This is a genomic window from Streptomyces griseoruber, assembly GCF_001514205.1.
Lineage (GTDB): Bacteria > Actinomycetota > Actinomycetes > Streptomycetales > Streptomycetaceae > Streptomyces > Streptomyces griseoruber.
The window spans coordinates 124,942-237,513 of the sequence record NZ_KQ948779.1; the positions used below are offsets into that span (position 1 = coordinate 124,942).

At 72.7% G+C, this 112,572-nt stretch carries 104 protein-coding genes and 3 pseudogenes (2 of these 107 cut by a window edge); 41 read left to right on the forward strand and 66 right to left on the reverse strand.

Going from position 1 to position 112,572, the window contains the following annotated elements:
* The 3 genes and pseudogenes from AQJ64_RS34675 to AQJ64_RS50255 form a co-directional block, all read left to right on the forward strand.
* Positions 1-100, forward strand: partial view of a gluconokinase gene (locus AQJ64_RS34675; protein ID WP_055637618.1) — the 3' portion only. It extends 419 nt beyond the left edge of the window; 100 of the gene's 519 nt are visible here — the last part of the coding sequence; its start codon lies beyond the left edge, outside the window; it ends in the stop codon at positions 98-100.
* A 46-nt stretch (positions 101-146) separates the two neighbouring features.
* Positions 147-1,543, forward strand: a pseudogene (locus AQJ64_RS34680) (GntT/GntP/DsdX family permease).
* A gap of 63 nt (positions 1,544-1,606) precedes the next feature.
* The gene (locus tag AQJ64_RS50255; RefSeq protein ID WP_059203286.1) at positions 1,607-2,950 is read left to right on the forward strand and encodes a hypothetical protein; all 1,344 of its coding nucleotides are present in this window, start codon (positions 1,607-1,609) and stop codon (positions 2,948-2,950) included.
* A gap of 16 nt (positions 2,951-2,966) precedes the next feature.
* Here the strand turns inward: AQJ64_RS50255 and AQJ64_RS34690 are convergent, their stop codons facing one another.
* The 3 genes from AQJ64_RS34690 to AQJ64_RS34700 form a co-directional block, all read right to left on the reverse strand.
* Entirely contained in the window at positions 2,967-3,587 is a 621-nt protein-coding gene (locus AQJ64_RS34690; protein WP_055634857.1) for a cytochrome b/b6 domain-containing protein, read from the reverse strand.
* A complete protein-coding gene (locus AQJ64_RS34695; RefSeq protein WP_055634856.1) occupies positions 3,571-4,296 on the reverse strand; it encodes a molybdopterin-dependent oxidoreductase in 726 nt (241 codons plus the stop codon). Before AQJ64_RS34695 ends, AQJ64_RS34690 begins: the two co-directional genes overlap by 17 nt.
* Before the next feature lie 73 nt (positions 4,297-4,369).
* Entirely contained in the window at positions 4,370-5,320 is a 951-nt protein-coding gene (locus AQJ64_RS34700; RefSeq protein WP_055634855.1) for a hypothetical protein, read from the reverse strand.
* Positions 5,321-5,662: 342 nt separating this feature from the next.
* On the opposite strand from AQJ64_RS34700, the gene AQJ64_RS34705 reads away from it, so the two are divergent.
* On the forward strand, positions 5,663-6,556 hold the full coding sequence (locus tag AQJ64_RS34705) for a DMT family transporter (protein WP_055634860.1): 894 nt from the start codon (positions 5,663-5,665) through the stop codon (positions 6,554-6,556).
* A 50-nt stretch (positions 6,557-6,606) separates the two neighbouring features.
* The gene (locus AQJ64_RS34710; protein ID WP_055634854.1) at positions 6,607-7,122 is read left to right on the forward strand and encodes an NUDIX domain-containing protein; all 516 of its coding nucleotides are present in this window, start codon (positions 6,607-6,609) and stop codon (positions 7,120-7,122) included.
* Here the strand turns inward: AQJ64_RS34710 and AQJ64_RS34715 are convergent.
* On the reverse strand, positions 7,097-7,792 hold the full coding sequence (locus AQJ64_RS34715; RefSeq protein ID WP_055634853.1) for a hypothetical protein: 696 nt from the start codon (positions 7,790-7,792) through the stop codon (positions 7,097-7,099). The genes AQJ64_RS34710 and AQJ64_RS34715 overlap by 26 nt on opposite strands.
* Before the next feature lie 65 nt (positions 7,793-7,857).
* On the opposite strand from AQJ64_RS34715, the gene AQJ64_RS34720 reads away from it, so the two are divergent.
* Positions 7,858-8,250 carry a YidH family protein gene (locus tag AQJ64_RS34720; RefSeq protein ID WP_055634852.1) on the forward strand — a complete coding sequence of 131 codons (393 nt, stop codon included), beginning with the start codon at positions 7,858-7,860 and terminating at the stop codon, positions 8,248-8,250.
* A complete protein-coding gene (locus AQJ64_RS34725; protein ID WP_055634851.1) occupies positions 8,247-8,573 on the forward strand; it encodes a DUF202 domain-containing protein in 327 nt (108 codons plus the stop codon). Before AQJ64_RS34720 ends, AQJ64_RS34725 begins: the two co-directional genes overlap by 4 nt.
* A 92-nt stretch (positions 8,574-8,665) precedes the next feature.
* Here AQJ64_RS34725 and AQJ64_RS34730 read toward each other — a convergent pair whose 3' ends face one another.
* Positions 8,666-9,673, reverse strand: coding sequence for an NADP-dependent oxidoreductase (locus AQJ64_RS34730; RefSeq protein ID WP_079062122.1), 1,008 nt, complete (start codon positions 9,671-9,673; stop codon positions 8,666-8,668).
* A gap of 235 nt (positions 9,674-9,908) precedes the next feature.
* Here AQJ64_RS34730 and AQJ64_RS34735 point away from each other — a divergent pair, with 235 nt between their 5' ends.
* Both AQJ64_RS34735 and AQJ64_RS34740 read left to right on the forward strand, forming a co-directional pair.
* On the forward strand, positions 9,909-10,931 hold the full coding sequence (locus tag AQJ64_RS34735) for a phosphotransferase family protein (protein ID WP_055634850.1): 1,023 nt from the start codon (positions 9,909-9,911) through the stop codon (positions 10,929-10,931).
* Between the two features lie 5 nt (positions 10,932-10,936).
* Entirely contained in the window at positions 10,937-12,151 is a 1,215-nt protein-coding gene (locus tag AQJ64_RS34740) for an acyl-CoA dehydrogenase family protein (RefSeq protein ID WP_055634849.1), read from the forward strand.
* 62 nt (positions 12,152-12,213) lie between these two features.
* Here the strand turns inward: AQJ64_RS34740 and AQJ64_RS34745 are convergent, their stop codons facing one another.
* The 3 genes from AQJ64_RS34745 to AQJ64_RS34755 are packed head-to-tail and all read right to left on the reverse strand — an operon-like array spanning position 12,214 to position 15,259.
* Entirely contained in the window at positions 12,214-12,807 is a 594-nt protein-coding gene (locus AQJ64_RS34745; RefSeq protein ID WP_055634848.1) for a TetR/AcrR family transcriptional regulator, read from the reverse strand.
* Positions 12,808-12,833: 26 nt separating this feature from the next.
* A complete protein-coding gene (locus AQJ64_RS34750) occupies positions 12,834-14,498 on the reverse strand; it encodes a class I adenylate-forming enzyme family protein (protein WP_055634859.1) in 1,665 nt (554 codons plus the stop codon).
* Positions 14,495-15,259 (reverse strand): SDR family oxidoreductase, encoded by a 765-nt coding sequence (locus AQJ64_RS34755; protein ID WP_055634847.1) that lies wholly within the window; start codon positions 15,257-15,259, stop codon positions 14,495-14,497. Before AQJ64_RS34755 ends, AQJ64_RS34750 begins: the two co-directional genes overlap by 4 nt.
* Positions 15,260-15,442: 183 nt before the next feature.
* Here AQJ64_RS34755 and AQJ64_RS34760 point away from each other — a divergent pair, with 183 nt between their 5' ends.
* Positions 15,443-16,723 (forward strand): hypothetical protein, encoded by a 1,281-nt coding sequence (locus AQJ64_RS34760; protein ID WP_055634846.1) that lies wholly within the window; start codon positions 15,443-15,445, stop codon positions 16,721-16,723.
* A 23-nt stretch (positions 16,724-16,746) separates the two neighbouring features.
* Here AQJ64_RS34760 and AQJ64_RS34765 read toward each other — a convergent pair whose 3' ends face one another.
* Complete coding sequence (locus AQJ64_RS34765) at positions 16,747-19,536, reverse strand: penicillin acylase family protein (protein WP_055634845.1); 2,790 nt, start codon at positions 19,534-19,536, stop codon at positions 16,747-16,749.
* Positions 19,537-19,748: 212 nt separating this feature from the next.
* Here AQJ64_RS34765 and AQJ64_RS34770 point away from each other — a divergent pair, with 212 nt between their 5' ends.
* Entirely contained in the window at positions 19,749-20,357 is a 609-nt protein-coding gene (locus AQJ64_RS34770) for a hypothetical protein (RefSeq protein ID WP_055634844.1), read from the forward strand.
* A gap of 198 nt (positions 20,358-20,555) precedes the next feature.
* On the forward strand, positions 20,556-21,632 hold the full coding sequence (locus AQJ64_RS34775; protein ID WP_055634843.1) for an RNA ligase (ATP): 1,077 nt from the start codon (positions 20,556-20,558) through the stop codon (positions 21,630-21,632).
* 66 nt (positions 21,633-21,698) lie between these two features.
* Here the strand turns inward: AQJ64_RS34775 and soxR are convergent, their stop codons facing one another.
* Positions 21,699-22,160, reverse strand: a complete 462-nt coding sequence (soxR, locus tag AQJ64_RS34780) for a redox-sensitive transcriptional activator SoxR (RefSeq protein ID WP_055634842.1) — start codon at positions 22,158-22,160, stop codon at positions 21,699-21,701.
* Between the two features lie 82 nt (positions 22,161-22,242).
* Between soxR and AQJ64_RS34785 the strand changes: the two genes are divergently transcribed.
* Positions 22,243-22,704: a MaoC family dehydratase gene (locus AQJ64_RS34785; protein WP_055634841.1), complete on the forward strand. Its 462-nt coding sequence runs from the start codon at positions 22,243-22,245 to the stop codon at positions 22,702-22,704.
* A gap of 27 nt (positions 22,705-22,731) precedes the next feature.
* On the opposite strand, the gene AQJ64_RS34790 is transcribed toward AQJ64_RS34785, so the two are convergent.
* The 3 genes from AQJ64_RS34790 to AQJ64_RS34800 form a co-directional block, all read right to left on the reverse strand.
* Positions 22,732-23,358 carry a TetR/AcrR family transcriptional regulator gene (locus tag AQJ64_RS34790; RefSeq protein WP_055634840.1) on the reverse strand — a complete coding sequence of 209 codons (627 nt, stop codon included), beginning with the start codon at positions 23,356-23,358 and terminating at the stop codon, positions 22,732-22,734.
* A 126-nt stretch (positions 23,359-23,484) separates the two neighbouring features.
* A complete protein-coding gene (locus tag AQJ64_RS34795; RefSeq protein ID WP_055634839.1) occupies positions 23,485-23,772 on the reverse strand; it encodes a YiaA/YiaB family inner membrane protein in 288 nt (95 codons plus the stop codon).
* 61 nt (positions 23,773-23,833) lie between these two features.
* On the reverse strand, positions 23,834-24,985 hold the full coding sequence (locus AQJ64_RS34800) for an acyl-CoA dehydrogenase family protein (RefSeq protein WP_055634858.1): 1,152 nt from the start codon (positions 24,983-24,985) through the stop codon (positions 23,834-23,836).
* A 56-nt stretch (positions 24,986-25,041) separates the two neighbouring features.
* Between AQJ64_RS34800 and AQJ64_RS34805 the strand changes: the two genes are divergently transcribed.
* The gene (locus tag AQJ64_RS34805) at positions 25,042-25,683 is read left to right on the forward strand and encodes a TetR/AcrR family transcriptional regulator (RefSeq protein WP_206189735.1); all 642 of its coding nucleotides are present in this window, start codon (positions 25,042-25,044) and stop codon (positions 25,681-25,683) included.
* Between the two features lie 218 nt (positions 25,684-25,901).
* A pseudogene (locus tag AQJ64_RS46855) lies at positions 25,902-26,454 on the forward strand (EamA family transporter); the annotation flags it as partial.
* Positions 26,455-26,591: 137 nt separating this feature from the next.
* Here the strand turns inward: AQJ64_RS46855 and AQJ64_RS34815 are convergent.
* The 10 genes from AQJ64_RS34815 to AQJ64_RS34860 all read right to left on the reverse strand — a co-directional run bounded on the left by AQJ64_RS34815 (position 26,592) and on the right by AQJ64_RS34860 (position 37,467).
* Positions 26,592-27,671, reverse strand: a complete 1,080-nt coding sequence (locus AQJ64_RS34815) for a Zn-dependent alcohol dehydrogenase (RefSeq protein ID WP_055634837.1) — start codon at positions 27,669-27,671, stop codon at positions 26,592-26,594.
* Between the two features lie 13 nt (positions 27,672-27,684).
* The gene (locus AQJ64_RS34820) at positions 27,685-29,073 is read right to left on the reverse strand and encodes an aldehyde dehydrogenase family protein (protein ID WP_055634836.1); all 1,389 of its coding nucleotides are present in this window, start codon (positions 29,071-29,073) and stop codon (positions 27,685-27,687) included.
* A gap of 107 nt (positions 29,074-29,180) precedes the next feature.
* Complete coding sequence (locus AQJ64_RS34825) at positions 29,181-29,975, reverse strand: class F sortase (RefSeq protein WP_059203287.1); 795 nt, start codon at positions 29,973-29,975, stop codon at positions 29,181-29,183.
* Complete coding sequence (locus AQJ64_RS34830; RefSeq protein ID WP_055635420.1) at positions 29,962-30,666, reverse strand: hypothetical protein; 705 nt, start codon at positions 30,664-30,666, stop codon at positions 29,962-29,964. The genes AQJ64_RS34825 and AQJ64_RS34830 overlap by 14 nt, the downstream gene beginning before the upstream one ends.
* A 101-nt stretch (positions 30,667-30,767) precedes the next feature.
* Positions 30,768-32,009, reverse strand: a complete 1,242-nt coding sequence (locus AQJ64_RS34835) for an MFS transporter (protein WP_055635419.1) — start codon at positions 32,007-32,009, stop codon at positions 30,768-30,770.
* Between the two features lie 28 nt (positions 32,010-32,037).
* Positions 32,038-33,420 carry a CitMHS family transporter gene (locus AQJ64_RS34840; protein WP_055635418.1) on the reverse strand — a complete coding sequence of 461 codons (1,383 nt, stop codon included), beginning with the start codon at positions 33,418-33,420 and terminating at the stop codon, positions 32,038-32,040.
* Between the two features lie 124 nt (positions 33,421-33,544).
* Complete coding sequence (locus tag AQJ64_RS34845) at positions 33,545-35,782, reverse strand: molybdopterin oxidoreductase family protein (RefSeq protein ID WP_055635417.1); 2,238 nt, start codon at positions 35,780-35,782, stop codon at positions 33,545-33,547.
* Positions 35,783-35,863: 81 nt separating this feature from the next.
* Complete coding sequence (locus tag AQJ64_RS34850) at positions 35,864-36,106, reverse strand: hypothetical protein (RefSeq protein WP_055635416.1); 243 nt, start codon at positions 36,104-36,106, stop codon at positions 35,864-35,866.
* A 120-nt stretch (positions 36,107-36,226) separates the two neighbouring features.
* Positions 36,227-36,844 (reverse strand): TetR/AcrR family transcriptional regulator, encoded by a 618-nt coding sequence (locus tag AQJ64_RS34855; RefSeq protein ID WP_055635415.1) that lies wholly within the window; start codon positions 36,842-36,844, stop codon positions 36,227-36,229.
* Positions 36,845-36,942: 98 nt separating this feature from the next.
* Positions 36,943-37,467, reverse strand: a complete 525-nt coding sequence (locus tag AQJ64_RS34860; protein ID WP_055635414.1) for a hypothetical protein — start codon at positions 37,465-37,467, stop codon at positions 36,943-36,945.
* Positions 37,468-37,643: 176 nt separating this feature from the next.
* Between AQJ64_RS34860 and hmgA the strand changes: the two genes are divergently transcribed.
* From hmgA to AQJ64_RS34875, 3 genes are read left to right on the forward strand one after another with little or no spacing between them, the layout of a single operon-like run.
* Positions 37,644-38,972: a homogentisate 1,2-dioxygenase gene (hmgA, locus tag AQJ64_RS34865; protein ID WP_055635413.1), complete on the forward strand. Its 1,329-nt coding sequence runs from the start codon at positions 37,644-37,646 to the stop codon at positions 38,970-38,972.
* Between the two features lie 26 nt (positions 38,973-38,998).
* Positions 38,999-39,748: a GntR family transcriptional regulator gene (locus tag AQJ64_RS34870; protein WP_055635412.1), complete on the forward strand. Its 750-nt coding sequence runs from the start codon at positions 38,999-39,001 to the stop codon at positions 39,746-39,748.
* Between the two features lie 12 nt (positions 39,749-39,760).
* Entirely contained in the window at positions 39,761-40,912 is a 1,152-nt protein-coding gene (locus AQJ64_RS34875) for a type ISP restriction/modification enzyme (RefSeq protein WP_055635411.1), read from the forward strand.
* Between the two features lie 13 nt (positions 40,913-40,925).
* On the opposite strand, the gene AQJ64_RS34880 is transcribed toward AQJ64_RS34875, so the two are convergent.
* The 4 genes from AQJ64_RS34880 to AQJ64_RS34895 form a co-directional block, all read right to left on the reverse strand.
* On the reverse strand, positions 40,926-42,056 hold the full coding sequence (locus tag AQJ64_RS34880; RefSeq protein ID WP_055635410.1) for a glycoside hydrolase family 26 protein: 1,131 nt from the start codon (positions 42,054-42,056) through the stop codon (positions 40,926-40,928).
* The gene (locus AQJ64_RS34885; protein ID WP_107120637.1) at positions 42,053-43,795 is read right to left on the reverse strand and encodes a glycosyltransferase family 2 protein; all 1,743 of its coding nucleotides are present in this window, start codon (positions 43,793-43,795) and stop codon (positions 42,053-42,055) included. The genes AQJ64_RS34880 and AQJ64_RS34885 overlap by 4 nt, the downstream gene beginning before the upstream one ends.
* A gap of 128 nt (positions 43,796-43,923) precedes the next feature.
* Complete coding sequence (locus AQJ64_RS34890) at positions 43,924-45,975, reverse strand: outer membrane protein assembly factor BamB family protein (protein WP_059203288.1); 2,052 nt, start codon at positions 45,973-45,975, stop codon at positions 43,924-43,926.
* A gap of 139 nt (positions 45,976-46,114) precedes the next feature.
* Positions 46,115-46,828 carry a TetR/AcrR family transcriptional regulator gene (locus tag AQJ64_RS34895; RefSeq protein WP_055631889.1) on the reverse strand — a complete coding sequence of 238 codons (714 nt, stop codon included), beginning with the start codon at positions 46,826-46,828 and terminating at the stop codon, positions 46,115-46,117.
* A gap of 63 nt (positions 46,829-46,891) precedes the next feature.
* Between AQJ64_RS34895 and AQJ64_RS34900 the strand changes: the two genes are divergently transcribed.
* The 3 genes and pseudogenes from AQJ64_RS34900 to AQJ64_RS46860 form a co-directional block, all read left to right on the forward strand.
* The gene (locus AQJ64_RS34900; RefSeq protein ID WP_055631888.1) at positions 46,892-47,908 is read left to right on the forward strand and encodes an ATP-binding cassette domain-containing protein; all 1,017 of its coding nucleotides are present in this window, start codon (positions 46,892-46,894) and stop codon (positions 47,906-47,908) included.
* A complete protein-coding gene (locus AQJ64_RS34905; protein WP_055631887.1) occupies positions 47,905-48,687 on the forward strand; it encodes an ABC transporter permease in 783 nt (260 codons plus the stop codon). The genes AQJ64_RS34900 and AQJ64_RS34905 overlap by 4 nt, the downstream gene beginning before the upstream one ends.
* A 53-nt stretch (positions 48,688-48,740) precedes the next feature.
* A pseudogene (locus AQJ64_RS46860) lies at positions 48,741-48,926 on the forward strand (CoA transferase); the annotation flags it as partial.
* A gap of 9 nt (positions 48,927-48,935) precedes the next feature.
* On the opposite strand, the gene AQJ64_RS34910 reads toward AQJ64_RS46860, so the two are convergent.
* The 3 genes from AQJ64_RS34910 to AQJ64_RS34920 form a co-directional block, all read right to left on the reverse strand.
* Entirely contained in the window at positions 48,936-49,199 is a 264-nt protein-coding gene (locus AQJ64_RS34910) for a hypothetical protein (protein ID WP_079062124.1), read from the reverse strand.
* A gap of 126 nt (positions 49,200-49,325) precedes the next feature.
* Entirely contained in the window at positions 49,326-50,147 is an 822-nt protein-coding gene (locus AQJ64_RS34915; protein ID WP_055631885.1) for an anti-sigma factor, read from the reverse strand.
* Positions 50,144-50,686: a sigma-70 family RNA polymerase sigma factor gene (locus AQJ64_RS34920; protein WP_055631884.1), complete on the reverse strand. Its 543-nt coding sequence runs from the start codon at positions 50,684-50,686 to the stop codon at positions 50,144-50,146. The genes AQJ64_RS34915 and AQJ64_RS34920 overlap by 4 nt, the downstream gene beginning before the upstream one ends.
* A 212-nt stretch (positions 50,687-50,898) precedes the next feature.
* Between AQJ64_RS34920 and AQJ64_RS34925 the strand changes: the two genes are divergently transcribed.
* The 4 genes from AQJ64_RS34925 to AQJ64_RS34940 all read left to right on the forward strand — a co-directional run bounded on the left by AQJ64_RS34925 (position 50,899) and on the right by AQJ64_RS34940 (position 57,612).
* Positions 50,899-52,422, forward strand: coding sequence for a DUF4331 domain-containing protein (locus tag AQJ64_RS34925; protein WP_059203289.1), 1,524 nt, complete (start codon positions 50,899-50,901; stop codon positions 52,420-52,422).
* A gap of 181 nt (positions 52,423-52,603) precedes the next feature.
* Positions 52,604-54,190 carry a tetratricopeptide repeat protein gene (locus tag AQJ64_RS34930; protein WP_079062125.1) on the forward strand — a complete coding sequence of 529 codons (1,587 nt, stop codon included), beginning with the start codon at positions 52,604-52,606 and terminating at the stop codon, positions 54,188-54,190.
* Positions 54,187-55,959, forward strand: a complete 1,773-nt coding sequence (locus AQJ64_RS34935; protein ID WP_059203290.1) for a HoxN/HupN/NixA family nickel/cobalt transporter — start codon at positions 54,187-54,189, stop codon at positions 55,957-55,959. Before AQJ64_RS34930 ends, AQJ64_RS34935 begins: the two co-directional genes overlap by 4 nt.
* 60 nt (positions 55,960-56,019) lie before the next feature.
* Complete coding sequence (locus AQJ64_RS34940; RefSeq protein ID WP_055636797.1) at positions 56,020-57,612, forward strand: serine/threonine-protein kinase; 1,593 nt, start codon at positions 56,020-56,022, stop codon at positions 57,610-57,612.
* Between the two features lie 4 nt (positions 57,613-57,616).
* On the opposite strand, the gene AQJ64_RS34945 is transcribed toward AQJ64_RS34940, so the two are convergent.
* Positions 57,617-58,423 carry an SGNH/GDSL hydrolase family protein gene (locus AQJ64_RS34945; protein ID WP_055636790.1) on the reverse strand — a complete coding sequence of 269 codons (807 nt, stop codon included), beginning with the start codon at positions 58,421-58,423 and terminating at the stop codon, positions 57,617-57,619.
* Positions 58,424-58,759: 336 nt separating this feature from the next.
* Here AQJ64_RS34945 and AQJ64_RS34950 point away from each other — a divergent pair, with 336 nt between their 5' ends.
* On the forward strand, positions 58,760-59,854 hold the full coding sequence (locus AQJ64_RS34950) for a DUF5925 domain-containing protein (RefSeq protein WP_055636798.1): 1,095 nt from the start codon (positions 58,760-58,762) through the stop codon (positions 59,852-59,854).
* An 18-nt stretch (positions 59,855-59,872) separates the two neighbouring features.
* Positions 59,873-60,649, forward strand: a complete 777-nt coding sequence (locus AQJ64_RS34955) for a DUF72 domain-containing protein (RefSeq protein WP_055636791.1) — start codon at positions 59,873-59,875, stop codon at positions 60,647-60,649.
* Between the two features lie 8 nt (positions 60,650-60,657).
* Here AQJ64_RS34955 and AQJ64_RS34960 read toward each other — a convergent pair whose 3' ends face one another.
* A complete protein-coding gene (locus AQJ64_RS34960) occupies positions 60,658-61,026 on the reverse strand; it encodes a GntR family transcriptional regulator (protein WP_055636792.1) in 369 nt (122 codons plus the stop codon).
* A 71-nt stretch (positions 61,027-61,097) separates the two neighbouring features.
* Between AQJ64_RS34960 and AQJ64_RS34965 the strand changes: the two genes are divergently transcribed.
* Both AQJ64_RS34965 and AQJ64_RS34970 read left to right on the forward strand, forming a co-directional pair.
* Positions 61,098-62,027 (forward strand): GNAT family N-acetyltransferase, encoded by a 930-nt coding sequence (locus AQJ64_RS34965; protein ID WP_055636793.1) that lies wholly within the window; start codon positions 61,098-61,100, stop codon positions 62,025-62,027.
* A complete protein-coding gene (locus AQJ64_RS34970; RefSeq protein WP_055636794.1) occupies positions 62,008-62,544 on the forward strand; it encodes a ribonuclease FAU-1 family protein in 537 nt (178 codons plus the stop codon). The genes AQJ64_RS34965 and AQJ64_RS34970 overlap by 20 nt, the downstream gene beginning before the upstream one ends.
* Before the next feature lie 64 nt (positions 62,545-62,608).
* Here the strand turns inward: AQJ64_RS34970 and AQJ64_RS34975 are convergent, their stop codons facing one another.
* Positions 62,609-63,202, reverse strand: coding sequence for a class I SAM-dependent methyltransferase (locus AQJ64_RS34975; protein WP_079062126.1), 594 nt, complete (start codon positions 63,200-63,202; stop codon positions 62,609-62,611).
* 159 nt (positions 63,203-63,361) lie between these two features.
* On the opposite strand from AQJ64_RS34975, the gene AQJ64_RS51855 reads away from it, so the two are divergent.
* The gene (locus AQJ64_RS51855) at positions 63,362-63,496 is read left to right on the forward strand and encodes a hypothetical protein (RefSeq protein ID WP_099054067.1); all 135 of its coding nucleotides are present in this window, start codon (positions 63,362-63,364) and stop codon (positions 63,494-63,496) included.
* Positions 63,497-63,514: 18 nt separating this feature from the next.
* On the opposite strand, the gene AQJ64_RS34980 is transcribed toward AQJ64_RS51855, so the two are convergent.
* Entirely contained in the window at positions 63,515-63,964 is a 450-nt protein-coding gene (locus tag AQJ64_RS34980) for a GNAT family N-acetyltransferase (protein WP_055636796.1), read from the reverse strand.
* A gap of 142 nt (positions 63,965-64,106) precedes the next feature.
* On the opposite strand from AQJ64_RS34980, the gene AQJ64_RS49275 reads away from it, so the two are divergent.
* Positions 64,107-64,265, forward strand: a complete 159-nt coding sequence (locus tag AQJ64_RS49275) for a hypothetical protein (RefSeq protein ID WP_159060325.1) — start codon at positions 64,107-64,109, stop codon at positions 64,263-64,265.
* Between the two features lie 77 nt (positions 64,266-64,342).
* Here the strand turns inward: AQJ64_RS49275 and AQJ64_RS34985 are convergent, their stop codons facing one another.
* From AQJ64_RS34985 to AQJ64_RS35035, 11 genes are all read right to left on the reverse strand, one after another.
* Positions 64,343-65,212, reverse strand: coding sequence for an esterase/lipase family protein (locus tag AQJ64_RS34985; RefSeq protein WP_059203291.1), 870 nt, complete (start codon positions 65,210-65,212; stop codon positions 64,343-64,345).
* A gap of 373 nt (positions 65,213-65,585) precedes the next feature.
* Complete coding sequence (locus tag AQJ64_RS34990; RefSeq protein WP_055634916.1) at positions 65,586-66,566, reverse strand: DNA polymerase Y family protein; 981 nt, start codon at positions 66,564-66,566, stop codon at positions 65,586-65,588.
* The gene (locus tag AQJ64_RS34995; RefSeq protein ID WP_055634932.1) at positions 66,563-70,063 is read right to left on the reverse strand and encodes a DNA polymerase III subunit alpha; all 3,501 of its coding nucleotides are present in this window, start codon (positions 70,061-70,063) and stop codon (positions 66,563-66,565) included. The genes AQJ64_RS34990 and AQJ64_RS34995 overlap by 4 nt, the downstream gene beginning before the upstream one ends.
* A 131-nt stretch (positions 70,064-70,194) precedes the next feature.
* The gene (locus tag AQJ64_RS35000; RefSeq protein WP_099053996.1) at positions 70,195-71,277 is read right to left on the reverse strand and encodes a S1 family peptidase; all 1,083 of its coding nucleotides are present in this window, start codon (positions 71,275-71,277) and stop codon (positions 70,195-70,197) included.
* A 196-nt stretch (positions 71,278-71,473) separates the two neighbouring features.
* Positions 71,474-72,322 (reverse strand): slipin family protein, encoded by an 849-nt coding sequence (locus tag AQJ64_RS35005; RefSeq protein ID WP_055634918.1) that lies wholly within the window; start codon positions 72,320-72,322, stop codon positions 71,474-71,476.
* A gap of 121 nt (positions 72,323-72,443) precedes the next feature.
* Positions 72,444-73,349 (reverse strand): S1 family peptidase, encoded by a 906-nt coding sequence (locus tag AQJ64_RS35010; RefSeq protein ID WP_055634919.1) that lies wholly within the window; start codon positions 73,347-73,349, stop codon positions 72,444-72,446.
* Positions 73,350-73,576: 227 nt separating this feature from the next.
* Entirely contained in the window at positions 73,577-74,359 is a 783-nt protein-coding gene (locus AQJ64_RS35015) for a DUF1684 domain-containing protein (protein ID WP_055634920.1), read from the reverse strand.
* A gap of 4 nt (positions 74,360-74,363) precedes the next feature.
* Positions 74,364-75,263 carry an LLM class flavin-dependent oxidoreductase gene (locus AQJ64_RS35020; RefSeq protein WP_055634921.1) on the reverse strand — a complete coding sequence of 300 codons (900 nt, stop codon included), beginning with the start codon at positions 75,261-75,263 and terminating at the stop codon, positions 74,364-74,366.
* A gap of 111 nt (positions 75,264-75,374) precedes the next feature.
* The gene (locus AQJ64_RS35025) at positions 75,375-77,174 is read right to left on the reverse strand and encodes an FAD/NAD(P)-binding protein (protein ID WP_055634922.1); all 1,800 of its coding nucleotides are present in this window, start codon (positions 77,172-77,174) and stop codon (positions 75,375-75,377) included.
* Positions 77,175-77,538: 364 nt separating this feature from the next.
* On the reverse strand, positions 77,539-78,135 hold the full coding sequence (locus AQJ64_RS35030) for a GTP-binding protein (RefSeq protein WP_055634923.1): 597 nt from the start codon (positions 78,133-78,135) through the stop codon (positions 77,539-77,541).
* Positions 78,136-78,223: 88 nt separating this feature from the next.
* Entirely contained in the window at positions 78,224-79,399 is a 1,176-nt protein-coding gene (locus AQJ64_RS35035) for a DUF5685 family protein (protein ID WP_055634924.1), read from the reverse strand.
* 345 nt (positions 79,400-79,744) lie between these two features.
* On the opposite strand from AQJ64_RS35035, the gene AQJ64_RS35040 reads away from it, so the two are divergent.
* Positions 79,745-80,182, forward strand: coding sequence for a cell division protein SepF (locus AQJ64_RS35040; protein WP_055634925.1), 438 nt, complete (start codon positions 79,745-79,747; stop codon positions 80,180-80,182).
* A gap of 42 nt (positions 80,183-80,224) precedes the next feature.
* Here AQJ64_RS35040 and AQJ64_RS35045 read toward each other — a convergent pair whose 3' ends face one another.
* Both AQJ64_RS35045 and AQJ64_RS35050 read right to left on the reverse strand, forming a co-directional pair.
* The gene (locus tag AQJ64_RS35045) at positions 80,225-81,415 is read right to left on the reverse strand and encodes an acyl-CoA dehydrogenase family protein (RefSeq protein ID WP_055634926.1); all 1,191 of its coding nucleotides are present in this window, start codon (positions 81,413-81,415) and stop codon (positions 80,225-80,227) included.
* Between the two features lie 62 nt (positions 81,416-81,477).
* On the reverse strand, positions 81,478-83,091 hold the full coding sequence (locus tag AQJ64_RS35050) for an MFS transporter (protein WP_055634927.1): 1,614 nt from the start codon (positions 83,089-83,091) through the stop codon (positions 81,478-81,480).
* A gap of 249 nt (positions 83,092-83,340) precedes the next feature.
* On the opposite strand from AQJ64_RS35050, the gene AQJ64_RS35055 reads away from it, so the two are divergent.
* Together AQJ64_RS35055 and AQJ64_RS35060 are read left to right on the forward strand one after the other, a co-directional pair.
* Positions 83,341-84,615 (forward strand): mannosyltransferase family protein, encoded by a 1,275-nt coding sequence (locus AQJ64_RS35055; protein ID WP_055634928.1) that lies wholly within the window; start codon positions 83,341-83,343, stop codon positions 84,613-84,615.
* Between the two features lie 195 nt (positions 84,616-84,810).
* A complete protein-coding gene (locus tag AQJ64_RS35060; protein WP_055634929.1) occupies positions 84,811-85,839 on the forward strand; it encodes a phosphatase PAP2 family protein in 1,029 nt (342 codons plus the stop codon).
* 110 nt (positions 85,840-85,949) lie between these two features.
* On the opposite strand, the gene AQJ64_RS35065 is transcribed toward AQJ64_RS35060, so the two are convergent.
* A complete protein-coding gene (locus tag AQJ64_RS35065; protein ID WP_055634930.1) occupies positions 85,950-86,150 on the reverse strand; it encodes an I78 family peptidase inhibitor in 201 nt (66 codons plus the stop codon).
* Between the two features lie 321 nt (positions 86,151-86,471).
* On the opposite strand from AQJ64_RS35065, the gene ctaD reads away from it, so the two are divergent.
* The gene (ctaD, locus tag AQJ64_RS35070; RefSeq protein ID WP_055634931.1) at positions 86,472-88,136 is read left to right on the forward strand and encodes an aa3-type cytochrome oxidase subunit I; all 1,665 of its coding nucleotides are present in this window, start codon (positions 86,472-86,474) and stop codon (positions 88,134-88,136) included.
* On the opposite strand, the gene AQJ64_RS35075 is transcribed toward ctaD, so the two are convergent.
* A complete protein-coding gene (locus tag AQJ64_RS35075) occupies positions 88,124-89,407 on the reverse strand; it encodes an ABC transporter substrate-binding protein (RefSeq protein ID WP_059203292.1) in 1,284 nt (427 codons plus the stop codon). The two genes, ctaD and AQJ64_RS35075, sit on opposite strands and share 13 nt — an antisense overlap.
* Positions 89,376-89,900, reverse strand: a complete 525-nt coding sequence (locus tag AQJ64_RS35080; RefSeq protein ID WP_059203305.1) for an MTB12 C-terminal domain-containing protein — start codon at positions 89,898-89,900, stop codon at positions 89,376-89,378. Before AQJ64_RS35080 ends, AQJ64_RS35075 begins: the two co-directional genes overlap by 32 nt.
* 107 nt (positions 89,901-90,007) lie before the next feature.
* On the opposite strand from AQJ64_RS35080, the gene AQJ64_RS35085 reads away from it, so the two are divergent.
* The 3 genes from AQJ64_RS35085 to AQJ64_RS35095 are packed head-to-tail and all read left to right on the forward strand — an operon-like array spanning position 90,008 to position 93,776.
* On the forward strand, positions 90,008-90,481 hold the full coding sequence (locus AQJ64_RS35085; protein WP_059203293.1) for a hypothetical protein: 474 nt from the start codon (positions 90,008-90,010) through the stop codon (positions 90,479-90,481).
* Positions 90,481-93,147, forward strand: coding sequence for a branched-chain amino acid ABC transporter permease/ATP-binding protein (locus AQJ64_RS35090; RefSeq protein ID WP_059203294.1), 2,667 nt, complete (start codon positions 90,481-90,483; stop codon positions 93,145-93,147). Before AQJ64_RS35085 ends, AQJ64_RS35090 begins: the two co-directional genes overlap by 1 nt.
* Positions 93,141-93,776, forward strand: a complete 636-nt coding sequence (locus tag AQJ64_RS35095) for an ABC transporter ATP-binding protein (protein ID WP_059203306.1) — start codon at positions 93,141-93,143, stop codon at positions 93,774-93,776. The genes AQJ64_RS35090 and AQJ64_RS35095 overlap by 7 nt, the downstream gene beginning before the upstream one ends.
* A gap of 68 nt (positions 93,777-93,844) precedes the next feature.
* Here the strand turns inward: AQJ64_RS35095 and AQJ64_RS35100 are convergent, their stop codons facing one another.
* Positions 93,845-94,564, reverse strand: coding sequence for a LysM peptidoglycan-binding domain-containing protein (locus AQJ64_RS35100; protein ID WP_059203295.1), 720 nt, complete (start codon positions 94,562-94,564; stop codon positions 93,845-93,847).
* Between the two features lie 515 nt (positions 94,565-95,079).
* Between AQJ64_RS35100 and AQJ64_RS35105 the strand changes: the two genes are divergently transcribed.
* On the forward strand, positions 95,080-95,862 hold the full coding sequence (locus AQJ64_RS35105; protein WP_059203296.1) for a hypothetical protein: 783 nt from the start codon (positions 95,080-95,082) through the stop codon (positions 95,860-95,862).
* A 119-nt stretch (positions 95,863-95,981) separates the two neighbouring features.
* Positions 95,982-96,386: a hypothetical protein gene (locus tag AQJ64_RS35110; protein ID WP_059203297.1), complete on the forward strand. Its 405-nt coding sequence runs from the start codon at positions 95,982-95,984 to the stop codon at positions 96,384-96,386.
* Positions 96,387-96,431: 45 nt separating this feature from the next.
* Here AQJ64_RS35110 and der read toward each other — a convergent pair whose 3' ends face one another.
* The 5 genes from der to aroH form a co-directional block, all read right to left on the reverse strand.
* A complete protein-coding gene (gene der / locus AQJ64_RS35115; RefSeq protein WP_055636535.1) occupies positions 96,432-97,913 on the reverse strand; it encodes a ribosome biogenesis GTPase Der in 1,482 nt (493 codons plus the stop codon).
* Between the two features lie 108 nt (positions 97,914-98,021).
* The gene (locus AQJ64_RS35120) at positions 98,022-98,732 is read right to left on the reverse strand and encodes a lysophospholipid acyltransferase family protein (RefSeq protein ID WP_420876559.1); all 711 of its coding nucleotides are present in this window, start codon (positions 98,730-98,732) and stop codon (positions 98,022-98,024) included.
* Positions 98,690-99,376 carry a (d)CMP kinase gene (cmk, locus tag AQJ64_RS35125; protein WP_055636534.1) on the reverse strand — a complete coding sequence of 229 codons (687 nt, stop codon included), beginning with the start codon at positions 99,374-99,376 and terminating at the stop codon, positions 98,690-98,692. The genes AQJ64_RS35120 and cmk overlap by 43 nt, the downstream gene beginning before the upstream one ends.
* 116 nt (positions 99,377-99,492) lie before the next feature.
* Positions 99,493-100,587, reverse strand: coding sequence for a prephenate dehydrogenase (locus AQJ64_RS35130; RefSeq protein ID WP_055636533.1), 1,095 nt, complete (start codon positions 100,585-100,587; stop codon positions 99,493-99,495).
* Entirely contained in the window at positions 100,584-100,946 is a 363-nt protein-coding gene (gene aroH / locus AQJ64_RS35135; RefSeq protein ID WP_055636532.1) for a chorismate mutase, read from the reverse strand. Before aroH ends, AQJ64_RS35130 begins: the two co-directional genes overlap by 4 nt.
* A gap of 172 nt (positions 100,947-101,118) precedes the next feature.
* Between aroH and AQJ64_RS35140 the strand changes: the two genes are divergently transcribed.
* On the forward strand, positions 101,119-101,541 hold the full coding sequence (locus AQJ64_RS35140; protein WP_055636531.1) for a Rieske (2Fe-2S) protein: 423 nt from the start codon (positions 101,119-101,121) through the stop codon (positions 101,539-101,541).
* Here the strand turns inward: AQJ64_RS35140 and AQJ64_RS35145 are convergent, their stop codons facing one another.
* The 10 genes from AQJ64_RS35145 to AQJ64_RS35190 all read right to left on the reverse strand — a co-directional run.
* Complete coding sequence (locus AQJ64_RS35145; protein ID WP_055636530.1) at positions 101,542-102,564, reverse strand: ADP-ribosylglycohydrolase family protein; 1,023 nt, start codon at positions 102,562-102,564, stop codon at positions 101,542-101,544.
* Positions 102,561-103,289 carry an NUDIX hydrolase gene (locus AQJ64_RS35150; protein WP_055636529.1) on the reverse strand — a complete coding sequence of 243 codons (729 nt, stop codon included), beginning with the start codon at positions 103,287-103,289 and terminating at the stop codon, positions 102,561-102,563. Before AQJ64_RS35150 ends, AQJ64_RS35145 begins: the two co-directional genes overlap by 4 nt.
* Before the next feature lie 201 nt (positions 103,290-103,490).
* On the reverse strand, positions 103,491-104,576 hold the full coding sequence (locus AQJ64_RS35155; protein ID WP_055636528.1) for a pseudouridine synthase: 1,086 nt from the start codon (positions 104,574-104,576) through the stop codon (positions 103,491-103,493).
* Complete coding sequence (gene scpB / locus AQJ64_RS35160) at positions 104,576-105,223, reverse strand: SMC-Scp complex subunit ScpB (protein ID WP_055636527.1); 648 nt, start codon at positions 105,221-105,223, stop codon at positions 104,576-104,578. The genes AQJ64_RS35155 and scpB overlap by 1 nt, the downstream gene beginning before the upstream one ends.
* Entirely contained in the window at positions 105,220-106,542 is a 1,323-nt protein-coding gene (locus AQJ64_RS35165) for a segregation and condensation protein A (RefSeq protein WP_206189812.1), read from the reverse strand. The genes scpB and AQJ64_RS35165 overlap by 4 nt, the downstream gene beginning before the upstream one ends.
* A gap of 18 nt (positions 106,543-106,560) precedes the next feature.
* A complete protein-coding gene (locus AQJ64_RS35170) occupies positions 106,561-107,118 on the reverse strand; it encodes a hypothetical protein (protein ID WP_079062128.1) in 558 nt (185 codons plus the stop codon).
* A complete protein-coding gene (locus tag AQJ64_RS35175; protein WP_079062129.1) occupies positions 107,103-108,239 on the reverse strand; it encodes a ParA family protein in 1,137 nt (378 codons plus the stop codon). The genes AQJ64_RS35170 and AQJ64_RS35175 overlap by 16 nt, the downstream gene beginning before the upstream one ends.
* Before the next feature lie 427 nt (positions 108,240-108,666).
* On the reverse strand, positions 108,667-109,791 hold the full coding sequence (gene ald, locus AQJ64_RS35180; protein WP_055636524.1) for an alanine dehydrogenase: 1,125 nt from the start codon (positions 109,789-109,791) through the stop codon (positions 108,667-108,669).
* Positions 109,792-109,961: 170 nt separating this feature from the next.
* Positions 109,962-112,022, reverse strand: coding sequence for a tetratricopeptide repeat protein (locus AQJ64_RS35185; protein ID WP_055636523.1), 2,061 nt, complete (start codon positions 112,020-112,022; stop codon positions 109,962-109,964).
* A 170-nt stretch (positions 112,023-112,192) separates the two neighbouring features.
* A protein-coding gene (locus tag AQJ64_RS35190) for an NUDIX domain-containing protein (protein ID WP_055636522.1) crosses the window boundary here: on the reverse strand, positions 112,193-112,572 show its 3' portion. It continues 247 nt past the right edge of the window; 380 of the gene's 627 nt are visible here — the last part of the coding sequence; its start codon lies beyond the right edge, outside the window — the gene reads right to left on this strand; the stop codon is at positions 112,193-112,195.

Below are 112,572 nucleotides of genomic sequence, written 5' to 3' on the forward strand. Positions count from 1 at the left end.
GGACGAGGCCGGGGTCGTCGTCGACGTCTCCGGCACGCCCGAGGAGATCACCGAGCGGGCCGTACGCGCGCTCGCCGGGCTGTCCGACAGCCGCCTGTGAACCTCCCCCTCTCCCTCCCCCTCCTTCACCCCTGCAAGGGACACCCGTGACCAGACTCGGCGTCGAGATGCTGGCAGCGGACACCGCCGAGCCCATCACCTCGGCCGGCCACGCTCAGCTGGGACTCGCGGTGCTGGCGGGCATCGCCGTCATCGTGCTGCTCATCACCCGGTTCGCCCTCCACGCCTTCCTGGCGCTGACCATCGGCTCGCTCGCGCTCGGCGCGTCAGCCGGGGCGCCGCTCGACAAGGTCATCACCAGCTTCACCACCGGACTCGGCGCCACGGTCGCCAGTGTCGGCGTGCTGATCGCGCTCGGCGCGATCCTCGGCCGGATGCTCGCGGACTCCGGCGGCGCCGACCAGATCGTCGACACGATCCTGGCCAGGGCGGGCGGGCGTGCGATGCCCTGGGCGATGGTGCTGATCGCCTCGGTGATCGGTCTGCCGCTGTTCTTCGAGGTCGGCGTCGTGCTGCTGATCCCCGTGGTGCTGATGGTGGCGAGGCGGGGCCCCACTCGCTCCTGCGGATCGGCATCCCGGCGCTGGCCGGCCTGTCCGTGATGCACGGACTGGTGCCGCCGCACCCCGGCCCGCTGGTCGCGATCGACGCGGTCGGCGCCAACCTGGGCGTCACGCTGGCGCTCGGCGTGCTGGTCGCGATCCCCACGGTCGTCATCGCGGGCCCGGTGTTCTCCCGGTTCGCCGCCCGCTGGGTGGACGTCCCGGCGCCCGAGCGCATGATCCCGCAGCGGCCGTCGCAGGAGCTGGAGCGGCGGCCCGGCTTCGGGGCCACCCTCGCCACCATCCTGCTCCCCGTGGTGCTGATGCTGTCGAAGGCGCTGGTCGACATCGTCGTGGACGACCCCACACACACCGTGCAGCGCGTCTTCGACGTCGTCGGCTCCCCGCTGATCGCGCTGCTCGCGGCCGTCCTCGTCGGCATCTTCACCCTCGCCCGGCCCGCCGGGTTCGCCAAGGAACGAATATCCGGCCTGGTCGAGAAGGGGCTCGCGCCCATCGCGGGCATCCTGCTGATCGTCGGCGCGGGCGGCGGCTTCAAGCAGACGCTGATCGACTGCGGTGTGGGGCGGACGGTCCTGGAGATCTCCGAGGACTGGTCGATCCCGGCCCTGCTGCTGGCCTGGCTGATCGCGGTGGCGATCCGGCTGGCGACGGGCTCGGCGACGGTGGCCACGGTCTCGGCCGCCGGTCTGGTCGCCCCGCTCGCCGCCGACATGTCCACGACCCACACGGCCCTGCTCGTCCTGGCGATCGGCGCCGGCTCACTGTTCTTCAGCCATGTCAACGACGCCGGTTTCTGGCTGGTCAAGGAGTACTTCGGGGTCGGCGTCGGCCAGAACCTCAAGACCTGGTCGGTCATGGAGACCCTGATCTCGGTCGTCGCGGGCGGGCTGGTGCTGCTGCTCTCACTCGTCCTGTAGGGGTTCCGCCGGGCGGTGCGGGCGGCCCATGATGACCTCGGGGGCGACGACTGGGGGGACGTCATGGCCGTATCGCTGGGGACGCGTGTGTCGGCGCTGCTCTTCGTGGGGGCGATCGCCGTGGCCACGGCCGCCGTGACGGACCCGGGCGGTTCCGCGCCGCGGGGCGGCGCGGGGACGAACCTGTCCGGCGGGACGGCCGGGGGCCCGGACGGGGTGATGTCCGGCGGGCCCGTCGCGGAGGTTCCGCCCGCGTCGCCGTCGCCGGGGCCCAGCGCACTGGGGTCCGGGGGCGCGGAGGCGGACACGAGCGCCCCGCGCGCGCCGGGGGTCTCCCGTACGCCGTCACCGAGCGGGCCTACGACGGCGGCGCCCGCCGCTCCCGCCTGGTTGCCGCCCGGCCCCGTCTCCCCCGACACCGATCACCGGCCCGACCCGGACAGCGTCTACGACCTGCTCCGCTCGCCGGACCGCTGCCGGGACGCCCTCGCGCAGATCCCCCGCGCCTCCGTCGGCGACGACTGGAAGGTCCTGCGGGGGCTCGCCCATGCCTGCCTCGCCGTCCAGGGGCGCGAGAGCGGGGGCTGGGCGGCGGCGGAGCGGGACCGTGCGGCGCTCACGGGAGTGCTCAACACCTGCAAGGGGCGGGCCGCCGAGCGGGTGCTGGCCGGTCTCCTCGCCTTCCACCGGTCCCGTCCCTCGGCCACCGCCCGGCTCACGGCCGCACCGGTCACCGCCGCGCCCGCCTGCGCGTACGCGATCGCCTCGGTCGACGTGGGCGGCGACGGCGAGGCCCGGCCCGGCGATCCGATCCGGATCGAGCTGCGCGGCACCTACTTCGACCACGCGGAACTGCTGCGGGAGGGGACGGTGCTCGTCGGGGGGCGTCCGGCGGCCGGGCCGCTGCACGCCGTCGCGCAGTCCGGGGACGGGCTGGTGCTGGCCGCCGTGGTCCCGGACCTCGGCCTCGGCGCCGCGCAGGGGTCCGTCGGGGTGACCGTGAGCGTGCGGTACGCGACGACGGAGGCGGTGAAGGTGAACGCGTTCCGGGTACCGGGACCGGAGGTGAGCGGCCCGACCCAGAACCCGGGCGCCTCCGGCTCACCGGGCGGGCCGGGTGGGTCGGGCGGGCCGGGCGGGCCGGGCTGGTCGGGCGGGCCGGGCGGGCCGGGCGGGGGCGGGCCGGGTGGGTCGGGTGCAGCCGACTCCGGCGGGACCGGGCTCGTCGGTCCGTCCGGCTCCGGCTCCGGCCCCGCCGGGCTGCTCGGCGCGTCCGGCTCGGCCGCCGGGCTCGCCGGTTCCGCCGCAGAGCGCGACGCACCGGTCGCCGTCATCAGCGCCTTCGACGGCCTCCGCTCACCCGGCCCACGCCCCTGGCCCCTGAGCATTCCAGGGCCACGCCCCTGAGCGGCCCCCGGCCCGGCTAAGGCCGCCAGAGGGAGTGCTCGCGCTCCGCCCACTCCCGGCTCACCGAGCCGGTGCGCATGCCGTGGCGGGCCTCCGGGTCGGCGAGGGCCATGCCGATATGGCCGGCGAGGACGACGCCGATGGTGAGGGCGAGCCAGTCGTGGACGAACGTCGCGCTGGTCCGCCACATGATCGGGGTGAGATGGGTGAACCACATCATGAGACCGGTGCCGAGCATCACCAGCGTCGCCCCGGCGATCCAGGCCGCGTAGACCTTCTGCCCGGCGTTGAACTTGGCCGCCGGACGCGACTCGGGCCGTCTGTCCCGGCGCAGGGCGGCACGCAGCCAGCGGCGGTCGTGCGGGCCGAAGCGGTTGAGATGGCCGAGGTCGGCGCGGAACGCGCGGGAGGCGAGGCCCCCGAGCACCGGCAGCGGAAGCAGGACGCCCGCGATCTCGTGGACGCGCACCACCAGCTCGCGGCGGCCGACGAGTTCCGCGAGCTCGGGGACGTACAGGAAGGCGGCCGTCAGCACGCACACGCCCATGAGGAGGGCGGTGGTGCGGTGGACCCACCGTTCGGCGCGGGTGAAGCGGGGGATCCGGGTCATGGGCGGCGCCTCAGCTCGTAGGCTCATCGTCCCGCCCGTTCGAACGGCCGACCCAGGCGTCCACGTCGTAGCCCCGGTCCTCCCAGTAACCGGGCTTCACGTCCTTGGTGACGGTGATGCCGGAGAGCCATTTGGCGGACTTGTAGAAGTACATCGGGGCCACATAGAGGCGGACCGGGCCGCCGTGGTCGTGGCCGAGGTCCTTGTCCTGCATGCGCAGGGCGACCAGGACGTCGGCGCGGCGGGCCTGGTCGAGGGTGAGGCTCTCGGTGTAGGTGCCGTCGAAGCAGGTGAAGCGGAGGGCGCCGGCCTCGGCCCGGACCCCGGCGGCGTCGAGGAGGTCGGAGAGCCGTACGCCCTCGAAGGCGGTGTCGGGCACCCGCCAGCCGGTGACGCACTGGACGTCCTTGACCATGCGGGTCTGCGGCAGGGCCCTGAGCTGGTCCAGGGTGTAGGTGGCGGGGCGGTCGACGAGGCCGTCGACGGTGAGGCGGTAGTTGGTGGCGTTCCTGTGCGGGACGGAGGCGGCCACGGAGTAGTAGCGGAAGCCGCCGCCGTTGGGGAGCAGTCCGGTCAGGCCGGTGGGGTCCTTTCCGGCGGCGCTGCCGAGGAAGGCCTCCAGGCCGCGCTGGAGCGGGGGCGCGGCGACGACCCCCAGGGCGCCGAGGGCGAGGGTGCCGAGGAAGACACGGCGGCCGACGGGGGTGCCGCGTTCCTCGGGCGGTTCGGGGTTCACGTATCCATTCGAACACCCGGGGGCCCGGCCGGACCAGGTTTCCCCGGCGCCGTCAGACTTCCGTCATCATTTCTTACCCCGCTCTCAGGCCGAGGGCCGCGGCGCGTGCCGAGCGGAAGGCGGGGCCGGGGGCGCGGTCCGGGTAGGACCAGGGCTCGGGGGTGAGGTGGTCGCCGATGTGCTGGAAGAGGGCGGCCGCCTCGGCGCCCCGGCCCTCGCAGACCTTGGCGTGGGCGAGGAAGTTCAGGTCGATCAGCCGGCGCGGGTGGCCGTCGTGCTCCCACTCCAGCCACCAGTCGAAGGCGGCCTTCATCACGTCCCGGGCGCGGGCGTCGCGCCAGTGTCCGGAGGCGGCCGGGTCGGCGGGGGCGAAGCCGTGGCCGGCCAGGACGCGGTAGCGCTCGGCGTGCGCGACGACCGGCAGGATGGCGAGCGGGGAGTCCGCGGGTGCCTGCTCGGCGGCCCAGGCGGCGAAGTCGTACACCTCGTGCAGCGGGTCCGGGCCGCTCGCGGCGCGGCGCTCGGCGAACCGGGCGACCATCAGATGGTGGGCGTGGTGGTGGTCGCGGTGGCGGGCGCGGATCTCCTCGAAGAGCCGTACGGCCTCCGCGCCGCCGTCGCGCTCGAGCAGGAGCAGGCCCAGCCAGGGTGTGGGGTCGGCGGGCACGCGCTCGGTGGCGGCGCGGCAGGCCGCGCGGGCGCCGGCCGGGTCCGCCCTGCCGCGCAGGGCGCGGCGGACCTGGGCCAGGGCGTGCAGGACACGTCCGTCGGGGCAGCCGGGGTGGGCGAGCAGCCAGTCGTGGGCCCAGGCGGCGGCGTACGGTTCCCGGGCGAGGACGGTGACGCGATGGGCGCGGCGGTCCCAGTCGTCGCCCGTGTGGGCGAGCAGGGAGCGGGCGGCCTGCCAGCGGCCCTGGGACAACGCGGCTCGGGCGGCACCCAGTGCGGTGTCGTCGAGGGCCGGGTCGGGGGTCCGGGCGGCGGCGCGTCGGCGGCCGCGACGGGAGAGTGGGGGTAGGGGCACCGCGGGACTTCCTCATCCTCCTCGGTGACGGCTCTGTCATCGGCCCGCGATCGGCCGATCACGCACAGCAAACCCCCCGTCACCGCCCGCGTCAAGGGCCGGGAATCCGTGACAGGTGTCAACTACTGTGACGGACAAGGAACTTGAGAATGCGCTTCCCCTGGTGGGGGGTGCGGTGCCGGAGCCGGCGGCGGACCGATGTGGCGTACGCCATGGCGCGGCCCGGCGGGAGCGCACACCATGGCTTTACGGCCTCCCGGGGGTATGCAGGGCGCTGGGAGGCTACAGTCGGCCACCTACGCACCCCGTCCGTGGCCCGACCGGATGATCGAGGTACGCAGCGTGTCGGTTCTGGTTCTTGTTCTCGCCGTGAGCGCCGCCTGTTGCCTGGGCTTCGGGTTCGTGCTCCAGCAGAACGCCGCCCAGAAGGCACCGCTCGGCGACTTCCTGTCGCCCCGGCTGCTGCTCGACCTGATCAAGGTGCCGCGCTGGCTGGGCGGTATCGGTCTGATGGTGGCGGGCATGGTGCTGGGCGCGATCGCCCTCGGGCAGGGCGAGGTCTCGCTGGTCGAACCGCTGCTCGCGACGAATCTGCTCTTCGCGCTCGCCCTGTCCCGCCGCCAGACCCGGCAGCCGCTGGGCCGCCAGGGCTGGGCGGGTCTCGCGCTGCTCGCGGGCGGCGTGACCGCGTTCATCGTGGCGGGGCAGCCGCGCGGCGGCACCGCGGTCACCGATCCGCTGCGGCACTGGCTGATCATCGGCGTGATGGTCGGTCTGGCGCTGCTGCTCACCGCGTACGCCAAACGCTCCCGGCTCAGCTCGGGCCCGGTGCTGCTCTCCCTCGCGGCCGGACTGCTCTACGGCGTCCAGGACGCCCTGACCCGGGTGAGCGGCCAGCGCTTCTCCGCGGGCGGGCTCGGCGAGCTGTTCACCGGCTGGCAGCCGTACGCGGTGCTCGCGCTCGGCGTGACCGGTCTGGTGCTGGTGCAGAGCGCCTTCGAGACGGCACCGCTGCGGATGTCGCTGCCCGCGCTGACCGCGGCCCAGCCGCTGGCCGGCATCGTCTGCGGGGTGGGCTTCCTCGGCGACCGGCTGCACACCGACACCGGTGCGCTGGCCTGGGAGGCGGCGGGGCTGGCCGCGGTGGTCGCGGGCATCGTGCTGCTCGGCATGCACCCGGCGATGCCCTCGGGCGTCGTACCGCGCGAGCGGGTCAGCAGCCTGCAGACCCAGTAGTCACGCGGCGGCCGGTCCCGTCGCCGGCGCGCGGCTGCTTGGATGGGCGTATGAGCGCTGCTGACGAGATCCTCGACATCGTCGACGAGAACGACCGCGTCGTCGGACAGTTCCCGCGGGGGCGGGCGTATGCCGAGGGGATGCGGCACCGGTGTGTGTTCATCCAGGCCCGGGACGCCGAGGGCCGTCTGTTCGTGCACCGCCGCACCCCGACCAAGCTGGTCTTCCCCTCCCTGTACGACATGTTCGTCGGCGGGGTGGTCGGGGCGGGCGAGGCCTACGACGAGGCCGCCCTGCGCGAGGCCGAGGAGGAACTCGGCGTGCGCGGGCTCCCCCACCCGGAGTTCCTCTTCAAGTTCCTCTACGACGGCGGCGCCCGCGGGAGCTGGTGGTCGGCGGTGTACGAGGTCCGCTGCGAGCTGGCGGTCAGCCCTCAGGTGGAGGAGGTCGCCTGGCACGCCTTCCTGTCCGAGGAGGAGGTCGAACGGCGGCTGCCGGAGTGGGAATGGGTGCCGGACGGGCTCGCGGCGTACGAACGGCTCAAGGAGTACCGGGCGGCGCGCTGAGCAGGGCCTCGCGTAGCGGCGGGTGCGCGCCGCTGCCGCCGCTGAGCGGGCTGCCGCCCGGTCCCGGCCAGTACGGGCTCTCCCAGAAGGGGTGGTCGAGGAACCGCCCGGCCGCAGCGGGGGCCGCCCGCGGATCCACGCCGACGGCGACCAGCGCGGCCGCTATCCGCTCCAGCGCCTCCTCGACGGGCGTGCCGGCGTCGCCGTAGGCGGGGAGCAGCAGGAGCAGCCGCCGGTCCGGGTCGCGGACCCCCTCGGCGTCCGCCGGTGCCGCGTGGGCCAGGGCGACCAGGTCCGGCCAGGACAGCCCCGGGCCCCTGAAGTGCCCCTCGATGGCCGCCAGCTCCCGCTCGCGGGGCAGGCCGGGCTCCGTGAGCAGGTAGTCCGTGCCGGAGTCGTCGGGGAAGTTGCGGTGCACCACCCATACCGTCCGTCCCCGCGGCAGCGGGATCCGGTACGCCGGCCACACGTCCGTCCCCTCGTACAGCGCCTCGGCCGCCGCGTCCACGTCCGCGTGGTCCGCGCCGAAGGGCTCCGGATCGTCCGCGAAGGCGTCCCAGACCGGGCCGTAGTACGCGGGCCAGAACCCGGGCAGGCCGAGGAGGTGCTCGGCGGGAGCGATGCCGTGCCCGGGCATCGCGTACCCGGCCAGTGCCGTGGGGTGGTCCATGCCCGAAACCGTAGCGGGAGGCACTGACAACGCCCCCGCGGGAGCCGCCGGGTAGGGTCCTGGGCGTGATCGCCTTCGTACGGAACGTCCGGTTGTGGTTCGCGCCCGAACAGGTGCGCGAGGAGGGCAGTACCCCGGACTACCGGTTCTCGCTGGCCAACGAGCGCACGTTCCTGGCGTGGCTGCGGACCGCGCTCGCGCTGATCGGCGGGGGTTTCGCGGTGGACCAGTTCCTGCCGGACCTGCGCTGGGGCTGGCGGGTCGGTCTCGCGCTGGCGCTGCTGGCGGCGGGCGTGCTGTGCTCGCTGCGCGCGGTGAACCACTGGATGCGCTGTGAGCGGGCGATGCGCCGGGGCGAGGATCTGCCGGCGTCCCGCTTCCCGGCGCTGCTGAGCGTGGTCGTCGCGCTGGTGGCGGTGGCGATGGTGGCCGTGGTGCTGCTCGGCTGGGCCGGATGAGCGCGGTGCGCGGGGTGGCGGACCGGGATCCGGGGCTCCAGCCGGAGCGGACGCGGCTGGCCTGGCGCCGGACGACGCTGTCGAGCACCGTCGCCGCCGTGCTCGCCGTGAAGACCGCGCTGCACGGCGGAGCCTCGGCGGCCGGGATCGTCGCCTGCGCCCTCGTCTGCGCGCTGTGGCTGGCCTTCCTGCTGCTCGCCCACCGCCGGATCCGCGCCCTGGCCGCGACCCCGGCGCCGACCGCCCTCCCCCCTCGGCAGGCCGCCCTCGCGGTGCTGTGCGCGATGGCCACGGCGGTGTGCGCGGCGGCGCTGGTGGTCTAGGTAGGGCGTGTGTCGAAAAGTCCCGTCCGGCCCGCGACGCCTGGCACGGCGCCTCGCCCTCCGGGCGGACGACGCTACTTTCGACACACGCCCTAGCCGTTCGCCCCGCCGTGGGATGCGCCGTCCGAGGCGCCGTCCGATACGCCGTCGGACGCGCCGTTGCGTTCGTCCTCCCCCGCCACCGTCACCACGATCTTGCCGCGGGCGCGTCCCCCCTGGCTCAGCCGGTGCGCGTCCGCCGCGCGTTCCAGCGGGAACGTCTCGCAGACGGGTACGGAGACCACGCCCTGTTCGACCAGCTCCGCCAGCCGGGTGAGGTCCTCGGCGTCCGGCCGTACGAAGCAGTAGACGCCGCCGTAGCCGACGACCTCACCGTCGGCGATCGAGGCCAGGCGGCCCTCCGGGGCCAGCAGCTGGGCGGAGACCTTCAGCGTGTCGCCGCCCACGGTGTCGAACACCGCGTCGACCCCTTCGGGGGCCAGCCCGCGCACCCGTTCGGCCAGCCCCTCGCCGTAGGTGACCGGCTCGCCGCCCAGCGAGCGCACGAAGTCGTGGTTGGCCTCGCTCGCCGTGCCGATCACACGGGCGCCGACGTGCCGGGCGAGCTGGACGGCGATCGAGCCGACGCCGCCGGCGGCCGCGTGGACGAGGACCGTCTCGCCCCGTCGGACCTTCAGCGCCCGGGTCAGCACCTGGTGGGCGGCGAGGCCGGTCAGGGGCAGTCCGGCCGCCTCCTCCCAGGTGAGGTTGCGGGGCTTGCGGGCGAGGGTGCGCACGGGGGCGGCGACGTACTCGGCGAAGGTGCCGCGGGAGAGGAAGTCCTCGCGGACGTATCCGACGACCTCGTCGCCGGCCGCGAACTCCGTGACGGCGACCCCCGGCCGGACGACCACACCGGAGAGGTCCCAGCCCGGGACCACGGGGAAGACCGCGTCGAGAACCCCGTCCAGATAGCCCTCGCGGCACTTCCAGTCGACGGGGTTGACGGACGCCGCCCGGACCTTGACCAGCACCGAGTCGGGGCCGACCTTGGGGTCGCGGATCTCGCCGTACTCGAGGACCTCGGGACCGCCGTAACGGCTGTAGCTGATGCCCTTCATGTCACCGACCTTCCGGGGTGACCGGGTGCCGCGCAACCCGGATGCCCGGACGGGAACGGCCGGAAGGACGGCCGGAAGGACGGCCGGAAAACCACCACCACGGCCGGTCCCGCTTCTGCCCGGGCGGCCGTCGGCCTAGGGTGGGCCCGATCACGTCGCGTGCCGCCACTGGACTACATACCGACCGGTCGGCATGATGGGCGGGTATCCTTCACCCGTCCGTAGGAGCGATGTCATGAGCCCCGACCACCCGCCAGGTCTCGACCTCGACCGGCTGCGCGCCCTGCTGGAGCGCGAGCGCCCCGGCCTGGTCGCCGGGCCCCTCACCGGCCGGCTGATCGAGGGCGGACGGTCGAACCTCACGTACGAGATCGGCGACGGTACGGGCAGGTGGGTCGTACGGCGGCCCCCGCTCGGCCATGTGCTGGCCACCGCGCACGACATGAAGCGCGAGCACCGGGTGATCAGCGCCCTGCACCCGACGAGCGTGCCGGTGCCGCGCCCAGTGCTGCTGTGCGAGGACGAGCAGGTCCTCGGATCGCCCTTCTACATCATGGAATTCGTCGAGGGCACCCCGTACCGCACGGCCGCCGAGCTGGCCCCGATCGGCGCGGAGCGCACCCGGGGCGCGCTGCTGTCGCTGGTGGACACGCTGGTGGAGCTGCACGCGGTGGACCCGGCCGAGGTGGGTCTGGCCGACTTCGGGCGCCCCGAGGGCTTCCTGGACCGCCAGCTCCGCCGCTGGGGCAAGCAGCTCGACGCCTCCCGCAGCCGCGACCTGGCCGGCATCGACGAGCTGCACGCGGCGCTCGGCCGTGAGCTGCCCTCCTCCCCCGCCCCGGCGGTCGTGCACGGCGACTACCGCCTCGACAACGTCCTGATCGGCACCGACGACCGCATCAAGGCGATCCTCGACTGGGAGATGTCGACGCTCGGCGACCCGCTGACCGACCTGGGCCTGCTGGTGATGTACAGCGTGCCGCTGGAGCTGCCGAACTCCCCCATCTCCACGACCGCCTCGGCCGCCGGGCACCCGTCGCCGGCCGAGCTGATCGAGCGGTACGCGGCGCGCTCGGGGCGCGATGTCTCGGCCGTCTCCTGGTACACGGCGTTCGCCTGGTTCAAGCTCGCCGTGATCCTGGAGGGCATCCACTACCGGTACACGCTGGGCCAGACGGTCGGGCGCGGCTTCGACCGGATCGGGGAGCTCGTCCCCGTCTTCATCGAGCACGGACTGACCACTCTTCAGGAAGGCTGACCGCCATGGACTTCGCGTTCGACGCGCGCACCGAGGAACTGCGCGGGAAGCTGCTCGCCTTCATGGACGAGTACGTCTACCCGGCCGAGGCCCTCGCGGAGGAGCAGCGGGCCGCCCTGGCGTCCCCCTGGGACACGCCGGCCGTGGTCGAGGAGCTGAAGGCGGAGGCGCGCAGGCAGGGCCTGTGGAACCTCTTCCTGCCCGACGCCGAGTACGGCGCGGGGCTCACCAACCTCCAGTACGCGCCGCTCGCCGAGATCACCGGCCGCTCCCCTCAGCTGGCGCCGACGGCCCTGAACTGCGCCGCTCCCGACACCGGGAACATGGAGGTGCTCACACAGTTCGGGGACGAGCAGCAGAAGAAGCAGTGGCTGGAGCCGCTGCTGGCGGGGGAGATCCGCTCGGCGTTCGCGATGACCGAGCCGGAGGTGGCCTCCTCCGACGCCACCAACATCACCACGCACATCCGGCGGGAGGGCGACGAGTACGTCATCACGGGCCGCAAGTGGTACATCTCCGGCGCGATGAACCCGGACTGCAAGATCTTCATCGTGATGGGCAAGACGGACCCCGAGGGCGCGGACATCCGCCGCCAGCAGTCCATGGTGCTCGTGCCGCGCGACACCCCGGGCGTCACCGTCAAGCGGGCCATGCAGGTGTTCGGCTACGAGGACCACTACCACGGCGGTCACGCCGAGGTGATCTTCGACGACGCACGCGTGCCGGTGACGAACCTGATCGGCGAGGAGGGCGGCGGCTTCGCCATCGCCCAGGCCCGGCTCGGTCCGGGCCGCATCCACCACTGCATGCGGCTGATCGGCATGGCGGAGCGGGCGATCGAGCTGATGTGCCGGCGGGCGGTGTCCCGGACGGCGTTCGGCAAGGCCCTCGGTCAGCAGGGTGTGGTGCACAACTGGATCGCCGACGCGCGCGTGACGGTCGAGCAGCTCCGGCTGCTGGTGCTCAAGACCGCCTGGAAGATGGACACGGTCGGCAACCGGGGCGCCCACACGGAGATCCAGGCCATCAAGATCGCCACGCCCCGCGCGGTCGTCGACATCATCGACCGGGCGATCCAGCTGCACGGCGCGGGAGGGGTCAGCCAGGACTTCCCGCTGGCCGAGCTGTACGCCGGGGCGCGCACGCTGATGATCGCGGACGGTCCGGACGAGGTGCACCAGCGGTCGCTGGCACGGCACGAGCTGAAGAAGTACCTGTAGGGCACGCGGTAAGGGGCGGTCGCCATGGACGACCGCCCCTTACCCACGCGTTCTCACGCGCTCTACGGCCGCAGGGCTCGCAGCAGCAGGTCCGCCAGGTGGTCGGCGACCTCCTGGGCGCCCATCGGGCCGTCCGGGCGGTACCACGTGGACAGGTGGTGGACGGAGCCGAAGTGGTAGTCCACCACCAGGTCGGCCGGGGTCGCCGTGGAGAAGACGCCGGCCTCCTGGCCCTCCTCGACGAGCGCCCGGAAGCGTTCGTGGTAGCGCCGGCGCGCGGCGCGGACCTGCTTGTTCTTCTCGGGGCTCAGATGGTGCATCGAGCGGAAGAAGATCATCGCGTCGTCGAGGTTCTCGATCGTCGTGACGACGACGTCGGCCGCCGCGCCCCGCAGCCGCTTCTCGATCGGCTCGTCGGCGTCGGCGAAGGCGTCCAGGCGTTCCTGCTGGACGCGCAGCACGCGCGCGTACACCTCGTGCAGCAGATCGTCCTTGGAACCGAAGTAGTGGTACAGCGCCCCCTTGGTGACGCCGGCCGCCTCGACGATCTCCTGTACGGAGGTCCGGTCGTAGCCCTGTTCGGCGAAGAGCCGGGTGGCGGCGGCGAGGAGCCGTTGCGGAACAGGGGCCTCCGAGCCGTCCGTCGTCCTGGGCACTGCCGCCACCTGCCTTCCTTCTCGTTCTACTGGTCGTGCGCGCGGGAACGCAGTTCCCGACGGAGGATCTTCCCACTCGCCGTCTTGGGCAGGTCGGGGAGGATCTCCACCTGACGCGGATATTTGTACGCCGCCAGTCTGTCCTTGCAGTAGGCGGCGAGCGTATCGGCATCCGCGTCCGCGCCGGGACGCAGGCTGATGTACGCCTTGACGGTCTCGCCCCGGTAGCCGTCGGGCACACCGACGACGGCGGCCTCGCGCACGGCGGGATGGGTGTACAGCACGTCCTCGACCTCGCGCGGCCAGACCTTGAAACCGGACGCGTTGATCATGTCCTTCTTGCGGTCGACGACGTACAGCCAGCCCCGCTCGTCCATGAACCCGATGTCACCGGTGCGCAGTTCGCCGTCGGGGAAGGCCTCGGCGGTCGCCTCGGGCCGCCGCCAGTAGCCGGGGACGACCTGCGGCCCCCGTACGACGATCTCGCCCTGTTCGCCGAAGGGCACCTCCTCGCCCCGGTCGTCGAGGATCCGTACGACGGTGTCGGGCCCCGGCAGGCCCACGGCGAGGGTGCCGGAGGCCGGGTCGACGGGCGCCTCGTGCTGGGGCGGGACGGAGGCGCAGGGCGCGGTGCACTCGGTGAGCCCGTAGCCGTTGCGGATGTACGGCCCGAAGCCCGCCCGGAACTTCTCCACCAGGGCCGGCGGCACGGGGGCGCCGCCGGAGGAGATGTTCACGAAGGAGGAGAAGTGCTCCCGGGTCGCGGCCGGGTGGGCGGCGAGCGCCATGAAGGCCGTGGAGGGGCCGACGGTGTAGTGCGGCCGGTGCTCGGCGAACGCCTCCAGCACGACGCCCGCCTCGAAGCGGTACGTCAGCACCAGGGTGCCCGCGCTGTTCAGACAGGCGCCGAGCTGGCAGACCATGCCCGTGATGTGGAACAGGGGCGCAAGGGCGTAGTAGACGGGCGCCTCGGGCAGAGGGAGCCCCCTGCTCTGCCGCTCGGTGTTGGCCATGATGTTGCCGTGCGTGTTGGTCGCGCCCTTGGGGGTGCCGCTGGTGCCCGAGGTGTAGCTGATCAGGGCGATGTCGGCGGGGGCGAGGCCCGGGAGTTCGGGAGCCTTGTGGCCGGCGCGGGCGACGGCGGTGAGGTCGTCGGCGTCCGGGGCCTGCGGCAGCCGTTCGAAGGTCAGCACCCGCGCGTCGCCACGGGTCTGGAAGTCCAGCTCGCAGGCGGTGAGCACGATCCGCACCGGCGAGCCGGCCGCCGTCTCGCGCAGATACGACTCCCAGGCCCGGTCGGCGCAGACCAGCGCGGCCACCTCGCCGTCCCGCAGGACGTGGGCGACCTCCCCCGCCTTGTACATGGGGTTGACCGGGACGACGATCGCGCCCGCCTTCCAGGCCCCGAACAGGGCGAGGACGAAGGCCGGGGAGTTCTGGAGCAGGACCGCCACCCGGTCGCCGCGCTCCAGGCCGCGCGCGGCGAGGTGCCCGGCGACGGAGTCGCTGAGCTCGTCCAGCTCGCGGTAGGTGAGCCGCCCGTCGAAGTAGGCGAGGGCGGTGCGGTCCGGGGCCTCGGCGACGGACCGGCGCAGCGCCCGCACCAGGGAGTCGGCGGGGTCGATCGGGGCCCGCTGGGCGTCGTCGAGCAGGGCCACCCAGGGCTTGGCCGCGTAACGCGAGGCGGTCACCCGGCGGCCTCCCACTTCTGCTGGAGGTGGTTCATGTTGCCCAGCCAGCGATCGGGTTCGGCGGCGCGCACCTGGTAGTAACCGGCGACCTCGGGGTGCGGCAGGATCAGGAACCGGTCCTCCTCGATGCCCTTGAACAGGGCGTCCGCCACGTCCTCCGGCTCGATCGCGGTCGGCTTGAGCACCAGGTCGCCCGCGCTGCCGGTGGCGTCCAGCATGTCGGTGCGCACGCCCTGCGGACAGATCGCGTGGACCTTGATCCCGCGGTGGCGGTAGGTGAGCGAGAGCCACTCGGCGAAGGCGTACGCGCCGTGCTTGGTGACGCTGTACGGCGCGGCGCCGATCATCGTGAGCAGTCCGGCGGCGGAGACGGTGGAGACGAACCGCCCGCCGCCCCGCTCCAGCCAGTCCGGCAGCAGGGCGTGGGCCGCCCGCACATGGGCCATGACATTGACGTCCCAGGCCTGCGCCCACACGGCCTCGCCGGCCGCCTCCGAACCGCCGGAGGCGACTCCCGCGTTGGCGCAGTAGACGTCCACGGTGCCGCCGAGCGCCTCCCGGGCGGGGCCGACGATCGCCGAGGCGTCCCCGGGCACGGCGATCCCGCCGATCTCGTCGGCGACGGCCCGCGCCCGCCCCGCGTCCAGGTCGTTGACGACGACTCTGGCCCCCTCGGCGGCGAAGCGACGGGCCAGCGCGGCCCCGATGCCACCCCCCGCCCCGGTGACGACCACTCCAGCACCCTGCACGGCTTCCACCATCGGTCTCCTTCGACACGACGCGACTCGGCTCAGCGCCAGACTAACCGGTCGGTATGTACCAGGGAAGGGTGGCCGTGACGATGCGGGCGCCCGGTGGCGGGATGAGCGTGACGTATGGCCAAGTTCGCCGGTTAGCAGGACGATACGCCGCACATCGCACTGCCCCGGGGGACGGGAGCCACCATGGCACAACCGACGATGAGCGTGAGCCCGTACTGGGAACTGACCTTCGACGCGGACGGCGACGCGGACACCGCACAGCGCGACCGTCTGCTGACCGGCGCGAAACAGCGGAAGATCCGCGACCTGATCCTCTTCTCGCACGGCTGGAACAACGACCGCACCGGCGCCACCCGCCTCTACAGCGGCTTCTTCGCACCGATCCCCGCCCTCGCCCCGCCGACCGCGAGGATCGGCTACGCGGGCGTGGTGTGGCCGTCGATGCGGTTCTGCGACGAGCCGATCCCCGACTTCCCGCACCCGGCGGCGGCGCTGGGGACCCCGGGGCTGGACGACGGCACCCGGCACGCGCTCCTGGAGACCTTCCCCGGCAGGGCGACCGTGGTCGAGAGCATCGTACGGCTGCTGGAGCAGCGGCCGCCGGAGGCGAGCGAGCTGGAGGAGTTCGGCCGGCTGGTGCGGGAGCTGGTGGACGCGGTCCCGCCGGGCCCGCAGGCGCCGTTCGCCGCCGACACGCTCGCCGAGGGCGTGCCGCAGGACGAGCCGGAGATGTTCACCGGGTCGACGGCTGCCGCCTGCACCGCGTTCGCGACGGCCCTGGCCGGCCTCGACGGCGACGGCGAGGTGCGCGGCTTCGCGCTGCCCAACCCCTGGGACGGGGCGAAGGAACTGCTGCGGCAGGCGACGTACTACGCGATGAAACGGCGCGCGGGGACGGTCGGCGAACGAGGGCTCGGGCCGCTGATCGGACGGCTGGCCAAGGCGGCGCCCGGGGTGCGGGTGCACCTGGTGGGGCACAGCTTCGGCGGACGGCTGGTGTCGTTCGCGCTGCGCGGGCTGCCCGAGGGGGTGCGCGCGGTGAAGTCGGTGACGCTGCTCCAGGGCGCCTTCTCGCACTACGCGTTCGCCGCGCAAGGAGTGCTCCAGGGGCACCAGAACCGGATCGACGGCCCCCTGGTGTGCTGCTACTCGCGGTTCGACCAGGCGCTGAGCACGATGTATCCGCTGGCCTCCCGGATGGCCGGCGACGACCGGGGGCTGATCGGGGAGGTGCTGGGCGCCGAGTGGGGCGCCATGGGCCACGACGGGGTGCAGTCGGTGCCGGACACGCGCGCGTACCGGCTCGCCGAGGTGCTGGCCCCCGGGAGACTGCCGGCCTCGGGGTGCGTGAACGTCGACGCGGCCGAGGTGGTCCGGAGGGGCGGGGCGCCGGCCGGGGCGCACAGTGACATCGTGCACCCCGAGCTGGCACGGGTGGTGCTGGCGGCGGGCCGCATCACCTAGGACGCGGCCCGCCGTCGTAGCGCCTAGCGGTGGGACGTGAACTCGACCACCTGCTGGAAGGTGGGCCGGTTCTGCCAGCTGATGTTGTAGTGCTTGATGCCGCCCAGGGTGCGCTGGACGATCGAGTCGGCGCACCACTGGTCGCCCGCCGAGCACAGGGTGTCACCCGGGTAGACCTGGGCCGCGGTCTTGCCGGCCGCCGTCTTCAGGGTGCTGATCAGGACGTCCCGGCAGCCGCTGAGCGTGCCGCCGCCGCAGTACTTCTGCGTCAGGCCGCCCTGCACCGTCTGACCGAGCACGGCCCGGATGTCCTTGTCGACATAGCTCCACCAGCCGTACTGGAAGGAGCTTCCGGCGTGCGCCCCGGTCGGGCCGTGGGCGGCCGACGGGGACTCGTCGATCGGCAGGTTGGCGGTGAACGCGGTGTACAGGTCGGTGCCGAGTCCGGGTTCGAACTCGCCCTGGACCAGCAGCGGCCACCAGGCGTCCAGGATGCGGATCGCGTCGGCGTTGGCGTAGGTCTTCGAGCCGGCCGAGGTCTCGGTGCGCTTGCCGCCCGCGGTCAGCCAGGTCTGGAGCTTGGTCACCGCCGCCGCGGCGGTGGAGTCGGTGACCGTGGAGCTGTTGATCACCTTCAGCAGGTTGGGCAGGACGGCCTCGGCGCGCAGATCCGCGAGGGAGGCGTCCGCCATCGCCTTCACCAGGGAGGCCCGGGTGACCCCGCCGGCCGCGACCAGCGCCTTGACCCGGCTCTCCAGGAGGTTGCCGCGGTGCACGGAGCCGTCGCCCCAGGAGGCCGTGGTGTAGTTCAGGGCCTGTTTGTTGTTCCAGGAGATGTAGTAGTCCTGGTCGATGGAGTTGGGGTGCTCCGAGGCCGTGGTGTAGGTGGCCGTGTTGGTGGCCGGCACCCAGTTCTTCCACTCGTACGCCGCCTGCGCCCACACCGGGAACTCGGAGTCGACGCCGGTCGCGCGCACCGGGTTGTCACCGCTGTTGTAGTACGCGGTGTGCGTGGAGTCGGCGTAGAACCAGTTGAAGGTGTAGTTGATGTGCTGCACCGCGCTCTGGAACGTCTGCGGGCTCTTGACGTAGTCCGGGTCGTTCAGCATCTGGAAGCCGATGATGGAGTCGGCCTCGTGCATGAACGACGAGCGCAGGGTGGTGTAGGCGACCTTCTTGCCGCCGACGGTCGCCCGGTACTCCACGGGGCCGTACTTGGTGCGGTACACCCGCATCGTGTACGAGCCCGCCGCGGTGGCGTCGGCGGTGGTCGGCTTCCAGGAGTTCTTCTGCTCGACCACGTCCATGGCCGTGCAGGTGCCGTGGTACAGGTAGTGGTAGTCGTCCTGGCACAGTTCGACCGCGTAGGTGTCGATGATGTCCTGGCCGGAGGTCGTGGCGGACCACGAGTAGTCCTGGCCGCGGCCCAGTTCGACGTACATGCTCAGCCCCGCGAAGGAGGCGCCGCGGGCGCTGATGCCCGGGCCCTGGATCTCCTGGAGCATGAGCAGCTGCGGGGCGAAGTAGCCGGTCTGCGGTCCGAAGACGGCGATCGGGTGGCCGCTCGCGGTGTACTTGCCGCTCACGACGAGGGCGTTGGACATACCGCGCTTCGCCGAGCTGAGGGCGGTCGCGGTGGCCGCCGCGGCGGTGGCGGAGGCGCTCTGGTCGCCGCCGGTGCCGGTGGCGTCGTAGACCAGCGGCTGGGTGCTGACCGAGCCGGAGTCCGGCAGCGCCTGGCCCTGCGCGGTGTCGGGCTTGGCGCCGTACGGGAAGCTCTCGCCGTTGTGGACGGTGAGGACGGCCTCGGGGTCGTTGCGCTCGCGGAACGCCTCCCAGGCCTTGGTGCCCTCGGTCACGCCGTACTTCTCCTGCGCCTCGAGCAGCGAGATGGCGTTGTTGACCTCGCCGCCGCCGCCGGAACCGAAGAGCGCGCCGATCACCGAGGCGAGCGCCACCATGTCGGTGATCTTGAAGTGGTCGATGGTGCCCGCGTTGGTGATTGAGTCCTTGTGGCCGGTCAGGACGTACTCACCGGGGAAGTAGCGACCGCTGTCGGAGGCGTCGATGTAGGAGTTGATGCCGTCGAGGTAGGCGTTCGCGTCCGCGAGGGCCTGTTGGCCGCGGGTGCCGTTGGTCGCGACGGCGTTGTCGATCTGGGCCTGGAGGTCTGCCTCGGTGTACGGAGCGTTGCGCCAGAACTGCTGCTCGAGACCCTGGTTGGAGGGGTCGCCGCCGGCGAAGGTGGTGAGCTGGCCGCGGCCGACGTGGCGGAAGACGTCCATCAGCCACAGCCGGTCCTGGGCGGCGGCATACCCGGCGCCGAACTCGGTGCCGTATCTGGTGGTACCGGTGATGTGCGGAACGCCCGTCTTCTTGTCGCGGACGATCTTCACATCGGTGCGGCCGGCGGGACTCAGGGTGGAGGCGACTTGATCGGAAGCGACACCGAACGACGCGTCGTTGAAGAAGGTGTTGATCGTGGCGTTGGTGAGACCGGAGTAGCCCTTGGCCAGGTTGGCGTAGGGGCCGAGCTGGTCCTCGGCGTGGTCGGGCTGGGTGCCGAAGGCCTGGTTGAGCAGGATCTGCGCGAGGGTGGCGTTGCCGTTCTCGCCGGGCGGCAGGATGTCGGAACACTGGCCGCCGCAGTAGTCGTTCGCCGCGGTGGCGTCGGCCGCCGCGGCGGTCGTCTGGGCAAGGGGCGACAAAAGACCGGCAATGAGGGCGCATACGGATGCGGTCTTCAGGAACCCGGGGAATCTGCCGGGAGTTCTCAGTCTGTCGAGAGTGAAGCGGGGGGTTCGCCGTGGCATCGGCTGCTCCTAGCGACGCGGGGGAATCGGCGGAAGGTTACCGGCGGTATCCCCGGGATTGAAGATGAACATGCGTCAAGTTTTCGGCAGGTGGCGGTCACCGGAGATCGGAGGGAGCCGAATCGCATGTCGATACGTCTATTCGACGACGTCCGTACGACGACGCCGAAGTGACCGAAGTACAGGTGCAGATGTGACGGAGGTGCAAGGCGATGGCGGGTTTCCGGAGTCTGGCGAGACAGGTGCGAGACCCTCGGTGCGATCTGGCACTGCGGCGTTACTCGCTCCGCAAGTGCCTTGAGCGGTTCGCCCCCTACGGGCACAGGGCGACCTGGGACCATCTCTGCTCCCGGGCCGGGTTCGGACCCGAGGACCGCTCCCCCGACCCGGCGCGGCTCGTGGCCGCGTTGGACGAGCTGGAGGAGGCGCGGGTGGTCTGGCTGGCCTATGAGGTCGAGTTCGCCGAGCGCCGCAAGAAGGAGAAGCACGACGGGCTGCGCAGGCCGGGCAGTGTCGACGACTGGCACCGGCTCACCTGGGGCGGCTTCGGCGTGGCGTGGTGCGACGACCCGCGGGTCCACCCCCGTGCGCCGCTGGCCGAGGTGCTGCGCCGGCTGATCAGCGCGCTGGAGCGGGAACCGGGCCACTCCTGCCCGGTCTGCGGCGGGGAACGCCTCCGGTGGAAGTACGACCTGGACCACGAACCGTCGTCGGGTCCGGTCTGCACGGACTGCGGCATCCTCGTGCCGCGGCCCGTCCTCACCCCCGAGGCGCTGGCGTACGCCCGGCGCGGACGACTGCTGGTGTCGGTGTCCGCCTGAGGTCCCCCTGAGAGCACGGGAGCACGAGCACACCGGGGGTGCGCCGGGGATGCCGCACCCCCTCCGTCACGTTCGGGACGCGCCGCGCCGCGCCGCGCACAGGGGCCATAGCAGGTTCTAAACGGTTCGCTCCAGCCCTTTCCCCCCAGGAGAGTTGGGGGTGATGAAACCGAGCTGAGAAACCGAAGGAGCCCCTCGATGTCGACGCTGCGCGTCACCGCCGAAGTCCTGACCGTGCACGAGCACCCCAACGCCGACGCCCTCGAACTGGCCCAGGTCGGCCTGTACCGGGCCGTCGTCGCCAAGGGCGCGTACCGCACCGGCGAGGCCGCCCTCTACATCCCCGAGCAGGCGGTGCTGCCGCCGGCGCTGGTCGAGGAGCTGGGGCTCACCGGGCGGCTGGCGGGCAGCCGGTCGGACCGGGTGAAGGCGGTCCGGCTGCGGGGCGAGCTGTCGCAGGGGATCGTGTGCCGGCCCAGCGCGCTGGCGGAGGTCGATCTGGTGCGGGCGGCCGCGGAGGGCACCGACTTCGCGGAGCGGCTCGGCATCGTGAAGTGGGTACCGCCGATCCCGCCCACCATGAATGGGGACGTCGAGGCGGCGGCGGATCTGCTGCCGTGGGTCGACATCGAGAACATCCAGCGCTACCCCGGCATCTTCGAGCCCGGCGAGCCCGTGGTCCTCACCGAGAAGCTGCACGGCTCGGCGTGCCTGCTGACGTACGTCGCCGGCGACGAGCGGGTGTACGTGTCCTCGAAGGGCTTCGGGGCGAAGTCGCTGGCGCTGACGGAGGATCCGCGGAACCTGTACTGGCGGGCGGTGCGCGGCCACGGCGTCCCCGAGGCGGCGGCCCGCATCGCCGAGCGGCTCGGGGCGCGGCGGGTCGGTGTCTTCGGGGAGGTGTTCGGCGCGGGGGTGCAGGACCTGACGTACGGCGCGGACGGACGGCGCGAGACCCTCGGGTACGCGGTGTTCGACGTGTCCGTGGAGGTCGGGGGTGTGGTGCGGTGGCTGGACACGGCGGAGGTGACGGGGCTGCTGGAGGGGGAACTGCCGCTGGTGCCACGGCTGTTCGAGGGACCGTACGACAGCGGGGCCGTCCTCGGGATCGCGACCGGGCGGGAGACCGTGTCCGGGCGCGGGCTGCATCTGCGGGAGGGCGTGGTGATCCGGCCCGCGGTCGAGCGGTACAGCGCGGTGACCGGCGGGCGGGCGATCGCGAAGGCGGTGAGCGGGGCGTATCTGACGCGGAAGGGGGGGACGGAGTACGAGTGACCCCGAGTCGGTCCGGGCCGGGGGCGGGTCGCGCGGCCCGGCGCCGACGGGGTGCCGCCGCGCCTCCTACTTCCGCCGCTCCCCCAGCAACCGTGACCCCGTGAGCCGGTCGCCGAACACGTCGTCCGGATTGGACAGCACACAGGTGTCCAGGGACAGGCAGCCGCAGCCGATGCAGTCGGTGAGGTGGTCGCGGAGGCGGTTGAGCTGCTGGATGCGCCGGTCCAGTTCGGCCCGCCACCGCCCGGAGAGCCGCGCCCAGTCCTCCCGGGTGGGCGTGCGCTCCTCGGGGAGTTCCAGGAGCGCCTCGCGGATCGTGGCGAGGGGGATCCCGACCCGCTGGGCGGCGCGCACGAAGGCGACCCTGCGGAGCGTGTCGCGGTGGTAGCGGCGCTGGTTGCCCGCGGTACGGCGGCTGGTGATCAGCCCCTTGGACTCGTAGAAGTGCAGCGCGGAGACGGCGGCACCGCTGCGCGCGGCGAGCTGCCCGACCGTGAGCTCGTGAACCTTCTCGGGAATCTGCGGCACCCCTCGAACCCTACCGCCCCGTCCGCTACCATGCTAAGCAGTTGCTTAGCAGATGAGACCGCGCGAGAGGGCCCGAGACGACATGGCAGAGCCGAGGATCTTCACGTCCGCCGAGGAACTGAGGGCGGCGGTGGGCGAGCAGCTGGGGTACACCGACTGGCTGGAGATCGACCAGAAGCGGATCGACCTGTTCGCCGACGCCACCGGTGACCACCAGTGGATCCACATCGACCCGGAGAAGGCCGCGGCGGGCCCGTTCGGGACCACCATCGCCCACGGCTATCTGACGCTGTCCCTGCTGCCGCTGTTCGGGCCGCAGCTGATCACGGTCGAGAACGTGAAGATGGGCGTCAACTACGGGACGAACAAGGTGCGTTTCCCCTCGCCCGTCCCGGTCGGCTCCCGGCTGCGCGCCACCGCGACGATCACCGGCGTCGAGGACGTCACCGGCGGTGTCCAGGTCACCATCGCCTTCAGCGTGGAGCGCGAGGGCGGGGACAAGCCGGTGTGCGTCGCGGAGTCCGTCTCCCGCTACTACCTCTAGGCCCCTTCCGGACTCCGGTCGCGACCCCTACTCCGCCGCGCCCACCATCCGCAGCACGAGGTCGGCGTAGAGCGCGCCGACCTCTTCGGGTGTGCGGGGACCCTCGATGTTGAACCAGCGGGCCACGTCGATGCACAGGGAGAGCACGGCGAGCGTGGTGCCGTGCACGTCGATGACCTGGAACTCCCCCGCCGCCACACCGTCCTGGATGATCCCGCGCACCTCGGCGTCGACCTGCCGGCGCAGTCCGAGGATCTCGGCGCGGGCGTCGGGGCCGAGGGCGTCCAGTTCGTACTGGACGACCCGGGCCGTGGTGCGCCGCCCGGCGTGCCAGCGGACGAAGGAGCTCACGGCCTCCGCGAGCCGCCGGGTCGCGCTGCCCTCACCGGCCGCCGCCGTGCGCAGGATGTCCAGCGCGCGGTCGTGACCGATCCGGCTGATGCGGTGGAGCAGCTCTTCCTTCGTCTTGTAGTGGATGTAGAGGGCGGCCGGGCTCATGCCCGCGCGTCCCGCGATGTCACGGGTCGTCGTCGCGTGGTAGCCGCGTTCGGCGAAGGCCTCCACCGCGGCGACGAGCAGTCGCCGGGCCGCGTCAGGGGTGACCTCGTCCCACGGCTCGATCTCGCCGCCGGCCGTCTCCTGAGCCGTACTCATCCCTCGCTCGCCCCTCTCGGTACAGTCGCTCCACCATACCGCCGAAGGTGAGCGGCCGCTTAGAGTGGCCGCTCAGCCGAGGGGAAACCCTCGGATCCCGCGGCACTCGCCCTACCCGCGGCACTCTCAGATCTTCTCGAAGGGGTCGTGCTCGGCGAGCAGCTTCTCCAGCCGGGCCTGGTCGACCCGGCTCACGATCGTCCCCGCCTCCTGCCGGTCACGGATCACCTTCGCCAGGGTGAAGGAGGAGGTCACCAGGTACAGGACCGCGACGGCCAGGAACGCGCGCACCCAGGCGTCGGCGTTCATCCGGTAGATCCCGATCGCCGTGGCCGCCATGGCGACGGCGAAGGACGCGACGGCCTGCCCGTAGAACGCGGCCGTGTTCTGCTGTTTGACCGGTGTGTCACTCATGGGCGACAGAATCCCGCCGATGTGGCGTGTACCACATCCGTGCAGGTACTCAGAGGGATACTCAGAACGCCGACACGCCCGTCAGCGCCCGCCCGATGACCAGCTTCTGGATCTGGCTGGTGCCCTCGTACAGGGTCATCACGCGGGCGTCGCGCAGCAGCTTGCCCGCCGGGTACTCGTCGATGTAGCCGTAGCCGCCGAAGACCTGGAGGGCGTTGTTCGCGGCGCGGACGGCGGCCTCCGAGGCGAAGAGCTTGGCCTTGGAGGACTCGACGGCGAACGGCAGCCCGCGGTCGATCAGATCGGCGACCCGCCAGGTCAGCAGCCGGGCCGCGTCGACGTCCACCGCGATGTCGCTGATCAGCTCCTGGATCAGCTGATGGTGGGCGATGCTCTTGCCGAACTGCTCGCGCTCGCCCGCGTACCGCACGGCCGCGTCCAGGGCGGCCTGGGCGATGCCGACACAGCCCGCCGCGACCGACATCCGGCCCTTGGCGAGGGCGGACATGGCGACCGAGAAGCCCTTGCCCTCCACGCCGAGCAGGGCGGACGCGGGCACCCGGACGTCCTGAAGGGCCAGTTCGGCGGTGGCCTGGCCGCGCAGACCGAGCTTGCCGTGGACGGTACGGCGGGTGAGACCGGGGGTGTCGGTGGGGACCAGGAAGGCGGAGACGCCCCGGTGGCCGGGGGCGTCGGTGGAGCGGGCGAACAGCAGGACGACGTCGGCCCAGGTGCCGTTGGTGATGAACATCTTGCTGCCGTTGATCACAAACTCGTCGCCCTCCCGGACCGCCCGGGTGGCGAGGTTGCCGGCGTCGGAGCCGGTGCCGGGCTCGGTGAGGCCGAAGCAGCCGACGAGCGCGCCGGAGGTCAGTCCGGGCAGCCAGCGCCGCCTCTGCTCCTCGCTCCCCCAGGACGCGACGGTCTTCGCGACCAGCCCGAGCGACACGGAGACGATCCCGCGCACGGACGAGTCACCGCGCCCCAGTTCCTCCGTGACCAGGCAGTACGCGAGATGGTCGCCGCCGGATCCGCCGTACTCCTCGTCGATCGTCAGACCCAGGAAGCCGACCTCGCCGAGCTTCTTCACGATGCCCCGGTCCACCTCCTCGGCACGGTCCCAGGCGACGGCGTTCGGGGTGATCTCGCGCTCGACGAAGTCCCGGGCCAGCCGCCGTACGGCCTCCTGCTCGTCACTGAGCCCCAGATGCACCACGAGATCACCCCAGCTGTAAATTAGCACTGCTAGTTTCTTTCGGCAGCCCTACTATGTGCGCCATGGCCCGACCGCGCAAGCCCCTTCTCAGCACCGACCGGATCGTCGAGACCGCACGGATGCTGGTGGACACGGAGGGCCTGGCGGCCGTCTCCACGCGCCGGCTCGCCGCCGAACTGGGGGTCAGCGGGCCCTCGCTCTACAACCACTTCCGCACCAAGGACGAGATCCTGGAGGCCGTCGCCGACTCGGTGAGCGCCCAGATCGACCTCACGATGTTCGAGGACGGCCGCGAGTGGCGGACCGCGCTGCACGACTGGGCGGTCTCCTACCGCGCCGCCCTGCGCGACCACCCGAACATCGTCCCGGTCCTCGCCCAGGGCCCCGGCCGCCGCCCGGCCGGACTCCGGGTCGCCGACGCCGTCTACGGCGCGATGGTCGCGGCCGGCTGGCCCCCCGCCCAGGCGACCTCCATCGGCGCCCTGATGCGCTACTTCATCATGGGCTCCGCACTGGGTTCGTTCGCCGGCGGCTTCGTCGACGACGCGAGCGCGTACGACCCCGCCGACTATCCGCACCTCGGTCAGGCGCACCTCCTCGCCGAGCAGCAGGAGAAGATCGACGAGCGGGCGTTCGACACAGGCCTGACGGCCCTGCTGGACGGCCTGGCGGTACAACACGGGCAACTGTCCTGACCCGGAGCGGCGCGGGGCCGACCGCGCCGGCGGCCCTCCGGTGCGAGCGGATCGGCTCCGAGCGGGCGGTCCGGTGGACCACGGAGGGCGAGCGCGCCCCGGCCGAGCTGCTGGGCATCCGGCAGGACGCGCCGCGCTGAGCAGCACGTGCGCCCGAACCTCCCCGTCCGAATGCCGCGAGCTCCGTCCCCCTTGGCGTCTCTGGCCTCGGGAGCACGATGAACACCGCACGTCGTCCGGAGCTGCTCGCCGCGGGCGGGGCCGGCTTCACCGTGGTGGCCTGGGCCTCCGCCTTCGTGGCGATCCGCAGTGCCGGGGGCGCGTACTCCCCGGGCGCGCTGGGCCGGCTGCCGGCCGGGGCGTGCCGTACGGCGTGAGGGGTGGCCGGGGATCACGGTCTCGGGCCTGCTCTGGTTCGGCGTGGACATGATGGTCCTGAACTGGGGCGAGCAGCAGGTGGACGCGGGGACGGCGGCCCTGGTCGTGAACATCGGCCCGCCGCTCACCGCGCTGCTGGGCGCCCGGCTGCTCGCCGGACGCCCTGCCGCCGGGGCTGGCGGCCGGGATGGCGGTGTCCTTCGCCGGGCGGTGACCGTCGGGCTGTCGATGTCGGGCGGGGTGGTGGCGCAGAAGCCGGCGCTCGGGCACGCGAGCGCGCTTCAGGTGACGGCGTCCGGGTGCGCGGTGGGGGCGGTGCTGTGTCTGCCGTTCGCCGGGCAGCCGGTCCGGGAGGCCGCGGACGCCCCGCTGTCCGCGACCCTCGACATGGTCTGACTGGGTGTCGTCCCGACCGCGCCGGCCTTCTGTGTCTGGCGGGTGTGGCGCTGTGTCTGGCGGGTGTGGCGCTGTCGCGTGCGAAGGGACGGCAGGGGAGGGGGAGGAGCCGGCAGAGGGCTGGGGCCGTCCCCCTAGAAGACCACCAGGGCCCGGCCGCCCTTGCCCGCGAGCATGTTCTCGAAGGCTGCCGGGATGCCGTCGAGGGCGATGTGTTCGGTGACCAGCGCGGAGAGGTCGAGGCGGCCCGCGCGGACGTGGCCGGCGAGCACCGGCAGGTCCTCGGCCGGGTTCGCGTTGCCGTAGACGCAGCCGGACAGGGTCCTGCCCCAGTGGAAGAGTTCCAGGGCGTTGAAGGTGACGTGCTGGTCCTTGCCGCCGATGCCGACGACCGTGGTGCGGCCGCCGCGCCGGGTGGACTCCCACGCCGTACGGATGGTGACGGCGCGGCCCACGCACTCCACGGCCACGTCGACGCCCTGCTTGCCGGTGAGGCCGCGGATCTCGCGAGCCGTCCGTTCGGAGGCGACCACGTACTCGGTGGCGCCGGCCGCCCGTGCCAGTTCCTCCTTCTCCGGGGAGACGTCCACGGCGACGATCGTGGAGGCGCCGGCGATCCGGGCGGCCTGGAGGGTGGCCAGGCCCACCCCGCCCGCCCCGAAGACGGCGACGGTCTCGCCGGGGCGGACGCGCGCGGAGTGGTGGACGGCGCCGTATCCGGTGAGGACCGCGCAGCCGAGGAGGGCCGCCTCGGTGAGCGGGACGCCGTCGGGCAGCGGCAGGACGCAGGAGGCGCTGACGACGGTCTCCTCGGCGAACGCGGCGACGTTCAGGCCGGGGTGGAGGTCGGTGCCGTCGGCGGTGCGGGCGTACACCTCGGCGGAGCCGCCCAGGGCGTTGGCGCACAGCCAGACCTCGCCCAGTCCACAGGCATGGCAACTCCCGCAGGACGGGGCCCAGTTGAGGACGACCCGGTCGCCGGGCGCCACCTGGGCGACCCCTTCGCCCACGGACACGACCGTGCCCGCGCCCTCATGGCCGAGGACCGCGGGGACGGGCACCCGCATGGTGCCGTCGGACAGGGACAGATCGGAGTGGCAGACCCCGGCGGCGGCGAGCCGCACCCGGACCTGGCCGGGGCCGGGGTCCGGGAGGTCGATGTCGGTGATCTCCAGGGGGGCACCCACGGCGGGGAGTACGGCGGCGCGGACCATGGCGGCGACCTCCTCAGAACTGAAGGGACTTGGTCTGGAGGTACTCGGCGAGACCGTGCGCGCCGAGTTCCCGCCCGACGCCCGACTGCTTGTAACCGCCGAACGGGGCGAGGGGGTTGAAGCGGCCGCCGTTGATGTCGACCTGGCCGGTGTCCATGCGCCGGGCGAAGGCGACCGCCTCGGCCTCGTCCGCCGCCCAGACCGCGCCGGCCAGGCCGTAGACCGTGCCGTTGGCGATCCGCAGGGCGTCCTCCTCGTCCTCGTAGCGCAGGACCGACAGGACCGGGCCGAAGATCTCCTCCTGGGCGACGGTCATCTCGGGCGTGACGTCGGCGAAGACGGTCGGTGCGACGAAGTAGCCGCGCTCGCGGGGGGACTTTGGCCCTCCCGCGACCAGCCTGGCGCCCTCGGCGAGGCCCTTCTCGATGTAACTCCGCACCCGCTCCTGCTGCTTGGCGTTCACCAGCGGGCCGATGCGGTCGCCGTACTTGGCGGCGGCGGTCGCGGCCAGCTCGACGGCCTCGTCGTAGCGGTCGCGGTGGACCAGCATGCGGGTCCAGGCGCTGCACGTCTGGCCGGAGTTGGACATCACGTTGGCGACGCCGGCATGGACCGCCCTGGCGAGGTCGGCGCTCGGCAGGATGACGTTGGCGGACTTGCCGCCGAGTTCCAGGGCCACCTTCTTGATCGCGGCGCCGGCCGTGGCGGCGATCCGCCGGCCGACGGCCGTGGAGCCGGTGAAGGAGACCAGGTCGACGCCGGGGTGCTCGGCGAGGGCCTGGCCCGCGACCGGGCCGAGGCCGGTGACCAGGTTGAACACCCCGGCCGGGACCCGGGCCTCGTGGACGGCCTCGGCGAAGAGCTGGGCGGTGAGCGGGGTGTCCTCGGCGGGCTTGAGGACCACCGTGCAGCCGGCGGCCAGGGCCGGGGCGACCTTGGCGACGATCTGGTGCAGCGGGTAGTTCCAGGGCGTGATGGCGGCGACCACGCCGATCGGCTCGTGCAGGACGGTGGAGTTGCCGACCTTCTCCTCGAAGGAGTGCGTGGCGGCGAGTTCGGCGTAGGAGCCCGCGACCGTGATCGGCAGGCCGGCGTGGACCGCCTGGGAGAAGGCGGGCGGTGAGCCGAGTTCGGCGGTGACGGTCTCGGCGATCTCGTCCTTGCGGCGCGCCAGGACGTCCCGGAGCGCGGTCAGCCGGGCGGCGCGCTCGGCGGGCGGGGTGGCCGCCCAGCCGGGGAGCGCGGCGCGGGCGGCCCGTACGGCGGCGTCGACGTCCTCGGCGTCACCGGCCGGGACCCGGGCGATCACCTGCTCGTCGGCCGGGTCGACGACCTCGATCACGTCCCGGCCCGCGGCGGGGCGCCACGCGCCGTCGAGATAGATGCCGTCGTGTGCCTTCATCGCGTTCCTTCCGGCGGTGGTGGTCGTCCGCGCCCCAAACTAGCGTCGTTAGTTTTCCGGCACCAGGGGCCGCCGGGGCGACTGCGCCACCCCACGTCCGGTTCAGGTCAGCGGGGGCGGGGGTCCGGTTCGCGTACGCGGATGAAGTGGGCGAAGACGACGAGGTTGCCGTCGTAGCCGGTCCTGCGGTGGAAGATGCCGCCGCAGGTGATCAGCCGCAGCTCGGGGCGGCCGCGGTCGCCGTACACCTCCCCGTTGGGGAAGTGCGCCTTCTCGTACTTGCGCAGGGCGTCGACGGCGTAGACGGCGGTACGGCCGTCGGCCCGGCGGACCTCGATCAGCTTGTCCCGCCTCAGCTCCGACAGGCCCCCGAAGACGGCCGGACCGCTGTCGGTGTCGAGGTGCCCGACGGCGACGGCGGTCCCCCGCCCGCCCGGCCCCGGACCGTCCGCGTACCAGCCGACACGGTGGGCGTCGTTCTCGGCGGGCGCGGGCAGCCGGCGCCGGTCGTCGAGCCGGAGATCCATGACCGGGGCGTCCACGCTGAGGTAGGGGATGAGGAGGCGGACGGCCCGGGAGTACGGGAGGGGTGGCGGGGCGGCCGCCGGGCGGGACACGCGGGGTCCGCCGGGGGAAGGCGTGCCCCGGGGGCGGGAGTCGCCGTCCTGGGGGTGCGGCGCGGCCAGTGGGCCCCGGCCGTCGGCGGGGTCGCCGGGTGCCGCTCCGGCGACCCGGGCGGAGCCCCCCGGGCCGGCCGCCGCCGCGCCCGGGGGTTCCTCGTCCTGGGTCCAGTGCACGCATCCCGTGACCAGGGTGGCGGTCAGTACGACCGTCCGGGTCAGGCGGTAGGCGCGCGTCCGGTACCAGGGCCTGCGCCTGCGCCTCCTTCTACGCGGCGCCATGCGGACGGCGACGGAGCCGGAACCAGACCACTCCGCCGACCGCGGCCACGCCTACCGCCGCCGCACCGGCCACCGGCCCGAAGGCGGCATCCCGGGCGAGCCCGCCGCCACCGGCGGGGGGACCGCCGTGGGGGCCGCCGGGGTAGCCGTGCGGGCCACTGGGATGGCCGGTGGGGTACCCGGTGGCGGACTCGCTCGGGCTGGTGCTGGGGCTGGCGCTCGGGCTGCCGCTCGGGCTGGTGCTGGTGCTCGGGCTGGTGCTCGGACTCGGCGAACCGGACGCGCAGTCGACCCAGAAGACCTTGCTCTTGCCCGCGCCGTCACCGTCGGCCGTCGTGAAGGTGAGCTTGTAGTGCCCGTTGGGGAGGGAGATGTCCTCGCTCCGGCCCGCCCCCGTGGCGTCGAGGGTGATCTCGCCGGTGGCGCCGTCGGGTCCGGAGGACGGCGGCTGGGTCACGATGGTCCAGGAGGCGTTCTCGTTCGGGTCGAAGTTGAAGGCGTCGATGTAGAAGAGACAGACGTGGGGGTCGTTCGCCGGCACCTCGACACCGGTCTCGGCGTCGTGGATCTTGACGTCTCCGTTGGCGGCGGCGAAGGCGTGCCCCCCGGCCAGGGTGCTCCCCGCGACGGTGAGGGCCGCGAGGGCGGCGATACGGGCGCCGGCGCGGCGGGGGCGGGGCGTGACGTGCATGCGGGCTCCTCCGAGTCAGATGATTTTCATACAAATCGCTCTTCATCTGACTCTTTGTCACATGCGCGCACCGAACGACGGGAGCCTCGCCCTGCGCCCCGTCAGCTGTCCCTCTTCCGGCCCACCGCCGACCCGGAGCGGCGTGGCCCGGCGACCGCCTCCCGCGGCTCGGCCGGCTTCGCCGGGGAGCGCAGGGCCACCCCCGAGGACAGCAACAGCAGCGCGCCCAGCATCACGAAGGGCGCCGCCACCCCCGCGACCCCGGCGACCAGCCCCGCCGTGGCGGGCGCGGCGACCTGGCCGAGGCGGTTGCCGGTGAGCCGCAGCGCGAGGGCCGTGGAGCGGGCGCCGTCGGGCGCGGCCTGCACGACCGTCGTCATGGACAGCGGCTGCCCGACCCCGAGACAGAAGCCGAGGACGGCGAGGATCACGCCCAGCGCCCGGACCGGCACCGGCAGCGCGATCCCCGCGCACAGCAGCGCCGCCAGCAGACAGGTCACGGCGAGCAGCGGCGTCCGGCCGAGCAGCCGCAGCAGCGGGGTGAGCACGAGCCGGCAGGCGATGGTGGCCGCCGCCCGGACGCTGAGCAGGACGCCGATCACCGAGGGCGCGATGCCCCGGTGCTCACCGACCACCGGGAGGTAGGCGGTGAGGATGTCGGTCGCCGAGAGCACGGCGAGGCTGACGAAGATGCCGGCCGGAACGCCCCGGGCGCGCAGGATGCGGCCGACGGGCACTCGGTCACCGCCTGCCGTACGGGACGTGGACGCCGTATCGCGGTCTTCGATCCGCCAGAGGGACGTGAACGCCACCGCGCAGCCCGCACCCGCGACGAGCAGGGCGAGCGCGCTGCCGCCCGCCATGTCGTCGCCGCCGATCAGGGCGCCCGCCGCGACCGGGCCGACCAGCTGGCCGAGGGAGGCGCCGATCGTGAAGTGGCCGAAGTTGCGGTCCTGTTCGTCCGGGGCGGACTGGCGGGCGACGAGCGACTGGGAGCCGATGACGAAGCACAGGTGACCGAGGCCCATCACCCCGCTCCACAGGGCCATCGCCCACAGGGAGCCCGCGAGGCCGCTCAGGGCGCAGCCGCCGGAGATGAGGACCACGCCCACCGGCAGCAGCGGGGCGCACCGCCCGTGGTCCGTGCGGCGGCCGAGCGGTACGGCGGCGAAGAGCGGCAACAGCGCGTAGACGCCCGCGATGACGCCGACGGCCCGTTCGTCGGCGCCCAGCGCGAGGGCCCGGTAGGAGACGGCGGGCCGGGCCATCGACACCGCCCCCTGCGCGAAGGAGAAGGCGATGACGAGCCGGAGCAGCCAGCCGCGGTTCCTGCCGGGCCTCACGAAGTCCTCCAGGTACTCGGGGAGCGGGTCAGACGATGCCGAACAGCAGGCCCGCGCCGAGGATCACCAGACAGGTGAGGGCGGCCCACTTGACCACGAAGCGGGTGTGGTCGCCGAACTCGACCTTCGCCATGCCGACCAGGACGTAGACGGCCGGGACGAGCGGGCTCGACATGTGCAGGGGCTGGCCGACGAGCGAGGCGCGGGCCATCTCCAGCGGCGTGACCCCGTGCGCGGCACCGGCCTCGGCGAGGACCGGCAGGACGCCGAAGTAGAAGCCGTCGTTGGACATGAAGTAGGTGAGCGGGAGGCTCAGCAGGCCGGTGACGAGGGCCATGTGCGGGCCCATGCCGGAGGGGATGACGTCGACCATCCACCGGGCCATGTGGTCGACCATACCGGTGCCCTGGAGGACGCCGGTGAAGACGGCGGCGGCGAAGACCATGCCGGAGACGTTGAGGACGTTGTCGGCGTGGGCGGCGAGCCGGGCCCTCTGGTCCGGGATGTGCGGGAAGTTGACGGTGAGCGCGGCCGCGGCGCCGAGCAGGAACAGCACCGGGATCGGCAGCCACTCCATGATCATGGCGGTGAGCAGGGTGACCGTGAGCAGCGCGTTGAACCAGTACAGCCCGGGGCGCAGGGTGGCCCGGTGCGGGTCGAGGCCCTGGAAGCCCTCGTCCTGCGGCTCCTCGGGCAGGGACGGGCTGCCGCCGGCCGTGGTGGCCTTCGCGCCGGTGCCCGCGCCGACCAGCACCGTCTCGGCCTCCTGGGGCTCCAGCGCCTCGTCCAGCGTCAGCACGCCGAGCCGCTTGCGCTCGCGGCGGCCGAGGACGTACGCGAGGACGAAGACGAAGAGGAGGCCCACGGCCAGCGCCGGGATCATCGGCACGAAGATGTCGCTCGCGTCGAGCTTCAGCGCGGTCGCGGCGCGGGCGGTCGGGCCGCCCCAGGGCAGCGTGTTCATCACGCCGTTGGCCATGGCGGCCACACCGGTCATCACGACCAGGCTCATCTTCAGGCGCTTGTACAGCGGGTACATCGCCGAGACGGTGATCATGAAGGTGGTGGAGCCGTCGCCGTCGAGGGAGACGATCGCGGCGAGCAGTGCCGTGCCGACGACGATGCGCAGCGGGTCGGCCTTGCAGAACCTCAGGATGCCCCGGACGATCGGGTCGAAGAGGCCGACATCGATCATCACACCGAAGTAGACGATCGCGAACATGAGCATCGCCGCCGTCGGGGCGAGGCTGCCGACGCCTTCGATGACGTAGTCACCGAGCTTGGCGCCCTTTCCGACGAAGACGCAGAACAGCGCCGGGATCAGCACGAGCGCCGCGATCGGCGACATCTTCTTCATCATGATCAGGACCAGGAAGGTCGCGATCATGGCGAAGCCGAGGATGGTCAACATGAATGGATACCTAACGTTCGCCCTTGAACATCCCACCTGGGGGTCGGCGGTGCGTTGACGTTAGGCCCGTTCAATCGGCGTTAACAAGGAGTTGACGTGCGAGCAATAAGCGCAATATTCCAGGTCACGGCGTTGTGACGAGCGCGGCGACCTCGACGGGCACGCCGTTGAGGACCGCGTTGCCCGACAGCGGGTCCAGCAGGCTGCCGTCGAGGAGCTGGTTGACGTTGACGCCGGGATTCGTCGCGGCGTGGCTGAGCCGGGTGCCGGGCCGGTCGTGGCCCCAGCCGTGCGGCAGGCTCACCACGCCCCGGCGCACGCCCTCGGTGACCTCGGCCGGGGCGGTCACCTCTCCCCCGGCGCCCTTCACCCGCACCGGCGCCCCGTCCCGTACGCCCAGCCGCTCGGCGTCCTCGGGGTGGATGTGCAGGGTGCAGCGGTTGGTGCCGCCGGTGAGAGCCGGGACGTTGTGCATCCAGCTGTTGTTGGAACGCAGATGGCGGCGGCCGACGAGGAGGAGTCCGTCGGGCCGCTCGCGCAGGGCGGCGCCGAGCCGGGGGAGGTCGTCGGCGATCGGCCGGGGCAGCAGCTCGATCCGGCCGCTCCTGGTCCGCAGGGCCTGCGGCAGGCGCGGGCGCAGCGGGCCGAGGTCGATGCCGTGCGGGTGCTCCAGGAGGCGGGCGAAGGTCAGTCCGTCGGGGTCGGCGCCGAAGCCGTCGCCGTAGGGGCCGAGGCGGAGCATCAGGTCGAGCCGGCGTTCGGGGCCGCTCTCGCCGGTGAGTTGCGCGGCGAGCTCCCGCGGGTCACGGCCGTGCACGGGCGAGTGGGCCTCCTCGACGGCCTTGCCGAGGGTCTGGCCGATGACCAGGTCGTCCACGGCGGACGGGTCGGCGCCGTGCATTCCGGTGGCGGCCAGGACCAGCCGGGAGAGGATCTCGCTCTCGGCCATCCGGCCGGGCTCCAGCGGGACGGCCGGGGGCGAGTAGCGGACCTGGTTGCGCACGGCGAGGGCGTTCAGCGCGAAGTCGTGGTGCGGGCTCTGGGAGGGCGGGGGCGGCGGCAGCACGACGTCGGCGTGGCGCGAGGTCTCGTTGAGGTACGGGTCGACGCTGACCATGAAGTCGAGCGCGCCGAGCGCCTTGTCGAGGCGGTCCCCGTCCGGGGCGGACAGCACCGGGTTGGCGGCCACCGCGATGAGCGCGCGGATCGGCTCGCCCTCCTCGGTCGCGGTGTCGATCTCCTCGGCGAGCGCGGAGAGGGGCAGCTCGCCCTTCGCCTCGGGGTACCGGCTGACGCGGGAGTGCCACCGGCCGAGCCGGAAGCCGCGGCCGGGTCCGGCCGGGCGGGTCCGGTCGGTGGCGGCCAGCGGGAAGAGGGCTCCGCCGGGGCGGTCGAGGTTGCCGGTGAGGATGTTGAGGACGTCCACGAGCCAGCTGCCGAGGGTGCCGAAGGGGACCGTGCAGCTGCCGATGCGGCCGTAGACGGAGGCGGTGGGGGCGGCGGCGAGCTCCCGGGCGAGGGTCCGGATGACCCCGGCCTCGACGTCACAGGCGGGGGCGACCGCCTCGGGGGTGAACTCCCTTACGGCCTCCCGGACTTCGCTGACCCCTTCGACGTGCGGGGCCGACTCCCCGAGGTCCACGAGGTCTTCCTCGAAGAGCACGTAGGTCATCGCCGCGAGCAGGAGGGCGTCGGTGCCGGGCCTGATCTCGAGGTGCCGGTCGGCGAGCTTGGCGGTGCGGGTGCGGCGCGGGTCGATGACGGTGAGGGTGCCGCCGCGGGCCTTGAGTGCCTTGAGCCTGCCGGGGAAGTCGGGGGCGGTGCACAGACTCCCGTTGGACTCCAGGGGGTTGGCGCCGATGAGGAGGAGATGGTCGGTGCGGTCGAGGTCGGGCACGGGGATGGCGAGGGCGTCGCCGTAGAGCAGTCCGCTGGAGACGTGCTTGGGCATCTGGTCGACCGTGGAGGCGGTGAACAGGCTGCGGGTGCCGAGCCTGGCGAGCAGCACGGCCGGGTAGAGGGCGCCGGCCACGGTGTGGACGTTGGGGTTGCCGAGGACGACCCCGACGGAGTGCGGCCCGTTCCGCTCGACCACCGGGCGGATCCCGGCGGCGACGGCGTCGAAGGCCTCCGCCCAGGTGGCCTCGCGCAGTTCGCCGTCCCGGCGCACCAGCGGGGTGCGCAGCCGGTCGGGATCCCCGTCCACGGCGCCGAAGCTGGCGCCCTTGGGGCAGATGAACCCCTTGCTGAACACATCCTCCCGGTCACCGCGGGCACCGGTGACCTCGTTCCCCTCGACGGTGAGCGTCAGCCCGCAGGTGGCCTCGCACAGGGGGCAGATTCGCAGGGCGGTGCGGGACACGGGTCCTCCAGGGGGCGACGATGCCTTCTTCCCGCCGAGCATACCGAGCGGTATGGAAGGAGGGGAGGGGGGTTCACCGACTCATCGGACGATCGCGGGGGGCGGGTCCTCAGGCCGGTCGAAGACGACCAGGCCGCCCTCGGTGGCGACCGCCAGGGTGCCGTCGGGGCCGGTGGCCAGGCCGGTCACGGCGGACGGGAGGGGGAGCCACAGGTCCGGGGAGAGCAGCTGGGTACCGAGCACCGCCAGCCCGCCGGGGTGGTCTCCGGCGACGGCGCACCGGCGGTCGGGAAGCGCGGCCGGATGGCGTGCTCCCCCACCCATCGCTGTCCGATCCGGTGGATACCGACGACCCGAGCCACAGCGCCTCCCTCCGCCCGACCCAAAGGTGCGATCACCTTGGCAACGGGTCTGCCCGGGAGGGCAGTTGTGGCGTCGCCCGGCTCAGTCCAGCACCCGCCCCAAATACGCCCGCAGCAGCTCCCGCATCTCCGCGATCACCTTCGCGTCGCCCTCCGGGTCCACGCGGAAGGCGAGCTGGACCAGGGTGTCGGCGGTTTCGACGGCGATGAGGAAGGTGCGGCGCAGATCGTCGTCGGGGGTGCGGTCGAGGTAGGCGGAGAGGAGGTCGGTGAGGCGGTCGGCGACGCGGTGGTTGGGTTCGGCCTGACGGGCGCCGACCGGGATCTGGTTGCCGAAGTCGACGAGGGAGAAGCCGGGCGCGGTGCGCTTCATGGCGAGGTACTCGTCGAGCACGGCGTCCATGGCGGCCCGCCAGTCGCCCTGCCGGGCCCCCTCCAGCCGCTCGGTGACGCGCTCGGACCAGCGCTCCAGGTTGCGCTGGGCGAGGGCGTCGGCCATCTGCCGCTTGTTGCCGAAGAAGCGGTAGACGGAGCCGATGGGCACGCCGGCGCGCTGGGCGACGGCGCGGGTGCTCAGGGCGTCGTAGCCGACCTCGTCCAGCAGGTCGGCGCAGGCGTCCAGGATCCTGGTCAGCCGTTCGGCACTGCGCCGCTGGACCGGCGCACGACGGAGCGATGTCGCTTGGGGCACGGACTTCATGATGCCTTTCCGTCGGGGCCTGGTGGAACCTCGCCCCTCGGTACGGAGAAAGGTGGCCGATGCGCTCACTGTGCGCTCACTGTGCGCTCGCCCTGCGCTCAAGGGGACTCGGAGGGGGACGGTGAGGGCTCCGAGACCGTGATGTCGGCCGTGCTCTCGACGGGCTTGCCGTCGACGGCCCAGACCGTGCCGTCGTCGGCGTACAGCCGCGCGGTGACCTGGTGGGTGCCGTGCGGGAGGTAGCCGGCCGGGATGCGGTAGGCCGGGGTGCGCAGATCGGCCACGGGCTGGCCGTCGACGGAGAGCCGGGCGGTACCGCGGCCGGTGACCGCCTTGGCCCGCGCGCCGGACGGCGAGAGGCGGAAGTCGGTCAGCCGCAGCCGGACGTCCCAGCTGCCGTCGCTGTCGGGCTGGACCTCGACGCCCACCCGGGGCGCCCCCTTCTTGTCCACCTCGCGGTAGTGGCGCCCGTCGTCGTCCGTGTCGTCCAGGACCTTGCCGACGGGTGAGGGCGACACCACGGGCCCCTGTTCCCGGGCATCACCGGACCCGCAGCCCACGGCTGCGGCCAGCGGCAGGACACAGACCGTGAGCGCGGTGACTGCTGCGCGCTTCCACGACATGCCCGGGAGATTAGAGCACCTGTCCGACACGCGGATCCCCCTGGGGTCTGGTTCTGGCCGGGCGTGATCGTCCTCGATGAGGAGGACCGGCGGACCTCTTGCGCCCGCGAAAACGCAATCCTACGGTGATGCATAGGAATCGGCCGGGCAAGGAACCGCCACGCAAGGGAGCGACGATGAGCAGCGGGGACGCACGCAAGACCGCCGAGGGACTGTCCTACCTCTCGGGGTTCGGCAACGAGCACGCCTCCGAGGCGGTGCCGGGCGCGCTCCCCGAGGGCCGCAACTCGCCGCAGCGCGCCCCGCTCGGCCTGTACGCGGAACAGCTCAGCGGTACGGCCTTCACCGAGCCGCGTGCCCGCAACCGCCGCTCCTGGCTGTACCGGATCCGCCCCTCGGCCGCGCACCCGGAATTCACCCGCGCCGGCAACGGTGAGCTGCGCACCGGACCGTTCACCGAGACGGCCGCCGACCCCAACCGGCTGCGCTGGGACCCGCTGCCCGAGCCCGCCGGGGGCACCGACTTCCTCGCCGGCCTGTGGACCCTCGGCGGCAACGGCGACGCCGCGCAGCGCACCGGCATGGCCGTGCACCTCTACCACGCGAACGCCTCCATGGACCGGGTCTTCGGCGACTCCGACGGCGAGCTGCTGATCGTGCCCGAGCGGGGCGGACTGCTGCTGCGCACCGAGTTCGGGCTGCTGCACGCCGAGCCGGGCGACGTGGCGCTGATCCCGCGCGGGGTGCGCTTCCGCGTGGAACTCCTGGACGCCACCGCGCGCGGGTACGTCTGCGAGAACTACGGCGCCCCCTTCCACCTCCCCGACCTCGGCCCGATCGGCGCCAACGGACTGGCAAACCCGCGTGACTTCCGCGCGCCCGTGGCCGCGTACGAGGACGTCGAGGGCCCGGTGGAGGTGGTCAACAAGTTCTGCGGCAACCTCTGGAGCGCGACCTACGGCCACTCGCCGCTCGATGTGGTCGCCTGGCACGGCAACCATGTCCCGTACGTCTACGACCTGCGCCGTTTCAATGTCATCGGGTCCATCTCGTACGACCATCCCGACCCGTCGATCTTCACGGTGCTGACGTCCCCGTCGGACACCCCGGGCCTGGCCGGGGTGGACTTCGTGGTGTTCGCGCCGCGCTGGCTGGTGGGCGAGGACACCTTCCGGCCGCCGTACTTCCACCGGAACGTGATGAGCGAGTACATGGGGCTGATCGAGGGCGCCTACGACGCGAAGACGGCCGGAAAAGGCGGCTTCGTGCCGGGCGGCGGCTCGCTGCACAACATGATGTCGGCGCACGGCCCCGACCGGGAGACCTTCGACCGGGCGAGCGCCGCCGAGCTGCGGCCGCAGCGGGTCGACGACGGCCTCGCGTTCATGTTCGAGACGCGGTGGCCGCTCACCCTCACCCCGCACGCGGCCGGCGCGGACCATCTGCAACAGCGGTACGACGACGTGTGGAACGGCCTCGAACGCCACTTCCGCCCCTTGCACTGACCCATGCCGACCGGTACGGATGGCCCGTGACCTCCTTCGCCCCGGACTCGATCGTCCTCAACCGCAAGCTGCCGCTCTGGTACCAGGTGTCGCAGTCGCTGCGCGCCTCGATACTCGGCCGCTCGCCCCGCGACCCGCTGCGGCTGCCCACCGAGGAGCGGCTGGCGGAGCACTACGGGGTGAGCGTGCTGACCATGCGGCAGGCGCTGAAGGAGCTGGAGGACGAGGGGCTGATCACCCGGCACCGACGGCGGGGCACGTTCATCGAACCCAGGGTGCGGAGGGGCGCACCCGTGCGGCTCCTCGGGTCGGTCGACGCGATCGTGGCCCAGCAGTCGGGCATGGTGACGAAGCTCCTCGGCCACGGGCCCGCGCGGGTGCCCGCCGAACTCGCCGAGCACTTCCCGGATCTGACCGAGGTGGCGACGTACCACCGGCTGCGCGGCGACGAGAAGACGGGCGAGCCGACCAACCACGCCCGCAACTACGTCCGTCCCGAGATCGCCGCCCGCATCGACCCGGAGGACCTGGTGCGCCGGCCGATGACCAAGGTGCTGCGGGACGTGGTGGGCGCGGACATCGGCCGGATCACCGACACCGTGGAGGCCCGGCTCGCGGACCCGGAGACGGCCCAGCTGCTCGATGTTCCGCTGCTGAGCCCGATCCTGCACTACACGGGGATCATCCACGACCGGGCGGGGCGGGTGCTCGACGCGGCCGTCATCCAGTACCGCGGGGACCGTTTCTCCTTCACGGTCACCCTCGACGCGCCCTGAGCACCAACTACGATGCCCAGCGTGACGCACGACGACGCTCCGCTGCTGGCGGACCTCATGCCGTGGTCCGTCGCACCGCCGCGGCTCGGCCGGGGGTGGCCGACGGCTGCCGACCCGGCGTCCCTGAAGGCCCGCTGGGAGGCCCTGGTGACGGCCGCCGGCCCGGAACGCGAGACCCTGTTCGAGCCGACGCGCTCGCGCACCCTGCACACCGCGGTCGGCCAGCTTCCGGGGCGCACGGGCGGCACCGAACGGCTGGTCCGGGCGTCCGGCCCCTGCCCCGAGCCCGTACGGGTGCTGGCCGCCCCGTACGACGAGCGGTGGCTGATCCCCGACCACCGGCTGATCGACGCGGCCCGCCCCGAGCTGTGGCGGGTGGCGGACGAACGGCAGGTGTTCGTGGTGGAGACCCCCGAGCTGCCGGCGGCCCCGCTCCTCGCCACCTCCCTGCTGCCCCTGCTGCGGCCCGGCCGGGTCCGCCCGCTGTACCGGCGCCCGGGGGGTGCCGAACCGAATCTGGCGCCCCGGCTCCTGGCGCACCTGGACCACTCCCCCGATCCGCTGGACTTCCTGGCCTGGACCCTGACGGCCGTCCGCCCCGATCTCACCGTCCCGCTCCCCCGGGACCCCGACGTGTGGGCCCGGGGCGTCGCGTCGGGCCGGCGGGCGCTGTGGCTGCTGCGCCGGGACGGCGAGCGCCCCAAGCTGCCCGGCGGCCGCCGCCCCTACGTCCGCGCCCCGCTCCCGGCCCGTCCGCTGACCCTCCTCTACGACCGTGCGGAGGAAACCCTCCATCTCGACGAAGGCCGGATCTCGCCGGTCCCGCCGGAGGCCTGGGACGTCGAGACGGGCGCGGGGGTCCGGGTCCTGGAGCAGTGGTTCACGGCCCGGACCACCGAGAGCGCCGGGCCGGGCACCCTGGAGGCGATCCGTCCGGCCGTCTGGCAGCAGACGTGGACGTCCGAACTCCTGGAGCTGATCACGGTGTTGGCGCTGCTCGCCGAAGTGCACGCACAGCGGCGGGAGTTGACGGTGACGGATCAGGTCACGGCCGGTGAGCTGCGGGCGGCCGGCGTGCTGCCGGTCCCGGACTCCGCCCGTCGTCCCGCTTCTGTGCTGGACCATCAGGAGGAAGGCCCCGAGGGGCAGTTCGCGCTCCTGTGAGCGCCGGTGCCCGTCAGGGACGAGCGCGCGGCACGGCGCCCGGCGACCACGGGGTGCGGTAGCGCGGTGCCGAGACCCCGGCCGCGAAGGCGCGGACGCTCGCGGCGGAGGTGGTGACCCGCCAGTCGATCACCCGGACCGCCTCGTACCAGATCACGCCGATGATTCCCGGATGGCGGGGCAGCGAGCGGAACATGTCGGTGATCCACTCCGCCTTGCGGCCGGCCGCGTCCGTGGCCCCCACCTCGGTGATCACCAGGGGCTTGGCGGTGAGCCGGCGCAGCCGCCGCTCCGAGGCGGTGAAGATCCGGTCGAAGGACTGGTAGCTCTCCAGGCCCACGGTGCCGTAGTAGCCGGACAGACCCACCCAGTCCACATAGGCGTCTCCGGGGTAGAGCTCCTCGAACGGGGTGGCGTTCTCGTAGTGGACGTTGGGGCTCCACACCCAGACCGCGTTGTCGGCGCCCGCCTGCTCGAAGAGGCGGTGCACATGCCGCCAGGCCCGCACGTACTCGCCCGGCCGGTTGCCGTTGGCCTCCTCGCACCACGGGTACCAGTAGCCGTTCATCTCGTGGGCGAAGCGGATCCCCACCGGGTGGCCGAGCGAGGCGACGCCCTTCGCCCAGGCGCGGATGTACGGGTCGAAGGCGCCGTCGATGATCCGGGAGAGCCGGTAGCGGGGCTGTACACCGCGCAGTCGCTCCTCGTCGGGCTCGGCCCGGTGGTCCCAGGGTTCCCAGGCCAGCAGGGGCATCATGCCGCGCCGGGCGACGTCGTCGACGGGCCCGGCGTCGAAGGTGTCGCTCGCCCAGTCCAGGGAGAACTCGTAGACCTGCGGGAGGTGTCCGGTGGCGCGGGTGAACCGGGCCGCCTCGGTGAGGTCGTGGACGCCCGCGTCGGTCATGATGCCGACGAAGGCGTCCCCGGGCGCGGGGAACGTGGCCCGGCCGTCCCGGCTGTCCTGGCCGTCCCGGCTGTCCTGGCCGTCCCGGTGGACGGGGTGGGTGGGCGGCAGCGCAGCGTCGATCGCGGCCGCGCGGCGCCGGTCGGGCTCGCCCGCGAGGTGCGGTCCCACGACGAAGACGTACCCGCCGAGCAGAAGGGCGAGGACGACGGCGAGCACCCGCGGGACCGTGGGCCTCACCGGGCCTCCCGGGCCGCGAGCAGCGGCGGCAGCAGTCCCGTCAGCAGCGCCAGCACCGCCCACAGCCGGGGCGCCGGGTTGGTGTGGCCGAGGACGTGACTGGCCGTCAGCGGGGCCGCCATGAGGCCCGCCCAGAGCAGATGGAGCCGGAAGGTACGCGGTGAGTCGGGGCTGCGCAGCTCGCCCTTGGCGGTGACCGCGTAGCCGAGGGGGCGGCGCAGGAGCGCGGAGAGGGCGGCCGACACGTAGACGGGCCCGGCGAACAGGGCCAGGGCGAAACCGCGGACGCCGAGTTCGCGCCGCTCGTGCTCGGCGAGGTTGAAGCGGCGCAGCCACCACCACAGCCACAGCCAGCTGCCCATCCCGGCCGACCACAGGCCCAGCCAGGTCGGCCCCTCGAGACCGGCGGTCGTCACCCCGAGCAGCAGGGCGAGGGCGGTGGCGAGCGTGCCGAGGAGGAGGGTCGCGGCGACGCTCGGGTAGTAGAACTGCACCAGGGTGTAGAGCAGTCGCTGGCGCCGGTCCAGCCGGACGCCCTCGGTGAGACGGCGGTTGAGCTTGATCTCCCAGACGCCGTAGGCCCAGCGCTTCTGCTGGTTGAAGTAGTCGGTCCAGCTCGTGGGGCCCTCGCCGACGGCGATCACGTCCGGGGTGTAGACGCCCTTCCAGCGGTGGCCGGTGGCCGGGTTGACGGTGCCCTGGACGCGCATGCTGGTCAGATGGTCCTCGATGATCGAGTCCTGATAGCCGCCGATGCTGCGCCAGGCCGTAGCCCGGTAGAGGTGGTTGGTGCCGATGAGCAGCGGCGCGTCGAGGCCGTTGCCGCCACGCTCGACGATCCCGCTGAACAGGTACTGCTGGACGGAGGCGCCGTGCGCGATCCAGTTGTCGTCCATGTTCCCGTACACCTGGGGCGCGACGACGAACGCGACGTCGGGGTCGTGGAAGTAGCCGAGGCAGCGCTCCAGGAAGCAGGGCAGCGGGACGTGGTCGGGGTCCATCTGGGCGATCACGTCGTAGCCGCGCTCGTGCTCGGCGCGCCACGCGTTGTGGTTCCCCGCCTTGGTCCGGGTACGGAAGATGCCCCAGGGCCGGTGGTACTCGGGGCGGCCCTTGCGGGTGAAGTGGTGGACGCCGAGGCGCGCGGCGAGGGCGCGTACGGCGGGGTCGTCGCCCTCGTCCAGGATCCACACGTCGACGCTGCCGCCGTAGTAGGTGACTCGGCGCATGGCCCGCAGGGTGCGCTCCACGACGTCGAGGGGTTCCTTGGCGGGCACGATGGTGGTCAGCATCGCCACCCGCAGGCCCGTCGGCGGGGTGAGCGGCACGGGGTCGCGGGCGTGCCAGGCGAACGTCCAGACGGCGAAGACCTGCACCACCTTGACGAGTTCGATGGTGACGACCACGCAGAAGGCGAGCCGGGCGAGGACCAGCCGCCAGTCGCCGAGCGCACCGGCGCCGCCGCCGGGCACGTGCCGGGGCAGCAGCAGCCACCCGGCGAGCACGAGAGTGCTGCACGCGGTCAGCAGCGCCAGGGCGGTGAGGACGACCCGCTGCGCGGTGCTCAGGACGTTGCGGAACCGCACCTGCACCGGGCCGCCGCTCCCCGGCACCGACAGCGGCCCGGTGAGCCGGGCACAGCGCCGGTACGACTCCCGCGCCCCCGCCCCCGCCCCTGCCCCCGCCCCTGCCCCTGCCTCCGGCCGCGTTCCCGTCTCCACCTCTGCCGTCCCGGACACCGGCGTCGCACCTCCCCTCGCGAAGGACCCCGGCCGTACGCCAGGCACCGCTTCAGACACGTGCCGCCGACGGCCGGTTCCGGCCGGCGGGGGCGCGCGGGAGCGCGGGTGGAGCGTGCGGGGCAACGTCAGGTGCGCACGGCGTAGAGCCGGCTGTCCGCGCCCCCGAAGTACACGGCGTCGGCGGTGGCGGTGGGCGGCCCCACCTCCGCACCGGCCGTGAACGTCCAGCGCCGCTCACCGCTGCCGGCGTCGACCGCGTACAGCCGCTGGTCGCTGCTGCCGACGTACACGACCCCGTCGGCGACGGCGGGCGCGCCGACGTCCCCGTCCGTGGCGAGCGACCAGCGCCTCTCGCCGGTCCGGGCGTCCCAGGCGCGCAGTTCCCGCCCGCTCCCGCAGTAGACGGTCCCGCGCGCCACGAGCGGTCCGGCCTGGGCGGAGACCCCTTTCGCCCGCCAGGCCTCCTTCCCGCCCGCGACCCGGACGGCGTACAGGTTCCGGTCGGTGCTCCCGAAGTACACGAGCCCGCCCGTCACCACCGGGAACCACGAGACGGCGCCCGCGGTGGTGAACCTCCAGCGCAGCTCGCCGGTGGCAGCGTCGACGGCGTACAGGCAGGTGTCGCTGCACCCCACGTAGACGGTGTCGCCGGCGACCGTGGGCGAGTGGGTGTCATGGCCGGTCCTGAACCGCCACCGCCGGCTCCCGTCCGAGACGTCGACGGCGTAGAGGTGGCCGTCCGAGCTGCCGATGTAGGCCACCCCGCCGCTGACCACGGGCGAGTGCACGATCCCGCCCGTGCGGAACGCCCAGCGCCGCCGGCCCGAGCGGGCGTCGAGCGCGTACAGCCTGCCGTCGTCACTGCCGAGATAGGCCACCCCGCCGAGCAGCCGGGGCGCCGAGCCCAGCGCCGCACCGGTCGTGTACGACCATCTGCGCGCCCCGGACGCCACGTCGACGGCGTACAGCGTGCCGTCGTTGCTCGCCGCGTAGACCAGGTCCCCGGCGACACTCGGGTGGTTGACGAGCACACCGGTGACCGGGAAACGCCACAACCGCGTGCCCGCCCTCGCCGGGGGCCCGTCGTCGAGCAGCTTCCAGCCGGTGAACCCGAGGCCGGCGGCGGCGGTGACCCCGGCGGCGGCGAGGAGGAGGCGACGACGGGTGGGGTCGGGGGACGGAGGGCCGGGGGACGGAGGGCCGGGGTCCGGAGGGCCGGGGTCCGGGCCGGGACCGGGACCGGGCCCGGGACCTGGGGCCGTGGTCGGCGGCGGGGGAAGGCCGTGCCGGGCGGACGCCCCGACGGCGTCCGGGTGCCGGCGGCCCGTCCCCGTGCCCCGGACCAGGAGGTGCCGTGGATCGCCGGTGCGGACCGGGGGCGTCGCCCCGAGGGCGGCCGTGACCTCGCCGAGGCCGGGACGCCGTGCCGCGTCCTTGGCCAGACAGGCGGCCGCGATGCCGAGCAGCCGGTCCGGGACCGCTTCCAGATACGGCTCCTCGTGGACGATGCGGTACAGCAACACGTCGGGAGAGGCCTCGCCGAAGGGCCCGGTGCCGGTGGACGCGAAGACGAGGACGGCCCCGAGCGCGAAGACGTCGGTGGCGGCCCCGGTGCGCTCGCCGCGGATCTGCTCCGGTGCCATGTACCCCGGGGAGCCCATGGTGGTGCCGGTGTGGGTCAGCGCGCTGGCGTCGCTCACCTTCGAGATGCCGAAGTCGATGACGCGCGGCCCGTCGGACGCCAGCAGGACGTTGCCCGGCTTGAGATCGCGGTGGACCACACCGGCCGCGTGGATGGCGCCGAGCGCCTGCACCAGCCCGAGCCCCAGCTCGCACACCGCCCGCTCGCCGAACGGCCCGCCGCCGCGCACCGCCTCCGTCAGCGAGGGCCCGGGGATGTACGCGGTGGCCAGCCAGGGCGGACTGCCCTCGGGATCCGCGTCGACGACGCCCGCGGTGAAGGGCCCGGCGACACACCGGGACGCCTCGACCTCGCGGGCGAACCGCCTGCGAAAGGCCGGATCCCTGGCCAGTTCGGGCTGGATGACCTTGAGCGCGACCTGCTCGTCCGTCTCCGACCGGGCGAGATAGACCCGCCCCATGCCGCCCGCGCCGAGCCGCGCGAGGAGCCGGTACCGACCGATCTGCGCGGGATCCTCCGGCGCCAGGGCCTCCAAGCGCCCACCCCCTCAACTCCGTGCGGGGTGGAGCCTTCCCTGCCCGACTTGTCAGCACACAGCGGGCGAAGCAGACCTTCACGGGACACGGGGAACCGCGCGAACGACCACGACGCGCCCGCCCCCGCGCAACGCCTCCTCACCCCCGTGGCGCGAACGCGTCCAGCACCCTCTCCACCGCGAACCCGAAGACCGCCTCGAGATCGATCGGCCCCGGATCCTCCGTGAACGCCGCGGCCATCCGCGGATACGCCCCACTCGCCACCTGACTCCCCAGGTAGCCGATCCGCACCGCGTTCTCCTGCTCCTCCGACCACGGCAACGACCGGGCCCGCTCGGCGGTGGCCAGCTCATTGACGACGTACATGGTCACAACGCCGTTGATCATGGCGACGAGCTGCATCTTCACGCCGTACGTCGTCTCCAGCGGATCCAGACAGGCCAGGCAGTGCTCCAGATACCGCAGCGCGTGCGGGCTGAACCCGTACACGGGGGACATCAGCCTCGGCAGCCAGGGATGCCGGTGCATGAGCGCGCGCGTGTCGCGGGCGACCCTGCGCATGTCCGCCCGCCAGTCCCCGCTCGGCTCCCACTCCTCGTGCTCGCCGCTGACCGCGTCCACCATCAGCTCGTACAGGTCCTCCTTGCGGGGGACGTAGTTGTACAGCGACATGGTCCCGCAGCCCAGCGCGGCGGCGACGTGCCGCATGGAGACCGCGTCGAGCCCGCCCTCGTCGGCGATCCGCACCGCCGCCGCGGCGATGTCGGCACGGGTGTACGCGGGCCTCGGCCCCCGGCCCGTCCGCTCCGGACGGGCCCAGATCACTTCGGGTACGGCCGCTCGGCCCGCCATCGGTCATCACCTCGCCCACCATCGTAGTTACGTACAGCGTACGTAGTGCGCTATGGTCACCCCATGACAACTACGTACGGTGTACTTAGTGAAGGCCTGGAGAAGCGGTTCGGCGAGGTGCGGGCCCTGCGCGGCCTGGACCTGGCCGTACCGCAGGGCACGGTCTGCGGGATCCTCGGGCCGAACGGGGCGGGCAAGACGACCGCGGTACGGCTGCTGACCACGCTGCTGCGCCCGGACGCGGGGTCGGCCAGGGTCGCCGGCCGCGACCTGGTCCGGGAGGCGGCGGCCGTGCGCCGGGCGATCGGCGTCACGGGTCAGTACGCGTCGGTGGACGGTGACCTCACCGGCCGCCAGAACCTCCGCCTCTTCGCCCGGCTGCACCGGGTGCGCGGCCCGGCCGGGCGCGCCGACGACCTCCTCGCCCGCTTCGGCCTCGCCGAGGCCGCCGACCGCGCCGCCTCGACCTACTCCGGCGGGATGCGCCGCCGGCTCGACCTCGCCGCGAGCCTGATCCGCCGTCCGGAGGTGCTGTTCCTGGACGAGCCGACCACGGGTCTCGACCCGGCCTCCCGCAACGACATCTGGGACGCCGTGCGCGAGCTGAAGCAGGACGGCACCACGGTCCTGCTGACCACCCAGTACCTGGAGGAGGCGGACCGGCTCGCCGACGACATCGCCCTGATGGAGCGGGGCCGGGTGGCCGAGACCGGCTCCCCCGCCCATCTGAAGGCGCTCATCGGCTCCTACGCCGAGGTGGTCGTCGCCGACCGGGGTGCGCTGGCGCAGGCCGCCGCCGTGCTCGACCGGCTCACCGGCGCCGAACCGTCCTTCGACCACGACCGGGGCTCCGTCGGCGCGGTCACCCGCGACAGCACGCTCACCCTTCCCCGGCTGGTCCGCGAACTCGACACGGCGGGGGTGCCGTTGCTCGACGCGAGCCTGAAACCGCCCACCCTCGACGACGTGTTCCTGCGCCTGACCGGCGAGCGGCACGACAGCGACGACCACAACCGCCACGGCGACCACAACGGCCACGGCGACCCCGGCGACCGCGACGGCAAGGAGATGGCGGCATGAGCGCACTGGCGTACGACGGCACGGCCATGCTGGGCCGGCAGCTCCTGCGGGTGCGCAACAACCCGGCGCTCGTGATCCTGACCCAGACCATGCCGATCACGATGCTGCTGTTCTTCGGGTACGTCTTCGGCAGCGCGCTGGCGATGCCGGGCGCCGAGTACCGCTCCTTCCTGGTGCCGGGCCTGCTGGTGGCGATCGCCGCCAACGGGATCATGACCGGGATGTTCCAGGCGGCGCAGGACGTCCACCGGGGTGTGACGGACCGGCTGCGCACCCTGCCGATCAGCCGGGCGGCGGTGCCATTGGGGCAGGCGGCGGCCGATGTGCTGGTCACGGCGGCGGGGACGGTGCCGTTCCTGCTGGTGGGGCTGGCCGTCGGCTGGCGCGTGGACGGGTCGGCGGCGGGGGCCGCCGGCGCGGTGGGCCTGCTGCTGCTGTTCCGGTTCGCGTGCACCTGGGCCGGGATCTTCCTCGGGCTTCTCTCGCGCAGCGAGGAGGCGGCCGGTCAGCTCGGCAGCGCCACGTTCATGCTGCCGCTGCTGTCCAACGCCTACATCCCCACGGACAACCTGCCGGGCTGGCTGCGCACCCTCGCCGAGTGGAACCCGCTCAGCGCGGTGACCACGGCCCTGCGGGACCTGTTCGGCAACGCGCCCGTGCCCGAGGGCGCCGCCTGGCCGGTGGCGCATCCGGTCGCCGGTTCGCTGGCCTGGTGCGCGGTGCTGATCGCGGTGTTCGCGCCGCTCGCCGTACGGCGCCACGGCCATCCCGGCGCATGACAGGCCCGTGAACCGGGAGCGCGGCCGCCGCGGCCGACGGCGCGCAGCGGTGACGGGAAGTGGGTTCGCCGGTGGGGCCGTCGCGGGTGGTGCCGCCTCCGATCACACTGCCGGGCGGGTCGGAGGCGGGGATGGGGGACGTGCCCGCGCTCGGGGAACACACCGAAACGCTGCTGCGTGCCGCGGGGATGACGGACGAGGAGATCGCAGCGCTGCGCCGGGACGGTGTGGCCCGCTGAGCGCGGGGCTCAGTGCTTGTGTCCGCCGAACAGGGAGCGGCGCAGCCGTCGCAGGGGCGCGAACAGCGAGACGCGGGCCGTCCTGTTGCGTGCGTGAGCGGGTTCGCGTGCGGTCAGTTCGAGCATGAGCGAGGTCGCCTCGACCGTCTCCCGTTGCGGTATGGCGGGACCCGCCAGCACCGCGAGATGGCGGTCGAGCCGCGCCTTGGTCGCGCTGCTCCCGCAGGTGATCGCAGGGACCCTCGCCCTGCTGCGCATCGTTATCTGTTCCATGTCACTCCCCACCCGTACGAGTCCACCCGGCCCGGGCAGGGTAACCCTATCGCCCCGTCCGGGCACGCGTGTAAAGAGCTCACAGGAATCACCTTCCCCGTAAGGGGGTTGACGACTCCTGTCCGATCACTCTCCGAATCCAACCGATTTCAGGGTGAGTTGGACAATCGGCTGACTGGTGGGCTGAGCTGAGCCCCCGTCGGGCTCCACGGTCACAGCGAGTGATGTCGAGGTCTTGTCGAGACCGGTCGCCACCAAGGGCGTGTCGCCGTCGAAGAGCCCCAGGGAGCGCGGTTGCACGTCGGGGCGCATGAGCCAGAGCTGATGCACCCGCCCGCCGGCCGGCTCCCCGTATCCGCTCAAGGTGATGATCGCCTCACCCTCGGATGCGGAAGCGATTACTCCGATACTGCGGCCCTTGGCGTCCGTACCCGTGTTCGCCCTGGCGTCCGGAGCTGCGAGAACGTGGGCGATCTCACGCGCCTGGGCGCGCTCCGCGTTCAGCTGGTCCTGGGTGCGGTTCGCCTGGACGCCGAAGAGCGAGGCGACGACGAGCGCCGCGGCGGCGGTGGCCGTGGCGAACGGCACGAACACCGGTCGGCGCGCGCGGGGCGCACGGGAGCGTCCCGGCGCCGGCCGCGTACCCCAGACGTGTGGGGGCAGTTGGGGCTCGTACGCCCGCACCGGCGTACGCCCCGGCTCCTGCGGGGTGGCGCGTACGGCGGCCAGCACCCGGTCGCGCATCGCGGCCGGCGGCGGCGCCGACTGGGACCAGGCGAGCCGGACGGCGTCCTCGGCCAGCGCCCGCACCTCGGCGGCGCAGCGGTCGCACGTGTCGAGATGCTTCTCGAAACGGCGGCGCTCGTCCGGCTCCAGGGCGTCCAGGGCGTAGGGCGCGGCCAGCGAGTGCAGGTCACCCCGGCCGAACAGTTTTCCGAACACACTCACGCGGCGCCTCCCAGACAGTCCCTCAGCCGCGTGAGTCCGTCGCGCATCCGGGTCTTCACGGTGCCCAGCGGCAGCTTCAGCCGCTCGGCGACCTCACGGTACGTATAGCCGTCGTAGTAGGCGAGGGTGACGGACTGCCGCTGGAGATTGGTCAGCCGGTCCAGGCAGCGGCGCACCAACTGGCGCTCCAGGCCCGCCTCGACCTCCTCCGCCACCTGGTCGAAGGCCGGGTCGTGGTAGCGCCGGCCCTCGCGCTGCTCGCGGTCGGAGGCGGCGCGGGCGCTGCGCACCCGGTCGACGGCGCGCCGGTGGGCGAGCGTGAGGATCCAGGACAGGGCGCTGCCCCGGCCGGGGTCGTAGCGGGCGGCGGAGCGCCAGGCCTCCAGGAGCACCTCCTGGGCGACCTCCTCGGACTGGGCGGGGTCGCGCACGACCCGGCGCACGAGTCCGAACACCGGCCCGGACACCAGTCCGTACAACTGCTCGAATGCCCGGTGGTCCCCGCCAGCGACGAGCACCAGCAGCTCGTCCGCCTCCATCCGGTCCCCCTCTCCGCGGCCGCACCCGGGCCGTCCCGTCACACCAGGCATTCGCAACGGACACACCTCCGTATGGGGTACGGATCCGAGCCGCCGAAACGCGGGTCGAGCAACGAAAAAAAGTTTTTTGTTTTCGACCAATCCGATCGGCCGTCCGGTCCGTATCACTGTCCGTCAGGCAAGTTGGCACAGAGGACGGACGGCAGGACGGCATGACTGCAGCTATCTCCAACAGCGGCTCGGGGCGCAAGGGCGTCGCGACTCTCATTTGTGGGGCGCTCGCCGCCGGGGGGCTCACCGCCGCCGGCGTCGCCGTTCTGGCCCCCGGAACGGCGAACGCCTCCAGCCACCGTGAGGCTCCCCTCATCTCGGGGACCCCTCAGTACGACAACACCGACTTCTACGCGTTCGTCAGCCCGGACCACCCCGACACGACGACGATCATCGCGAACGTGATCCCGTTCGAGGAGCCCGGTGGCGGCCCGAACTTCTACCAGTTCGCCGAGGACGCGCAGTACGACATCCGCATCGACAGCAACGGCGACGCGAAGGAGGACCTGGTCTTCCGCTACACGTTCAAGACGAACGTGAAGAACCGGAAGTCCTTCCTCTACAACACCGGTGTGGTCGACAGCCTGTACGACCCCGACCTGAACGTCACCCAGACCTACGACCTGACCCTGATCAAGGAGAAGGACGGCAGGGTCGAGCACGAGACCAAGCTCGCGGACGATGTGCCGGTGGCGCCGTCCAACGTGGGCAAGGCCTCGATGCCGAAGTACTCCAAGCTGCGCGACCAGGCGATCTACAAGCTGTCCAACGGCGCCAAGACGTTCGCCGGCCAGGCCGACGACCCGTTCTTCGCCGACCTGCGCGTGTTCGACCTGCTGTACGGCGGTGACCTCTCCGAGGTCGGCCGGGACACCCTCAAGGGCTACAACGTCAACACCATCGCCCTCCAGGTGCCGAACGACCTGATCACCGAGTCGAAGAACCAGCCGATCGTCGGCATGTGGTCGACGATCCAGCGCGAGAACGCGCAGGGCTACTACGAGCAGGTCTCGCGCCTCGGCAGCCCGCTGGTCAACGAGGTCGTCAACCCGATCAAGGACAAGGACAAGTTCAACGCGTCCAAGCCCAAGGACGACGGCCAGTTCCTGAAGAACGTCACCAACCCCGAGCTGCCGAAGCTCATCGAGGCGATCTTCAAGATCAAGGCGCCGGCCGAGCCGCGCAACGACCTGGTCGACGTGTTCCTCAAGGGCGTCAAGGGGCTCAACCAGCCGCCGTACGTGACGCCGTCCGAGGAACTGCGCCTCAACACCTCCATCAAGCCGGCGAAGAGCCCCAAGCGGCTCGGCGTGCTCGACGGCGACAACGCGGGCTTCCCGAACGGACGCCGCCTCACCGACGACGTGATCGACGCCTCGCTCCAGGTCGTCGAGGGTGAGCTGGTCGGTTCCAAGAACGACCTCGGTGACGCGGTCGACAAGAACGACAAGAAGTTCGAGAACTACTTCCCGTACATCGCCCTGCCGACCGCCGGTTCGCGCGGCAAGACCGCGAAGAGCGCCGCCGACACCAAGAGCGCCCTCGGCGACGGCCTCACCACCACCTCGGAGAACACCCCGCTGATCGCCGCGTCCGCGGGCGCCGGCGCCGCGGGCATCCTCCTCATCGGCGGTGCCCTGATGTGGTGGCGCCGGATGCAGCGTCCGTCGTACCGCCGCCACTGAGGCACCGGCCGGACCCATCACCCGGTGGGCCGGGGAGAATCCTGCGCTCCCCGGCCCGCCTCACTCCCCCCACGAACTGGCGCGGCCCGCGTACTCATCCCCCACGGCGCGGGCCGCGCCACCCCACCCCCACCTCCCCCACACCGCAGGCCGATCCACCCCAGGCGACCTAGGAGAGGGCATGTCCCCGCGTACGAACGACGGCGAACCGGAGCACGAGCGGCCGGAATCCGGACCCATGTCCGAGGACGCCGCCGTGGCGGACCCGGACCTGCGGGAGAACGGGGCGGACGGGGCCGACACCGCCACCGAGGTCATCTCCGACAGCGGCGACACCGCCGCCGAGGTCACCTCCGACCGAGGCGCCGGCTCCGGCTCCGGTGCCGACGTGGTCGACGAGCGGGTGGCCGCCGTACGACGGGTCGGCGACGCCGGTCGTCGCTGGCGGCGGGTCCAGCTCGGCGCCTGTGCGGCCATGATGGCGGTGGGACTGACGGCGGGGGCGATCGCGATCGGCGCCGTGCGGGACGGCCGGGCGCCCCACGTGGCCACCGCCGCCGCCGTGTCCCCCGGTCTCCTCGCGAGCGGCGACCTGGACACCGCCATCGCCGCGCTCCAGACCCATCTGCGCGCCCAGCCCAAGGACTTCGGCAGCTGGGCCACCCTCGGACTCGCCTACGTCGAACAGGCGCGCACCAAGGGCGACCCCTCCCGCTACCCCCAGGCCGAACAGGCCCTGAAGCGCTCGCTGTCCCTGAAGAAGGACAACGACGCGGCGCTGGCCGGCCGGGCCGCGCTGGCCGCCGCCCGCCATGACTTCGCGGGCGCGCTGAAGTACGCGGACAAGGCACTGAAGCAGAACCCCTACAGCGAACGCGCCCTGTGCTCCCGTATCGACGCCCTCGTGGAACTCGGCCGCTACGACGACGCCGAGCGGGCGGCGAACCTCGCGGACCAACGGCGGCCCGGCGTGCCGGTGTTCACCCGCTACGCGTACGTCCACGAGCTGCGCGGCGACGTCACCACCGCCCGCCGCGTCCTGGACCGGGCGCTCTCCGCGTCCACCACCCCCGGCGACATCTCCTACGTGGCCGCCCAGCTCGGCCAGCTCGCCTGGAACCAGGGCCGTTACGAGGAGGCCCTCACCTACTACGCCCGCGCCCTCGCCGCCGACGACACCTACCTCCCGGCGCTGGAGGGCAGGGCCCGTGCCCAGGCCGCGACCGGACAGCGGGCCGAGGCGATCAAGGGGCTGGAGACCGTCGTCGCCCGTTACCCGCTGCCCGGCCCGCTCGTCGCCCTCGGCGAGCTGTACGAGGCCCGGGGCGCGCGGGGGGACGAGGAGAAGGCGCAGAACCAGTACGCCCTCGTCGACGCCTGGACGGCGATCGCCCGCGCCAACGGCGTCAACGTCGACCTCGACACCGCGCTCGCCGCCGCCGACCACGGGGACCGGGCGACCGCCCTGCGCGCGGCCCGCGACGACTGGTCCCGTCGGCACACCGTGCACACGGCGGACGCCCTCGCCTGGGCCCTGCACGTCAACGGCAAGGACGCCGAGGCCCTCACCTACGCCCGGCAGGCCACGGCCACCGGCTACCGCAACGCGAGCTTCCTCTACCACCGCGGGGTGATCGAGAAGGCCACCGGTCACCCCGACGACGCCCGTACCCACCTCGCCGCCGCGCTGAAGCTGAACCCCGGCTTCTCCCCGCTGGGCGCCCGTGAGGCCCGTACGGCGCTCAAGACGCTGGAGGCGGACAAGTGAAGACCCGTCGTCTGTTCGCCTCCTGCGCGGCCGTGTTCACGGCCGGCGTCGCGCTCGCGCTGGCTCCTTCCACCAGCGCGAGCGCACACCCCCTCGGCAACTTCACCGTCAACCGCTACGACGGTCTCGTCGCCGCGCCGGGACACCTGCGCGTCGACCATGTCGAGGACCTCGCCGAGATCCCGGCGACCCAGGCCAAGCCCGATCTGAAGCGGCTCGGCACCACCGAGTGGGCCCGGCAGCGGTGCGAGAGCGCCGCGAGCGGCAGCAGGCTCACCGTCGACGGCGAGGCCGTCCCCCTCACGGCCGGCCGCAGCAAAGCGGTGCTGCGGCCGGGCCAGGCCGGACTGAACACCCTCCGGGTGGAGTGCCGGCTGACCGCGGAGCTGCCCGAGAAGCGGACGTTCTCCCTCTCCTTCCACAGCGAGGGCGCCTCCACCGGCCCCGGCTGGCGCGAGATCACCGCGCGCGGGGACCGCATGACGCTCACCGAGTCCGACGTGCCGGAGAAGTCGGTGTCGGACGAGCTGACCACGTACCCCAAGGAGCTGCTCTCCTCGCCCGCCGACACCGCGACCGCGGCGCTGACGGTACGTCCGGGCGGCGCGGCGCTCGCCGAGGACGACGACCGGGACGCGCCCGCCGCGTCCGTCCTCCCCCGGGGCGCCGACCGCTGGACCCGGGCGCTGGACGACCTCGTCGCCCGCCAGGACCTCACCCTCGGCTTCGCCGCGCTGGCGCTGGTGATCGCCGTCGTCCTCGGCGCGATGCACGCGGTCGCCCCGGGCCACGGCAAGACCATCATGGCCGCGACCGCGGCCGCCCGCGGCGGCAAGGCCCGGATGAAGGACGTCCTGCCGCTGGCCGCGTCGGTCACCATCACCCACACCCTCGGCGTGGTCGCCCTCGGCCTGCTCGTCACCGCCGGCTCGGCGGCGGCCCCCTCGGTGATCGCCTGGCTGGGTCTGGCGAGCGGTGCCCTGGTGCTCTGCGCGGGCGTCACCCTCGCCCGCCGGGCCTGGCGCAACCGGGGACCCGGGCACGGGCACGGACACAGCCACGGCGGCCACACCCACAGCCACGGCCCCGACGGCGGCCACGCGCACGACCACGGGCACGACCACGGGCATCCGCACGACCACTCCCCCACCCCCAGCCGTGAGCTCGTCCTCGCCGGCGCCCCGGCCGCCCGCGCGCACAGCCTCACGAAGAAGGCCCCCGCGCACCACGACCACGGTCACGAGCACGGACACGAGCACGACCACCACCCCGAACACGCGCACGACCACGAGCACGGGCACGAGCACGGGCACGAGCACGAGCACGGGCACGAGCACGGGCACGAGCACGAGCACGGGCACAGCCATGCGCACGGTGGCCACACGCACACGCACGGCGGCCACACCCACACCCACGAAGTCGCCCCCACCCTCCGCGGCACGATCCTGCTCGGCTTCGCCGGGGGCATGGTCCCCAGCCCCTCCGCCGTGGTGGTGCTGGTCGGCGCGGCGGCGCTGGGGCACGCCTGGTTCGGTCTGCTGCTCGTCGTCGCGTACGGCGTCGGCCTCGCGCTGACGCTGACGGCCGCCGGGTTCGCCGTGGTCAGGCTGGGGGCCGGGGCGACCCGTCTCCTGGACCGGCAGCCGCGCTGGACGACCCACCCGGTCCTGACGCTGGCCCGCCGCAATCTGCCCGTCTGGTCCGCGCTGCTCGTCGTGGCGCTCGGGGCCGGACTGGTGCTCAAGGGGGCCGCATCCGTACTCGGCTGAGCTACGTTTGTGGGGTTGCGGAGGATTTCGCCCGGATGCGATGTGCGAATGGGGGACGCCGTGTCCGAAGAACCGGGCAGTGACCGTCTGATCGCGGGCCGCTACCGTCTGCTGACCCCGCTCGGCGAGGGCGGCATGGGGACGGTGTGGCGGGCCCGCGACGAGGTGCTGGGCCGCGAGGTCGCGGTCAAGGAGGTGCGCGCCCCGGCGGGGCTGGCGGCCTCGGACGTCGAGCGGATGTACGCCCGGCTGGAGCGGGAGGCCTGGGCCGCGGCCCGGGTCGCCAACCGGAACGTCGTCACGGTGTACGACGTGGCCCTTCAGGACGGGCGTCCGTGGATCGTCATGGAGATCGTGCGCGGGATCTCGCTCGCCGAACTGCTGGACGCCGAGGGTCCGCTGGATCCGGCGCGCGCGGCGCACATCGGCGCGGAGGTGCTGGCCGCGCTGCGGGCCGCGCACGAGGCCGGGGTGCTGCACCGCGATGTGAAACCGGCCAATGTGCTGATGTCGAACGACGGCCGGGTGGTGCTCACCGACTTCGGCATCGCGACCGTCGAGGGCACTTCCGCGCTGACCATGACCGGTGAGGTCATCGGCTCCCCCGAGTTCCTCGCGCCGGAGCGCGCGCTGGGGCGTACGCCGGGGCCGGAATCGGATCTGTGGTCGCTGGGCGTGCTGCTGTACGCGGCGGTCGAGGGGAACTCGCCGTTCCGCCACGACACCCCGCTGAGCACCCTGCGCGCGATCGTCGACGAGGAGCTGCCGCCGCCGCGGCGGGCCGGTCCCCTGGCGCCGGTGATCGAGGGGCTACTGCGCAAGGACCCGGCGGAGAGGCTGCCGGCCGAGCAGGCCGAGCAGGATCTGCGGCTCGTCGCGGCGGGCGGCAGCCCGCGCCCGGGCACGCTCCGCTCCGCGCCGTACGCGCCCTACGCGCCGACCGTCGCGACGCCGCCGACCCCGGTGGAGCCCTTCCGCCAGGAGGCGCCGCCGCCCGCCCCGTCGTGGGCGGACACCGGTGCCGGCCGGGAGGAACGCGGGCGCAACCGGACGGTGTTCGTCGTCGGGGTGGTGGTGCTGGCGCTGGCGGTCGCCGGGCTGACATACGGACTGCTGAACCGGGGCGACGACGACCAGGGCGGTTCCGGAGCGGCCACCAGCAGCCAGACGCAGGGGCTGAGTTCGACGCCGTCCCCGCAGAAGAGCAGCGAGACGCCGAGCGATTCGCCGAGTCCGAGTCACCGTGCCTCGTCCGCCGCGCCGCAGCAGACCGTCTCGGTCTCCGTCACCGGCGCGAACACGGACTACCGCGGCTCCTGTCCGCCGCCGAACGACTCCGCGCCGGCCTTCACGGCCACGATCACGGTCGGGCGGCTGCCGGCCACGGTGACCTACCGCTGGGTGGCGAAGGACGGCGAGCTGTCCGGCCAGACCTGGAAGACGCTCGAGTTCCCGTCGGGCGGCGGGAAGTCGAAGCAGGACAAGGTGGTGCTGTCGACGTACGCGGAGAACGGGACGTACGAGAACGCGATCCGGGTCGAGGTGAGCGATCCGGTGAAGGCGACCTCCGCGTACGTGCCGTTCTCGGTCACCTGCGAGACGGAGACCCCGACGGGCGGGGCCTCCCCCTCGTCCTCGCCGAGCGGCGAGTGATGCATCAGGCCGCGCTGGTGAGCACCGGCAGGTAGCCACCCGACTGACCGGAGGCGGTCGGGTGGTAGGACTCGCCGATGTTGAGCAGGTTGAGGCTGTGCAGCCAGGAGCTGCCGGAGCAGATCTCGTGGCCGCTGAACGCGGTGCGGACGTCGCCGAAGGTGAAGCCGTGCGCGGCGGCGCGGCGGGCGACGGCGGCGTCGAGGTAGTCGGCCGCGTTGTTGATGGCGGAGCGCTTGGTCTCGGACAGTCCGAGGCAGACCGTGCCGAGCTTGTAGAAGCGGGGGTAGCCGAGGACGACGACCTCGGCGTTGGGCGCCTTGGAGCTGATGGCCGAGTAGACGGTGTCGAGCTTGCCGGGGAGCGTCGAGTCGACGTACGCCCGGGCCGTGTTGATGCGGCTGACGCAGGTGCTGTCGGAGCTGGTGACGCAGGTCGTCATGACGTCGGCGAAGCCGGCGTCGTTGCCGCCGACGCTGATCGAGACGAGGCCGGTGGAGGAGTTCAGCCCGCCGAGCTGACTCGCCAGAACTTCATCCGTTCGGGCGCCCGAGCACGCGGCGAACGTGAACGAGGAGGGTGAGTGGGCGGCGTTCCAGAGGTACGGATACGCCTTGGTGCTGCGCTTGCAGCTGCCGCTGGAGCTGATGTAGCTGCCCGCTCCGACTCCGGAGGAGTAGGAGTCGCCGAGCGCCACATAGCCGCCGCTGGCGGCGAGTTGGGACGCGTGCGCGGCGGTCGCCCCGGTGAGGGCGGCGGCGGTGGCGAGGAGGAGTGAGCTCAGGAATACGACAAGTCGGGAACGTCTCATGGAACCTCCCTTTAGCAGGATCTCTGCCACAACGTTCGTAGCAACAGCGCATGTTGACGGGAAGTGTCCATGCCAAGACTTTTCGGGCGCTCGCCGCGCTTTCCCCGCGCGCCCCCCATGCCTTCATTACGTGCCCATGACAGGTTTGTCGTCAGCCCCTCAACTCCCTTCTCACCGAGCGCACTCCGCAAGGCCGGTCCCCGCGAGCACCCCACCGCCTCCGGGGACCCCGCGCGACGACACGGCGCATTCCCGGACTTCCGGATATCGGCGACACACCCCGCGCACCTCGGAAACCGGGTGCACGGGGCGGCCTCGTGCCGGATCATGGCGGGCATGTCTGCGCACCCACACGAGGCTCTGCCGATCCGGCTCACCGTCGACGACTCCGACTCCCCGTCCGACGTCGTCGACGCGCTGTTCCTCGGCCGCTTCGCGACGGGCGAGCAGCCGTACTCGCACGCGATGAACATCGACCGCGTACGCTCCGGCGCGACACTGCTGCCGCCGCAGGCCCGCGTGCTGCGCGTGGCCCGCGACGACGACCGCAGCGCGACCCTCGCCGAGGGCGACGGCTGGACGCTGCTGGTCTCCCGCTGGAACCGCGGCGCCGACGTCACGGTCACCGCGACCAGCGCCGAACTCGCCTCGAAGGTGCTGGACGAGGCGACGGACGGCGCGGCGGACGAGCCCGAACCCCAGCCGGAGAACGTGACGATGGGCTTCTGGTACGTCTCCCCGCGGCGCGGCCCGCACCGCACCACCCGCCAGATCTCCGCCGGCACCTGGGAGGAGATCCGCCCCAACTACACGGCCCCCGTCGCCGAGGCCATGGACCGGCTGATGGCGACCACCCCGGAGGACATCGCCGGCCGGCTGCTCCTGCTGCACGGCCCGCCCGGCACCGGCAAGACCTCGGCGCTGCGCACGCTGGCCCGGTCCTGGCGGGACTGGTGCCAGGTGGACTGCGTCCTGGACCCCGAGCGGCTCTTCTCCGACGTGGGCTATCTGATGGACATCGCGATCGGCGAGGAGGACGCGGCGGGCAAGGGCCGCTGGCGCCTGCTCCTGCTGGAGGACTGCGACGAACTGATCCGCGGCGAGGCCAAGCACACGGCCGGCCAGGCCCTCTCCCGGCTGCTCAACCTCACCGACGGCCTGCTCGGCCAGGGCCGCAACGTGCTGGTGGGCGTCACCACCAACGAGGACCTGGAACGCCTCCACCCGGCCGTGGTTCGCCCGGGCCGCTGCCTCGCCCGGATCGAGGTCGGCCCGCTGACCCGCCCGGAGGCGGTCGGCTGGCTGGGCACCGAGGAGGGCATCGGCCGCGAGGGGGCGACCCTGGCGGAGCTGTACGCGCTGCGGCGGGGCACGTCCCCGACCGCACTGCCGGAGCCGAGGGGGCGCTCGGACGCGGGGCTTTACCTGTAAGGGTGCTTTGATGGAGGTATGACCCTGTACGTCGGCACGTCCGGCTGGCAGTACAAGGACTGGCGTGAGGTCCTGTACCCGGTCGAGGTGCCCGTGCGGCGGTGGCTCGAGGAGTACGCCGAGCATTTCGCCACCGTCGAGATCAACAACGCCTTCTACCGGCTGCCGTCCCGGGACACCTTCGCGTCCTGGGCCGAGCGCGTCCCGCCGGACTTCGTGGTCGCGGTCAAGGCGAGCCGCTATCTGACCCACATCAAGCGGCTGCGCGACCCGGCGGAGCCGGTGCACCGCCTGATGGACCACGCGGCCGGCCTGGGCGCCCGGCTGGGTCCCGTGCTGCTCCAGCTCCCGCCGACCCTGCGCGCCGATCCCGAGCTGCTGGACACCTGTCTGTCCCGCTTCCCCGCCGGCACCCGGGTGGCGGTCGAGCCGCGCCACCCGTCCTGGTGGATCCCGCCGGTCCGCGAGGTCCTGCGGGCCCGGGGCGCGGCCCTGTGCTGGGCCGACGTGGAGTCCCGCCCGGCCACCCCGCTGTGGCGGACCGCCGAGTGGGGCTATGTCCGCTTCCACGAGGGCCGCGCCAGCCCCTGGCCCCGCTACGGCCAGCACGCCCTGGAGACCTGGATCGACCGCATCGCGACGACCTGGTCCGACCGCGACGACGTGTACGCCTACTTCAACAACGACCCGGGCGGTGCCGCGGTGGGCGACGCGGCCCTGTTCGGCAGAACGGCCCAGCGAGCGGGCCTGCCGGTGACCCGCACCCCGCGGGCACTGGCCACCCGCTCACGGTGACCCGCCCGTCACCCCTGATAGGCCGCCCGCAGGGCGTCCCGTACCGCCGCCGTCGCCTGCTCCTCGCTCAGCCCCAGCCGCACCACCCGCTCGGCATAGGCCTGCCCGGCGAGCGCGGCCTCGCGCTCCGCCGCCGAGCCCGCCGCGGCCACGAAGGTCCCGTTGCGCCCCCGGGTCTCGATCACCCCGTCCGTCTCCAGCGCCCGGTACGCCTTGGCCACGGTGTTCGCCGCCAGCCCCAGCGACTCGGCGAGCCCCCGCACCGTGGGCAGCCGGTACCCCACCGGGAGCGCTCCGGACCGGGCCTGCTCGGCGATCTGTGCCCGCACCTGCTCGTACGGCGCGGCGCTCTCATCGATGTGGATCTTCAAGGTCACGGCCCGATTGTCCCCCACCCAGCCGAAAATGGGAGGCACGAGCACTTGGCCCGCCCGTAGCGTGCGCTCACATGACCGTCATCGTGCGCGATCTGCGCCCCGACGCACCTGCCGAGATCGAGGGCTTCATCCGGGTCCGGCACGCCGCGCTGCCCTATGTGTTCTTCAGCCCGGAGTCCCTGCGTCACGCCATCTCCCTCTCCCACCCCCGCGCCCACGCCCGCAAGCTGGTCGCCGAGGAGGACGGCGAGATCATCGGCACCGCCCAGGTGGGCCTCGCCCACGAGAGCCCGGTGCCCGGCCAGGGCTTCCTCAATGTGTACGTGGACCCGGCGCGCACCGGCCGGGGCGCGGGCGCACTGCTGGTGCGCACCGCCGAGGAGCATCTGGCGGCGCACGGGGCGACGAACCTGTTCGCCTGGGTCGTGGACGAGCCCGGCAACCGGGCCTTCGCCGAGCGCCACGGCTACCGGCCGAGCCGCTCCGCGCACTTCCTGCGGCTGGATCTGGCGCACACCGCGCTGCCGCCGCTCCAGGACCCTCCGCCGGGGATCGAACTGCGCACGGCCGCCGACTTCGCGGACGACCCCCGTCCGCTGTTCGCCCTCGACGCGGCCGTCGCGGCCGACGAACCGGGCGACATCGACGTCGAGTTCACGGACTACGAGGCCTGGGTCGCGGAGACCTGGAGATATCCCCACCTCGACCTGGAGCTGACCTCGGTCGCCGTGGCGGACGGACACCCCGTCGCCTTCAGCGTGGCCCACACCAACGGCGCCGGCCGCTACGGCACGGGCATGACCGGCACCGTCCGTGACCACCGCGGCCGCGGCCTGGCCAAGCTCGTCAAGAACCACTCCCTGCACCGCGCCCGCGCCGCGGGGTACACGGAGGCGTACACCGGCAACGACTCGGACAACGGGCCGATGCTGGCGATCAACCAGTGGTTCGGATACGAGATCCGCGCGACGGAGGTGCGGTATGTCCGCGCAGTCGGCTGACCCGGCCCGCCCGGTGGAGGTCGTCCTGGTCAAGGGCGGCCGCACGAAGATCCGTTACGCGGCGGAGCTGCTGTCGGACGACGGCACGCGCATCGCCGTACGCGCCCCCTGGGCCGGTGACGGTGTGCGGGACTTCGGCTTCGTACGGTTCGAGGCGGGTGATGTCTTCACCGAGTACTACTGGCGGGACCGGTGGTACGCGGTGAAGGAGGTGCGGGCCGCGTCGGGTGCCCTGAAGGGCTGGTACTGCGATGTCACCCGCCCCGCCGTGTTCTCCGGGGAGGAGCGGGGCGAGCTGGTCGTGGAGGATCTCGACCTGGACCTGTGGCGCTCCGCCGACGGCACGGACGTACGGCGGCTGGACGAGGACGAGTTCGCGCAGAGCGGCCTGGCCCGGACCGACCCCGAGGCGGCGGCGGCCGCCGTGGCCGCCCTCGACGAACTGGAGGCGCTGGCCCGCGAGGGCGGCTTCTTCGCGACGCTGAGGGACCGAGGGACTGAGGGACTGAGGGACTGAGAGGACGGGGGCCGGAGGTCGGGGGCGGGGCGCCGAGGGACGCCGGCCCCTCGGCGGACGGTCGTCAGACCGTCGCCACCACCGCGTACCGCTCGTCCTCCACCGGTCCGCCCCACAGGCGCGGGTCGTCCGAGAGCCGCTCCAGGCGGGTGTGCGCGGCGAGCGGGGCGAGGAGGGTGGTGAGGCGGTCCGCCGGTATGCCGACCGGGGCGACCGTCCCCCAGACGCCCTCCACCAGGACGAGGCGCCCTTGGGGCCGCAGCAGGCTCCGCCAGTGCCGCAGGACACGGGCCGGGTCGGGCAGGGCCCACAGCACATGCCGGACGAGCACGGTGTCGAAGCGCTGTTCGCCGACCGGGGGCGCCGCCGCGTCACCGAGGAGAAACACCGCGTCACGCCCGGCGAGTTTGGCGCGGGCCCGCTCGATCATCGGCGCGGACAGATCGACCCCGGTGACCCGGTGTCCCTGTTCGGCGGCGAGGAGCGAGAGGCTCCCGGTGCCGCAGCCGAGGTCGAGGACGTCACAGGCGCGCTCCGGGAGCCAGCCGAGCAGCCGGTCCGCCCAGGCGGCCCGGACCCCGGGGTCGCGCAGTCCGTGATCCGGTTCCTCGTCGAAGCTCGCCGCCTCCGCGTCCCAGTCGACACGCGCCGAAGTCATTTCGTCACCTTCCATCCGGTGTGCCCCAGAGTGACACCCACCACTGACACTCGAATCGTGACACCCGCCACTGACAGAGCGAGGTTCGATGAGGAACCCTCCCGGAAAGGGTCTACCTCCGTGGGATCACGGAAACAGGTAGCTCTGAAGGAGGCAGCCATGCGCCGCACCACCCTGCAGAAGCCCCTGAGGAAGACGGACTCCCGCCGGATCCGGGACGAGGCGGACGAGCGCCCCGCCGGGCGCCCCGAGGTGCGAAAGGACATCGCGCGCACCTGGTGGCCGGACGGGTGAGACAGCCCCGCGGCCCGGTCAGCCGAGCCGCTTGCGGTAGTGGAGACGGTCGTAACCGCCGTCGACGCGCCGTCCCACCAGCTCGTAGCCGTACTTCGGGTAGATCTTCTGGTTCTCCCACATCAGCGCGTTCGTGTAGAGCCTGACCTCGGGCAGGCCGAGCGCCCGCGCGCGGGCGTCCACGAAGTGCAGCAGCCGCCGCCCGACGCCCCTGCCGTGGGCGTCGGGGCGGACGGCGATGCTGTCGAGGAACAGATGGTCGGGGAACGCCTCGACGACCACCAGGCCCACGACGGGGTCCCCGGTCACGAACACCTTCCCCGCGGCCACCTCCGCCGCGTGGTCCGCCCGCATGGGCAGCGGTACGACGCCGATGCGCTCGATGTAGGGCGTGTACGCCGCGTCGGTGACCGCCTTCACGGCCGTCACGTCGGCCGCCGTGGCGGGCCGGATCTCCTCGCTCGTCATACGGCACACGGTAGCTACCTGAGCTGCGGCTCAGCGCTCCCTTAAGGCAGCCCTAAAGATCGCTCCAGGCCTCGCTCAGCAGGCGTTTTCTACGGTTTCTTGGTTCCGGCACCCATCGACACCGGTTCCGAGGAGTTCCTTCATGCCCGCACGCCGTGTGACGGCCCCACACCAGGACCCGGTGGCGAGGGCCACCGACCCCACGGCCGGCTCCTCGACGGAACCCCCCACGGGCTCGTCGTCCGCGGCCCCGGCGGCCCCCGTGGCCGCGGACGACGACACCGGCCGGGGCGGCCGCTGAGCCGACCCGGCCGATCGAAGACTCCGGGGCCTGACCGGCGGCTCAGGCCGGACAGGCCCCGGCGGGGGACCTCCTGGTCAGCTCAGCGCGGACGCGCAGGTGGTGGGGGTGGCGCGGGCCGGGTCGAGTGCGTTGGCCACCTCGTGGAAGGCGATCCGGTCGAACAGGCCGATCGCCACGTGCTCGGAGAGGTCGAGCGGGCACAGGTCCTGCAGCAGGACGTTGTTCACGTCCGATCCGCTGAGGTACTGGCTGCGCCAGGGGGTCGCCACCTCGTCGTACTTGGTGGCGACGACCGTGTAGTGGACCCCGGGGACGGTGTCGCCGCCGGCGTTGAGCTTGGTGAGGAAGGCCGAGCCGGGGATCTGGTCGGCGAGGCCGGGGGTGGCGGCGGAGACGAGGTCCTCGGCGCCCGGGAAGTAGGGCAGCAGGTTGGTGAGGCCGCTGAGGGTGGCGCCGTGGTTGTCGGGGGCGAGGCCGACGAGGGCGTTCACCTTGGCCGCTCCGCCGAGGAACTTCAGGTAGTAGCGGGGCATCATGCCGCCCTGGGAGTGGCCGACGAGGTCGGCCTTGGCGGCGCCGGTCGCGGAGAGCACCTTGTCGACGAAGGCGGAGAGCTGTTCGGCCGACTTGTCGATGGGGCCGAGGCCGTGGAAGAACGGGACGCCCGGCAGTTGGCCGTAGTCGAGGGAGTAGACGCAGTAGCCCCGGTCCTCGAGGTAGGGGGCGAGAGACAGCCAGTTGTCGATCGAGTTCCCGAGGGTGCCGTGGACCAGGACGACGGGGCGGGGGTGGGCGGCGGAGGGCTTGCAGCTGTAGTCGTTCCAGCCGCTCGACGAGGTCGTGGCGGCGGAGGAGGCGTGGGCGGCGGAGGCGGGGGCCGTGGCGGCCGCGGCTGCCAGCAGTAGTGCGGTGAGGGGTCTGAGCAGGCGCTTCCAGGGCAGCATCGGGTGATCTCCTTGCGGCTCAAGGGAGGTGCGATGGCCTTACGCCCTGTGATCCGGATCACCAGGATGCTGTTCACTCATCAAGTTACGAACGAGTAGCTGAAGTGTGAAGTTACGCGTCAGTAAAAACTTCCAGTGACAGGAAGCGGCGGCCGGGGCCACCGACAACCCGTCACCAGGCGCGCCTGATGGGGCCGTAGGGGGCGATGCGCCGCAACTGATCACCCAGCAACCGCACTTCACCCTCCCCAGAGCCCGAGTCCGGCATCCGCTCCAGGCGGGCCGGACCGGTCAGCTCCGAGCGATCCGCCAGGTCGGCCGCCTCCACGTCATCCGGGCACCCTGTGCCACCTCATGCGCCGGCCCCGGAGATTCACGCCGCCAGCGCCCCCGGGATCACCGCCCCCGGCCCGAACCTGGCCCGCACCCGGTCGGCGACCTCCTCGACCCGGCGGACCTTCTCGTCGAGGGGGTCGAAGGTGAGCTGGTAGGAGGCCTGGTCGGCGGGGCCGAGGGCCTCCGCGCGCAGGACCACCGCCCGGACCCGGGCGCGCTGCAGCCCGAGCGCCTCGTACAGGGAGTACGCCGTCCTCGTCAGGGCCGCCGAGTGCGCGGTCGGCTCGCCCAGGGTGCGGCTGCGGGTGGTGGAGGAGCGGTCGGCGTAACGCACGGTGAGCGTCAGGGTGCGGCAGACCTTCTCCAGGGCACGCAGCCGGGCGCCCAGCTCCCCGGCGGCGGACAGCAGGGCCCGGCGATGCCGGTCGGGGTCCAACTCGTCGCGGTCGAAGGGGCGTTCGGCGGCCAGCGAACGAGAGACGGCGTTCGGGACGACCCGGCCCCGGTCGATCCCGCTCGCCTTCTCCCGCAGCTCGCGGCCCGCCTTCGCGCCGACCAGACGCTGAAGGGTGGACAGGGGCGCGGCGGCGACCCGGCCGAGGGTGTCGAGGCCGTACTCGCCCAGGGTGCGGGCAGTGGCCGTACCGACGCCGGGCAGCGCGGCGACCGGCTTCCCGGCGAGGAACTCCCGCACCTGGTCCGCGCCTTCCGGGACCGTACGGGTCAGCCCCGGCCGGGCGTCCCGCAGCGCCATCCGGGCCAGCATCGGGCCGGGACCGGCTCCGATGACGCAGTCGACGCCGTACAACGCGAGGGCGCGGACCCGGATCACCGAGGCCAGTTCCACCGCGCTGCGCCCGAAGTACCGTTCGGCGCCCCGCAGATCGGCCAGCGCCCCGTCCGGCGGCAGCGCCTCGACGACCGGCGTGAACTCCTCGAGCAGCCCGAGCAGCCCCGGCAGGGCCGCCTCGGCCTCGTGCCGCACAGGCGGCTGGAAACGTACGCAGAGGATGGTCATCCCGCACTCCCCGGACTCTGGTGCCACAACTTCCGTACTGTCGAAGGCCCTTGAGAGGCCTCTTGTCCCGCGGGCCGCAGATCGGCCCACGGATGGAGTTCGTATCCGGTGGGCAGATGGATTCGCCTGCCCCCCGTCGAATCGCCGGACCCGGCCGACTCCTCCGCCTCCTCCGACTCCTCCGCCTCTCCCGCCCCCGCCCCCGGCTCCGCGAGCCGGGCCGCGACCTCGTCCAGTCCGCCCTCGGCGCGCAGTTCGACCAGTTCGGCGAGGTTCCAGGCGGCGGAGCCCACCACGCTCAGGCTGCGCGGTCCGCGCCGCTGCACCACTCCGCGCACCAGCAGCAGCCAGGAGTGGAAGACGGTGTGCGCGCAGGCGTCGTGGGAGTCGTCGAAGAAGGCGAGGTCGACCAGGCCCGTGCCGTCGTCCAGGGTGGTGAAGATGACCCGCTTCCCGGACCGGATCGGCGGCGTCTGGGTGGCCGCCTTGGCGCCCGCGACCAGCACGGTCTCCCCGTGCCGTGCCTCCCGCAGCCGCCGCGCCGGGACCACGCCCAGCTCGTCGAGGAAGGCCCGGTGGTCGTCCATCAGATGGCGTGAGGCGTCCATGGACAGCACACCCAGCTCGGCGCTGAGCCGCTCGGTGGAGGACAGGTCCGGCAGCCCGGCGGAGGCCGTCTTCCGCCCGCCCGCCAAGGGGAGTTGACCGCCGCCCGCGCCCCGGGCCCCCCGGTGCAGTTCGGTCAGGTGCAGTTGCAGATCACGCCGGTTGGCGCCGAACTCGTCCAACGCGCCGACCTGTGCCAGCCGCCCGGCGAGCGGGCGGCTCGGGCGGGCCCGTTCCCAGAAGTCGAGGAGGGAGGCGTACGGCTGTCCCTCCGCGATCCGTGCCGCCTCGGCCTCGCTGATGCCGTGCACGTCGGAGAGGGCCAGCCGCAGCCCCCAGCGCCCGCGCGAACCAGGTGATTCAGACACCAGTTCGATACGATGGGTGACCCCCGACCGGTTCACGTCCAACGGCAGGACCGGCACCCCGCGCCGCCGCGCGTCCGCCAGCAGCAGCCGCTTCGGATACATCCCGGGGTCGTGGGTGAGCAGCCCGGCGTAGAAGGCGGCCGGGTGGTGCGCCTTCAACCACGCCGACTGGTACGTCGGGACGGCGAAGGCGACCGCGTGCGCCTTGCAGAAGCCGTACGAACCGAAGGCCTCGACGATCTCCCAGGTCCGCCGAATCGTTTCCGCGTCATAGCCGTTCGCCGTCGCGTGCTGGGCGAACCACACCTTGATCCGCCCCTGCGACTCCGGGTCGGACAGCCCACGCCGCACCCGGTCCGCCTCGCCGCGCCCGCAGCGGGTCATGATCGCGACGATGTCGATGATCTGCTCGTGGAAGACGACGACCCCGTACGTCCCCTTCAGCGGCTCCTCCAGATCGGGGTGCGGGTAACGGACCGGCGCCCGTCCGTGCCGCGCCTCGATGAACGGCCGCACCATGTCGGCGGCGACCGGCCCGGGACGGAAGAGGGAGATGTCGACGACCAGGTCGTGGAAGGTGGCCGGCTGGAGCCGCCCCACCAGGTCGCGCTGGCCCGGCGACTCGATCTGGAAGCAGCCCAGCGTCTCGGCCGAGCGGATGAGCCGGTACGTCGACGGATCCCCCGGCGCCACCGCGTCCAGGTCGATCCGCTCCCCCGTCGCCCGCTCCACCTCGGCCACCGCGTGCGCCATCGCCGACTGCATCCGCACCCCCAGCACGTCCAGTTTGAGCAGCCCGAGGTCCTCCACGTCGTCCTTGTCGAACTGGGCCATGGGGAACCCCTCGCCACTGGTCGGCACGACCGGCGTACGGGAGAGCAGGGAGGCGTCGGAGAGGAGCACCCCGCACGGGTGCATGGCGATGCCGCGCGGCAGGGCGTCGAGCGCCTCGACCAGCTCCCAGAGCCTGCCGTACCGCTCCCCCTCCCGCTGGAACTCCTGTGCCAGCGCCTTGAGTTCGGGCAGTTCCGCCAGGGCGGCCCGGGCGTCGCGGGCCCGGATGTGCGGGAAGGACTTGGCGATCCGGTCGATGTCGGCGGGGTCCATGGACAGCGCGGCGCCGACGTCCCGGACGGCGTGCCGGACCCGGTAGGTCTCCGGCATCGCGACCGTCGCGACCCGTTCGGCACCGAACCGGCCGATGATCGCCCGGTAGACCTCGAGCCGGCGCGCGGACTCCACGTCGATGTCGATGTCGGGCAGCACGACCCGTTCCTTCGACAGGAACCGCTCCATCAGCAGCCCGTGCTCGACCGGGTCGGCGTGCGCGATGCCGAGGAGGTGGTTGACGAGGGAGCCCGCGCCGGAGCCGCGCGCCGCGACCCGGACGCCCATGTGCCGTACGTCGTCGACGACCTGGGCGACGGTGAGGAAGTACGAGGCGAAGCCGTGGTGGGCGATGATGTCCAGCTCGTGGTGCATCCGTTCCCAGTAGGCGCGCCGGCCGGCGTAGCCGTACCGCACCATGCCCGCCGCCGCCCGGGAGGCCAGCGCCCGCTGGGCGGTGCGGCGGCCCGCGCCGACGAGGTGCGGTTCGGGGAAGTGGACGGTGCCCATGCCGAGGTCGTCCTCGGGGTCCACCAGGCACGCGGCGGCCGTGGCCCGGGTCTGTTCGAGGAGCCGGTGGGCGGTGTCCCGCCGGAAGCCCGCGGCCTCCACGATCCGCCCGGCCGCCGCGGCCATGGCGTCCGCGCCCTTCAGCCAGGCCTCGCCCGAGTCGAGTTCCTTGGCCGGGTCGACGGGGACGAGCCGGCGGGCGGCGTCCAGGATGTCGGCGACCGGGCCCTGGCCGGCATCGGCGTAGCGGACGGCGTTGCTGAGGACCGGGCGGATCCGCTGTTCGGCGGCGAAGCCGACGGTGCGGGCGGCCAGCCGCAGGGAGCCGGGTCCGGTGCCCTCGCGGCCGTGCCAGACGGCCTCCAGACGCAGGGCGTCGCCGTACACCTCGCGCCAGGGGGCGAGGAGCTTCGCGGCGCGGTCCGGGCGTCCGGCGGCCAGGGCGCGGCCGACGTCGGAGGCGGGGCCGAGCAGGACGGTCAGGCCGTCGCCGTGGTTGCCGGTCCAGGGCAGCACCGGGACGTCCCCGTCGGTGTGGGCGGCGGTGACGATCCGGCACAGATCGGCCCAGCCCCGGGCGCCGTCGCGGGCGAGGAAGGTGACGCGGGGGGTCGACTCGTCGATGAAGGCACCGCCGCGTACGGGGGTGCGGCGCCTTTCCCGTCGTACGTCACTGTCCTGCCGTACGGGCCCGGTGACCGCCAGGTCCACGCCGAACAGCGGGCGCACGCCCGCCTTCGCGCAGGCCTTGGCGAAGCGGACCGTGCCGGCCAGGGTGTCGCGGTCGGTGAGGGCGAGGGCGTCCATGCCCCGTTCGGCGGCGCGCTCGGCCAGGCGCTCCGGGTGCGAGGCCCCGTGGCGCAGGGAGAACCCGGAGACGGTGTGCAGATGCGTGAAGCCTGGCACACGCACCTCCCACGATCACGATTCGAACATCAGTTCCCTAATCCCTCACCCCCACCATAGACCAAATTCCGAACATCTGTACGACTACCATCCGGACGTCTCCCACCTGCGCAAACGCGGGAACCGGGCCGTCAGCCGAGCCGTGTACCCGTCGCCGCCAGCGCCTCCGTCACCGGCTGGAAGAACGTCTCCCCGCCCGAGGCGCAGTCGCCGCTGCCGCCGGAGGTCAGACCGACCGCGTCGCCGCCCGAGAAGAGGGGGCCGCCGCTGTCGCCGGGCTCGGCGCAGACGTCGGTCTGGATGAGACCGTCGACGATGTCGCCGTTGCCGTAGTTCACGGTCGCGTCCAGACCGGTGACCGTGCCGGAGTGGACCTGTGTGGTGGAGCCGCTGCGGGTGACCCGCATGCCCACGGTGGCCTCGACGGCGCCGGTGATCGGCTGGGCCGAGCCGTCGTAGAGGTCGACCTCGCCGGGATGGGCGACGTCGGCGGTGTACTTGACCAGGCCGTAGTCGTCGCCGGGGAAGCTGGAGGCCGCGTTGGTGCCGATCACGGTGCCGGAGGAGTCCGACCAGGTGGAGACGGCCTCGGTGCAGTGCCCGGCGGTCAGGAAGTACGGCTCGCCGCCCTTGACCACGTTGAAGCCGAGCGAGCAGCGGCCGCCACCGCCGGTGATCGCGTCGCCACCGGCCACGAAGGGCTTGAACTCCCCCTTGGTGCGCTGGAGTTCCGCTGCGTCCCCGAGCCCGTCGACCACCTCGGCGAGCTTCGCCCAGGCGGCGCCGGAGACGGTGCGGTCGGCGGTGACGACGACCTTGTTGGTGCGCGGGTCGGTCACCCAGGCGGTGCCGGGGACGGCCGCGTCCGCCGTGAGGGCCGTACGGGCGCCGGCCAGTTCGGCGAGGGAGTTCTCGACGATTCTCGCCCGGGCGCCGGCCGCCTCGACGGTCTTCGCGGCGGCCGCGTCGAGCACGTTCACCACGAGGCTGCGGCTCCTCGCGTCGTAGTAGGTGCCCGCCGCGTCGGTGCCGAGGTCCTCGCCGAGGGCCGAGGCGAGCTTTCCGGCCGCGAAGGCCGAGAGAGGGACCGGCCGTGGACTCCGCGCCGGTTCGCCGGCGTGCGCGGTCTGGAAGGTGACTCCCGCCGCGACGAGCGCGGCGACACCCGCGCCCGCCATGACCGTCCGCCGTCGGGGTATGCGTCGGTGCTGCAACTCGCGTCCTCCTGTGGGGGATCGGCCCGGACGGCTGTGGGGGCCGTACGGGCCGAAGAGTGGCCGGTTGACGGCAGGCCACTCTTCCGAAGGACACAGGGAGCACACAAGGTTGACTCCGGGACGCGCACAGGGTGAGCACTTCACGCCCTCCGCGCCTTCACCACCCCGTTCGCACTGCAAACGCCCCGCGGCGCTACTCCTGACCGGTTGTCTGCTCCGGTGCCGGTGCGGGCGCGGGCGCGGGCGCGGGCGCGGGCTCAGGTGCGGGCGCCGCGGGCAGTGGCTGCTGTGCCCTCTCCAGGAACCTCAGCAGTTCCACCGGGAACGGCAGCACCAGCGTGGAGTTCTTCTCGGCGGCGACCGCCACCACCGTCTGGAGCAGCCGCAGCTGGAGCGCGGCGGGCTGCTCGGACATCTCGCGGGCCGCCTCCGCGAGCTTCTTGGAGGCCTGGAGCTCGGCGTCGGCGTTGATGACCCTCGCCCGCCGCTCCCGGTCGGCCTCGGCCTGCCGGGCCATGGACCGCTTCATCGTCTCGGGCAGGGAGACGTCCTTGATCTCGACCCGGTCGATGGTGACGCCCCACTCCACGGCCGGGCTGTCGATCATCAACTCCAGCCCCTGGTTGAGCTTTTCGCGGTCGGAGAGCAGATCGTCCAGCTCGCTCTTGCCGATGATGGACCTCAGCGAGGTCTGCGCCATCTGCGAGACGGCGAACCGGTAGTCCTCCACCCGGACCACCGCCTCGGCCGGCGAGGTCACCCTGAAGTACACGACGGCGTCGACCCGGACCGTCACGTTGTCCCGGGTGATGCCCTCCTGACCCGGCACCGGCATCGTGACGATCTGCATGTTGACCTTCCGGAGCCGGTCGACGCCCGGCACGATCAGGGTCAGCCCGGGTCCGCGCACCGCGGGCCGGAGTTTCCCGAGCCGGAAGACCACACCCCGCTCGTACTGCTTGACGACCCGCGCCGCCGCCGCCACATACACCACTCCGGCGGACACGAGCCCGGCTCCCGCCGCCACCAGCTCCTCGACCATGCCGGCCCCCAGGGGTCCGAAGCGCTTCCCGTCCTACGACGGTAACTCCGCCCCCGCCCAAGAGGGAGCCCCCGCACGGCGGTTCACGTGCGGGGGCCGGACACACAACTGCCGGGAAGGACTAGAAGACGCTGACGCCGTACGCGCTCAGGGCCTCGGCCACCGGCTGGAAGAAGGTCGTACCGCCGGAGGTGCAGTTGCCGCTGCCGCCGGAGGTCAGACCGTAGGCGATGCCGCTGGTGGAGTACAGCGGGCCACCGGAGTCGCCGCCCTCGGCGCAGACGTTGGTCTGGATCATGCCGTAGACGATGTCGCCGCTGCCGTAGTTCACGGTGGCGTTCAGCGCGGTGACCCGGCCGCTGTGGATGCCGGTGGTCGAGCCGTCACGGTAGACCGTGGTGCCGACGCTGGGCGTGCCCGAGCTGGTGATGTCCGTGTTGCCCGCGGTGCCGGACTTGGTGACCGAGCTGTTGGTGTAGCGGACCAGCGCGTAGTCGTTGGTCGGGAAGCTGTAGCTGACGTTCGTGCCCAGCGTGGTCGTCTGACCGGAGTTGGAGTACCAGGTCGAGGCGACCTCGCCGCAGTGGCCGGCGGTGAGGAAGTAGTAGGTGCTGCCGCTGACCACGTTGAAGCCGAGCGAGCAGCGGTAGCCGCCGCCGTAGATGGCGTCGCCGCCCGCGATGAGCTTGTTGAACTTGCCGGGGGTGTGCTTGATCGTGAGGGCGCCGGCGTTGCTGCCCGCGGCCTCCTTGATCTTCGCGATCTCGGCGTCGGAGACGGTGCTGTCGACGGTGACGAGAAGGCGGTTGGTCTTGCTGTCCACGGCCCAGGCGGTGCCCGGGACGTCCGCCTGGAGCACGGAGGTGCCCGCGCTCTTCAGCTGGGCGGAGCTGAAGGTGGCGGTGTCCGCCGCGCTCGCGTGGGGGATCGCGACGGCGGCCGCGGCCACGAGTCCGGTGGTGACGGCGATCAGCCGGCTCCGTCTCGAGATGCCACGGGTGGTGGGGGTGGTGCGCTTGATCCTCACGTTTCGTTCCCTCCCAGGGGAAGTCGGGGGCCCGTCGTGTGGGGTCGGGGCCCGTGAGGCGCAGCCAGGATCAGACGTTCGCCCGGATTCCGGACACGCCGTGACCCTGACAAGCGCTGAGGGGGAGTATTCGGCCGAACGGCCGGTCGGCGCAAGGGCGCCTTTCGGCCGTCAGACCTTGAACGAACTGCGTGAGTTGAGCCCTCTTGGAGGCCTCTTGCCCCAGCTCAGACCAGGTTGCGCTCCCCTGCCTCGATCTCCACGTCGAGAGTGTTCCCCGGTGGCGGGAAGGGGCAGATGAAAGCGTCGGCGAATGCACACGGAGGCAGTACGGCACGGTTGAAGTCCACGGTCGTGCGCCCCTCGTCGTCGGGGGCATCCGGATGGAGGAACCGGAACCGATGGCTGCTCACCCCACTGGTGGAGTCGGCGAACACCGCCCACAGCGAGCCGTCGCCCTGCACGCTCACCTGGAGCGTGTGCTCCCGCCCGTCGAGGACGAACGTCAGTTCCCCGCCGAGCCCGAGGCCGCGTTCGCGTCCGTCGGCGTTCGGGACCCGGACGGTCCGGTTCTCGCCGTACGGCGTGAAGCGCCCCGGCACCGACCAGCGCGCCTCGTACGGGGTGGCCTCGACACCCCGGAACAGGCGCCGGGCCTCGGCCGCGGGGTCGAAGTCGCGCACCCCCCAGACCCCCTCCCGCACCAGCACGACCAGCCGCCGCTCCCCGTGCGCGACACGGGCCGCGTCCACCGCTCCCGGGTCCGCGCCGAGCCGTGCCGTTCCGCCGAACGGCCGTCCGTCCAGGGTCAGCCCGTCGGTCCCGGCCGCCGTGAGCACCACCCCGTCCCCTTCCGCCACCCACTCCCCGGGGGTGTCCGGAAGTCGACCGTCCGGAAAGTCCTCCAGCCAGAAGGTTCCGGTGAGCGCGAGCGGGCCGTAGGGCGCCGCGAGCGTCTCCAGCCGGTGTTCGTGCCAGCGCTTCCAGAGGTCCGGCGCGTCCGTCGTCATGTGGTCAGCCTTTCGGTACCGGGTCGGACGACCCGAGGAGTGAGGGTCGGCCCGCGTACTGGTGGGCGGGCCGGGCCAGGTCGAGGTGCTCGCGCAGGGTGCCGCCCGGGTAGAAGGTGCGGAACAGACCGCGGTGCTGGAGCAGCGCGACCGTTCCGTTGACCAGGCGTTCCAGATCGCGGTGGGGTTCGACGGGGACGAGGTGGAAGCCGTCGACGGCGGCGTCCCGGTGCCAGGAGGCGATCAGCTCGGCGAGGTCGACGGGGCCACCGCGGTAGAGCGGGCCCCGGCCGGTCTGCCGGGGGCCGCCCCCGCCGTGGCCCGGCTCGGCCGCGTGCTCGCCGTCCCCGAGGTCGACGAGCAGACTCACCAGCACCCGCAGGGAGTCCGGGTCCCGGCCGGCCGCGGCGGCCTCCGCGCGCAGATGTCCACGGACGGCACGGGCCTCGGTGGAACCCGCCACCCGGACCAGGGCCACATCGCCGTACCGGGCGGCGGCGGGCCGCACGGCCGCCTCGGTGGCGTCGACGACCCGCACGGGGTGCCCCTGCGCCGGTGGGGACACGAACAGGTTCCCCGACGCGACCCCGCCCGGGGACACGTCGATCCGCCGGCCGACCCGGCCGGGCGCGGCCGCCTCGGCGCCGGTCCCGCCAACGGTCCCGGCATCGGCATCGGTCCCGGTCGGCGGCTCGGTGAGCGGGGGCACCAGTCCGATGTGACGGGTGGCATCCGCCATCCGGCCGAGCACGGCCGACGCGTCGAGCCCGGACCCGCCGCGGGTGTCGTCCAGCGTCACGAAGTCGAGCCCGCCGCGCTCGGCGAGCCGCGCCAGCTCGACGTAGGGACCGGCCCCGTCCGCCCCGGGCAGGCCGAGGGCGGCGGCCAGATGCAGCAGTCCCATGGCTCACCGCGCCTTCGACGGCAGCGGCCGCGGCCCGAAGCCCCGGTGCACGGACCTGATGTCGGCCATGACGGTCATCGCGAGAATTCCTTTGCTGGGCCGGGGGTTGGCTTAGGCGGCGGCGTCGGCGCCGAGGTCCCGCAGGAACACCAGGGCCGCGCGCGCGGTGGCGTCGTTCTGCCGGAACGCGGGACCGCCCGTGCGGGGGCGGGTGAACGCGCCGGGGGTGCGTCCGTCGGTGTGCGGGCCGAGCGCGAAGCGCCGTGGGTGCGGCCGCCCGGCCCGGTCCAGGACCCGTCCGTCGGCGCGGTCCACCCGCAGCAGCCCGTCGGCCGTCTCCCCGGCGCCCTCGGCGTGCAGTTCGCGCAGCAGCGGGTCGAGGGCGCGCCGCAGGGTCGGCTCGGGCAGCCGGGCCTCCACCAGGGCCCGTGCCTCCACCGAGAACCCCGGCACGGTCGGGCTGGACGCCCGGAACACCCCGTCCTCGGCGTGTACGGCCATGTCGGCGCCGACGAACCGGAGCACTCCGGCCCGGGACAGCGCGAGCAGCTGCCGCAGCCGGGGTCCGGGCGGCCCGGAGGCGAGGTAGCTGAAGAACCCGTGCCACCAGGACCCGATGTCCCCGAGCCGCACGAGCTGCCCATAGACGGACAGCAGCCCGAGGAACACGGACAGGTCGGGGCTGTGCGCGGGATCGTGACTGCGGCTCAGGTCGTCCTCGACATACCGCCGCAGGCCGTCCTGGAACTCCTCGTGCGAGGCGTACCGCAGCCCGTCCAGCGGCCGGTCGAGGGCGGCGAGGTCGAGCCGGTCGGCCGGGTCGGGCACGGCGGAGGCGACGAGGGTCTCCCGCTCGGCCTCCCCGGAGGCGGCCGCGTACTTCTCCTCGAAGTCCGTCCAGGCGATCGCGGTCCGCTCGGGGTGGGCGGCGAACAGCCGGTGGTAGTGGGCGAAGCCCAGCTCCTTCTCCACCAGCGGCCACACGTCCCGCCGGAAGTCGAACCCCCCGGGCCGGGCCAGGAGTTCGTCGGTCTCGGCGGGTCCGAGGAACCGGGGCAGCGGAGGCCGCTCGCCCGTCCAGTCGTAGCCGATCTTCGAGTGGTACGGCACTCCCCGCCGCGACCCGACGTACAGCACCGGTTCCCGCCCCGAGGGCACATAGGCGTCCCCCTCGTAGCGTCCGCCGCGCCCCTCGGTGAGCAGCACCATCAGATCGACGAAGGCGAGCCCGAAGCCGCGCACGAGGACGGGTTCGCCGGGCCGGAGCGCGGACAGATCGCTGTCGGCGGTGAAGTCGGGCGGCAGGTGGACGAGCCCGTGCTCGCGGGCGTACGCGGCCAGCTCCCGCTGGTCACCGTCGAGTTCGGCGTCGAGGTGACCGAGGGCGAGGACGACGAGGTCGGCGTGGAGCGGCCGGGACCGTCCCTCCAGCCACACCTGCTGACGCCCCTCGCGCGGACCGCTCACCCGCAGCGCGCGCCGGGGGTGGTGGTGGACGGTGATCTCCTCCGGCAGGGCGGCGACGGCCTGTTCGTGCACCCAGCTCAGATAGGCGCCCTGGAGCTGCCGGTCGGCGAAGAGCCGCCCGTCGACACCGGCCCACTCGTGCAGGGTGGGCCCCGGCCGCACCGGACCGTCCATCGACACGGTCTCGTCGGTGAACATGGTGACGTCCTCGGCGTGCGAGTTCATCCACAGCAGCGGTGACTGCGCGGCCCGCCAGATCCGGCCGGCGCCCGGCGGATGCGGGTCCACGAGATGGATGTCGAGGCCCGGACCGGCGTACAGCTCGGGCGCGTTGGCGGCGATGCGTTCGATCAGACCGGTCCCCCGCGGCCCGGCCCCGACGATGACGAGCGACTGTCTCGTGTCCGGGGCGGCGGGGGTGCGGGCAAGGGTGTGGGAAGACATGCGAAGGCTCCGTGACGCAATCGGTCGAACACGGTGGGTGCCTTCACACGGGAGGAACGACGGCCGAGCCCCTCAGCAGGGCCGTACAGCGAGAGTACGGCGGTGTTTCCCCTCACTGTCAAGGCTGTCCGAACTGTGAGCCGTACGTCTCAAGTCGGTTGACGCCCAACCGGAGACCTGTTCCACTTGGCCCATGCATCCGCAGCAGTGGCTGGTCACACGCTCCCACATCGACTTCGGTCGAGTGTGGTCCTCTTCCTGTTGAGCTGACCCCCTGCGCGCCCCGGCCCGTTGACCGCCGGGGACGCTTTCGCGTTCTCCCCCTTCGCCTTCACACACCCCTCCCCTCGCTTCACACGCACCTTCAGCGCGCCCCGGCCACCCGTACCCCGGAGGAAGCCCGCACCCCGATCACCCGATCCATCAGCACCCCCAGAACATCCCGCACAGACCCCCGCTCCCGTGCGTCGCACTCCAGCACCGGCACCTCGGGATCCAGCCCCAGCACCCCCCGGACCTCCTCCAACGCGCACCGCTCGGCCCCGTCGAACCGATTCACCGCCAGCACGAACGGCGCCTCCTGCGCCTCGAAGTAGTCGACGGCGGGGAAACACTCCTCGAGCCGCCGGGTGTCCGCGAGGACGACCGTCCCCAGCGCGCCCTCCACCAGGTCGTCCCACAGGAACGAGAACCGTCCCTGCCCGGGCGTCCCGAACAGATACAGCGCGATGGCCGGATCGAGGGTGATGCGCCCGAAGTCGAGCGCGACGGTGGTCCTGGTCTTGGTCTCCACCCCTTCCAAGGAGTCGACTCCCACCGACACCTGGGTGATCGCCGCCTCGGTGTCGAGGGGCTCGATCTCGGAAACGGCCCCGATGAAGGTCGTCTTGCCGACCCCGAGCCCCCCGCTCACCACGATCTTCACGGCCAGCGGCACGGTCTTCTCTGAACGCCCGGGCATGATCCCTGATCCTTTCGAGCTTCCGTGTCTCGACAGGAGATACGTCACGGAGGGGCCCGGCACTCACCGCGTGTGTCACCCGTGTGTGTCAGCAGGAACAGTCGCAGCCGCAGCAGTCGCATCCGTCGCAGCAGTCGCAGTTGCAGCAGTCGCAGTTGCAGCAGTCACCGCACCCGCAGTCGCAGTTCCCGCAGTCACAGTTGGTGCAGCAGCCCTCGCGCCTCCTCCGCGACCACGGCCCCTCGAACTCGTCGGCACAGCACACCTGGCAGGTGCAGAAGAGCCCGAGCGCGACCGCGCACCCGGCGAGCAGCCCGCGCGGCCGCTCGGGCGGCGCGGGCATCTGCGGCGGAGGACCGAACGCGGCACGGCCCTCATGCGCGGCCCCGGGATGAGCGTGCCCGCACGAGGACGTCCCGAACGCCCGGTCCACCGACCGCTCCAGCTCATGCGCGAGCAGCAGATGTGCCAGCCGCCCCTCCGTGAACTCGACGTCCCTCAAAGCGAGCCGTATCCCGTGCAGGGCGTCGTCCGCGAGCCGCCGGGCCTCGGTGAGCGGGGTCCCGGTGGCCGTGAGGGGGTTCCAGGCGCCGGCCTCGGCGTCGGCGGCCCGGTCCTCGACGGCGTCCAGCAGATGGGCGAGCCGTCCGAAGAGCCGCCCGGCCTCGGCGAGCGGGACGGCGTTGCCCGGCCGGCCCGCGAGAACCGCGGTGTGCGCGAAGGCGGCGGCCGTGGCGGTCTCGGTCGGCTCGGTGACGGTCAGCAGCGAAGTACCGGGCCCGGCCAGCGCCTCCAGCCCGACCTGCCGGTCCACGGCGTCCACCAGGACCGCCGTGTCGAAGCCGACGGCGGCCCCGCCGCGCTCCCCGGCCCGCCCCCAGCTCCTGGCGACCCTGCGGGCGGCGACGGCGACCGGACGCCGCGCCAGCAGCCCGTCCCCGTCGGCGACATGGTCGCGCACCTTGGCCGAGGCCAGCACCAGCGAGACGGCCGCCGCGAGCCGCGCTCCCTCCCCCTGGGCGACGGAGGCGGTGCGCATCCCGCGGAGCGGGCACGGACCCGCCGTACGCCGCCGTCCTCCCCCGGACCCGGCCTGAGCCTCCGTCAGAACCGAGATGAGCAGCCCGTCGTAGTTGGTGACGACCCGGGCGAACTGGCCGTGGTCACCGCGCAGCGCGAGACACAGCCCGCACAGATGCGCCACCCACTGGCTCTTGAGCCGCTCCCCGAGCCGGTGACTGCACGGTCTGACAATTCCGAACATGACAACCCCCGTGGTCCGCAGTCCGTGTTCCACTGCCCCGAGAGCCAGGCCCTCAAGACATTGAGCTGGCGCATGCTATCGGCCGATAATCGACGTTGAACGCTCCGCCCTGTTCACCCGTACGCACCACGTATCACCCGTACGCCACGAACAGTCATATTTCACTCTCAGTCAGCAGCCGTACACAGCAGGACCCTTGGGAGACGCGGGCTCTCGACGGATTCTCTGTGCACCAGTACCGTCACAAACCCCCCGCGCGGCGTCTATCCACTTGGCGCGACATCCGCATCATGGACGACCATGGGATGCGGAAAGGAAGAAAGACCGCTGTGAGAGGAGGCGTCCATGGGATCGGTGCGCAAGGCGAGTGCCTGGCTTGGCCTCGTCGACGACAACGATGACGAGCGTTACTACGACGACGACTACTCCGAGGGGACCGACTCGCAAGACGCCTGGGTCACCGACCCGCGCGTCAAGGTCGCCTCGGACACGGCCGAGGAGAAGGGCCGCCGGATCGGCACGGTCACCCCGGACAGCTTCCGGGACGCGCGGCTGATCGGTGAACTGTTCCGCGAGGGCGTGCCGGTCATCGTGAACCTCACGGCCATGGAGGCCGGGGACGCCAAGCGCGTCGTCGACTTCGCGGCCGGGCTGATCTTCGGACTGCGCGGTTCGATCGAGCGGGTCTCGACCCGGGTGTTCCTGCTGACCCCGTCCAACACGGAGATCGTGAACGGCGACCCGGCCGGGCACCGCACGGACGGTTTCTTCAACCAGAGCTGAGGCAGGGCCGCTCGCCGGCCCCGCCTCGGCCCCCGGGCCGGGTCAGCGGAAGGCGTCGAGTCCGGTGAGCGCCTTGCCCAGCACGAGCTGGTGCATCTCGACGGTGCCCTCGTAGGTGAGCACCGACTCCAGGTTCGTCGCGTGCCGCATGACGGGATACTCCAGCGAGATCCCGTTGGCCCCGAGGATCGTCCGCGCGGTGCGGCAGATCTCGATGGCCTCCCGCACGTTGTTGAGCTTGCCGAAGCTGACCTGCTCGGGACGCAGGCGGCCGGCGTCCATGCGCCGCCCCAGATGGTGGGCGAGCAGAATCCCCTTGTGCAGTTCGACCGCCATGTCGGCGAGCTTGGCCTGGGTCAGCTGGAACCCTCCGATGGGCCGCCCGAACTGCTCGCGGGTGCGGGCATAGCCGACGGCGGCCTCGAAACAGGTGCGGGCCGCGCCCATCGCGCCCCACACGATCCCGTACCGGGCGTGCGACAGACAGCTCAGCGGCCCCCGCAGTCCGACGGCCTCCGGCAGCACGGCGTCCTCGGGCAGCCGCACCTCGTCCAGCACCAGCTCACTGGTCACACTGGCGCGCAGCGACCACTTGTGCTTGATCTCCGGCGCGGAGAATCCGGGGCTGTCGGTGGGCACGACGAATCCGCGAACGCCTCCGTCGGTCTGCGCCCAGACGACGGCGACCCCGGCCACGGACCCGTTGGTGATCCACATCTTCCGTCCGCTGAGCACCCAGTCCGAGCCGTCGCGCTTGGCGTACGTCCGCATGCCGGCCGGGTCGGACCCGTGGTCGGGCTCGGTGAGCCCGAAACAGCCGATGACCTCGCCGGAGGCCATCCGGGGCAGCCACGCCTGCTTCTGCTCCCCGGAGCCGAACCGGTGGATCGCGTACATGGCGAGGGAGCCCTGCACGGACACCAGGGAACGGATCCCGGAGTCGGCGGCCTCCAGCTCCAGACAGGCGAGCCCGTACTGCACGGCGCTCGCCCCGGCGCACCCGTATCCGTCGAGCGACATCCCGAGCGCCCCGATCGCGCCGAGCTCCCGGGCGAGTTCCCGGATCACCGGCAGCTCCCCGCGCTCGTACCACTCGGCGACGAACGGCTCCACCCGCTCCGCGGCCCAGCTCCGCACGGTGTCGCGGATCGCCAGGTCCTCCGGTTCGAGCAGATCGTCGATCCCGAGCGGATCGGCGGGGTCGAAGGGGGGCAACTTCGAGGACGCGGACATGGGATCCTCCACCAGCACGAAAACTAGCACCGCTAGTCACGATGTCGGCTCGAAGGTACCACTCAGCGAACGGTCAGCGGTGGCGCGTGGGTGGGAGAAGGCTCCCGCTCGCGGGGAGCGGGCAGTTCCACGGTCGCCGACTCGCAGTGCATCGTCCGGGGCAGCCTCAGCGCCATCACCGCGCCCAGCAGCAGCAACCCGGCACTGACCAGCAGCGTGACATGCAGCCCGTGCACGAAGCTGTCCTTCGCGACCCGCCGCAGCGCCGTCCCGGCCGGCCCGCCGAGCTGCCCGGCCACCTCATAGGCCTCGCCCAGCGAATGCCCCGCGGCCGCCGACGCGGACGCCGGCACCCCGGGCACGGAGGACAGCCCGGGCGTGTACGCCGCGTTCATCACGCTGCCCAGCAGCGCGATCCCGATCCCCGCCCCGAGCTGGTAGGAGGTCTCGCCGATCGCCGCCGCGCCTCCCGCCCGTTCCGGCGGAGCCTCGCTCAGCATCGACTCGTACGCCGCGAACAGCGTCGTCTCCAGCCCGAACCCGAGCAGCACGAACCCGGACAGCAGCAGCCCCGCGTTGTCCGCCTTGCCCATCGCGGTGAGGAGCAGCACGGCGAGCGCGGTCAGCAGGAACCCCGCGCACACCATCCGCCGCGGCCCGAACCCGCGCAGCAGCCGCGCCCCGGCCAGCCCCGCCGCCATCGCGGCGAAGGTCAGCGGCAGGAGTCGCAGACCCGTCTCGAGCGGGGAGAGACCGAGCACCAGTTGCAGGTACTGCGCGGCGATCAGCTCCAGACCCACCAGCGCCAGCATCGCCAGCACGATGCACCCGACGGAGGTGCTGAACGCCGGCCGGGAGAACATCCGCAGGTCCACCAGCGGATGCTCCCGCCGCCGCTGACGCCGTACGAAGAGGACCATCAGCACCGCACCGACCAGCAGCGGCACCACGGTGAACGCACCGGACTCGGCGCCGCCCAGCCGCTTGACGCCGAGGACGAGAGCGAACAGCCCGGCCGCCGCCATCAGCGCGCCGACCACGTCCCAGGGCCCCTCGCCGGTGCCCCGCGACTCCGGCAGCAGCAGCCGCCCCACCGGGAGGCTGACCAGCATCAGCGGGATGTTGACGAGGAAGACCGAGCCCCACCAGAAGTGTTCGAGGAGGAAACCGCCGAGCAGCGGTCCGACCGCCGCGCCGACCGCGGCCACCGCGCTCCAGATGCCGATGGCGAGCGCCCGTTCCCGGCGGTCGGGGAAGACCTGCCGCAGGATCGACAGGGTGGCCGGCATGATCATCGCGCCGCCGACGCCGAGCAGGGCCCGCGCCAGGATCAGCACCTCGGCGCTTCCGGCGAAGGCCGCCAGTGCGGAGGCGACGCCGAACAGGGCGTACCCGAGCAGCAGGATCCGGCGGCGGCCCACCTTGTCGCCGAGCGTGCCGAACAGGATCAGCAGCGAGGCGCAGACCAGTGGATAGGTGTCGACGATCCAGAGCAGCTCGATCGCGCCGGGCCTGAGGTCCTCGGTGACCGCGGGCACCGCGACGTGCAGCACGGTCGCGTCGACCGCGACCAGGAGCAGGCTGACGCAGAGCACCACGAGCACGACCCAGCGGTTGGCACCGGCCCCGGCCGCCCGACGGCGCAGCCCGACGGCGGCCGTGGTCGTCCCGGACATGTACGTACCTCCCAGGTGATCCCCTCGGTCCGGCGGGCTCGCGGGACGGGGACTCCCCGCGACTCGGCCGGAGAGGAGCGGTGGTCTCCGGCCCGCGCAAACGAACACGAGTGACTCGCAGCGTACGCGAGTCCGCGCCAGGGCCACGTGGCGGAACTCTCACACTTCACAGCGAACCCATGTGGCGTACACCACTTCCCGAGCGGCCGTTTTCCCGGCCGGCGTACCGCCCGGTCGATAATCGGGCCCGTGACCGATCTTGGAACGCGCGTGGTGCCTCCCGGTGGTACGGCCCTGCGCCGGGCGGCCCCCGCCCTGCTGGGCTACGCGGCCGTACGGGGCCTGGGCCTGCTCGTCCTGGCCCTGTGGAGCGCCGCCCGCGGCAAGAGCGCGCACACCCTGCTGACGGCCCGCTGGGACGCCCTCTGGTACACCAGGGTGGCCGAGCTGGGGTACGGCTACGAGGTCCGGCTGCCCAACGGGGACGTCCACTCGAACCTCGCCTTCTTCCCGTTGCTGCCGTGGCTGGAAAGGCTGCTGCACGCGGTGAGCCCGCTGTCCTACGCCGACGCCGGGTTCACGGTCGCGCTGCTCGCCTCGCTCGCCGCGGCCTGGGGGATCTTCGCGGTCGCCGATCATGTGTACGGCCGTCGGGTGGGCGTGTGCGCGGTGCTCGTGTGGGCGCTGCTGCCGGTCGGGATCGTGCAGTCGATGGCGTACAGCGAGTCGCTGTTCACCGCGCTCGCCGCCTGGTCGCTGTACGCGGTGCTGACCGGACGGTGGGTGACCGCGGGTGTGCTCGCGTCGCTGTCGGGTCTGACCCGCCCGGTGGGGCTCGCGGTGGTCGCGGCGGTCTGGGCGGCCGGTCTGGCGTCCTTCCTGCGGGACCGGGGCGCGTCCTCGGGGTCCCCGTTCGGGCGGAGTGGCAGCACAGCGCCCGAGCCCGGCGCGCGCCCGACTGAACGCGCCCCCGGTCCGCCCGCCGACCGCGCTCTCCGGCGCGAGGCGGCACCCGAGGGCGCCCGCCCCGCCGTACGCGCCCTCGGCATGTTCCTCGCGCCCCTGGGCACCGCGGGCTATGTGCTGTGGGTCGGCCACCGCACCGGCCGCGGCCCGCTCGGCTATCTCGACGTCCAGGCGGGCTGGCGCAACGGCTTCGACGGCGGTTACGCCTTCGCCCGCTTCATCGCCGACAAGTTCACGTCGTTCCCGTCCGCTCCGGCCGGTCTGGGCCTGATCGTCGGCGTCGCCGCGCTGATCCTGCTGTACGTCGTCTGCGTACGGCAGCGCCAGCCGCTTCCGCTGCTGGTCCACAGCGGTGCGGTGCTCGCCCTCGCCCTGTGCGCGTCGAGCTACTTCGGCTCGAAACCGCGCCTGCTGCTGCCCGCCTTCCCGCTGCTGTTCCCGCTCGCCCTGGCCCTGGCCCGGCCGCGCACCCCGAGGGCGGCGCTGGTCGTGGGCGGTGTCGCGCTGGCGTCGGCCGCGTACGGGGCGTGGTGGCTGAACGGTTCCGGCCCTCCGTGAGTTTCCGGTGAACTCATTCATAAGTTCCTTAAAACTGTCTCCCACAATGATCAAAGGAATTGAAGGGATGGATGTTCGAGGATTAGCGAATCCGCAGGAATTAAGCCCCTCCTGAGAGCAATCCCACATCACATGGTCATCACAAACCAGAGGATTCGGCCGGGTGCCGAGCTCACTCGCTGTAACGTCGTTTAGGTGCGTACCGAACGAAACCTCACCCGTCTGGACCGGGTGTTCGCCAGGCTCGACCGGGAGCCGGAACGACCGGCCCACATCGACGTGCCGAGGATGAGCCGGCACCGGATCGCGCTGTTCGCGGCGACCCTGGCCTTCTACCTGGCGATCGTGTGGCTCGTGGTGATCACCTCGTGGCTGGTCCGCCTCGACTGGCAGGTCATGTTCTTCCGGCCGTACCAGCAGTGGCCCGAGATCCACGCGTTCCTGGACTACTACGTCGTCCTCGGCCAGCGCGGCCCGACCGCCGTCATGGTCGCGGCCTGGCTCGGCTGGAGATCCTGGCGGCAACACACCCTGCGCCCGCTGCTCACGCTGGGCGCCTCGCTGCTGCTGCTGAACATCACCGTCGGCGCCGCCAAGCTCGGCATGGGCCGGCTCGGACCGCACTACGCGACCACCATCGGCTCCAACGAGATGGGTCTGGGCGGCGACATATTTCCCAGCGGCCACACCGCCAACGCGGTCGTGACCTGGGGAATCCTGGCCTATCTGGCCTCCACTCCACGAGCCCGCCGCTGGCTGTCCGCCGTCTCCGCCGTGGTCTCGCTGGGCGTCGGTCTGACCACCGTCTACCTCGGTACGCACTGGCTGAGCGATGTGGTGCTCGGCTGGGCCGCGGGGCTGCTGATCCTGCTGGCCCTGCCCTGGTGCGAGCCGCTGATCGCCCGCGCCGAGGTCGGCATCCTCGACCTGCGCGACCGCTGGCGCGAACGCCGCGCCGGCACCCTCCCGGCGCCGGCCGCCCCCGTCGCCGTACCCGTGCCGTTCGCACCGCGGCCCACGGCGCAGGAGGAGGCCGCGGCGGCCCGCGAGACGGTCGCGGCCGCCCGTTCGCCCCGGGCGCCGGTCTACCTGACCCCGGGCCCGCACACGCCCCGCTCCGAGCGCACCCCGGTCACCCCCGCCGGCAGCCGAAGACCCCCGCACACCGAGCGTCTGCCGCGCGGGGCGACCGCCTCCGCGGCCCGGCCGCTGACCGGCGGCTGACCGGCCGCCATCCCTCCGAGCGGCGGGACCACCGGTACGCACGACCGGTCCCGCGACCGAAGGCCCCGGTTCCCCTCCTGACGGGAACCGGGGCCTTCGCCGTGTCGCGCTCAGCCCTTCCAGGCCCGCGCCACCCGCCCGTCGCGCACCTCGAAGTTCAGCCGCCCGAAGCGGTACTCCATGGTGATGATCGCCCCGGGCGCCAGTGAGCGGACGGTCGACCACCCCCGTTCCCGGGCCAGCCGCTCGGCGTGAGCGGCGTCGAGGCCGACGTATCCGTCCGGATTGTCCTGGGGCTCGTTCACTGACATACGGCCCACGCTAGGCCGCGCGGGGCCGCCGGGGAAACCCCGGAACGCGGATGTGGATCACTCCGGTCACACTTCTGTCACAGGATCACGACGGGTGTTCCGGTCGAACTTGGTCACACGAACGAGCGGTTCCCGGAGCCTTCCGTATGCATTCGAACGTAATTCCCGCGTGTCGTCACCGCTTCTCGAATAAACCGGCGGAATGTTCCCGGAGAATCCTCCCCCGAGCCCCTTTCCCCGGCCTTTCCGCACGGGTTCGCGGGAGCTGACACCTCGTAGGAAATGCACCACTCCGCCACACAACCTCCGCAGGGGCGAGCGATGGGGACACAGACCGTACCGGCGACGGCACCACCCGCGCGGCGCAGGCGCCGGGGCCGCGTGGTCGTCGACTGGCTCACCACCACCGACCACAAGAAGATCGGTCACCTGTACCTGATCACGTCGTTCGTGTTCTTCCTGATCGGCGGGGCCATGGCCCTGGTGATGCGGGCCGAACTCGCCCGGCCCGGACTTCAGATCGTGGACAACGACCAGTTCAACCAGCTGTTCACGATGCACGGCACGATCATGCTGCTGCTCTTCGCGACCCCGTCCTTCGCGGGCTTCGCCAACGAGCTGATGCCGCTCCAGATCGGCTCCCCGGACGTCGCCTTCCCCCGGCTGAACATGTTCTCGTACTGGCTGTTCCTGTTCGGCGGGCTGATCGTGCTCGGCTCCCTGCTCACCCCGGACGGGGCCGCCGCCTTCGGCTGGTTCGCCTACGCGCCGCTCAACAGCGGCCGGTTCTCCCCCGGCATCGGCCCCGACCTGTGGATCATGGGGCTGGCGCTGGCCGGGTTCGGCACGATCCTCGGCGCGGTCAACTTCGTCACCACGATCCTCGGGATGCGCGCCCCCGGCATGACCATGTTCCGGATGCCGATCTTCACCTGGAACGTCCTGTTCACCTCGGTCCTGGTCCTCTTCGCGTTCCCGGTGCTGGCGGCGGCCCTGCTGGTGCTGGAGGCGGACCGAAGGCTCGGCGCCCAGGTGTTCGACGCGGCCAACGGCGGGGCGCTGCTGTGGCAGCACCTGTTCTGGTTCTTCGGGCATCCCGAGGTCTACATCATCGCGCTGCCGTTCTTCGGGATCATCACCGAGATCATCCCGGTCTTCAGCCGCAAGCCGATCTTCGGCTATCTCACCCTGGTCGGCGCGACCATGACGATCACCGGTCTGTCGATCGTCGTGTGGGCGCACCACATGTTCGTCACGGGCGCGGTGCTGCTGCCGTACTTCTCGTTCATGAGCTTCCTGATCGCCGTCCCGACGGGTGTGAAGTTCTTCAACTGGACCGGGACCATGCTCAAGGGCTCCCTGTCGTTCGAGACGCCGATGCTGTGGGCGACGGGTTTCCTGGTGACGTTCCTGTTCGGCGGGCTGACCGGGGTGATCCTGGCCTCGCCGCCGATGGACTTCCAGGTCAGCGACTCGTACTTCGTCGTCGCACACTTCCACTACGTCGTCTTCGGCACGGTCGTCTTCGCGGTGTTCGCCGGATTCGCCTTCTGGTGGCCGAAGTTCACCGGGAAGATGCTGGACGAACGGCTGGGGAAGATGCACTTCTGGACGCTGTTCGTCGGCTTCCATCTGACGTTCCTGGTGCAGCACTGGCTGGGCGCGGAGGGCATGCCCCGCCGGTACGCCGACTATCTCGCCGCCGACGGCTTCACCGCGCTGAACACCGTCTCGACGATCGGCGCGTTCCTGCTCGGTCTGTCCACGCTGCCGTTCCTCTACAACGTCTGGAAGACCACCAAGTACGGCGAGAAGGTCGAGGTCGACGACCCCTGGGGGTACGGCCGCTCCTTGGAGTGGGCGACCTCCTGCCCGCCGCCGCGGCACAACTTCACGACACTGCCGAAGATCCGCTCGGAGTCCCCGGCGTTCGATCTCCACCACCCGGAGTACGCGGCCCTGGAGGCGGCCGATCAGGGCGTGTAGGCGAGCTGGGGGACGTCGAAGCAGGTGCGGTCCATGTCCCCCTGGGTGATCCATCCCCTCCCGTCGCGCCAGCGGGCGACCGACAGACAGGTCCACCGGGTCTTCGGCGGTGCGGCGAGCCGTTCGAAGCGGACGGGGATCAGCAGGCCGCCGGCGTCGAAGCCCTCGCTGCGGTCCATGAAGGCGTCCACGCACGCGCGCGTGATCCCGCTCGCCGCGCAGGACCGCGCCGCCCGCGTGAACCACAGGGCCGCCGCCCACCCCTCCAGCTGCCACTGGGAGTGCGTCGGCAGGCCCTTCGTCGCCTCCCGGAACTCCCGCACGGCCGGGTCGGAGGTGTCGTCGAAGTTCCGGCTGGACCCGGTCACCCACAGGGCGTTGCGGCAGGCCGGGGAGTTCCCGTAGTCCTCGGGGACGGTGGACGTCCAGTTCTGCACATTGGTGACCTTGGCCGTGACATGCGCGCCGACCTGGTCCATCGCCTCGCACAGCCGTGCGTTGCCATGGGTGTCGAGGGCGTCGAGGACGAGGTCGGCGCCCTGCGCCTTCAGGTCGGCGGCGGCGGCGCGGAAATTGGGCAGCGCGAAGTCGACCTGTTCCCCGACCACCCGGTAGCCCTCGGCCTTCAGCCCCCGTTCGACGAGCCGGGCGTAGGACGCGGACGCCGGCTGGTTGTAGGAGACGACGGCGGCGGTACGGGCGCCGTGCTCGCGCTTGAAGTAGCGGTAGACCTCGGTGCCGCCGTACAGCTCGCCGCCCCAGCCCGGCGTGCCGTTCCGGGGGGCGAGGCTGCCGTAGATGCCGTAGAGGTGCGGCCAGGTGTCGTAGGCGGGGCCGATGGGCTGGCCGCCGATGTCGGGCACGCGCGCGCGGGAGACGCGGGGGGCGCCCGCGTAGGCGAGGGAGGTGGTGGCGACGAGGGCGACGACCTTGTCCTCGTCGAGCAGCTGGTGCACACAGGTGTTGTTCCCGACGCCGCTGCCTCCGTCGTCGCACAGCCGCACCTCGACGCGGTGGCCGTCGATCCCGCCGCGCGCGTTGATCCGGTCGAAGTAGGCCACCGCCCCGTCGCGCGGCCCGGTGAAGGCGGCGCCGCCGACGGGGCTGGTCGTGCTGGTGATCACGCCGACGCGGACCGGGGCGGTCCGCGGGGTGGCGGTGGCGTGCTCGAAGTCGCTCTCCGGGAGCCGGCTGCCGCAGGCCGCGCTCAGCAGGAGCAGCAGCGTGGCGGCAGCGCTCTCAGCAACCCGGGACCGCCGACGCCGACGCATCACCGCTCAGCCCGACCAGGGAGCACAGGGTGGTGACGGAGACCTTCCAGGTGCCGTCCTGGAGGACCGCCTTCCCGGTGGCGTTCGGCAGCGCGGTCGCGCCGTCGAGGGTGAGGGTGTACGTCACGGTCGCCTCGGTCGGGGAGGTGAACGCGACCTTCTGGACCTCGGCCGCCACCTGTCCGCCGCGCTGGTCCCCGCCGAAGGCCCGGAGCATCGGGCCCATCATCCGGCCGTTCTCCAGCAGGGCCTGCTTGTCGGCGGTGGAGGTGGCCGGGTCGAAGAACTTCTGCCAGTTCTGCCGGACCTGCTGCTCGGCCGCCGCCGTGTCGCTGGGCGCGGTGGCCGCCCCGCCGACCGTCGCGGTGGCCGTCGCGGTCGCCTTGCCGCCCCCGTCGTCGCTGCACGCCGCGAGGGCCGGGGCGAGCGCGAGGAGCAACGCCGCCGCCAGTGCCGTGCCCCGCGTCCGTCCGAGGTCGCTCCCGAGAAGCATCACGCTCACCACCGGGTGTCGGTCCGGGCGTGCGCGCCCGGTCCTTTCAGGGTCAGCTTGCAGAAGGCATAGTGCAAGCCATCGGCGGACTGCGGCGGGAGCGTGGGATGCGGACAGGACGACTGCGGACCGTGCCCCCCGTCCTGTGGGCCGGCTGGGTCGCGCTGGCCACCGGTGCGGTGCTGTGCGTCGCGGGCTGGTACGGCGTCTCGGGCGAGCGCTTCACCGCACGGCAGCTCCCCTACATCGCCTCCTGCACGGTGCCGGGCGCGGCGCTGATCGTCGCCGGGGCGGTCCTGCTGGCGTCCGGCCGGGCGCCCGCCGCCACCGCGCGCGTGGAGGAGCTCTACGGCCTTCTGGTCGCCGCCGGCGAGGAGCCCGGGGCGCCGGAGCCGGCGGTGTCCGCGCCCGTCGCGGTCAGCGGTGAGCTGCGGATGGTGCCCGGGGGCACGCTGTGGCACCGGGCGGACTGTCCGCTGGTCGCCGGGAAGCCGGAGGCGGTGCCGGTGGACGGCAGGCTGCTGGCCGGCGGCGACCTCGACCCGTGCCCGATCTGCGAACCGGACGCGGCGGACTCCTGATGTCGTCCCTGACCTACGACCTCACGCTCGCCGGCCTCGCCGTCGGCGGCGCGGCCGCCCTCACGGGCATCGGTCTGATCGTCACCCACCGGGCGACCGGGGTCCTCAACTTCGCGCACGGGGCCATCGCGATGGTCTGCGCCTACGCGCTGCGGCAGTGCGTGGTGGAGTGGGGGTGGCCGCTGTGGCTCGGGGCCGTGGCGACCCTGGTCTTCCTCGCGCCCGCGATCGGGGTGCTGCTGGAACGGTTCGTCTTCCGTCCGCTCGCCGTCCTGGGCAACGATCCGGCGCGGACCCTGGTGGCGTCGATCGGCGTGTTCGTGCTGCTGGTGGGCGGGGCGGCGCTGGTGTGGGGGCAGGGGGCGCGCGACGACGCGCCCGAGCTGGTCCCGGCGGATCCCTGGGGGCAGCTCGCCGTGGTGCTGGTCCTGGCCGCCGGGGTCGGCGCGGTGATCCGGTGGACTCGCTTCGGGCGGGAGCTGCGGGCGGTGGTCGACGACCGGGAGCTGGCCGTGCTCGGCGGCGTGGACGCGGACCGGGTCGCGGCGGCGGGCTGGGCGTTCGGCTCGTTCACGGCCGGGGTGACGGGCGTGCTGCTGGCGCCGTACGTGCGGCTCGACCCGTACGGCCTGCCGCTGCTGGTGATGGAGGTGCTCGCGGTCGCGGTGGCGGCCGGGATGCGCAGCCTGCCCGTCGCGGTGGCGGTGGCGCTCGGTATCGGGATCGCGCAGAGCCAGCTGACCCGGCTGCACCCGTCGGGCTGGGCCGCCCCGCTGGTGCAGGCGGTCGGCGCCAACCTGTTCGTGGTCGCCCTGCTGGTCGCCGCGCTCGTCCTGCCCGGGGTGGGCGCGCCGCGTGACGCGCCGCCCGCCCCGGTGGGGACACGCGTGCGTACCCCGCCGGGAGCGTGGGGGGTGGCCGCGGTGCTGTTCCTGCTGCCGCTCGGCTTCGCGGGGTCCGATCTGCACACCGCGGTCCAGGTGCCCGCCCTGGGGGTGATCCTGCTGTCCCTGGTGGTGGTCACCGGGCGCGGCGGCCAGATCTCCCTCGGGCAGGCGGCGTACGCGGGACTGGGCGCCCTGTTCACCGCGCTGCTGGCCGCGGGCCGCTTCCCCGGACTTCCCCGCCTCCCCGAGCTGACGGCGCCGGTCGTGGCGGTCCTGCTGGTGGCCCCGCTGGGCCTGCTCACCGGTTGGCCGGCGATCCGGCGCCACGGCCTCGCCCTGGCCCTCGCGACCTTCGCGGTCGGGGTCGGCGTGAGCCGTTTCGTCTTCGCCCAGCCGTACGCCACCGCGGACCTGTCCCTGGGCCGCCCCGCGGGCTTCGAAGGGGACCGCGCCTACTACGTCCTGGAGCTGGCCCTGCTCGCCCTGGCCCTGCTGGCCACGCGGGCGCTGCGCCGGGGTCGCACCGGGCGGGCCCTGGCGGCGATGCGGGACCACGAACCGGGCGCCTCGGCGGCGGGCGTGCGCGTGCCGTCCCTGAAACTGCTCGCCTTCGTCGTGGGGGCGGCGCTGGCCGCGCTCGGCGGCGCCCTGCTCGGCATGGGCCTGCGGGCCTTCGACGCCACGGCCTACGACCCCGTCCGCGGTCTGCTCTGGTTCGCGGCGGTGGTGGTCCTGGGCGCGGACAACACCCTGGGCGCGCTCGTGGCGGCGGCCCTGCTGGTGGGGCTGGACGCGGGCGCCCGCGGCGGGGTGGCGGCGGCCCTGGTCGGCGTCCTGGCGGCCCTGACGGGACGCTTCCCGGACGGCCCGTACGAGGCCCTGCGGGCGGCATGGGCACGGGTGGAGGCACGGCGGAGGGGGGTGCTGACGCCGTTGGGGGTGCGGGTGCGGAAACGGCTCGTGCCCCGCGCCGCCGCGGTCTCACCGGTCACCGCCCCGCCGCACGCCCACGAGACCGTCCCCACGCCGTCCGCACCGGACCGCCGCCCGCCGCGCCGCACGTCCCGGGCCGCCCGCGCGCCGGCCCCGCTTCTTCTCGCCGCCCGGCATCTCCAGGCCCGCTACGGCGGCTTCACCGCTCTCGACGGGGTCGGGCTCGACGTGCCCGCCGGGCGGGTCACCGCCGTCGTCGGGCCCAACGGTGCCGGGAAGAGCACGCTGTTCCACTGTCTGGCCGGCACCCTGCGCCCGGTCCGCGGGCAGGTGCTGTTCGCCGGGCGGGACATCACCCGGCGGCCGGCGCACGCGCGTACCCGGCTCGGTGTCGCGCGGACCTTCCAGCAGCTCGCCGTGTTCCCGTCGCTGACGGTGGCGGAGAACGTGCGGGTGGGCGCCGAGCAGGGCCGGCGCGGCGGGCCGGAGGCGGTGGAGCGGGCGCTGGCGCTGTTCGGGCTGGACGGGCCGGTCCGCGCGCGGCCCGCCGCAGGGCTGCCCACCGGCACCCTGCGCCGGGTCGAGCTGGCCCGGGCCTGCGCGGGAGGCCCGCGCGTGCTGCTGCTGGACGAGCCGGCCGCCGGGCTGGACACGGACGAGGTGAGCGCGCTGGCCAGGATCCTGCGCGCGCTGGCCGCCGAGGGCACCGCCCTGCTCGTCGTCGAGCACGACCTCGATCTGGTCGCCGGGCTGGCGGACGTCGTGCACGTCATGGCGGCCGGCCGGATCGTCGCCTCGGGCCCGCCGGACCGTGTCCTCGGCTCGCTGGAGGAGGCGGCCTGGTGATCTCGCTGCGGCACGCGCGCGTGCGTTACGGCCCGCTGGAGGCCCTGCACGGCGTCACCCTCACCGCCCCCGCGCCGGGCCTCACCGTCCTGCTGGGCCGCAACGGCTCGGGCCGTACGACGGTGCTGCGGGCGCTGGCCGGTGCCGTACCGCTGGCGGGCGGGGCGGTGGTGTGGGACGGGGCGGACGTGACCCGGATGCCCGCGTTCGAGCGGGCACGGCGCGGGCTGTGCCTGGTGCCGGAACGGCGGGCGGTGTTCGCCTCGCTGACGGTCCGGGAGAACCTGGAGCTGTCCGGGGCCGACCCCGACCTCTACCCGCCGCTGGTGCCGTTGCTCGCCCGCCGCGCCGGGACCCTGTCGGGGGGTGAGCAGCGGATGGTGGCCCTGTGCCGCGCCCTGTCGGCGCACGCGCGCGTGGTCCTCGCCGACGAGCCGGCCCAGGGGATGGCCCCGGCGGCCGCCTCCCGGACGTACGCCCTGCTCGCCTCGCTCGACGCGTGCGTGGTCCTCGCCGAACAGCGGCTGCCGCCCGCGCTGCGCGCCCGGCGGGCCCTCGTGTACGAACTGCGGCGCGGGGCCGTCGTGTTCGCCGGGGAGGCGGGTGAATGGGCTCGGCGCGCCCGCTGAACACGGCGGCCCCGCCCGGTGGGTGGTCCGGACGGGGCCGTGAGCCCGGCGGGGCCGGGACGTCCGGCTCAGTACGCGAGGCGCTGGCCCGGCAGGATCAGGTCCGGGTCGTTGCCTATGACGGTCCTGTTGGCGGCGTAGAGCCGCTGCCAGGTGGTGTTGTGCGCGGCGGCGATGGTGCTGAGGGTGTCGCCGACCCGGACGGTGTAGTCACCGCGGCTGCTGCCGCGCGAGGTGCTGGTCGTGGTGCGCTCGGGCGCCTTGGACGAACTGCTCCGCGACGAGCCGGACTTCGTCGTGTCCGCCGGCTTGCTCGACCGGGTCGACGTGCCGGAGCTCGACTTGCTCGAACTCGACGTGCCGGAGCCCGACTTGGTGGGGCTCGACTGGGTGGAGGAGGACCCGGAGGTCGACGGGGCGCTGCCGGTGGCTCCGGCGCGGGCCGAGCAGACCGGCCAGGCGCCCCAGCCCTGGGACTTCTGGACCTTGGTGGCCACGGCGATCTGCTGTTCCCGGCTGGCCCCGTCGGCGGTGGCCGCGTAGGCCGAGCCGCCGTAGGCGCGCCAGGTGGAGGCGGAGAACTGCAGTCCGCCGTAGTAGCCGTTGCCGGTGTTGATGTGCCAGTTGCCGCCGCTCTCGCACTGGGCGATGCGGTCCCACACCCCGCTGTCCGCCGCCGCGGCGTTGCCGCTCGCGGCCAGCAGTCCCAGGGGGGCGAGCAGTGCCGCCCCGGCGAGGACCGCCGTCTTGCGCGTCTTACGGGTGGAGTGATCGGCACACTCGGACATGAAGTTCCCTCTCTGCAAACCCGGGTCTCCCCCGGGCGGGGCGCTTCCCACGTGTCGACGCGGGTGTCACGCTCCGCCCCGTCCGCCGGCGGTGTCGCTGCGCCTGGTCCTGCTCTGCGCGGCCGGTGGACGTACCCGAGCGGTGCTCGCTGCACACGGCGGAGCAATCTAGGGAGCCTGACGATCCGTTATCAACCAGATCCCTGTTCCCGCAGGCCAGTTGAGGGTTACCGTGAGTAGTAGTGAATTTCGGCCACCCACTACATCCCCTGATGTCGCTTTTTGTCGGACAGTTGTCGAGGCGTGCTGTGAGTCAGTTCACGGGATCAACCTCCGTGACCTCCCCGTTACTTGACGGGGGGTGTCGGATTCCCCACGGAACGTGACCATCCGTGTTCGGTGATGTGAACGACTCAGTCGTCCAGCGTGACCCCCACCACAGCTCCCCCGTTGTCATCTCATGAGCCGGGAACCCGCCCGGCCCGCCAACGCACCGCCTTCCGAGGGAGTCACCCGTGCCGCGCATGCTCGACGTCAGCGACGAGGTACGCGCCGAGATCGGCGACGAAGAAGCCGACCGGCTGCTCGCCGGAGACAACGCCCCGGGCAGTTACGACTGCACCTCCTGCCGCACCCCGGGCGACTCCGCGCACGAGCGCACCAGCACCGTCCTGTTCATCGGGGACGAGACCGCCGTCCTCGCCTTCGCCCACGCGACCTGTCTGCCCTCGCAGGTCGTCCAGGTCACCGAGGAGCAGCTCCAGGGCGCCGTCCGCTCCATCAGCGGCGACACCGTCGACCTGGACCCGCAGAAGGTCGTCCCCGAACAGGCCGTGCTCGGGGTGACCAGCGGGCTCGTCCTGCTCGCCGGGGAGCTGCACCCCGCGCTGGTCGTCGAGCCCACCGCGCCCATCGTGCGCCCGGGCACCACCGGTGCCGGGGACGACTTCCTGCCGCTCCTCATCGAGCAGGGCTTCATGCCGCTGTCCGAGCTGTCCGAGGTGCCGCCGGTGCAGCACGGCTGGTCCGTGCTGCTGGCGATGGGTCAGCTGCACGCCGTGCTCCAGCCCTCGGCGAACGGCGGGCAGCCGGTCGCCTGGTGGCAGGCGCACCAGCCGCTGCAGGTGACGGAGGGGTGGCGGGCCGCCGCCAACAAGCACCAGCAGGTGCTGATGTTCGCCGCGCCGGTGGGCTCGATCGGGCGGCAGCCGCGGGAGGATCTGCTGCGGGACGCGCTCGACAAGGCCGCGGCGAACGGGAAGCTGGTGGGTGCGGCGATGCCGCTTGCGGGTACCTGAGTTCGTTCGTCGTGGCTGGTCGCGCCCACGCGGCGGAGCCGCGTCTGAGTACAGCCCCGCGCCCCTGAAGGGCGACTGCGGAACCGCATCCCTTCACGCGACGGGTCGTTCTCCCTTACGTGCACAGCTACGAGGTTCCCCGCCGCCCCGTGTATCCGTCGGTCCCCTCCGCGCGACCGGCCCAGGACTCCCGGGGCGGCCCGTCGGCCACGCCGATCTACGACGCGCTCTACGCCGAGTACGTCAAGACGTTCCGCTCGCTGCCGGGTGACCGCAGCGGCGAGGACGATCTGGGGTTCACCGCCTTCGGGAACATCCCGCACCGTACGGAGGAGCCGACGGTGTACCGGCCCGGCTCCTTCAGCCACTCCTACAGTGCCTACAGCGCGGGCGCGCACAGCGCCCGGCAGCAGTCGCAGTGGCAGCGGGTCGGGCAGATCGGCCAGCAGCAGACGGAGCGGCAGCAGACGGCGATGGTGCCCGTCCCGGCGGCGCTGCCGCCCGTTTCCCGAAGGGGGTTCTGAGCGAGGGGAGTCCGTGACCGCGTCACGGACTCCCCTCGCTCAGGCCTACTTCTTCTTGCCGCGCTTCTCGCGCACCCGCACCGAGATATGGATCGGGGTGCCCTCGAAGCCGAACTCCTCGCGCAGCCGGCGCTCGATGAAGCGGCGGTAGCCCGCCTCGATGAAGCCGGAGGCGAACAGGACGAACCGCGGCGGCTTGGTGCCCGCCTGGGTGCCGAACAGGATGCGCGGCTGCTTGCCGCCCCGGACCGGGTGGGGGTGGGCGGCGACCAGCTCGCCGAGGAAGGCGTTGAGGCGGCCCGTGGGGACACGGGTCTCCCAGCCGGCCAGGGCGGTCTCGATCGCCGGGACCAGCTTCTCCATGTGCCGCCCGGTGCGCGCCGAGACATTGACCCGGGGCGCCCAGGCGACCTGGCCGAACTCGGTCTCGATCTCCCGCTCCAGGTAGTAGCGGCGCTCCTCGTCGAGGGTGTCCCACTTGTTGTAGGCGATGACCATCGCCCGGCCGGCCTCGACGGCCATCGTCACGATCCGCTGGTCCTGGACCGAGATGGACTCGGAGGCGTCGATCAGGATGACCGCCACCTCGGCCTTCTCGACCGCGGCCGCGGTGCGCAGGGAGGCGTAGTAGTCGGCGCCCTGCTGGAGGTGGACCCGCTTGCGGATACCGGCGGTGTCGACGAACTTCCAGGTCACGCCGCCGAGATCGATGAGCTCGTCGACCGGGTCACGGGTGGTGCCGGCGATCTCGTTGACGACGACGCGCTCCTCGCCCGCCACCTTGTTCAGCAGCGAGGACTTGCCGACGTTCGGGCGGCCGATGAGGGCGATCCGGCGGGGGCCGCCGATCCCGGCGCCGCCGAAGGTCTGCGCGGGAGCTTCCGGCAGCACGTCCAGGACGGCGTCCAGCATGTCGCCGGTGCCGCGGCCGTGCAGCGCGGAGACCGGGTGCGGCTCGCCGAGGCCGAGGGACCACAGGTACGCGGCATCCGCCTCCCCGCTCGGCCCGTCGACCTTGTTGGCGCACAGCACGACCGGCTTGCCGGCCTTGCGCAGCAGCCGTACGACGGCCTCGTCGGTGTCGGTGGCACCGACCTTGGCGTCCACCACGAAGACGACCGCGTCGGCCGCCTCGATCGCGTACTCGGCCTGGGCGGCCACGGAGGCGTCGATGCCGAGGACGTCCTGCTCCCAGCCGCCGGTGTCGACGACCTTGAAGCGGCGGCCCGCCCACTCGGCCTCGTAGGTGACGCGGTCGCGGGTGACGCCGGGCTTGTCCTCGACAACGGCCTCGCGGCGCCCGATGATCCGGTTGACGAGGGTCGACTTGCCGACGTTCGGCCGGCCGACGACGGCGAGCACCGGGAGCGGGCCGTGTCCGGCCTCCTCGATGGCGCCCTCGACGTCCTCGAGGTCGAAACCCTCCTCCGCGGCGAGCTCCATGAACTCCGCGTACTCGGCGTCGCCGAGCGCCCCGTGGTCGTGCCCGAAGCCGTCCGAGCCGCCGGGCTGGATGTGGTCGTTCATGAAGTCCGTACCTCGTCGTTCCATCGTGGTGGTCGGTGGATCACCCCGTTTGTTCCGGGTTGATCCACTACTCAGTGTCGCCCAGGGCCCGGTCGGGCGCCCTGCGTTTTATGCGCCCGTGGGCGGGCGGCCGGTGAGCCGCCGGGCGTGGTCCAGGTGGGCGGCCAGGTTCTTCTGGATGCGCTCGGTCGCCTCGTCCAGCGCCTTGCGCGTACGCCGTCCGCTGCCGTCGCCCGCCTCGAAGGGGTCTCCGAAGACGACGTCGACGCGGGAGCGCAGCGGGGGCAGCCCCTTGATCAACCGTCCGCGCCGCTCGGAACTTCCCAGCACCGCGACGGGCACGATCGGCGCCCCGCTGCGCACGGCGAAGTAGGCGAGCCCGGCGCGCAGGGAGGCGAAGTCGCCCTCGCCGCGGGTGCCCTCGGGGAAGATGCCGAGGACGCCGCCGTTCTCCAGGACGCCGAGGGCGCGGGCGATCGCCGTGCGGTCGGTGCTCGTGCGGTCGACCGCGATCTGGCCGGTGCGGACCATGAAGGTGCCGACCGGCCCGATGAACGCCTCCTTCTTCACCAGGAAGTGCGACGCCCGGGGCGCCACCCCGATGACCATCGGGCCGTCGAGGTTGTGGGAGTGGTTGGGCGCGAAGATCACCGGACCGCTGGCGGGCACCTTCCAGGCGCCCAGCACCCGCGGCCGCCACAGGCCGTACATCAGGCCGACGCCGATGCGCCGGCCGATCTCGGCACCCCGCTCCGAAGGCGGCTGGCTCAGCTCGCTCACTTTCCGGCCCGCTTCTCCTCGACGAGGGTGACCACGCACTCGATGACCTGGGCGAGGGTCAGCTCGGTGGTGTCCACCTCGACGGCGTCGTCCGCCTTGGCGAGCGGGGAGGTCTTGCGGGAGGAGTCGGCCGCGTCCCGCTGGATCAGCGCCTCGCGGGTGCTGGCCACGTCGGCGCCCTTGAGCTCGCCGCTGCGGCGGGCGGCCCGCGCCTCCGCCGAGGCGGTGAGGAAGATCTTCAGGTCGGCGTCGGGCAGCACGGTCGTCCCGATGTCCCGCCCCTCGACGACGATCCCGTGCTCGGCGTCGGCGGCCAGCGACCGCTGGAGCTCGGTGATCCGGGCCCGCACCTCGGGCACCGCGCTGACGGCGCTGACCCGGGAGGTGACCTCCTGGGTGCGGATCGGGCCGGCGACGTCCACGCCGTCGACGGTGATCGTCGGGTGGGCCGGGTCGGTGCCGGAGAGGATCTCCGCCTTGCCCGCGACGGCGGCGATGGCCGTGGGGTCCTCTATGTCGATCCCGTTGGTGACCATCCACCAGGTGATCGCCCGGTACTGGGCGCCGGTGTCCAGGTAGCTCAGCCCGAGCTGGGCGGCCACGGCCTTGGACGTGCTCGACTTGCCCGTGCCGGAGGGACCGTCGATGGCGACAATCACGGGCTGGGCGGCGCCGTTTTCCACGGGGGGACACCTTCCTGGTGCGAGGCGGTGGGTGTGCGGGGCGCGACTGTGCCCCGCACAAGGTTACCGGGCACGGGTCACCCTTCCGGCCGAGGCCGGTACCAGGTCCGTACCGCCTACTGCCGGATCGCCCAGCCCCGCTCCTTCAGCGCCGCCGAAAGGACCGCCGCCGACTTCGGTTCGACCATGAGCTGCACCAGACCCGCCTGCTGCCCGGTCGCGTGTTCGATCCGTACGTCCTCGATGTTGACGCCCGCCCGCCCGGCGTCCGCGAAGATGCGGGCCAGCTGTCCCGGCTGGTCGTCGATGAACACCGCGACGACCTCGTACGCGCGCGGGGCGGCACCGTGCTTGCCGGGGACGCGGACCTGTCCGGCGTTGCCGCGGCGCAGGACGTCCTCGATGCCGTCGACACCGTCGCGGCGCTTGGCCTCGTCGGAGGACTGGAGCGCGCGCAGGGCCCGCACGGTCTCCTCCAGGTCGGCGGAGACGTCGGTGAGCAGGTCGGCGACCGGCCCCGGGTTCGCGGAGAGGATGTCGATCCACATCCGGGGGTCGGAGGCGGCGATCCGGGTGACGTCCCGGATGCCCTGCCCGCACAGCCGTACGGCGGCCTCCTCGGCGTTCTCCAGCCGGGCGGCGACCAGGCTGGAGACCAGGTGGGGCATGTGGGAGACGAGCGCGACGGCGCGGTCGTGCGCGTCGGCGTCCATCACCACGGGGACGGCCCGGCAGTGCGAGACGAGTTCCAGGGCGAGGTTGAGGACCTCGGTGTCGGTGTCCCGGGTCGGGGTCAGCACCCAGGGCCGGCCCTCGAAGAGGTCGCCGGTCGCGGCCAGCGGGCCGGACTTCTCCCGGCCGGACATGGGGTGGGAGCCGATGTACCTCGACATCACGGACGGGTCCAGGCCGAGCGCCTCCAGCTCCCGGCGCGGCCCGCCCTTGACGCTGGCCACGTCCAGGTAGCCGCGGGCCACGCCCCGGCGCATCGCGTCGGCGAGCACGGCGGCCACATGGGCGGGCGGGGCGGCGACCACGGCGAGGTCGACGGGCCCCTCGGGCGCCTCGTCGGTGCCGGCGCCGAGCGCGGCGGCGGTCCGGGCCTGTCCGGGGTCGTGGTCCTCCAGGTGCACGACGACGCCCCGCTGGGCGAGGGCGAGGGCGGCGGAGGTGCCGATGAGCCCGGTTCCGATGACGAGCGCGGTCCTCACTGGGCGATGTCCTTGCGCAGAGCGGCGGCGGCGCCGAGGTAGACATGGCTGATCTCGGCGCGCGGCCGGTCGGACTCGACGTGCGCGAGCAGCCGGACGACCCGCGGCATGGCGCCCTCGACGGCGAGCTCCTGGGCGCAGATCAGCGGTACGTCGACGATGCCCAGCTTGCGGGCGGCGGCGGCCGGGAAGTCGCTGTGCAGATCGGGCGTGGCCGTGAACCAGATGCTGATCAGGTCGTCCGCGCTGAGGGAGTTCCGCTCCAGGACGGCGGTGAGCAGGGCCCCGACCTGCTCGTCCATGTGTCCGGCCTCGTCGCGTTCCAGTTGGACGGCTCCCCGGACCGCTCGTACCGCCACGGCGCTGCTCCTTGCTGATGTACGGCTGGTGAGGCGTCCAAGCCTAGTCAGCCCGCGCCGGGCCGGGTGCGCCCCGCCCGCCCCCTGAGACGCGGCGCGTCCTGTTGCGGGGCACCACCGATACGCGCTTGGCTGGCAGCTGTACGTGCTTCCGCATCCCCGGAGTGACGACATGACCTTCTCCCCGACCCGGCGCACGGTGCTCGTCGTGACGGGCGGCGCGGCAGCCGCCCTGGCCACGGGCTGCGGCAACGACGGCGACGGTGCGTCGTCGGACGCGGCCGACTCGACGACGTCCGATGGCGCCGGTGGCGCGCTGGCGAAGACCACCGACATCCCCGAGGGCGGCGGCAAGGTCTTCACGGCCGAGAAGGTCGTCGTCACCCAGCCCACGAAGGGCGACTTCAAGGCCTTCTCGGCGGTCTGCACCCATCAGGGGTGCACGGTCGGCAGCGTCGCCGACGGCACCATCAACTGCCCCTGCCACAAAAGCGAGTTCCGGATCGCCGACGGCTCGGTGGCCTCCGGTCCGGCGACGAAGCCGCTGCCCGAGAAGCAGATCACGGTGCAGGGCGACAGCATCACGCTGACCTGATCACAGGTCCCACAGCGCGCCGAGCGTCACCAGCTCCCCCTGGTACTCGATGCGGTCCGCCCAGGGCGTGGGCCAGGCGTCCGCGCCGGCGTGCGCGCCCGCGAAGGCGCCCGTCAGACAGGCGATGGAGTCGGAGTCGCCGGAGGAGCAGGCGGCCCGGCGCAGCGCGGTGACCGGCTCGTCGGGGAAGAGCAGGAAGCACAGCAGTCCGGTGGCCATGGCCTCCTCGGCGATCCAGCCCGCCCCCGTGGCCAGGCACGGGTCGCTCTCGGGCGCGGGGTCGCGCAGAGCCTCGGCGAGGCGGTCCAGGACGCCCAGGCACTCGTCCCAGCCGCGCGCGATGAAGTGCTCGGCGGACGGGTCCTGGCTGCGGGTCCACAGGTCGCCGAGCCAGCGGTGGTGGTAGCGGGTGCGGTTCGCGACGGCGTACGCGCGCAGCTGTCCGACCAGGCCGGCCGGCGGGGCGCCCTGGGCGAGGAGCCGTACGGCGTGGGCGGTGAGGTCGGACGCGGCGAGCGCGGTGGGGTGCCCGTGGGTGAGCGCGGACTGGAACTGGGCGGCCCCGGCGCGCTGCTCCTCGCTGAGGCCGGGGGCGAGGCCGACGGGGGCGACGCGCATGTTGGCGCCGCAGCCCTTGGAGCCGATCTGGCTGGCGTCCTGCCACAGCCGCCGCTCGTCCTTGAGCAGGTCGCAGGCGGTCAGGCAGGTCCGGCCGGGGGCGCGGTTGTTCTCGGGCGACTGGTACCAGTCGACGAACTCCTCGCGCAGGGGCCGCTCCAGCCGGGTGGGCACCAGCAGTCCCCGGTCCATCGCGGTGCGCAGGGCGCGGGCGACGGCGAGGGTCATCTGGGTGTCGTCGGAGACGAAGGGCCGCCCGGGGAGTTCCATCCCCCGCCAGGGCCCGCACTTGGCGAGGATCGAGGGGACGTCGTTGAACTCGGTGGGGAAGCCGAGCGCGTCCCCGAGGGCGAGGCCCAGCAGGGCGCCGGTGGCGGCGCGCTTCCTCACGGTGGTGGTGGTCATGCGGAACGTCCTTCCCGGGGCGGTCGCAGCAGGGGCGGGTGGAGCGCGGTGGCGGTGCCCGCGCGGTAGAGGGCGGCCGGTTTGCCGCGGCCGCCGGTCAGCCGCGCGGCGCCGGGCACCGGTTCGACGAACCCCGGTGTGGCCAGTACCTTGCGGCGGAAGTTGGGACGGTCCAGCCCCGTCCCCCAGACCGTCTCGTAGACCTGCTGGAGCTCGCCGAGGGTGAACTCGGGCGGGCAGAAGGAGGTCGCGAGGCAGGTGTACTCGAGCTTGGCGCCGACCCGGTCGTGGGCGTCGGCCAGGATCCGGTCGTGGTCGAAGGCGAGCGGCCCGGTGTCGTCGTACGGCAGCCAGCGGGCCTCGGCCGCGTCGCCGCCGCCGTGCGGTTCGGGCGCGTCGGGCAGCAGCGCGGCGAAGGCGACGGACACGACCCGCATCCGGGGGTCGCGGCCGGGGTCGCTGTAGGTGCGCAGCTGTTCCAGGTGCAGTCCGGAGGCCGCGGAGACGTCGTCCAGGCCGGTCTCCTCGGCCAGTTCGCGCCGGGCCGCCGTCTCGGCGGACTCGTCCGGCCGCACGAAGCCGCCGGGCAGCGCCCATTTCCCCGCGTACGGCTCCTGTCCGCGCTCGACGAGCAGCACGTGCAGGGCGCCCTCGCGGAGGGTGAGGACGGCGAGGTCGACGGTGACGGCGAAGGGTTCGTGCGCGTACTTGTCGTAGCCCTGCACGCTCGTCGCCCCCTTTGTGGTCACTGTTCCTGGTCACTGTTCACTGTTTATGGTCACTGTGACTAATAGTCATGACGACTATAAAGAACGAGCCGCCGGGCCACAACCCCTCAGCGCCGCTCTGACCGCCTTGTGCACAAACGGAAGCGGCCGGCACCGGATGACCCGGTACCGGCCGCCACACGGCCGTGCAGAGCGCCTCTAGAGGTCGACCTCGTTCATCAGCATGCCGACCTCCGTGTTGGACAGCCGTCGCAGCCAGCCCGACTTCTGGTCTCCCAGGGTGATCGGCCCGAAGGACGTGCGCACCAGCTTCTCGACCGGGAAGCCCGCCTCGGCCAGCATGCGGCGCACGATGTGCTTGCGGCCCTCGTGCAGGGTGACCTCGACGAGGTAGTTCTTGCCGGTCTGCTCGACGACCCGGAAGTGGTCCGCGCGCGCGTACCCGTCCTCCAGCTGGATGCCGTCCTTGAGCTTCTTGCCCAGGTCGCGCGGGATCGGGCCCACGATGGCGGCGAGGTAGGTCTTCTTCACGCCGTACTTCGGGTGGGTCAGCCGGTGCGCCAGCTCACCGTGGTTGGTGAGCAGGATGACACCCTCGGTCTCGGTGTCGAGCCGGCCGACGTGGAAGAGCCGCGTCTCGCGGTTGGTGACGTAGTCCCCGAGACACTGCCGCCCCTCCGGGTCCTCCATCGTGGAGACCACACCGGCGGGCTTGTTCAGCGAGAAGAACTGGTACGACTGCGTCGCGACCGTCAGGCCGTCGACCTTGACCTCGTCCTTCTCCGGGTCGACCCGCTTGCCCTGTTCGAGCACGACCTCGCCGTTGACCTCGACCCGCGCCTGCTCGATCAGCTCCTCGCAGGCCCGGCGGGAGCCGTAGCCCGCGCGCGCGAGGACCTTCTGGAGCCGCTCGCCCTCCTGCTCGGCGCCCGGGAAGGTCTTGGGCGGCTTGATGTCCTTCTTGCCCGCGTACCGCTCGCGGTTGCGCTCCTCGGCCCGTGCCTCGTACTCGCGCGAGGTGCCCGGGGCCGTACGCCCGCGCTGGGGCTGCGCCCTCTTGGGGCCGCCCTTGGCACCGCCGCGCGCGGAGCCGCCGCGCCCGGACTTCGGGCCGTCCGGGGAGGCGGAGGGGCCGACGTCGTAGCGGCGCTCCTCGGGACGGGGCCTGCGGGGGCGACCCTGGCCGCCCTGGCCGCCCTGGCCGCCCTGCTTCTGGTCCCTGCCGTTGCCGGCCCCGCGGTAGTTACCGCGCCCGCCGCTCTTGCCGCTACCGCTGCTTCGCATCAAAGTTCCGTCGTCGTCGTGTCAGTCGTCTTCGTCGTGGGCCCGTCGTCCGTGTCCGGGGCGTCCGGGTCGAACGACGGCACCGCTTCCTGGGTCTCGGCCTCGATCGCCTCCGCCTCCGGGAGGAAGGGCGCGAGCTCCGGGAGCTCGTCCAGACCGCGCAGGCCCATCCGCTCCAGGAAGTAGTTCGTCGTCGCATACAGGATCGCACCTGTTTCGGGTTCCGTGCCCGCCTCCTCGACCAGACCGCGCTGCAACAGGGTGCGCATCACACCGTCACAGTTGACTCCGCGCACCGCGGAGACCCGGCTGCGGCTGACCGGCTGCCGGTAGGCGACCACGGCGAGCGTCTCCAGCGCGGCCTGGGTGAGCCGGGCCTGCTGCCCGTCCAGCACGAACCGCTCCACGGCGGGCGCGTACTGCGCGCGCGTGTAGAACCGCCAGCCGCCCGCGACGAACCGCAGCTCGAAGCCGCGGCCCTGCACGGTGTACTCGTCGGCCAGTTCCCGCAGCGCGTCGGCGACCTGCCGCCGGGGCCGCTCCACGATCTTCGCGAGGTGTTCCTCGGTGGCGGGCTCGTCCACCACCATCAGGACGGCCTCCAGGGCGCCCTTGAGATCGAGCGCGGCGACGGTGCTGTCGGTCACTGCTTCTTCCCCTTCCCGGGCTCCTCGGGCATCTCCGGCGGCCGGTCGAACTCGTCGGTGACCATCGGCCGGGCGTCGCCGTCCCCGGCGGTCCAGCGCACCAGCAGCTCGCCGAGCGCGGTCTCCTGGTCGAGCGCGACCGCCTTCTCCCGGTACAGCTCCAGCAGCGCCAGGAACCGGGCCACGACGGTCAGGGTGTCGTCGGTGTCCTCGACGAGCGTCCGGAAGCTGGCCTCGCCCAGCACCCGCAGCCGTGCGACGACGATCCCGGCCTGCTCCTGCACGCTCACCAGCGGGGCGTGGATGTGGTCGACGTACACCTGCGGCTTCGGCCTGGGCTGCATCGCCTTGACCGCGAGCCGGGCGAACCCTTCCGCCCCGATGCTGATGACCACCTCGGGCAGCAGCTCGGCGTGGTGCGGTTCGAGGCCCACGGTGCGGGGGTAGCGGCGGGCCTCGACGTCGAGCCGGTACGTGAAGATGTCGGCGACCTGTTTGTACGCGCGGTACTGGAGCAGCCGGGCGAACAGCAGGTCCCTGGCCTCCAGCAGCGCGAGGTCGGCCTCGTCCTCGACCTCGGCGGCGGGCAGCAGCCGGGCGGCCTTGAGATCGAGCAGGGTGGCGGCGACGACGAGGAACTCGGTCGTCTGGTCCAGGTCCCAGTCCGGCCCCATCGCCCGGATGTGCGCCATGAACTCGTCGGTCACCTTCGACAGCGCGACCTCGGTGACGTCCAGCTTGTGCTTGGAGATCAGCTGGAGCAGCAGGTCGAACGGCCCCTCGAAGTTCGCGAGCCGCACCTTGAAGACACCGTCGGGCGCCTCCTGCGCCGGCTCCGGTGCGACGGCCCCGGGCTCGGATGCGGCTTCGGGCTCCGGCTCGACGCCCTCCGGCTCCGGTGCGGCCTCAAGCTCTGGCTCGACGGCCCCAGGGTCCGGTGCGGCCACAGGCTCCGACGCGACGGCCCCGGACCCCCGCTCGACTGCTTCGGGCTCCGGTACGACGACCTCGGGCTCCGGGACCACGGCCTCCGGCTCCGGTGCGGCCTCAGGCTCCGACGCGACGGCCCCGGGCTCCGGTGCGGCCTCAAGCTCTGGCTCGACGGCCCCAGGGTCCGGTGCGGCCACAGGCTCCGACGCGACGGCCCCGGACCCCCGCTCGACTGCTTCGGGCTCCGGTACGACGACCTCGGGCTCCGGGACCACGGCCTCCGGCTCCGGTGCGGCCGGTGCCGCACCCGGCCCCCGGCCCAGCGCACGTCGGCGACCGCCGGCTCTGCCGGGCCCGGGAGCGTCGTTCGAGGGGTTCGCGGAGGTCATGGCCCCCGCAGGCTACCCCTACCGCCCCCGCAGCCGTCGTACGAGGATGCTGGCGTCTCCACGGGTCTCCAGGTCGGCCAGCACCACAGCGACCGCCTCCCGCACGATCCGCCCGCGGTCCACGGCCAGCCCGTGCTCGCCGCGGAGCACCAGCCGGGCGTGCTCCAGGTCCATGAGTTCCTCGGCGGACACGTACACGGTGATCTTCTCGTCGTGCCGCTCGCGCCCGCTGGGCCGGCGGGCGGCCTGCCGTCCCCGCTTGCGCGACTGGGCCTCGCCGGAGACGGCGGCAGAACCTTCCTGCGCCGGTGCCGCGGGCCGCCGTGCGGGGCGCTCCCCGGTGAGGGCCTGGTCGGCGTCGGCCGCCGCGTGTTCGGCGCCCTCGCCGTCCCCGCCCTGGACGGGGACGGCCTGCGGCGCGTCCTCGCCCGCGGCGACCCCGTCGCTCTCGCCGGCCGGGGCGGGCACCCGGGCCTCGCCACCGGCCTGGCGTCGGGGTGCGGACGGCTGAAGCGCCATTCCCCCTGTCGTACGGAAGAGTTCGTCGGCCCCCGGCAGACTCACTCGGCGTGACACCGGGCGAGCACCTCCCTGGCGAGCTGGCGGTAGGCGGCGGCACCGACGGAGTTGGAGGCGTACGTGGTGATCGGCTCGCCGGCGACCGTGGTCTCCGGGAAGCGGACCGTGCGCCCGATGACCGTGTGGTAGACGTGGTCGTCGAAGGCCTCGACGACCCGGGCCAGGACCTCACGGCTGTGGACCGTGCGCGAGTCGTACATCGTGGCGAGGATGCCGTCGAGCTCCAGCTCCGGGTTGAGCCGCTCCTGGACCTTCTCGATCGTCTCGGTCAGCAGGGCCACACCGCGCAGCGCGAAGAACTCGCACTCCAGCGGCACGATCACCTTGTGCGCGGCCGTCAGCGCGTTGACCGTGAGCAGGCCGAGCGAGGGCTGGCAGTCGATGACGATGTAGTCGTAGTCGTCCATCAGCGGCTTGAGCGCCCGCTGGAGGGTCGACTCGCGCGCGACCTCGGAGACCAGCTGGACCTCGGCGGCCGACAGGTCGATGTTGCTGGGCAGCAGGTCCATGTTGGGGACCGCGGTCTTCAGGAGCACCTCGTCGGCCGCCATGCCCCGCTCCATGAGCAGGTTGTAGACCGTGAGGTCGAGCTCCATCGGATTGACGCCGAGGCCGACCGACAGCGCGCCCTGCGGGTCGAAGTCGACGAGCAGCACCCGGCGTCCGTACTCCGCGAGCGCGGCACCCAGGTTGATGGTCGACGTCGTCTTGCCCACGCCGCCCTTCTGGTTGCACATCGCGATGATCGTCGCGGGGCCGTGCTGGGTCAGCGGGCCCGGGATCGGGAAGTACGGCAGCGGGCGCCCGGTCGGGCCGATGCGCTCACGGCGCTGCCGTGCCGCGTCGGGCGCGAGGGTGGCCGCGTACTCCGGGTCCGGCTCGTACTCGGCGTCGGGGTCGTAGAAGTGCCCGTCGGGCAGTTCGTCGTAGTCGGCGAAGTGGTTGTGGGGCGCGCCACTTCCGTCGCCGGCCATGGCGTTCACGTGATGACCGTCCATGCTCTGGTGTGCTGACAGAGCCGTGCGGGGGCCGAGCCGGCTCTGGTGGGCTGCGAAGGTTCGGACAGCGACGGAGCCGACAGCCTCGAGCCCCGCGGAACCCTGGTCCCGCGTAGGCATTCCTGGTTGACCACCCCCGGGAGCAAATGTCGACTCATTCACAAGTCGTCTTACCTCCTTGGTGACCAGGAAACTTCTAGACAAGGTCAGCGTGGCACCATGCCGACGGTTGGCGACTCTATGGCGTGTCGGGCGTCCGCAGCAACACAATCCGCCGGACCCGGCCCGATGTGTCGGCAATGAAACATGTCGCTGTCAAGGGCGTACGGCCGTCGCACGGCAGGTTCGACCGGTGCGCGAATCGGTCGAAGGGTTACGTTCGAGGCGAGTTGACCGAGAGCCGCAAAGTGACCATACACACATCCGGCCGGACCTTGCGGGGCAAGGTCCGGCCGGGCGTGTGCCGTTGACGCGCCTTGTTGACGTATCGCCTTTACGAAAAGGTGACTTCATCGCGGCGCCCGGCGGAGGGATCCGCCGCGGGGGCTCAGCCGAGGAGCTGGTCGAGCTCCACGTGCTCCAGGCCGTGCGCCTCCGCCACCTCGCGGTAAACGACCTTGCCGTCATGGGTGTTGAGACCCCGGGCCAGCGCGGCGTCGCGGCGCAGCGCCTCCGCCCAGCCCCTGTTCGCGAGTTCGACGATGTAGGGCAGCGTGGCGTTGGTGAGCGCGTAGGTGGAGGTGTTGGGGACGGCGCCGGGCATGTTGGCGACGCAGTAGAAGACCGAGTTGTGGACCTGGAAGGTCGGCTCGGCGTGGGTGGTGGGGCGGGAGTCCTCGAAGCAGCCGCCCTGGTCGATCGCGATGTCGACAAGGACACTCCCGGGCTTCATACGGGACACCAGCTCGTTGGTGACGAGCTTGGGGGCCTTGGCGCCGGGGATGAGGACCGCGCCGATGACGAGGTCGGCCTCGAGGCAGGCCTTCTCCAGCTCGAAGGCGTTGGAGACGACGGTCTGGATCTTCGTGCCGAAGATCTTGTCGGCTTCCTTGAGCTTGTTGATGTCCCGGTCGAGCAGGGTGACGTGGAAGCCCATGCCGATGGCGATCTGCGCCGCGTTCCAGCCGGAGACGCCGCCGCCGATGACGACGGCCTTGCCGGCCGGGACGCCGGGCACGCCGCCGGGCAGCACACCGCGGCCGCCGCCGGCCCGCATCAGGTGGTAGGCGCCGACCTGCGGGGCGAGACGGCCGGCGACCTCGGACATGGGCGCGAGCAGCGGCAGGGCGCGGTTCGGGAGCTCGACGGTCTCGTAGGCGATGGCGGTCGTGCCGGACTCCAGCAGGGCGTCCGTGCACTCCTTGGACGCGGCCAGGTGCAGGTAGGTGAAGAGGGTCTGGTCCTTGCGGAGGCGGTGGTACTCCTCGGCGACGGGCTCCTTGACCTTCAGCAGCAGGTCGGCGGTGGCCCACACCTCGTCGGCCGTCTCCAGGATCCGGGCACCGGCGGCCACGTACTCCTCGTCGGTGATCGACGAGCCGACGCCGGCGTGGCGCTCGATGACCACCTGGTGGCCGTGGCGCACCAGCTCGTGCACACCGGCGGGGGTGATGGCCACCCGGAACTCGTTGTTCTTGACCTCGCGGGGGATGCCGACCTTCACGTCGATCACGGTCCTTGGCTCAGAGGGTGGGGGCATAGGGATACATACCCGGATGCAAGGGGTACACCGGGATACACCGCAGGAGAAGGTGCGGCAGAGCCAGTCTAATGAAGGTGTTCCCGCTGTCTAGCCTTTCAATGCATCAACCTTCAGCAGATGCACTGCGGATTTCGCAGGTGTTAGGGCTGTGTTCCGGCCGATTGTGGATCCGATGCCCCGGTCCGGGGGTCCCGCGGGTCCTCCTGGGCGGCCTCCTCCAGGAGCCGGCCCGCCTCGCCGCGGTGCAGCCGCGCGGCCGTCGGGTCGCCGAGGCGGTCCAGGGTGTCGGCGAGCCGCAGCCGCACCGCCGCCTGGAGCCGGGTGTCCTCGGCGCGCCGCGCCCACTCCAGCGCCTCCTCGCAGGTGCGCAGCGACTCCTCGGGCCGGCCCGCGTACTCCTGGACCCGCGCCAGCTCGCTCAACGCCCGTGCGTAGGCGGCCACATCGCCGTTCTTGCGGTGCCCGGCCGCCGCGGCCCGCCAGGCCCGCTGCGCCTCGCCGTAGCGGCCCGCGTAGGTGTGCGCGCCGGCGATCCGGCCGTACAGCCGGGCGGCGTCCGCGCGCTCGTCGCGGGCCAGGCGCTGGGCGAGGGCCCGGCCGTACCAGTCCGCGGCCCGTTCGTAGTCCCCGAGCTCCAGATGCGCGCCTCCTACGGATTCCATCGCGCGGCCGGTCGCATACGGGTCGTGCGCCGCCCGTCCTGCGTCCAGCGCCGCCCGGTAGCGCACCAGGGCCTCGGCCGTGCGCCCGGTCCTGGCGTCCACGTCGGCCAGGTTCAGCAGGGCGGCGGCCTTCTCCCGGGGCAGGTCGCGGCGCTCGGCCACGTCGAGGACGAGCCGGTGGACGCCGTACAGGTCGGGCGCGGCCTCCTGGGTGCCGAAGTGCGCGACCATCGCCCGCACCAGCTGGGACATCAGCCGGCGGGCCAGGGTGTCCAGTTCGCCGTCCGCGACGGCCGCGCGGGCCGCCGCGAGCAGGGCGGGGCGGCGGACGGTCAGCCACTCGGCGGCGGCGGCCCGGGTGGGGAAGCGCAGGCCGCGGGGGGTGCCCTGGAGCTTCTCGCGGGCCTGGGGGTTGTCCGGCTCGGTGACGGCCCGGCAGGACTGCAGCAGCCGTACCGTCCGCTCGAACATACGGGCGCGGGCCAGCTGGAGCTCGGCGGGGCGTTCATGGGCCTCGGCGGCGGCGCGCAGCAGGGGGTGCAGGGCGGCCGGGACCTCGTACTGGGGCAGCGGGGAGTCCACGGCCCGCAGCAGGCCGCGGGCGGTGAGGTCGTCCAGGGCGGTCCGGGCGGCGCTCATCGAGCAGCCGGCGAGCGCGGCGGCGGTGTGCGGGTCGGCCAGTCCGGCCGGGGCCAGCGAGAGCAGACGCAGGGTGCGGGCGGCGGGGGCCGGCAGGGTGGCGTGGACGAGGCCGAAGACATGGCTGAGCGGGGTGCCCGCGGCGTCCTCGGCGATCTCCGCGTTGAGCTGTTTGGCGAGGTCGGAGACGGCCGCCTGGGGGCGGGCGGCGAGCCAGCCGCCGGCCAGGATCAGCGCGGCGGGCTGGCCCTGGCAGATCTCGACCAGGCCCTCGGCCGCGCGCGGGTCGACGGTGATGCGGACCGAGCCGGTGTAGCGGGTGAGGAGGTCGAGGGCGGACTTGGTGTCCAGGCCGCCGAGGGTGCAGGGACGGACGTCCGCGATGCCGGTGAGGGGGCCCGCGGAGACGGCGACGAGCAGGCATTCCGGGGTGTCCGGCAGCAGCGCGTCGACCTGGTCCGCGCCGGTCGCGTCGTCCAGCAGGATCAGTGCGCGCCGGCCGGCGAGGGCCTCGCGCAGGGTGGCCGCGAGCTCGTCCTCGTCGGCGCCGGCCGGGGCCGGCAGGTCCAGGGCGGTGAGCAGGTCGCGGGCGGCGCGCTCGACGGGGACGGGGGTGCCGTCGGGTTCGGCGAGCCGGGCGCGCAGGACCCCGTCGGGGTAGCGGCGGGCTACCTGCCGTACGAGTTCCCCGGCGAGCGCGGTACGGCCGGAGCCGGGGCGGCCCGCGATGAGGAGCACACGCGCGCGCGGGGCCTTCCGCCCGGTGAGGGTGTCCAGCCCGGTGCGCTCGATGTCGGCCCGCAGTTCCTTCAACTCCCGGGTCCGGCCCAGGAATTGACCCCGTGTCGCAGCGTGTCCGGACAGCTGCACGCCGCCTGTGTCCACTGCCTGATCCGTCACGGGCCACACTCCCGTCCCACGCGCACGCCTGCCCGCCGGGACTCCGGATCGGACGATTCCAGAGCCTAGTTCACGCTCTGCGACGTTCCGGGCGCAGGAGTGCGGGCACCGCCACGAGGTCCCCCGATCGGATCAGGCGATCGTCACACCGCAGCCGTGTGCGAGGCGGCTCAGGCCGCGAACGGGCGCGCCGGCCAGGGCGCCTCGGCGGGACGCAGCGCGTCGAGGCCGTCCCCGCCGCGCGCGGCCACGAACGACAGCACGCCCACCACGAGACAGGTGTTGTGCACCTGGCCCGCGAGCACCGCCCGGACCAGTTCGTCGACCGGCACGCGCGCGTGCTCCATGTCGGCCTCCTCGTCCTCCACCTCGAAACGCTGTCCCTCGGCCTCGGACAGCCCCCGGGCGAGGAAGATCCGTACGGACTCGTCGCAGCCGCCGGGAGTCGTGTACACGTCGGTCAGCACCCGCCAGTCCTCGGCCTTGACGTGCGCCTCCTCGTACAGCTCGCGCTGCGCGGCGTGCAGCGGGTTCTCACCGGGCACGTCGA

Excerpts from the sequence above, each read along its gene's own strand:
- AQJ64_RS35020 (WP_055634921.1), bottom strand. The coding sequence starts at position 75,263 with ATGGGACTGCTGCATCTGGCCGCCGCCCTCGGCCTGCCCGGGGCGGAC.
- AQJ64_RS34925 (WP_059203289.1), top strand. The coding sequence starts at position 50,899 with ATGACTGCAGCTATCTCCAACAGCGGCTCGGGGCGCAAGGGCGTCGCG.
- AQJ64_RS34850 (WP_055635416.1), bottom strand. The coding sequence starts at position 36,106 with ATGGGTGGGGGAGCACGCCATCCGGCCGCGCTTCCCGACCGCCGGTGC.
- AQJ64_RS50255 (WP_059203286.1), top strand. The coding sequence starts at position 1,607 with ATGGCCGTATCGCTGGGGACGCGTGTGTCGGCGCTGCTCTTCGTGGGG.
- AQJ64_RS34710 (WP_055634854.1), top strand. The coding sequence starts at position 6,607 with ATGAGCGCTGCTGACGAGATCCTCGACATCGTCGACGAGAACGACCGC.
- AQJ64_RS34820 (WP_055634836.1), bottom strand. The coding sequence starts at position 29,073 with ATGAAGGCACACGACGGCATCTATCTCGACGGCGCGTGGCGCCCCGCC.
- AQJ64_RS34735 (WP_055634850.1), top strand. The coding sequence starts at position 9,909 with ATGAGCCCCGACCACCCGCCAGGTCTCGACCTCGACCGGCTGCGCGCC.
- AQJ64_RS35155 (WP_055636528.1), bottom strand. The coding sequence starts at position 104,576 with ATGCGAAGCAGCGGTAGCGGCAAGAGCGGCGGGCGCGGTAACTACCGC.
- AQJ64_RS34920 (WP_055631884.1), bottom strand. The coding sequence starts at position 50,686 with ATGGAGGCGGACGAGCTGCTGGTGCTCGTCGCTGGCGGGGACCACCGG.
- AQJ64_RS34690 (WP_055634857.1), bottom strand. The coding sequence starts at position 3,587 with ATGAGCCTACGAGCTGAGGCGCCGCCCATGACCCGGATCCCCCGCTTC.
- AQJ64_RS34770 (WP_055634844.1), top strand. The coding sequence starts at position 19,749 with ATGGCGGGTTTCCGGAGTCTGGCGAGACAGGTGCGAGACCCTCGGTGC.
- hmgA (WP_055635413.1), top strand. The coding sequence starts at position 37,644 with ATGAGCAGCGGGGACGCACGCAAGACCGCCGAGGGACTGTCCTACCTC.
- AQJ64_RS34855 (WP_055635415.1), bottom strand. The coding sequence starts at position 36,844 with ATGAAGTCCGTGCCCCAAGCGACATCGCTCCGTCGTGCGCCGGTCCAG.
- AQJ64_RS34840 (WP_055635418.1), bottom strand. The coding sequence starts at position 33,420 with ATGTTGACCATCCTCGGCTTCGCCATGATCGCGACCTTCCTGGTCCTG.
- AQJ64_RS35005 (WP_055634918.1), bottom strand. The coding sequence starts at position 72,322 with ATGGTCGAGGAGCTGGTGGCGGCGGGAGCCGGGCTCGTGTCCGCCGGA.
- AQJ64_RS35175 (WP_079062129.1), bottom strand. The coding sequence starts at position 108,239 with ATGCCTACGCGGGACCAGGGTTCCGCGGGGCTCGAGGCTGTCGGCTCC.
- AQJ64_RS34860 (WP_055635414.1), bottom strand. The coding sequence starts at position 37,467 with ATGTCGTGGAAGCGCGCAGCAGTCACCGCGCTCACGGTCTGTGTCCTG.
- AQJ64_RS35075 (WP_059203292.1), bottom strand. The coding sequence starts at position 89,407 with ATGCGTCGGCGTCGGCGGTCCCGGGTTGCTGAGAGCGCTGCCGCCACG.
- AQJ64_RS35050 (WP_055634927.1), bottom strand. The coding sequence starts at position 83,091 with ATGTCCGGGACGACCACGGCCGCCGTCGGGCTGCGCCGTCGGGCGGCC.
- AQJ64_RS34875 (WP_055635411.1), top strand. The coding sequence starts at position 39,761 with ATGCCCAGCGTGACGCACGACGACGCTCCGCTGCTGGCGGACCTCATG.
- AQJ64_RS34795 (WP_055634839.1), bottom strand. The coding sequence starts at position 23,772 with ATGAGTGACACACCGGTCAAACAGCAGAACACGGCCGCGTTCTACGGG.
- AQJ64_RS34765 (WP_055634845.1), bottom strand. The coding sequence starts at position 19,536 with ATGCCACGGCGAACCCCCCGCTTCACTCTCGACAGACTGAGAACTCCC.
- AQJ64_RS35100 (WP_059203295.1), bottom strand. The coding sequence starts at position 94,564 with ATGTCCGAGTGTGCCGATCACTCCACCCGTAAGACGCGCAAGACGGCG.
- AQJ64_RS34730 (WP_079062122.1), bottom strand. The coding sequence starts at position 9,673 with ATGAAGGGCATCAGCTACAGCCGTTACGGCGGTCCCGAGGTCCTCGAG.
- AQJ64_RS34725 (WP_055634851.1), top strand. The coding sequence starts at position 8,247 with ATGAGCGCGGTGCGCGGGGTGGCGGACCGGGATCCGGGGCTCCAGCCG.
- AQJ64_RS34980 (WP_055636796.1), bottom strand. The coding sequence starts at position 63,964 with ATGACGAGCGAGGAGATCCGGCCCGCCACGGCGGCCGACGTGACGGCC.
- AQJ64_RS51855 (WP_099054067.1), top strand. The coding sequence starts at position 63,362 with ATGCGCCGCACCACCCTGCAGAAGCCCCTGAGGAAGACGGACTCCCGC.
- AQJ64_RS34945 (WP_055636790.1), bottom strand. The coding sequence starts at position 58,423 with ATGAGACGTTCCCGACTTGTCGTATTCCTGAGCTCACTCCTCCTCGCC.
- AQJ64_RS35035 (WP_055634924.1), bottom strand. The coding sequence starts at position 79,399 with ATGTTCGGAATTGTCAGACCGTGCAGTCACCGGCTCGGGGAGCGGCTC.
- AQJ64_RS34910 (WP_079062124.1), bottom strand. The coding sequence starts at position 49,199 with ATGGAACAGATAACGATGCGCAGCAGGGCGAGGGTCCCTGCGATCACC.
- AQJ64_RS35015 (WP_055634920.1), bottom strand. The coding sequence starts at position 74,359 with ATGACGACGGACGCGCCGGACCTCTGGAAGCGCTGGCACGAACACCGG.
- AQJ64_RS35080 (WP_059203305.1), bottom strand. The coding sequence starts at position 89,900 with ATGCTTCTCGGGAGCGACCTCGGACGGACGCGGGGCACGGCACTGGCG.
- AQJ64_RS34740 (WP_055634849.1), top strand. The coding sequence starts at position 10,937 with ATGGACTTCGCGTTCGACGCGCGCACCGAGGAACTGCGCGGGAAGCTG.
- AQJ64_RS34830 (WP_055635420.1), bottom strand. The coding sequence starts at position 30,666 with ATGCACGTCACGCCCCGCCCCCGCCGCGCCGGCGCCCGTATCGCCGCC.
- AQJ64_RS34715 (WP_055634853.1), bottom strand. The coding sequence starts at position 7,792 with ATGGACCACCCCACGGCACTGGCCGGGTACGCGATGCCCGGGCACGGC.
- AQJ64_RS34805 (WP_206189735.1), top strand. The coding sequence starts at position 25,042 with ATGTGCGCCATGGCCCGACCGCGCAAGCCCCTTCTCAGCACCGACCGG.
- AQJ64_RS34955 (WP_055636791.1), top strand. The coding sequence starts at position 59,873 with ATGACCCTGTACGTCGGCACGTCCGGCTGGCAGTACAAGGACTGGCGT.
- AQJ64_RS34965 (WP_055636793.1), top strand. The coding sequence starts at position 61,098 with ATGACCGTCATCGTGCGCGATCTGCGCCCCGACGCACCTGCCGAGATC.
- AQJ64_RS34790 (WP_055634840.1), bottom strand. The coding sequence starts at position 23,358 with ATGAGTACGGCTCAGGAGACGGCCGGCGGCGAGATCGAGCCGTGGGAC.
- AQJ64_RS35140 (WP_055636531.1), top strand. The coding sequence starts at position 101,119 with ATGACCTTCTCCCCGACCCGGCGCACGGTGCTCGTCGTGACGGGCGGC.
- AQJ64_RS34895 (WP_055631889.1), bottom strand. The coding sequence starts at position 46,828 with ATGGCGGGCCGAGCGGCCGTACCCGAAGTGATCTGGGCCCGTCCGGAG.
- AQJ64_RS34905 (WP_055631887.1), top strand. The coding sequence starts at position 47,905 with ATGAGCGCACTGGCGTACGACGGCACGGCCATGCTGGGCCGGCAGCTC.
- AQJ64_RS34970 (WP_055636794.1), top strand. The coding sequence starts at position 62,008 with ATGTCCGCGCAGTCGGCTGACCCGGCCCGCCCGGTGGAGGTCGTCCTG.
- AQJ64_RS35085 (WP_059203293.1), top strand. The coding sequence starts at position 90,008 with ATGCGGACAGGACGACTGCGGACCGTGCCCCCCGTCCTGTGGGCCGGC.
- AQJ64_RS35045 (WP_055634926.1), bottom strand. The coding sequence starts at position 81,415 with ATGTCCGCGTCCTCGAAGTTGCCCCCCTTCGACCCCGCCGATCCGCTC.
- AQJ64_RS34815 (WP_055634837.1), bottom strand. The coding sequence starts at position 27,671 with ATGGTCCGCGCCGCCGTACTCCCCGCCGTGGGTGCCCCCCTGGAGATC.
- AQJ64_RS34975 (WP_079062126.1), bottom strand. The coding sequence starts at position 63,202 with ATGACTTCGGCGCGTGTCGACTGGGACGCGGAGGCGGCGAGCTTCGAC.
- AQJ64_RS34755 (WP_055634847.1), bottom strand. The coding sequence starts at position 15,259 with ATGGTGGAAGCCGTGCAGGGTGCTGGAGTGGTCGTCACCGGGGCGGGG.
- AQJ64_RS35065 (WP_055634930.1), bottom strand. The coding sequence starts at position 86,150 with ATGTCAGTGAACGAGCCCCAGGACAATCCGGACGGATACGTCGGCCTC.
- AQJ64_RS35030 (WP_055634923.1), bottom strand. The coding sequence starts at position 78,135 with ATGCCCGGGCGTTCAGAGAAGACCGTGCCGCTGGCCGTGAAGATCGTG.
- AQJ64_RS35165 (WP_206189812.1), bottom strand. The coding sequence starts at position 106,542 with ATGACCTCCGCGAACCCCTCGAACGACGCTCCCGGGCCCGGCAGAGCC.
- ctaD (WP_055634931.1), top strand. The coding sequence starts at position 86,472 with ATGGGGACACAGACCGTACCGGCGACGGCACCACCCGCGCGGCGCAGG.
- AQJ64_RS49275 (WP_159060325.1), top strand. The coding sequence starts at position 64,107 with ATGCCCGCACGCCGTGTGACGGCCCCACACCAGGACCCGGTGGCGAGG.
- AQJ64_RS34950 (WP_055636798.1), top strand. The coding sequence starts at position 58,760 with ATGTCTGCGCACCCACACGAGGCTCTGCCGATCCGGCTCACCGTCGAC.
- der (WP_055636535.1), bottom strand. The coding sequence starts at position 97,913 with ATGAACGACCACATCCAGCCCGGCGGCTCGGACGGCTTCGGGCACGAC.
- AQJ64_RS34775 (WP_055634843.1), top strand. The coding sequence starts at position 20,556 with ATGTCGACGCTGCGCGTCACCGCCGAAGTCCTGACCGTGCACGAGCAC.
- AQJ64_RS34930 (WP_079062125.1), top strand. The coding sequence starts at position 52,604 with ATGTCCCCGCGTACGAACGACGGCGAACCGGAGCACGAGCGGCCGGAA.
- AQJ64_RS35090 (WP_059203294.1), top strand. The coding sequence starts at position 90,481 with ATGTCGTCCCTGACCTACGACCTCACGCTCGCCGGCCTCGCCGTCGGC.
- AQJ64_RS34985 (WP_059203291.1), bottom strand. The coding sequence starts at position 65,212 with ATGCTGCCCTGGAAGCGCCTGCTCAGACCCCTCACCGCACTACTGCTG.
- AQJ64_RS34760 (WP_055634846.1), top strand. The coding sequence starts at position 15,443 with ATGGCACAACCGACGATGAGCGTGAGCCCGTACTGGGAACTGACCTTC.
- AQJ64_RS34990 (WP_055634916.1), bottom strand. The coding sequence starts at position 66,566 with ATGACCATCCTCTGCGTACGTTTCCAGCCGCCTGTGCGGCACGAGGCC.
- AQJ64_RS35025 (WP_055634922.1), bottom strand. The coding sequence starts at position 77,174 with ATGTCTTCCCACACCCTTGCCCGCACCCCCGCCGCCCCGGACACGAGA.
- AQJ64_RS34785 (WP_055634841.1), top strand. The coding sequence starts at position 22,243 with ATGGCAGAGCCGAGGATCTTCACGTCCGCCGAGGAACTGAGGGCGGCG.
- AQJ64_RS35145 (WP_055636530.1), bottom strand. The coding sequence starts at position 102,564 with ATGACCACCACCACCGTGAGGAAGCGCGCCGCCACCGGCGCCCTGCTG.
- AQJ64_RS34900 (WP_055631888.1), top strand. The coding sequence starts at position 46,892 with ATGACAACTACGTACGGTGTACTTAGTGAAGGCCTGGAGAAGCGGTTC.
- AQJ64_RS35040 (WP_055634925.1), top strand. The coding sequence starts at position 79,745 with ATGGGATCGGTGCGCAAGGCGAGTGCCTGGCTTGGCCTCGTCGACGAC.
- AQJ64_RS34825 (WP_059203287.1), bottom strand. The coding sequence starts at position 29,975 with ATGGCGCCGCGTAGAAGGAGGCGCAGGCGCAGGCCCTGGTACCGGACG.